We start from the raw sequence: 109,161 nt of genomic DNA on the forward strand, positions 1-109,161 counted from the left end.
CTCGTCCATGCCGTGTCCGCCCAGCGATTTGCCGGCGTCCAGATTGAAACTCATGACCATCGAGTCATCGATCGGCGTCACCTCAAGCCCGACGCGAGCAAGCACGTTGAGATCATATTTGAGGTTGTGGCCGACCTTGAGGACGGAATCGTCGCTCAGCAGCGGCCGTAACAGGCGAATCGCGGTGTCGAGCGGGATCTGCGGCGGCACTTCGCCGAACATGTCGTCGGTCGAACGATGAGCGAGCGGAATATAACAGGCGCGGCCGGGGCCGGTCGACAGGCTGATACCGACGAGGCCGGACTCCATGCTGTCGAGCCTGTCGGTCTCGGTATCGACAGCGACGACACCTTCGGCATAAGCCTCGGCAATCCACGCTTCCAGCTGCGTTGGCGTCGTCACCATTTCGTACAGCGAACAGTCGATCGGGAGCAATGCCTCCGCCTCGGGGACGAGCGGCGGCGTGGTCTCGCTGACGGCGGCGGCGGCAGTGGCGATCGCTACGGCCACGGCGGGCGCACCCAGCCGGGTCAGCAGCGACTTGAAGCCATGATGTTCGAGGAATTGCTGCAACGGCTCCTTGGGAATGCCCTTGAGCGTCAGTTCCTCCAGCGGCTCGGGCAGGTCCATCGCATCATGCAGCGCGACGAGGCGGCGCGACAGCCGCGCCATGTCCGCATGCTCGATCAGATTGTCCGCCATCTTCGATTTCTTCATGCCGGGCGCGGCGACCAGCACGGATTCAAGGTCGCCATATTCGGTGATCAGCTTCGACGCGGTCTTGGGGCCGATGCCCGGCACGCCCGGCACATTGTCAACGCTGTCGCCCATCAGCGCGAGCACGTCGCCAAGCTGTTCGGGCCGCACCCCGAACTTCCCCATCACATAGTCCGCCCCACGCCGTTCATTCTTCATCGTGTCGTACATGTCGACGCCGGGCTGGATCAGCTGCATCAGATCCTTGTCGGAACTGACGATGGTGACATGCCAGCCTGCCGCCACCGCCGCCTTGGTATAGGTCGCGATGATGTCATCCGCCTCGAACCCGGCTTCCTCGATGCAGGGGAGGGAGAAAGCCCGCGTCGCATCGCGGATCATCGGAAACTGGGGCACCAGATCCTCGGGCGCGGGGGGGCGATGCGCCTTATACTGATCGTACATGTCGTTGCGGAACGTGTGGCTGCCCTTGTCGAGCACCACCGCCATATGGGTCGGGCCCTCCGCCGCGCCCAGCTCCTCCGCCAGCTTCCAGAGCATCGTCGTATAGCCATAGACCGCGCCGACCGGCTGGCCATGGCGGTTCGTGAGCGGCGGCAGCTGGTGATAGGCACGGAAGATATAACCGCTGCCGTCGACGAGATAGAGGTGATTCTGGGACATGAAAGGGAGATAGCGACTGATCGAAGCGGGAGCCAGCCCAAGGGTCGTTGCCCTGGGAGGCGGCTTCAAACACGGCCGCAACCGACTTTCCCGAACGGCCTCCGAGCGGAACCATTTATGTCCGTGATGTTTCAGCCGCTTCGGTGCAATGTCGCCGCAAGAGGGGGACGTCATGGTTCGACATCTGCTATATTTCGGCATCGTAGCTGCCGCCTTTGCCGCGCTTCCTGCTGCGGCGCAGGCGCAGGACGCGCGCGAACTATGCGCCGACCGGCCGGGTCTTGGCACGCCGGCCTGCACTGTCGAGCCCGGCCGGCTGGTATTTGAACTGGGGCTGGGCGACTGGACGCGCCAGAAGGATGCGGCGAGCGAAACGAATATGGCGAAGACCGGCGACGCGCTGTTCCGCGTGGGTTTGACCGACAGCCTGGAGGCGCAATTGGGCTGGACCGCTTATGGTCATGTGCGAATCCGCGACCGCAGCACGAACGCCGAGGAAAAGGACGGCGGCGTCGGGGATATTGCACTCGCGCTGCGGCAGAATCTGCATAATCCCGACGGATCGGGCTTTTCTGTTGCGGTCATGCCCTATGTCACGCTGCCTGCCGGCGGCGCGGCTATCGGCGCTGGGGACTGGGGTGCGGGACTGCTGGTGCCGGTGAGCTTCGATCTCGGTCACGGCCTGTCGCTGGCCCTGACGCCGGAAGTCGATGCAGCGGTTGACGGCGACCGGTCGGGCCGGCATCTCGCCTATGGCAGCGTCTTCGGTCTGGGCCTGGATTTCGGGAACGACGTCTCCGCGACAATCGAAACATCCGCGATGCGTGACGATGACCCGGACGGCCATTCGACGGAGGCGCTGGCAGGGCTTTCTTTCGCGTGGCAGCCGTCGAAGGATATGCAGTTCGACATCGGCGCCAATATCGGCCTCAACGCCGCCAGCCCGGACCGGGAGATATATCTGGGGGTCGTCCGCCGCTTCTGAACGTGGATCGTGCATCCTTGCGCTCCCGGTTCAGGCAACGACAGGCGCAAAAGAAGTTGATTTGGATTAAATCCATTTCCAGTGCATCAGTAGCTCGACTCGGACCAACTGGCTCAGAATACAGTGCCGGGCCGACAGGGATTGCGATGCTGGATCGACTGCCGATATTGATCGTCGAGGATGAACCGATGCTGGCCATGTTGCTGGCAGAAGAAGTCGAATCTCTCGACGGGGTGGTCGTCGCTACGCCCGATACGGTGGCAAGCGCGCTCGCGGTGCTCGATACGCAGATCGTGGCGGCTGCGATCATGGACGCGAACCTGGTCGATCGGAATATCACGCCGGTCGCGCTGCGGCTGCTGGACGCGGCAATCCCGTTCGTCATCTATACCGGCACCGGATTGCCGCCGGAACTGTCTCCCCGCGCCGGCGAGATCAGCGTCGTCATGAAACCGGGCAGGCCGATGGCGACGCTCGTGGCCTTGATCGAAAGCCGTCGATGAAGGTGCGTCACCGCTTTTCGTGATTGGCCGCAACGGCCTGTGCCACGGCCTGCATCAACGCCCATCGCGTGGGAATTGGCACGGTCGTGCTGCCGATCATCACCGCCACGGCATAGCTGGTCCCGTCCGGCGCGGTCATGATGCCGACATCGTTGAAGCCGGTCGATCGGCCGCCCAGTTCCTGGCCCGTCCCGGTCTTGTGCATGTAGCGCCAGTCATGGGGCACGCCGCCCTTGATCCGCTGCGGCCCGGTCTTCGCTTCCTCCATGATCGACATGAGCAGGCTGCTGGAGCTGCTGGAGAGCATGTCGTTCTGCTTCAGTTTTGCCAGCGCCTGAACGATCGAAGCGGGTGCGGCGCCATCGGGGGGGCTGGCCAGATAATTGTCCAGCGCCCGCTGCCGCGCGGCCATCGGCACCCGGTTGCGGGCGGCATAGAAATTGCGCCCGATCGCATAATCCTGCCGCCATTCGAGGCCGGCCGTCGTCGCCTGGAGCAATCGCTCGCCCGGCCCGAAGCGAATGTCCCGGATCATGCGCCGGGCGAGAAAGGCGCGCACGGCATCGGGGCCGCCCACGGCGCGCAACAGCGTGTCATTGGCGGTATTGTCGCTCTGCGTCATCGCCCGGCGCATCAGGTCGGCGTAGGTCGTCGTCCAGCCGGTGCTGCCGACCAGCGCGGCGGTAGGCTGGTGAAACAGGGTCAGGTCTGCGCGCGTGATCGTGGCGCTGTCGGAAAGACGGATCTTGCCGCGATCGACGGCGTCGAGAAACGCCATCGACACCCAAAGTTTCGACACGCTCTGCTGCGGGAACAGCTGATTGCCATTGTAAGCGACCGTCCAGTCACTGCCGACGCGCTTTACCGCAATGCCGACATGGCCGTTAAAACTTTGGCCGAGATTGCGGACGACGCTGACCAGAGCGGGCGAAGGCGCCTCGCGCTGATCGATATCCTGATAGGGCCGGGGTGGATTGGCGACTGTACGAATAGGGAACGTCGCCGTCTTGGGCTGGACGGCACCATTGTCGCGCGCTTGCGCGGGTGGCTGCTCGGGCGCGCTGACACAGGCGGAAAGCGCCGCAATCAACAGGATAAGACGGGTCGAACTGCCGCCTTCGGGGCGCTTGCCGCGCCCAAACCCAATATGCTTCATCAAATTCCCCGCACTCTCACTCCAGATAGGGCGATCGGTTCCCTTTGCCACAAGGGCGATGCGACGAATGATTCCACATTTGCGGTGTAAGGAGCGTGAACGGCCTGAAAATAAAGCACGCTTGCCGTTCGGCGGTGGCGCTGCGACAGACCGCATATGATCGATGACATGAATCGGCGAAGGCTGTTGCTGGGCGCTGCCGCTTTTTTGGGCGGATGGACGTTTCGCTCGCCGGCCGCTCTCGCCGCGTCTTTCCAGTCGTCGCGGATCGCCGTGAGCGTAACGGGCAAGGGGCGCGACGTGCTGCTGATTCCCGGGCTGGCCAGCGGCCCGGCCGTCTGGAACCGGCAGATCGCGGCCCTGCCGGGCTTTCGCTGGCACCGAATCCAGGTGCGCGGCTTCGCCGGTCTTGCGCCTGAGGCGAATGCCGGCGGCCCCTTGATTCAGCCTCTTGCCGACGAAATCGCGCGGTACATCAAGAGCGCGGGCCTCGTCCGTCCCGCGATCGTCGGCCATTCGATGGGCGGCACGCTGGCGATGCTGCTGGGATTGCGCGGGGTCGCCGGTCGGCTGATGGTGGTCGACATGCTGCCGGCGGGCGCCGCGATGGTCGGTGGCACCGCTCGCGGCATGGGCTATCTCGCGGACCAGCTCAGCCAGTATTTCACGGGGACGCTGGGCGGCCGCGCCTATCTCGCGCAGATCGTCGCGCAGACCCCCGGCGCGCAAGGCAGCGATCCGGCGGTCATCGCCAGCGCGCTGCGCGATCTCGCCAATATCGACCTGACGGCCCGGCTCGCGAAACTCGGCGCGCCGCTGGAAGTGATCTATGCCGTGGGAGCGGACAGGGCGCAGGCGGCGGACATCACGCGCCGGTTCCGGGCAGCCTATGCGATGGCGAAGGGCGCACGGCTTACGCCGATAGGGCCGAGCGGCCATGTCGTCATGGCGGATCAACCTGCCCGGTTCACGGCGGCGCTGCGTGACTTCCTGACCCGGTAACAATGCGGCTACTTGAAATTGCCGCGCGAATGACCTTTACATCGATCCCATAACAAAGGGGTCATGGTGACGGGAAGTCTATTACTGGTCGCGCAGGCGATCTTCTATTTCGCCATTATGGCCGCTCTGTTCCGGGCGCGCCATGCCATGGGGCTGGGCGTGTTCGTCTGTGCGCTGGGCGTCATGCACTTCCTTGAGACCTATCTTGCCGCCGTCTTCTTCATCCAGCTGCCGTTCGGGCTGATCTCGCCGGGGTCGACGGTGATGTTCGCCGGCAAGCTCGCGATGATCCTGATGCTGTATATCCGCGAGGATGCCGAAACGGTGCGCCAGCCCATATATGGGTTGCTGGTGGGTAACTGCCTGATGGTCGCGCTCGCGGCGATCCTGCGCTTCTATACGCCGATGGCGCTGCCGGGCGGGGCGCAGCCGGACCTTGGCCTGCTCGACCAGCTGGGCGCGCTGATGATCTGGGGCACGGTCGTGTTGTTCGTCGACAGCATCGCGATCATCCTGCTCTATGAACGGCTGGAACACATGTTCAGCCGGTCGATGTTCGTGCGCGCGGCGGTATCTCTGATTATCATCCTGACTTTCGATCAGCTCGCCTTTTTCGCGGGATTGCATGCCATCGCCGGAACGCCGCCGGCTGCGCTGATCGGCGGCTGGGTCGCGAAAATGGGCGCAGCGCTGGTCTATGCCGGCCTGATCAGCCTTTATATCCATTTCTACGAACGGTCGGGCGATGGCGATACCCATCCGGAGGGGCGCACCCTGGCCGATATCTTCGCCAAGCTGACCTACCGTCATCGCTACCGGGCGCTGCTGGAAAAATCAGGAATCGACGCGCTCACCGGCCTGCTCGACCGTGGCCGGTTCGAAGCCATCGCCCAGTCGAGCGTCGCACGCTCGATGACAGAGCATCGGCCGGTCAGCCTCGCCATCGTCGATGTCGATCATTTCAAGCAGATCAACGATCGCTATGGCCATGTGATGGGCGACGATGTGCTGCGGCAGGTCGCGCAGGCGTTGCGCGGCAGCGTGCGCGCCGGCGACCGCATCTTTCGCTATGGCGGCGAGGAGTTCGTCGTGCTGTGCGAGGGCATGTCGCATGCAACCGCGCTGACCCATGCCGAGCGGCTGCGGGCGGCGGTGCCGGCGGCATTCGCGGGCACGCTTGCGATCGTGCCGACGGTCAGCATCGGCGTCGCGACCGCCCCCGGCGATGGCCGCGACCTGCTCGAACTGGTACGGCATGCCGATTTTCACCTGTATGAGGCAAAAAAGAACGGCCGCAATCGCGTGGTCGGCAATGATCCGGCGGATCGCAAACGGCCGACCGATATCATCAATTAGGGCGTCAACACCGTATCCCTCGCTTGCGCCAGCATGTCGGGATAATCGAGCGTGTAGTGCAGGCCCCGGCTTTCCTTGCGCTTGAGCGCCGATCGGACGACCAGCCGCGCCACTTCCAGCAGGTTGCGCAATTCGATCAGGTCGGGCGTCACGCGGAAATTGCCATAATAGTCGTCCACCTCCTGCGCCAGGAGCGTAACCCGGTGCTGCGCCCGCTCCAGCCGCTTGGTCGTGCGCACGATCCCGACATAATCCCACATGAAGCGGCGGATTTCCTTCCAGTTATGCTGGACGATGACCTCCTCGTCGCTGTTGGTGACGCGGCTTTCGTCCCACGGGCGGATTGCCGGTGGCGCGGGGAGCGCATCCCAGTGCGATCGGATATGCTTCGCGGCCGCCTCGCCGAACACGAAACATTCCAGCAGCGAATTGGATGCCAGGCGATTGGCGCCATGGAGGCCGCTTTCGGTGACTTCACCGGCGGCATAAAGGCCCGGCAGGTCGGTGCGCCCGTCAAGATCGATGATGACCCCGCCGCAGGTATAATGTTGCGCCGGGACGACCGGGATCGGTTCCTTGGTGATGTCGATGTCCAGGTCGAGAAGGCGGCTGTAGATCGTCGGGAAATGCTGCCGGACGAACGCGGGGTCCTTGTGACTGATGTCCAGATGGACATAATCGAGGCCCAGCCGCTTGATCTCATGATCCATCGCCCGTGCCACCACGTCGCGCGGGGCCAGTTCGGCGCGCGGGTCGAACCGGTCCATGAAGCGCTCGCCGCCGCCGGGCACGCCGGGGGGCAGCTTCAAATGCCCGCCTTCGCCGCGCACCGCCTCGGTGATCAGGAAATTCTTGACCTCCAGATTATAGAGGCAGGTCGGGTGAAACTGGTTCATTTCCATATTGGAAACGCGGCAACCCGCGCGCCAGGCCATGGCGATGCCGTCCCCGGTCGCGCCGCGCGGCGCGGTGGAAAACAGATAGGTACGGCCCGCCCCGCCCGTGCATAATATCGTCGCGCGGCCCAGAAACGCATCGACGCGCTTGCTCTTCTTGTTGAAGGCATAGACGCCCCAGACATGGCCGTCCCCCGAATAGCGCTCGCCATGGCGGCTGGTGATCAGGTCGATGGCGACCATATCCTCGCACAGCGTGATATTGGGATTGGCGCGCGCGGCCTTGACCAGCGCCTGCTGCACCGCCGCGCCGGTGGCGTCGTCGACATGGACGATGCGGCGATGGCTGTGCCCGCCCTCGCGCGTAAGGTGCCAGCGGTCGCCGAAATTCTCCCCGCTCTGCTCGTCCAGATTGAACGGCACACCCAGTTCCGCCAGCCGCTCGATCGCGGCGGGGGCGTTGGACACGACGAATTCCACCGTCTCGATATTGTTGAGGCCGGCCCCCGCGACCATGGTGTCATGGACATGCGCCTCGAAACTGTCACCCGCGTCGAGTACGGCGGCGATGCCGCCCTGCGCCCAGTTGGTCGAGCCGCTGTCGAGCGCGCCCTTGGCCAGCACCAGCACTTTGCGGTCCTGCGCCAGATTGATGGCGGCGGTCAGGCCCGCCGCGCCGGAGCCGATTATGACGACATCATAGGTGGTTGTAGGCATCGTCTCTCCGGGACTTTATCGATCATCCCCTATCCCGAAAGACGCCGGGGGCAAACAGGCTCTAAGCGGCCGATGTCAGATTGAGGAACACATCTTCCAGATCCGGGTCGCGCGTCACTACATCGACGATGGCGAGACCGCCCCTCTGCACCGCGCTCAACACCTGCCCGGCATTGGCCCGGTCCTTCATATAGGTGATGGTGAGCGTGCGATCGCCGCGCCATTCGACCTTTTCGAAACAGGGGTCGGATGGCGGGGTGACGATGTCGCGATCCACCGTCACCTGCACCACTTTCTCCTGCGCCATCGCGAGCAGTTCCTGCGTCGGCATGTCGGTGATGAGCTTGCCATGATTGATGATGCCGATCCGGTCGCACAGCTCCTCGGCTTCCTCCAGATAATGGGTCGTCAGCACGATGGTGACGCCCAGCGCATTGAGTTCGCGCACATAGGCCCATAGCTGCTGGCGCAACTGCACGTCGACCCCGGCGGTCGGCTCGTCCAGCACCAGGATCGGCGGGCTGTGCACCATCGCCTTGGCGACGAGCAGCCGCCGTTTCATGCCGCCCGACAGGGTGCGCGCGAAGGCGTTGGCCTTGTCGTCCAGATGGACCGCGCGAAGCAATTCCATCGAGCGTCGCCGTTCCTGCGGTACGCCATAATAGCCGGCCTGATTTTCCAGCGTTTCCAGTGGCGTGAAGAAGGGATCGAACACGATCTCCTGCGGCACGATGCCGATGGAATTTTTGGCGTTGCGCGGGTTCGCGTCGATATCGAAGCCCCAGATGCTGGCCGTGCCGGACGTCTTGTTGACGAGGCCCGCGAGGATATTGATCGTCGTCGATTTGCCCGCGCCGTTCGGCCCCAGCAGGCCGTAGATCTGGCCGCGCGGGATGGAGAGGGACATGTCGTCCAGCGCGCGCTTGCCGCCTGCATAAACCTTGGTGAGGTTGGCGATCTCGATCGCGGGCGGGTGCGGGGCGCTGTCGGTCATGGCTGAACTCTATGGGGATCGGGTCAGGGGAAAGAAAGGGCAGGCGGACCGCTCACGCCGATGAACCCTTAAAATTCCTCGGCGATGTCCATCAATCCGAGCAGCTTCCTCGGCGCGACCTGCCGCCAGCCGGCATGCAGCCGCTCGGCGATCTGGTCCCAGTCGGTATCGCCAAGGTCCAGCCTTATGCCGACCCAGCCATCGCCGAAATAGGCGGGGCGGTAATAGCGGGCCGGGTCGCTTTCGATCAGCATCGCCTGTTCCTCGGCGGCGGTTGTCTTGACCAGCAGCGCGACGACGCCGTCGCCATGATGATTGTGCGAGACATAGGCGAATTTCTTGCCCTTGAGGATGCCAAAGCACGGCATGCCGTGCGACGTCACCTCATCCACCTGCGGCAGGGCCAGCGCGCGTTCGCGGACCTTGGCGAGCAGATAGTCGGGCGAGCGCTCGCGCGTCACGAAGTCGGCCAATGTGCGCGAATAAAGCTGATGTTCGGCGATCAGGATGCGCGCGGCCAGGCTGTCCTCCGAATCGCCGGGCAGGATCGCGACCGGCGTCTGGCCAAGCACCGGGCCGTCATCCAGTTCGGCAGTAACGATATGTACCGAACAGCCCGCGTGACTATCCCCGGCCGCGATCGCCTGGGCGTGGGTGTTAAGTCCCTTATATTTAGGCAGCAGGCTCGGATGAATGTTGAGCATCCGCCCTTCCCAGTTCGCGACGAATTCGGGCGACAATAGGCGCATATAGCCGGCCAGCGCGACATAATGCGCGCCAGCCTCGCGCAGTCGCGCGTCGATGATCGCGTCGAATTCGGCGCGTTTCAGCCCCTTATGGCTGTGGGCGAAGGTCGCGATCCCCTCGGCGGCGGCCAGCGTCAGGCCGGCCGCTTCGGAATCGTTCGCGGCGACCAGCACGATCTCATAGGGGCAGTCGGCGGCCTTGGCGGCATAGAGCAGCGCGGCCATGTTCGACCCGCGACCGGAAATGAGGACTGCGACTTTGGCCTTGGTCATTTCCAACCCCCGTTCGGGATTCAACCCAAATGGGTAGCGGTCCAGGGCGATTTCGCGCTCCAGGTTTCGGTGCTGCCCCGAACGGTGCAACCCTTCTGACCCGGCTCGACCGTCCCGATCCGCAAGACCGTTTCGCCGGCAGCCTCCAGCGCTGTGGTGACGCCCGCGACATGGCGTTCATCCACGCTCAGCACCATGCCGGTGCCGCAGTTGAAGGTGCGCGCCATTTCCTCGGGCTCGATATGGCCCTGCGCCTGAAGGAAGGCCATCAGGCGCGGCTGTTCCCACCCGTCGGCGTCGACCATGGCATGACAGCCCTCGGGCAGGACGCGCGGGATATTTTCCAGCAGGCCGCCGCCGGTGATATGGGCAAGCGCATTGATCATGCCCGCGCGCACCAGCGGCAACAGGCTCTTCACATAGATGCGGGTCGGCGCCATCAGCGCGTCGATCAGCAGCATTTCATTGTCGAAAATCGCCGGGCGATCGAGCTTCCAGCCCTTGTCTGCGGCGAGGCGGCGAACCAGCGAAAAGCCGTTGCTGTGCACGCCCGAAGAGGCGAGGCCGAGCAGCACGTCGCCGGCCTTCACGCGCGATCCGGTCAGCGCGCCGGCCCGTTCCACCGCGCCGACGCAAAAGCCGGCGAGATCATAGTCGCCGGGGCTATACATGCCCGGCATCTCGGCGGTCTCGCCGCCGATCAGCGCGCATCCCGCCATGCGGCACCCTTGCGCGATGCCGGCGATGACCCGCTCGGCGACCCCGCTCTCCAGCTTGCCGGTGGCGTAATAATCGAGGAAGAAAAGCGGCTCGGCACCCTGCACGATCAGGTCGTTGACGCACATCGCGACCAGGTCGATGCCCACGCCGTCATGGCGATCATGGTCGATCGCAAGCTTCAGCTTGGTGCCGACGCCGTCATTGGCGGCGACCAGCAACGGGTCGTCATAGCCAGCCGCCTTGAGATCGAAGAAGCCGCCAAAGCCGCCCAGATCGGCTTCCGCACCGGGACGACGCGTCGCCTTGGCGAGGGGGGCGATGGCGCGCACCAGCGCATTGCCCGCCGCGATATCGACGCCAGCCCTGGCGTAACTATAGGATTCGGTCTCGCTCATGGCTCAGCGCCCTAGAGCCTTGACGGATTTTATCAAGGGCGGGGCGGCGGGCGACAGCGTTTCGGGGGGCGGGTCCATGTCGGGGAAATCCCGTCAATGGCGCTTGGCATGGCGGGCAAATCTCGCCAAAAGGGCGCCCGTGAGCCCAATCCCATCCGTCCTCGCGGCCCTTGGTCGCCCGTCATACCCATTCCTTCGCCGGTTCGTCCGCATGATGGGCCGGCCAGCGCAGATCGTCGGCGCGATCATGCTCGGCCTCGCCGCCGCCGCGCTCTTTGCCCAGATGGAGGGCGAACGCGGCGTGCCGCCGATCGCCAGCGGCGGCGATTTCGAAGTGCGCGGCGTCAAGGTGGATGTGCTTGCCAAAGATGCCGACAGTGCCCGCCATGCAGGCTGGCGTCTCGCGCAGCGACAGGCGTGGCGGATGCTGTGGACGCGCACCCATGGCGGCCCGAATGGGGGCGCACCGGGCCTGTCCGATTCGCAACTCGAAGCGATGATTTCCGGAATCGAAATCGAATATGAGCAGGCCGGCCCCAATCGCTACGTCGCGACGCTCGGCATATTGTTCGACCGCGCGCGCACCGGGCAGTTGCTCGGCGTGTCGGGCAATGTGATGCGGTCGCCACCCTTGCTGGTGCTGCCAATCTTGTGGGATGGCGGCTCGGCCGTGTCCTACGAACGGATCAACGAATGGCAAAAGGCTTGGGCGCGCTATCGAACGGGTGACAGCGCGATCGATTATGTCCGCGTTGCCGGGTCGGTCGCCGATCCCATTCTTCTCAATGCCGGTCAGATAGGCCGCCGCAGCCGCCTGTGGTGGCGCGTGCTGCTCGACCAATATGGGGCGGCCGACGTGGTCATCCCGATCGCCCGGCTCGACCGGCAATGGCCCGGTGGCCCGGTGGTCGGGACCTTCACGGCCCGCTATGGCCCGGACAACATGCTGATCGGCAGCTTCGCCCTGCGCGCGACGAGCGACAGCGCGATCCCCGCGATGCTGGACGAAGCCGCCCGCCGCGTCGACGAACTCTATATTCGTGCGCTGAATGATGGCCGGCTGCGCCCCGACCCCTCGCTCATCATCGAGGAACCGGTCGATCCCGATGCGCTCGCGATCGAAAACGCCACCGACCTGCCGGTCGAAACGCTCGACCTGCCGACAGTCTCGTCCACCGGCGCGAGCTATTCGATCCAGTTCGACACCCCCGATGTCGGCTCGGTCAGCGCGGGTGAGGCAGTTGTGCGCTCCATCCCCGGCGTCCGCACGGCCGCGACGCGCAGCCTGGCGCTCGGCGGCACTTCGGTCATGCAGGTGAGCTTCGAGGGCACGGTCGAGATGCTGCGCACGGGGCTCCAGGCACGGGGCTATGGCGTCACGGTGAACGGCACGACCTTGCGAATCGTCCGACGTGCCGCGCCCGGCACGCCCGCCACGCCGGGCGCGACCACCGGCGAGCAATGAGCCAGATCAGCCTGCCGTTCGACTGGCCGGGCCAGGGGGCCGAAGATTTCCTGGTGAGCGAGGCGAACCGGATCGCGGTGCGCCATCTGGAAGGGTGGCGCGACTGGTCCTTGCCGATCAGCGTGCTGACCGGGCCATCCTTGTCGGGGCGATCGACGCTCGGGCGGCACTTCGCAGCGATGAGCCACGGCACGGTGATCGATGATGCGCAGCGGCGGGACGAACAGGCGCTGTTCAACGCCTGGAATGAAGCGAAGACGGATTACCGCCCGCTGCTGCTGATCGGCGACGCTTCGCCGGGGCAATGGGTCGTCGCGCTGCCGGACTTGCGCTCGCGTCTCGCCGCGGTGCCTCATGTGGCGATCGCCGAGCCGGACGAAATCCTGGCCCGGGCGCTGATCGAACGGGGGCTCGACCGCGCCGGGGCGAGCTATTCTCCCGACCTACCCGACTGGCTGCTGCGCCGAATCGATCGCAGCTATCGCGCGATCGCCTCCACCACCCGCTTGCTCGATGACGCCGCGCTGTCATCGGGACGCAAGATTTCCGTCGCATTGGCGAAACAAGCCCTGCAAGCGGCAGGCTTTTTGCCTATAGTCCAGACCGATCCCGCGTCCTGAACCAAGCGAGACTGAAGTGGCCGAAGCCGATTTATCCGCCAGCCTGATCCTGCCCGGCGAGCGCTATTTCAACCGCGAGCTGTCCTGGCTGGCGTTCAACCAGCGGGTGCTGGAAGAAGCGATGAACCGCGCCCATCCGCTGCTGGAGCGGCTGCGTTTCCTGTCGATCTCAGGCGCGAACCTGGACGAATTTTTCAGCGTCCGGGTCGCGGGGCTCAAGGGGCAGCAGCTTCAGGATGTCGACATGCGGTCGGCCGATGGCCTGACGCCCGTGCAGCAACTTGCCGCCATCACCGAGGAAAGCAAGCGGTTGATGCAGGCGCAGCAAAAGGTATGGGGCATCCTCCATGGCGAACTGCGCGAGGTGGGGTTGGACGTGATCGGCCCCGCGAGCGAGCTGAGCGCGGATTGCGAAAGCTGGCTGCGGCATCATTTTCTGACCCAGGTCTTCCCGATCCTCACGCCCCAAGCGCTCGATCCCGCGCACCCTTTTCCCTTCATTCCCAATCAGGGGCTGTCGATCGTCTTCGATCTCGAACGGCTGTCGGATAAACAGCCGATCCGCGAACTGGTGATGATTCCGTCCTCGCTCGCGCGCTTCGTTCGCATGCCGGGAGATCCCGCGCGCTTCATGGCGCTGGAGGCGGTGATCCGCCGCTTTTCGGGTGAGCTTTTCCCCGGCTATCGCGTGCGCAACAGCGGCGTCTTTCGCATCATCCGCGACAGCGACATCGAAATCGAGGAAGAAGCGGAGGATCTGGTCCGCTATTTCCGCAGCGCCATCAAGCGCCGCCGTCGCGGCCGCGTCATCCGCATGGAGATCGAGGAGCGCATTCCCGAGCCGGTCGAGGAAATGTTGCAGGACATGCTTCAGGGGCATGACGCGATCGTCGAGGAAGTGGAGGGGTTTGTCGGTATCGGCGACCTGTCCGGCATCGTCGACGCCGACCGCCCCGACCTCAAATTCGAACCCTATGCCCCGCGCTTTCCCGAGCGCATTCGCGAATATGGCGGCGATTGTTTCGCGGCGATCCGGGCAAAGGACATCATCGTCCATCACCCCTATGAAAGTTTCGACGTCGTCGTCGCCTTCCTCAAACAGGCGGCGCTCGACCCCGATGTCGTCGCGATCAAGCAGACGCTGTATCGCGCCGGCAAGCAATCGGCGGTCATCCGCGCGCTGATCGATGCGGCGGAGGCGGGCAAGTCGGTGACGGCGGTGGTCGAACTCAAGGCCCGCTTCGACGAGGAACAGAATCTGTTCTGGGCCAGCGCCCTGGAACGCGCTGGGGTTCAGGTGGTCTACGGCTTCATCGACTGGAAGACGCACGCCAAGATTTCGATGGTGGTGCGGCGCGAGGGCGAGCAGTTTCGCACCTACTGCCATTTCGGCACGGGCAATTATCATCCCGTGACCGCCCGCATCTACACGGACCTCAGCTTCTTCACCGCCGATCCGCGCTATGGCCGCGATGCGGCGGCGTTGTTCAACTATATCACGGGCTATGTCGAACCGCAGGGGCTGGAAAAGCTGGTCATGTCCCCCCGCGATCTGCGCGACCGGTTGTGCAGCCTAATCGACGCGGAAATCGATCATGTCCGCGCCGGACGGCCCGGAACGATCTGGGCCAAGATGAATTCGCTGGTCGATCCGGCGCTGATCGAAAAACTCTATGCCGCCAGCAATGCGGGCGTCGAGATCGACCTGATCGTGCGCGGCATATGTTGCCTGCGCCCCGGCGTTCCAGGCATGTCGGACAATATCCGCGTCCGGTCCGTGGTCGGGCGCTTCCTGGAACATAGCCGCATCGCCGTGTTCGGCAACGGCAAGGCGATGCCCAATAACAGCGCGCTGGTGTTCATCAGTTCGGCCGACTGGATGCCGCGCAATTTCGACCGGCGGGTCGAATTCCTGTTGCCCGTGGAAAATCCGACGGTGCACGACCAGATATTGGATCAGGTGATGGTCGCCAACCTGATCGACACCGAACAAAGCTGGGTGCTGGAGGCTGACGGCCATTATCAGCGTGTCGCATCGGGCGACAAGCCGTTCAACCTGCATCGCTATTTCATGACCAACCCGTCGCTTTCGGGCCGTGGCGCGGCGCTGGGTGCGGCGGCGGTGCCGACGCTCCGGCTGCGCGGGCGGGGCTGATCCGCGCATGAACTCCATGCTCAGCCGCGTGCGCGCGCTTGCCGACTCCCAGTCGTCGTCGCCATCTACCGCGCGCATGGCCATCATCGACATCGGATCGAACAGCGTCCGGCTGGTCGTCTATGACGGCCCGCGCCGGATTCCTTTCATTCTGTTCAACGAAAAGGTGATGGCGGGCCTCGGCGCATCGCTTGGCAAGACGGGCCGAATCGAGCCCGACGCGATGGAGCGCGGCCTTCGCGCGATCGGCCGCTTTGCCCATTTGTGCCGGGAGATGGAGGTCGAGGAGCTGCGCTGCGTCGCCACCGCCGCCGTGCGCGACGCTGCCAATGGCCCGGAATTCATCGCGCGCGCGCTGGCCATGGGCCTGACCGTCGAATTGCTGTCGGGTCGGCAGGAAGCCCTGGCCGCGGCCCATGGGGTCCTGTCGGGGATTCCGGGTGCGAACGGCATCGTCGGCGACTTGGGCGGCGGCAGTCTGGAACTGGCGCGGGTACGCGACGGCGCGGTGCATGAGACCATATCCCTGCCGCTTGGCGTCCTGCGCCTGCCGCAGATCCGGGCAAAGGGCGCGGCGGTACTCGAACGGCTGGTGCGCAAGATGCTGAACAAGGCGGATTGGACGAGCGCGCCGAGTCTCCCTTTCTACCTCGTCGGCGGATCATGGCGCGCGCTCGCCCGCTTCGACATGCAACTGACGCATTTTCCGCTGCCCGTAGTCCATCAATATGAAATGACAGCGCCGCGGGCGGAGCAACTCACCCGCATCGTGTCCCATGTCGGGCGCGCCCGGCTGAAGGGCATTCCGGCGATGACCGGATCACGCGTGCCGACCCTGCCCGATGCGGCTGCGCTGCTTTCGGTCATGGTGCGCCAGCTCGGCTCATCCGGCCTCGTCGTGTCCGCCTATGGCCTGCGCGAGGGCCTGCTCTACGAGGATCTGCCGGCCGATGTCCGGGCGACCGATCCGCTGCTGATCGCGGCCGAGGCGGAAGGCGAGGCGCAGGCACGCTTTGCCGGCCACGGCGCCATGATCGACCGGTGGATGGCGCCGCTGTTCCTGGAGGATGACAGCGCCTGGCGTCGCATCCGCCGCGCGGCCTGCCTGCTCGCCGATGTCGGCTGGCGCGCAAATCCCGACTTTCGCGCGGAGCGAGGCGTCGAAATCGCGCTGCACGGCAACTGGGTCGGCATCAGCGCGGCGGAGCGGGGGATGCTCGCTCAGGCGCTGCACAGCAATTTCGGTGGCGGCGTCACCGTGCCGCAGGGGGTCGAGCGGCTGGCCGCCCCGGAAGCACTACGCCGGGCGGCTTTGTGGGGTCTCGCGATCCGGCTGGGCCAGCGATTGTCGGGCGGTGTCGAAGGGCCGCTCGCCGCCTCGCGGCTGGACATGGAACAGGGCGTGCTGACGCTCGGGCTCGGCGGCGCGGACATCGACCTTTATGGCGAGGCGGTCGAGCGCCGCCTGCGTCATCTGGCGCAGGCCATGGGCGTCCGCTACCGGCTCGCCCCCTGAACATGAGGCAGGCGGCCGTGCGCCGCCGCGCCTCATTCCGATGCTGCGCCGTCCTCCTGCGGGACCGCTGGCTTGCGGTGCCGCCGCATTGGTCCTATGCGCCCGCGCATGACCAGTAGATATGATCCCGACCCCGCGCTGCTCGCCAAGGCCGAGACCCTCGTCGAGGCGCTGCCCTATATGCAGCGTTATGCGGGCCGTACTTTCGTGGTCAAATATGGCGGTCACGCGATGGGCGACCCGGAAGCCGCGCGCGATTTCGCCGAAGATGTGGTGCTGATGAAGGCGGTCGGCATCAATGTCGTCGTCGTGCATGGCGGCGGGCCGCAGATCGGCGCGATGCTCAAAAAGCTGGGCGTCGAATCGAAATTCGTCGGCGGACTGCGCGTCACCGACGCCGAAACCGCGCAGATCGCCGAAATGGTGCTGGCCGGTTCCATCAACAAGGAAATCGTCGGCTGGATCGCGGGTGCGGGCGGGCGCGCCGTGGGTATTTCGGGCAAGGATGGCGGGCTCGTTCTGTGCGAAAAGGTCGCCGGCAGGCGCGAGGCCGACCCCAATTCGGGCATCGAACGCAATGTCGATCTGGGCTTCGTCGGCGATCCTGTCTCCGTCGATCGGCGCATTCTCGATACGCTGACTCAGGATGGGATCATTCCGGTCGTCGCCCCGGTCGGGATCGGCGCGGACGGCCACACCTATAATGTCAACGCCGATACCATGGCCGGCGCGATCGCATCGGAACTCGGCGCGGCACGCTTCTTCCTGCTCACCGATGTCGCGGGGGTGATGGACAAGCAGGGGCAGTTGCTGACCGATCTCGATCCGGCGGCCATTGCCATATTGCAACAGGACGGCACGATTTCGGGTGGCATGATCCCCAAGCTGGAAACCTGCGTCAAGGCGGTCGAAGGTGGCGTGGAGGCGGCCGTCATCCTGGATGGACGGGTGCCGCACGCCATGCTGCTGGAAATATTCACCGATCGCGGCGCGGGCACGCTGGTGCGGCGCTAAAGCGTCAAGCGCTGCATGTGAACCGCTCACCCTGAGCGAAGTCGAAGCCTGTCCTGAGCGCCTGCCGCAGGCTGGCGGTCGAAGGGGTCTGTGCTGAGCGGAGGCGAAGCGCACTTGCACCTTTTTCGCGCGGAGGCGCGGAGGACGCGGATCGGTTGGTAAAGGCGGGCCTATCTTCTTCATTTTCCGGTCAGGCGCACTCAATCGGGACAAATATATCTCTCTCCGCGTCGTCTGCGCCTCTGCGCGAAAATCCCCTTCAATGCGGATCGGTCCTGGCCAGCGCTGTCCTACAAACCCGCTTTGCGCTGTATGGCGGGCGGCTCCTTGAACAGTTCCTGTTACCGTCGGCGATCGGCCCATCTCCTCCGCGCGTGCCGTGTCAGTTGTGTCACCCAAAACGGCGCGGCTGCGGACTGATGCGTGAATCGGTCATCTTCACTTGTGGCCCGGTGGCGGCCTCGGCTAAAGCGGCGGCATTCAATTCGGAGACGGCATGGCCTACGCGCTCTATCAGATCATCATCATCCTGCTCGACGTCCTGTGGTGGATCATCATCATTCAGGCGATCATGAGCTGGCTGATCGCCTTCAATGTGATCAACACCTACAGCGATTTCGTGCGCACGATCATGGTCGCGCTCGACCGGATGACCGCGCCGATCTATAATCCGATCCGTAAGGTCATGCCCGATCTCGGCGCGCTCGACCTGACGCCGATGGTGGTGCTGCTCGCCATCCTCATCATTCGGCAGGCGGTGCTGCCGCCGCTGTTCGGCCTGGTGTGACGGTCCGGAGCACTCGCGGATCGAGGGTGGGGCCGCGGTCCAGCGCAGCCAAATCGCTTAAAATAACGGACGCCATCACCGATCAGGGGACGCAGGCATGACTATCGGCAAGATCATCGACGGCAAGGCATTCGCCGCCACCCTGCGCGACAAGGTGGCCGACGGGGTCGCGGCATTCGCCGCTCAGGCGGGCCGCAAGCCCGGTCTCGCCGTCGTGCTGGTGGGGGAGGACCCGGCGAGCGCCGTCTATGTCCGCAGCAAGGGCAAGATGACGCTTGCGGCGGGCATGGAAAGCTTCGAGTTCAAGCTGCCGGCGAGCATCGGCGAAGAGGAATTGCTCGACCTGGTCGAAGAACTGAACGCCGACGACCGGGTCGACGCCATTCTCGTCCAGCTGCCGCTACCCGCGCATATCAGCGAGGCCGACATCATCACCGCCATCGATCCGGCCAAGGATGTCGACGGCTTCCACGTCATCAATTCGGGCAAGCTCGCGACGGGGCAGGAGGCGTTCGTGCCCTGCACGCCGCTCGGCTGCATCATGCTGCTGAAGGATGAACTGGGCGATCTGTCGGGGCTGGAAGCCGTGGTCGTCGGCCGCTCCAACATCGTCGGCAAGCCGATGGCGCAGCTGCTGCTGGCGGAAAACTGTACCGTCACGATCGCGCACAGCCGCACCCGCGACCTGGCAAGCGTCGTCCATCGCGCCGACATCGTCGTTGCCGCCGTGGGCCGGGCCGAAATGGTCAAGGGCGAATGGATCAAGCCCGGCGCGACCGTCATCGATGTCGGCATTAACCGGATCGCCGATGGCGATGAGGGCAAGACCCGGCTGGTCGGCGATGTCGCGACGGCGGAGGCGCTGGCCCATGTCCGTGCGATCACCCCGGTGCCGGGCGGCGTCGGACCGATGACGATTGCCGTGCTGCTGCGCAATACGCTGGTCGCGGCGCATTTGCGTGAGGGGTTGCCCAAGCCCACCGGGCTATGACGCGGCGTGGCGTCACGCTTGGACTTGTCTGTTTCGCGCTGATCGGCGCCCGGCCGCCGATGCGGTTTCAGCCCGATCCGAGTTCCGTGATCGCGGCGGAGATCGCCTTCAACCGGCTGGCGCAGCAAAAGGGGCAATGGACCGCCTTTCGCGAAACGGCGGATAAGGACGCGGTGATGTTCATGCCCCAGCGCGTTGCGGCGCTGGCCTGGCTCAAAGGGCGGGCCGATCCGCCCGCGTCCGTCGTCTGGTCTCCCGCGATGGTCTATGTCTCCTGCGACGGCAATCTGGCCGCCAGTACGGGCAACTGGACGCGGCCCGACGGAACCGCAGGCTATTTCACGACCATCTGGCGCCGGGGCAAAAAGGGCGCGTGGAAATGGATCATGGACCATGGCGACGAGCTGGCGACGGCGCGCGAGGTGCCCGAATATCTGACGGGCCGGGTCGCTACCTGCAAGCGGGGCGCTTCGACACCAGACGACAGCCTGACATGGTCCGCGGAGGCTGCGCCTGATGGCGGGCGGCGTGTCACGGTCAGGATGTGGACCGGCGAGGGCTATGAGACGGTGATCGACGATAAAGTGGCTCCCGGCTCATGAATGCGCTGTTCGTTTCCGCATTCATCACGCTGTTCGTGGTCATCGATCCGCTGGGATGCGCGCCGATCTACGCGAGCCTGACCAATGGCGCGAGCGGGCCGCAGCGGCGGGCGATGGCCATCCGGGCGGTCGGCATCGCGGCGGTGATTCTGCTGGTCTTTGCGCTTTGGGGCAAACAATTGCTCGGCACGCTCGGCATCGCGCTCAGCAGTTTTCGCATCGCAGGCGGCATCATGTTGTTCATGATCGCGATGGACATGGTGTTCGAAAAGCGCACGCAGCGGCGCGAGGACCGGGCGCAAAAGATCGCGGAGACGCCCGAAGTCGAGGATGTCTCGGTCTTTCCCATGGCGATGCCGATGATCGCGGGGCCGGGATCGATCGCCACCGTCATGCTGCTGATGTCGCGGGCCGATGGCATGATGGAGCGGGCCGTCGTGCTGGGCGCTGTGACGCTCACCCTGGCGCTCATGCTCGCATCGCTGCTGGCGGCGGGGCCCCTGATGGCGCTGCTCGGCAGCAAGATCGAAGCGGTCATCACCCGGCTGTTGGGGGTGCTGCTCTCGGCGCTCGCGGCGCAGTTCGTGATCGACGGGCTGAAGGCGAGCTTCTGATAGCCGGTCCGGGCCGATTGGCCCGGACCGGCAGGCAGGCACGTTAGCGCATATCGCCTTCGGTGACGGGCGCTATCTTGATTTCGACGCGGCGATTGGCTGCCTTGCCTTCTTCGGTCGCGTTGGACGCAATCGGCTGGGTCTCGCCAAAGCCGCGGGTCGCGATCCGGGCCGACTGGACGCCGTGGCTGGCCAGATAGGCGGCCACGGATTGTGCGCGCCGCTCCGACAGTGTCTGATTATAGGCGTCGGACCCGTCACTGTCGGTATGACCGTAAACGTCGATATAGGTTTTGGGATATTGCGCCAGCACCGACGAAACATTGTTGAGCGTCGGTTGAAACTGCGGCTGCACCGCCGCATCATTATAAGCGAAGGTAATGCCCGACGGCATCCGCAGGACGAGGTTGTCGCCATCGCGTATCACGTCGACGCCCGTACCCGCGGTCTGTTCGCGCAGCTTGCGTTCCTGCCCGTCCATATAGGCACCGATCCCAGCGCCGGCGACCGCGCCGATGCCGGCGCCGAGAATCTTTTCGGTGCGATCATGCCGACCGCCGACGAGGTCGCCCAGCAGATAGCCGCCGAGCGCGCCACCGATGCCGCCGATCGCGGCCTTGGAAATCGTCCGTTCGCCGGTGTTGGGATCGGTAGTGCAGGCGGTGGTGGCCAGCATGGCGGCAAGGCCTGCCGCGCCCATGATCCGATGAGAAATCCGCATATTCTGTTCCCTTGTCTTATCAGAAATCCGTCCCGGACGGATGCGCACCCAATGGTCGAGCGGAGCGCTTTGTTCCACAGCCGAACTGAACTCCCGATGAGGGGATGGTTGTGAAAATGAAAGAATTGAGGTTATAGGGCAAGAGACCATATGGCCACGCCCCTCCCCCCATCGCTGACGCCCTTTCCCTGGGTCGACCTTGTCATCATCCTCGCACTTGTCGGGTTGAACGGGTTGTTCGCCATGTCGGAACTGGCGATCGTGTCGGCCCGCAAGCCGCGATTGCAGGCGATGGAGAAAGCGGGACGGCGCGGCGCGCAGACCGCGCTGATGCTGGCGTCAGATCCGGGGAAATTTCTGTCCACGGTCCAGATCGGCATCACGCTGATCGGCATCATCGCGGGCGCCTATTCGGGCGCCAGCCTTGGCGGACCCACGGGCCAGCGGTTACAAGCGCTCGGTGTGCCGGCGACCATGGCCGACACCGTGGGTTTTGCGGTGGTCATCGGCCTGACCACTTATGCCTCGCTGATCATCGGCGAGCTGGTGCCAAAGCAATTTGCCTTGCGTGCGCCGGAGCCGATCGCGGTGCTCGTGGCCGGGCCGATGCTGTGGCTGTCGAAGATCACCGCGCCGATCGTATGGGTGCTCGACGGGTCGAGCGCCCTTATCTTCAAATTGCTGCGGCTTCAGCGCGAATCCGAAAACCATGTGACGGCCGAGGAATTGCACCTGATCTTCGCCGAGGCGAGCCGCTCGGGCGTGATCGAGGAAAGTGAGCGCGCGATCATTTCCGGCGTGGTGCGGCTCGCGGACCGTCCGGTGCGCGAGGTGATGACGCAGCGGATGGATGTCGACTGGATCGACCTGAATGCCGATGATGCGACGATCCGGGCAAGGCTGCTGGAAACCCCCCACACGCGATTGCCGGTGGGGCGCGGATCGGTGGAGGACATCGTCGGTATCGTCCAGGCGCGCGATATCATGACGGCCCTGTTCCGGGGCGAGCCGCTTAACCTTGGCGCACTGATGCGCAAGGGGGAGGTAGTGCCCGATCAGGTCGACGCCATGGATGCGCTCGAAGTGCTGCGGCGCGCCGAGGTGCCGATGGTGATGGTCCATGACGAATATGGCCATTTCGAGGGGATTGCGACGCCGGCCGACCTGTTGTCGGCGATCGCCGGCCATTTCGCGTCGGACCGTGATGGGTATGACGAGCCCGATCTGGTCGAGCGCGAGGATGGCAGCCTGCTCGTGTCGGGTCAGATGCCGGTGGACCTGCTGGCCGAGCGGATCGACATCGCGCTGCCCGAGGATCGCGACTATGCGACCGTCGCCGGCCATGCGCTGTGGCTGCTCAAGCGGTTGCCGGAGGTCGGCGACTATGCCGAGGATCAGGGCTGGCGGTTCGAGATCGTGGATATGGACGGGCGCAAGATCGACAAGCTGCTGATAGCCGAACGCTGACGATTTGGGCTTAACTTCACAAACTTCCCGCACATCGTTGGCATTTATTGCGTGGCGGTGAAATATAATTACAAATGGCGTTGAAGGGGCGGACAGTGAGAATGAGCCGGCGCTACCCTGATATCATGAGTGCCTGTTTGTAGGAAAGGCTGGCGATTGGCACAGGGGCGGGATGCGCTGGACGTCGTGGCGGAAGCAGCGCGCCACGCCCTGACGGGAGCGAATGGTCGCCTGGTCCTGCTTGGGCTCTGCGGGGCGCAAGGCAGCGGAAAATCGACCCTGGCGGCGGGCTTGAAGGCGCGACTGGAAGGGGAAGGCGTCGCGACCGCCATCCTTTCGATCGACGATCTCTACAAGACACGGGCGGCAAGAGAAGGGCTAGCGCGGACGGTGCACCCGCTGCTGCGGACGCGCGGTGTGCCGGGGACGCATGACGTCGCGCTGGGTCTCGATGTGATCGCCGCGCTGGAGCGAGGCGAGGCGACGTGGCTGCCCCGGTTCGACAAGGCGGCGGACGATCGCCTGCCCCCAACCGCATGGGACAAAGCGGAGGCGGGCACCCGGCTGCTCATTCTGGAGGGCTGGTGCGTGGGGGCCCGGCCGCAGGCAGCAGCAGCGCTCGGCGCGCCGGTCAATGCGCTGGAACGCGAGGAGGATGCGGAGGGAATATGGCGGCGCTATGCCAATATGGCGCTGGCGGGGCCCTATCAGCCGCTGTTTGCGCGCATCGACCTGATGGTGCTGCTTGCCGCCCCGAATTTCGGGGTCGTCCAGGCTTGGCGCTCCCAGCAAGAGCAGGCGTTGCGCGCGGTGGCCGGCAAAGAGGCCCCCGGTGTCATGTCCGACGCGGGAGTGGAGCGCTTTATCCAGCATTATGAGCGGCTGACCCGGCATATATTGCATGAGATGCCCGGCCGGGCGGATCTGGTGATCAGGCTTGGCGAGGATCGATCGATGCGCGGCGTGGAGATGCGACGCTGAAATAGTCGACGCAATTGAACATCCACCCCTTCGCTACGTATAGATGCGGGCGAGCGCGTCGCGCGGGCCTGCCGACCGATGCCGACAGAGAGGATCTTCATGCTGACCGTTCACCATCTTGGCGTTTCGCAGTCCGAACGGATCATCTGGCTCTGCGAGGAGCTGGCCATTCCCTATGAGTTGGTAATCTATGATCGCGACCCGGTGACGCGGCTCGCGCCGGCTGCGTATAAGGCGCTTCATCCGATGGGCATCGCGCCGGTCATTACCGATGGCGGTCTCGTTCTGGGCGAGTCCGGCGCGATCATCGATTACATCATCGGCCGCTATGGGGCGGGTCGGCTGACGGTCGGCGCCGATGATCCTGCCTTTGCCGATTATCTGTTCTGGTTTCACTTCGCCAACGGCACGCTGATGCCGAGCGCGATGACCGCGGTGATCGCGACGATGCTGGGGGCGGGCTCGGACAATCCGGTGGTGCATTCGCTGTCCGACCGGTACGAGCGCAGCTATGCGCTGATCGAGGCGCGACTGGGCGAGGTGGACTATCTGGCCGGTGCGGCGTTCACGGCGGCGGATATCATGACCGTCTTCGCCCTGACCACGATGCGCGTCTTTGCGCCGCGCGACCTTGGCCCCTATCCCGATATCGCCGCCTATCTTGGCAGGATCGGCGCGCGCCCCGCCTATCAGCGGGCGATGGCGAAGGGCGATCCGGGGATGACGCCGATGCTGTCTTGAGGAGACGGCGATCGACGCGGGTTAGCTAAGCGGGCAGGGTGAATTTCTGAAGAAAATCCCTGTTACCCGGCGGAGGCCGGGGTCCAGAGTGGGACGCGCGGCTGTATCGGACTCCTGTTCCCCGGCGTTCGCCGGAGAACATATCGATGCCGTTCGTGAAACATGCGGTCCGGGGTTGGGGCTTAGCCGTCCGCCAGCTTGGCAGCGAAAGAAAAACGGGCGCGGCAGTGAATGCCGCGCCCGTTTTCGTTTCGACAGGAGGCGGATTGCCGCCCCGTCTTACTTGCTCGCGGCGTTATCCGCCGGGGCGGCCGCGTTGGCGGCGTTGCCCGTCGCGTTACCGGCGGCGGTATTGTCGCCAGCAGCAGCCGGTGCGGCGTCGGCGGCCGGCAGCGGCAGGTTCGACCCCTGCGTGTTCAGCCAGGCGATGAGGTTCGCGCGATCGGCCGGGTTGCCGAGACCTGCAAAGGTCATTTTCGTGCCGGGGGCGAAATCGCGGGGGCTGGTCAACCAGTGATCCAGCGCCTCGAATGTCCAGGCACCGCCCTTTTTCTTGAGTGCGTCGGAGAAGGCGAAGCCGGCCTTGCCCTCGGCGACCTTTTCGCCGACCGTCGCGTAGAGGTTGGGGCCGATGCCGTTCGCTCCGCCCTGGTTTACGGTGTGGCAGGCGGCGCATTTGGCGAATATCTTTTCGCCCGCCGCGACGTCCGCCTTGGCAAGCAGTGTGTTGAGGCCGGGGCCGGCCGCAGCGCCGCCGGCGCCTTCCGCTTCGACGCCCTCGATGGCGTAGCCCATCTCTTCGGGGCGTTCGTCATGGAAATATTTCGAGCTGACGATACCCCCGCCGAGCGCGATGATGCCCGCGAACAACGTCCAGCCCGCAATGGTGTTGAAACGATCGCCCATTCGCTCGATTTCCCTTGAATTTCTGTTCTGGCGGCTTGTTTTCCCGCCCCCTCTAGCGCGCTGCCATAATGGCGCAAGTGCGAACGCGCAAGCCGGGACGACAGCCATGGCGGTGCTTTCGGCATGGGCTTTCCCGGCGCGCGCTTGCGTGTGCGCGCCCGAATGCCTAAGCGCGCTGTCGCTCATGGAAAACTATCCCGCTCCCGCCCGCCTGCTCGTCGCCGACATGGCCCGCAGGGCCGCCGCCGATCCGGCTCGCGCCGTCGCCTATCAGGGCGCGCCCGGCGCCAATTCCCATCTCGCCGCATTGGGCTATGCGCCCGATTGCGTGCCGTTGCCCTGTTTCGCGTTCGAGGATGCGATCGACGCGGTGCGATCGGGGCAGGCCGCGCGCGCGATCATCCCGATCGAAAACAGCCTGCACGGGCGCGTGGCCGACATGCATTTCCTGCTGCCCGAATCGGGCCTGTCGATCATCGACGAATATTTCCTGCGCATTCGCCACTGCCTGATGGCGATCGATTCGACGCCGGTCAAAAACGCGATCAGCCATCCGCAGGCGCTGGGACAGTGCCGCCATTATCTGCGCGAGCGGGGGATACAGCCGGTTTCCTATGCCGACACGGCGGGTGCGGCGGCGCTGGTGGCAGAGGCGGGGGTGCCGGGCGACGGGGCGATCGCGCCCTATCTTGCCGCCGATATTTACGGACTTCGCCTAGTCGCGGAGAATATCGAGGATAGCGACGATAATATGACGCGCTTCCTGGTGCTGGCGAAGGAACCGCTGACCCCGGCGGCCGGGGCAGGGCCGGTCATGACGACCTTTCTGTTCGAAGTGAAAAATGTGCCCGCGGCGCTCTACAAGGCGATGGGAGGCTTTGCCACCAACGGCGTCAATATGACCAAGCTCGAAAGCTATCAGCGCGGGGCGAGCTTTGCGGCGACCGAATTCTACTGCGATATCGAGGGGATGCCGGGTGATGCGGGCGTGGACCGGGCGCTCGCCGAGCTGGAATTTCATACCAAGTCGGTAAGGGTGCTTGGCAGCTATCGGCAGGCGCGGCCACGGACCTGATCATGCCGTCTTACAGCACAGCCGGGAATCGCGCTTTCTTGTTCGGACGCCGAAAAAAGCGCGATCCCAGCTTTCGCTGGGATGACCGGCATGTTGGGATATAAGCGGAGGATGGTCGCTGCCCTTTCCTTCTCCATGATCGCCATGAGTGCGATCGTCGGAGCGCGCTATCTGCTGGCGAGCGGGGGTTTTGCGCTGGCCACTCGGGTGCGGCAGCCGGGCCTGTACCGGGGGCTGGGGCCGCAGATCAGGCGCGAGATCGGCTGGTCGCTGGCGTCGGCGATCATCTATGGCGTTCCGGCGGGGATCGTCGCGTGGGGATGGCAGGCGCGGGGATGGACGCGCATCTATACCGATTTGACCGACTTTCCCTTGTGGTATCTGCCCGTTTCGGTGCTGCTCTATCTGTTCGCGCACGACGCCTGGTTCTATTGGACGCATCGCTGGATGCACCGGCCACGGCCGTTCCGCATCGCGCATGCCGTGCACCATGCCAGCCGCCCGCCGACCGCGTGGGCGGCGATGAGCTTTCACCCCTGGGAGGCGCTGACGGGCGCTGTGGTGATCCCGATTTTGGTGTTCGCGATCCCTGTTCATGTCGCGGCGCTGGGCGTGGTGCTGACGGTCATGACGGTGATGGGGGTAAGCAATCATATGGGATGGGAGATGTTCCCGCGCTGGCTGGTGCGGGGGCCGCTGGGCGGATGGCTGATCACCGCGACGCATCATCAGCGGCATCATGATCTATACGCCTGCAATTACGGCCTGTATTTTCGGCTGTGGGATCGGCTGTGCGGCACCGACCGGGGGCTTGGCGCATTCGGGCAGGTGAAGCCATGAGGATGTCCAGGCTTATGGCCTGCGCCCTGATGGCGATGCTGACCGGGGCCGGGGGCACCGGGCAGCCGCAGCCGTTAACGATGGCCGTCGCCGGGTTGCGATCGACCAAGGGACGCATCCTCATTTGCCTGACGCGGTCGCCCGATCATTTCCCCGACTGTTCGGGGGACGCTGCGAGCCATCATTTCAGCGTCGCGGCGAGCGGCGACGTCATCGCTTTGGGCATGATCGATCCGGGCGACTACGCCATTGCGATCATCCATGATGAAAATGGCAATGGCCGGCTCGACACTTTTGCCGGTATTCCGCGCGAGGGGGTCGGCTTTTCGCGCAATCCGGTGTTGCGCTTCGGCGCGCCGAGCTTTTCGTCCGCACGATTCCCGATCGACGGGGCGGGGGTGCGGCAGGACATCAGGATCAAATATTTTTTCTAATCCATGTTTAGCGGAACCGTGACCGCCGCGAAACATTCTGATGTCCAATCCATATTTCAGGTGAACAGGGGCCAGCATGAACCATCTTCGTCCGCTAGCTGCGGCGCTCTCGCTCGCGGTAACTTTCGTCGCGGCTCCGGCTTTCGCGCAGGATGAGCCGCAGCATAGCTCGCTGACCATCGGCGTCGGCGGGGCCTATATACCGAGCTATGAGGGGTCGGACGATTATCGCGCCATCCCGATCGCTCAGGCGCGCGGCAAGGTGCACGACTTCGCTTTCTGGACGCGCGGCACCGCGCTTTATGTCGACGCCATCCCCAATAGCGACGAAAATGGCGTGGACTTCGAACTCGGGCCGGTGGTCAATGTGCGGCTCGACCGGACCAGCCGGAAGGCGATCAAGGACAATGCCGTCCGGGCGCTCGGCAAGCTGGATACGGCGATCGAGGTCGGTGGGTTCGTGGGTCTGGGCAAGACCGGCGTGTTTACCAGCGCCTATGACAATCTATCGGCGCGCGTCGCGGTGACCAAGGATGTGGGCGGCGCGCACAAGGGCTATGTCATCACCCCGGCGATCGAATATGTGACGCCGCTGTCGATGACGACGTTCGTGGGCATCGGCGTGTCGGCGGAATATGTCGGCAAGAAATATGGCAGCTATTATTATGACGTGTCGCCTGCCGGTTTCGCGGCGAGCGGCCTGCCTGTCTATGGCCGCGCCGGGGACAAGGCGGGCTTCAAGAAGATGTCGGCCAATATCACGGCAGGCAAGTCGCTGTCGGGCGATCTGCGCAAGGGCTGGGCGGTGTTCGCGCTGGGTGGATATTCCAGGGTCCTCGGGCGCTATGCGGACTCGCCCATCGTCGATGTCGCGGGTTCGCGGAACCAGTGGGTCGGCGCGCTGGGCGTCGGCTATACTTTTTGAGGCCATTCTCCTCCTCCCGGTGCTGACCTTGTGCCGGGAGGGTGACGCCCCCCATATTGCGCTGTATGGAGGCGGCGATCAACCGCATGGCAGGAGACTAGAAGCGTGGCGACCCTGGGACTGAGCGACACCGAAAAGGCGCAGATCGAAGAGTTTCGCCAGGATGTGGTGGAGCCTTCGCGCACCCAGTTGGTGATCGTCGATTTCTGGGCCGAATGGTGCGGCCCCTGCAAGCAGCTTGGGCCGGTGATCGAAAAGGTCTGCGCCGACTATGCGTCCAAGGGCGTCAAGCTGGTCAAGGTCGATGTCGATCAGAACGGCTTCATCGCCAGCCAGTTCCGGGTGCAGTCGATCCCGACCGTCTATGCGGTGTTTCAGGGCCAGCCGGTCGCGGACCTCAGCCAGGCGCGGACCGAAGGTCAGCTCAAGCAGATGCTGGACCAATTGCTCAAGCAGCTGCCGATCGAGTCGGAAGAAAAGTCGCAGGCGTTGGAGATCGCGCCGCTGATCGCCATGGGCGAAGAGTCGCTGGCAGCGGGCGATGCGGAGCGGGCGTTGTCGATTTTCGACCAGATCGACGCGATGGTCCCCGATCATGCCGAAATCGCGTCGGGCCGGGCGCGGGCGCTGACGGCGCTCGGCCGGCTGGATGAGGCGGAAGCGGTGCTGGCGGCGCTCCCGGCGGAGGTCGCCAAGGATCAGGCCATCGACCGGGCGCGCGCGGCGATCGCGCTGGCGCGGGACGCAAGGCCGGTGGCCGATCTTTCGGTGGTGGAAGCGAAGGTCGCGGCCGATCCCGACGATCATGAAGCGCGGTTCGAGCTGGCGGGCGGGCTGATGGCCAATGGCGATCGGGACGGCGCGGCCGAGGCGCTGCTGGAGATCGTGCGGCGCGACCGGGAATGGCATGAAGGCGCGGCGCGCGCGCAGTTGCTGACGCTGTTCGAGGCGGTCGGGCTGGAAGATCCCTGGGTGTCGGCGCAGCGGCGGCGGCTGTCGCAGATACTGTTCGCCTGACGGGCCGGCGATGGCGCGGGTTTCCATATTTCCATTGCCCGGCGTCCTGCTGCTACCGGGCATGGACCTGCCGCTGCATATATTCGAGCCGCGCTATCGCGCGCTGATCCACGATGCGATGGCGCGCGACCGGCGCATCGGCATGATCCAGCCGCGCGCCGGCGGCGCGGTGCCGCCTTTGTTCGACGTCGGGTGCCTTGGCCATATCGCCCAGATCGACGCGCTGGAGGATGGGCGGTTCAACATCGTACTGCATGGGCTGGCGCGGTTTCGGGTGGTGCGCGAGTTACCGGTGTCGACCCAGTTCCGCCAGATCGAGGCCGAGGTCGAGCAGGTGCTGGACGACCCGGGCGATGTGCTGGCGTCGGTCGAGCGCGCGGCGCTGGAGCAGGAGTCGCGGCGTTTTGCGGCGGCGATGGGTTATGTCGTGGACTGGTCGGCGGTGTCGCGGCTGGACGACGCATCGCTCGTCAACGGCATCGCGCAGATCGCGCCGTTCGATCCCGCGGCCAAGCAGACCTTGCTGGAAGCGGATTCTCTGCGAGAACGGTCGGAGCTGACGATCCAGTTGATGCAGATATTCGGCCGGATCGAGCGCGACGGCGGGGCGACGATGCAGTGAGCGGGGTGATCGACCCGGATTTACTCGCCATATTGGTGTGTCCGGTGACGCGGACCCCGCTGCGCTGGGATGCGGAGCGCAGCGAGCTGGTGTCCGAGGCTGCGGGGCTGGCCTATCCGGTGCGCGATGGCGTGCCGGTGCTGGTGATCAGGGAGGCGCGGGCGGTGGGCGCTTGAGGCCTGGACGTCATGGCTAGTCTGGAGTTGGCGTCATATCCTCGCTTGAAACACATTCGTCATCCCCGCGCAGGCGGGGACCCATTTCGCCGCTGTGGGTCCCCGCCTGCGTGGGGATGACGATTTGGAACATAGCGCCTTAAATCAGGATCATATCTCTGCTGGAGTGCATAACGCAGCCCAAGAGAGCCTTACTGCGCGAACGTCGCGATGCACTCCACCTCGACGGGCGCGCCTAAGGCCAGGCCGTCCGTGCCGAAGGCACTGCGGGCGGGCAGGCGCTTGCCTGCGAAATAAGGCGTGTAGATCGTGTTGAAGCGTGGCCAGTCGGCCATGTCGTCCAGCATGACCGTGCATTTGACGACATGGCCGAAATCAAGGCCGCTGGCGGCGAGAATCTTGCCGATCGAGTCCATCGCGGCTTTGACCGCCGCCTCGAAGCCTTCCTTGTGAGGGTCCATGCCCACGGGTATCTGGCCGATCTGACCCGAAATGTAGAGCGTGTCGCCCGCACGGACGGAAGGGGAATAGGGGAGTCTGGCCGGAATCGTCGGCGTCGGTTGGGCACTGGCCGGCAAGGCGGCGAACGAGGCGAGGAGCGCGACGAGCATCTTCATGAGCGGTCTCCGGTGGAGGGGCTTGCCGACGTTAACGGACGAGGCGCATCCATACGCCACGGATAGATGTTTAGGGGGCATCGGCAGCAACGCGCCGCTTTCAGCTTGCCATCGCGGCGTCGATCAGCGCGCGCGCTTCCTTGCCGTTCCAGTCCAGCGAGCCGATGACGCGCAGCATTTCCTTGCCCCGCGCGTCATAGATGACGGTCGTGGGCAGAAGGCCCGTCGCATAGTGGAAACCGAAATTATTGTCAGGATCGGTCCAAGCCTTCAGGTGCGGGAGCGCATGTTTGGCGAAGAAGGGCCCCGCTGCGCTTTTGCCCTGCGTGTCCTGCGAGATGGTGAAGACCGCGAGGCCCTTGGGACCATATTCCTTGGCGATGGCGTCGAGCGTCGGCATTTCGGCCACGCAGGGCGCGCACCAGGTCGCCCACAGGTTGACGAGCATCGGACGTCCCGCGACATCCTGCAAACTGGCGTCGCCGCCATCGGGTTCGCCAAAGGCGAAATCCGGCGCTGGCGTTCCTGCCTTGCTGCGATCGAGCCTGTAGCTCGATTCAGGGGTCGAGCCACCGGGCGCTTCGCCGCTGGTCGCAGGCGCGTTGCCCACCTTTGCCTGCGCCTTGGGTTGCTCTGGCTGCGGCGATTGCCTATCGCAGCCGCCAAGCCCGACAGCCAGGAGCAGTGTCATTACCGATCGCAAGGAAGGTTTCACGGAAGCTGGCTCCAATAGCATGTGGGGCGGTCGTTTCGCGGCCGGGCCGGCCGCCGTCATGCGTGAGATAAATGCCTCCATCCCCTTCGACAAGCGATTGTGGCGGCAGGATATCGCCGGATCGCAGGCGCATGTCGCGATGCTGGCGCAACAGGGCATCGTTTCGGAAGAGGATGCGGCGGCGATTTCGAAAGGGCTGGACACCGTGGCCGCCGAATATGCGGCGCACGGCGTGCCGGTCGATCTCGACCTTGAAGATATTCATATGGCGACGGAATCGCGGCTTGCAGAGCTGATTGGCCCGACTGCGGGGCGGCTGCACACGGCGCGCTCGCGCAATGATCAGGTGGCGACCGATTTCCGCCTGTGGGTGCGCGACGCCATCGAGGAGGTCGAGGCGGGGCTGATCGGCTTGCAGCGCGCGCTGCTCGACCGGGCGGCGGAACATGCCGACGCGGTGATGCCGGGCTTTACCCATCTGCAATCCGCGCAGCCGGTGACGCTGGGCCATCATCTGATGGCCTATTATGAGATGATCCGGCGCGACCGCAGCCGTTTTGCTGACGCGCGCGCGCGGCTGGACGAATGCCCGCTGGGCGCGGCGGCGCTGGCGGGGACCGGCTTTCCGATCGATCGTCATGCGACGGCGGCGGCGCTCGGCTTTGCGCGGCCGACCGACAATAGTCTGGACAGCGTGTCGGACCGGGATTTCGCGCTCGACTATCTGATGGCGGGGACTCAGCTGGCGCTGCATCTGTCGCGGCTGGCCGAAGAGTTCATCATCTGGGCGAGCCAGCCCTTCGGCTTCATCAAGCTGCCCGACGCCTATTCGACCGGCAGTTCGATCATGCCGCAAAAGCGCAATCCCGACGCCGCCGAACTGGTGCGCGGCCATGCCGGGCGGATCATGGGGTGTATGACCGCGCTGTGCGTGACGATGAAGGGCCTGCCGCTCGCCTATTCCAAGGATATGCAGGACGACAAGCCGCCGGTGTTCGAGGCGCATGACCTCATTGGCCTGTCGATCGCGGCGATGACCGGCATGATCGCGACGGTGACGTTCCGCACCGACCGGATGCGGGCATTGGCGGAAAGCGGCTTTGCAACCGCGACGGACCTTGCCGACTGGCTGGTGCGGGAGGCGAACGTGCCGTTCCGCGAGGCGCATCATATCACCGGGCGCGCGGTGGCGGCGGCGGAGCAGGCCGGCGTGGCGCTCGCGGATCTGCCGCTTGGCGAACTGACGGCGATCGATGCGCGGCTCGACGAGCGGGTCTATGCGGTGTTGACGGTGGATGCGTCGGTGGCGAGTCGTAAAAGCCATGGTGGGACCGCGCCGGATCAGGTGCGCGCGCGGATCGCACAGGCGCGCGGCGAACTGGAGAGCAGAGCATGAGGATCGCGAGACTATGGGCGGCGGCAGGCCTGCTGGCGGCACTGGGTGCTTGTGGCGGGCGCGAGCCGTTGAAACCGCTTGCCGGCCAGCCATCGCCGGCCATCCCCGTGGGTGGCGAAACGCCGCCCACCGCCGCGCAATTGACTCAGCCGTCGGTGCAGGCGCGGCCACAGCGGAACGTCGAATTGCTGACCCAGTCACGTAAGCGCACGGAAGATTATTTCGACCTGCCGCCTGAAAAAGCGCCCTGATATTTCCTGAAGGACGAACAGTTGGATCATTTCGAATATGTGGGCGGGGCCATGCTGGTCGAGCAGGTGCCGATGGAGGCGATCGCGGAAGCCGTGGGTACGCCCGTCTATGTCTATTCCACCGCGACTCTGAGCCGCCATGTCGGCGTGTTTCGCGACGCGCTGGCGCGGCTGGACAACCCGCTGATCGCCTTTGCGGTCAAGGCCAATCCCAATGCGGCGGTGCTGGCGACGCTGGCCGGGATGGGGCTGGGTGCGGATGTGGTGTCCGGCGGCGAATTGCTGCGCGCGATCGCGGCGGGCATCCCGGCGGACCGCATCGTCTTTTCAGGCGTAGGCAAAACCGAGCACGAGATGCGGATTGCGCTCGAACGGGGGATTTTCCAGTTCAATCTGGAAAGCGAGCCGGAGGCGGAGATGCTTTCGCAGGTCGCGTTGTCGATGGGCAGGCGCGCGGCGGTGGCCTATCGCATCAACCCCGATGTGGACGCAGGCACTCATGCCAAGATCTCGACCGGCAAGTCGGAAAACAAGTTCGGCATTCCCTATGACCGCGCGCTGGCATCCTATGCGGCGGCGCGCGATCTGCCCGGCCTCGATGTGCAGGGCGTGGCGGTCCATATCGGCAGCCAGTTGACCGATCTCGCGCCGTTGGAGGCGGCGTTCACCAAGGTCGGTGCGCTGATCGGGCGATTGCGCGAGGCGGGGCATGATATTCGCACCGCCGATCTGGGCGGGGGCCTTGGTGTGCCCTACGATCCCGCCTTGCCGGTGCCGCCAAGCCCGGCGGCCTATGGCGAGATGGTGACGCGGGTAACGCAGGGGTGGAACGTCCGGCTGATGTTCGAGCCGGGGCGGGTGATCGTCGGCAATGCCGGCGCGTTGCTGTCGCGGGTCATTCGGGTGAAGGAGGGGGCGAACGCGCCCTTCGTGATCGTCGACGCGGCGATGAACGACCTGTTGCGGCCGAGCCTCTATGACGCATGGCATGATATTCGCGCGGTGCGGCCGGCGGGCGCGCGAGTTGCGTCCAATGTGGTCGGGCCGGTGTGCGAGACCGGCGATACGTTCGCGATGGGCCGCGATATGGATCGGGTGGCGGCGGGCGACCTCGTCGCCTTCATGACGGCCGGGGCCTATGGCGCGACTATGGCAGGCACCTATAACAGCCGGCCTCTGACGCCCGAAGTGCTGGTGTCGGGCGACAAATGGGCGGTGGTGCGGGCGCGCCCGCCGATCGAAGCGCTGATCGAGGGTGACAGTATTCCCGACTGGATCGGCGACTGATGCACAGCCTGCCGGTCTTTCTGAGGCTGACGGGCCGGCCAGTCATCCTGACCGGCGCGGGTGAGGCGGCGGAGGCCAAGCGACGCTTGCTGGAGCGGGCAGGCGCGCTGGTGGTGGGCGAGGACGATATGTCGCACAGTCGGGCTGCGGCGGTGGCGATCGTCTCCGACGGGGACGAGGCGACGGTGATGCGGTTGCAGGCGCGCGGCATTCTCGTGAACGCGACCGACCGGCCCGAGCTGTGCGATTTCACGCTGCCGGCGATCGTCGATCGTGATCCGGTGCTGATCGCGATCGGCACCGGCGGTGCGTCGGCGGGGCTGGCCAAGGCGCTGCGGCAGCGGATCGAAGCGCTGCTGCCGGCCGGGTTGGGGGCGCTGGCGACGGCCTTGTTCGAGGCGCGTGACGCGATCCGGGCGCGCTGGGCCGATGCGGGTGCGCGGCGGCGGGCGATCGATGCGGGACTTGCGTCGGGCGGGGCGATCGATCCGCTGGGTGCGGGCGGGGGCGGCGTGGCTGGCTGGTTGGCGGGTGAGCAGGATGCGGGGCAGGGCGGGCTGGTCCAACTGCGGCTGACGTCGGCCGATCCCGATGATCTGACCTTGCGCATGGCTCGGCTGCTGGGGGAAGCTGACCGGGTCTATTATGCGCCCGACGTGCCGGGGGCGATACTGGACCGGGCGCGGGCAGATGCGGCGCGCATCGTTGCGGAGCGGGCGCCTGCCGAGCCCGGTGCCGGCCTGTCGCTGTGGCTGGAGATGCCGTTGTGAGCCGGGTGTTCGTCTTCGATGGCCACGCGGCGCAGGAAATGTCGGTCGAGGCGCTGCGGGGCATGCCGGAGCGACCGCCGTTCAGCTGGATTCATATCGACGGCACGCATGAGGATGCGCGCGAGGTGGCCGAACGCTGCGGCGATATGCCCAACGCCGCGCTGTCCGCACTGCTGGCGCAGGAAACCCGGCCCCGCTGTACCATCATGGGACATGGCGCGCTGATCAATCTGCGCGGGCTGGGCACAGTCGAAGAGGATGAGGGTGATCCGCTCGTGTCGATCCGCATGTGGGCGGAACATGCGCGGGTCATGACGGTCAGCTTCCGACCGCTTGCCGCACTGGACTTCGTGGCGGCGCAGATGCTGGACGGCGCTATCCGCGATCCCGGTGACCTGATCGCGGCGTTCGCGCAGCAGATCACCGAGGCGCTCGACCCGGAAGTGGCCGATCTGGGCGACAATCTGGACGAAATCGAAAGCGCGCTCGCCGAATCGGGCGCACCCGAAGCGCGCCGCCGGGTATCGGATATTCGCGCGACCGCGATCGGCTATCGCCGGTTCATCGCGCCGCAGCGGCAGGCGCTGGAGCGATTGTCACTGGCCGATGCGCCGTGGCTGCATCCCGACGACCGGCTGCACCTTCAGGAAGCGGCGGATCGCTGCGCGCGCATGGCGGAGGAACTGGAGGCCGTGCGCGAACGGTCCGCGCTGGCGCACGAGGAACTGACCGACCTGCGCGCGGAGCAGATGAACCGGCAGGCGCTGGTGCTTGCCGTGGTGGCGCTGGTGTTCCTGCCGCTGACGTTTTTGACCGGCCTGCTCGGGATGAATGTCGAGGGCATTCCCTTCGCCCATGAACATTGGGCGTTTGCCGGGGTAGTGGGGGTGTGCGTCGTGATGGCGCTGGGGATCGGCGGCTGGTTCGCCGCGACCAACTGGTTGCGGCGGTAGGTTCAGGCAGCGGACGCGCTCAGCCGCTCGACTTCGTCATGGAGCGCCTGAATCGAGTTGACGAGGCGAGAGCGATCCGCCTGCATCTCGCGGAGCGCATCCCGGGTTTCGCCCAGTTCCACGGCGCGGCGGGCGATGCGGGCGTCGAGTTCCGCATTGCGGCGGGCGAGGTCGCCCAATTTCTCCACTCTGGCAAATTGATGGCGTAGGCGCGCATCCAGCATGTCGAGGTCGAAGGGTTTTACGACATGGTCATCCGCGCCGGCATCGAGCGCTTCGACTGCCGCTGCGGGATCGAGGCGGCTGGTGATCATGACGAAGCAGGCGTTGCCGGCCAGGCCGGACGCGCGGATCTTCTTCATGGTCGCGATGCCGGACAGCATCGTCAGGCCCATATCGATGAGGATGATGTCAGCGGGCCGGGCCACAAGGGTGTTGAGCGCGATGAAACCATTTTCAGCTAGCGCGACGTCATAGTTGAGGTGCGAAAGGCGTCGGCCGACCACGCCCCGCGCCGTGGGATTTTCATCGATCAGCAGGACGCGCAGACGGCACCGCGTCTGCTCGCCCTCTGGCGCTTCCAGATCTTGCGGGTGGCGAGTCCGATTGCGCCTGAAAATCGGCATGGCGTTTCCTTGGCTTGCGTCGCGCCAGCCTAGAAACGCCCTGCAAAGAAATGGTTAACGTCCCATGCTGCCGTCAGGCCGGCAGCAGGCGTTCCACCAGCGTCGCCCAATAGCTGGCGCCGATGGGCAGCAGCGCATCGTTGAAATCATAATGCGGGCTGTGGAGGACGCGCCCTTCGTCCGACGGGCCATTGCCGATGAACAGATAGGCGCCGGGCCGCGCCTCCAGCATGAAGGCGAAATCCTCGCCCCCCATGGTCGGACGGGGATCGCGATCGACATTGGCCGCGCCGACCACGCGTTCCGCGATGTCGGCGGCGATGGCCGCTTCCTCCGGCCAGTTGACGGTCGCGGGATAGCGCCGGTCATAGTCGAAGGCGACGGTGCAGCCGCCCGACAGCGCGATACCCTGCGCGATCTCGCCCATGCGTCGTTCGACATGGTCGCGCGTGGCGGGTTGAAAGGCGCGGGCAGTGCCACGCAGGACGACGCTGGCGGGGATGACGTTGAAGGCGTCGCCCGCATGGATCTGGGTCACGCTGACGACGCCCGCGTCGACCGGATGAAGATTGCGGCTGACGATGGTCTGGAGCGCGGTCACGATCTGAGCCGCGACGACCACAGGATCGACGCATTCATGCGGCATCGCCGCGTGACCGCCTTTGCCGCGCACGATCATTTCCCAACTGTCGGACGAGGCCATCATCGGGCCCGGACGCACGCCGATCGTGCCGACCGGCATGCCCGGCCAATTATGCATGCCAAAGACGCGATCGACCGGAAAGCGATCGAACAGGCCTTCCTCTATCATCCGGCGGCCGCCCGCTTCGCCTTCTTCGGCCGGCTGGAAGATGAAATGCACTGTGCCCCGAAAATCGAGGGTTTCAGCAAGGTAACGAGCGCCGCCGAGCAGCATGGCGGTATGCCCGTCATGACCACAGGCATGCATGCGCCCGGGTGCGCGGGACGCGTGATCGAAGCCATTGGCTTCGAGGATCGGGAGCGCGTCCATATCCGCGCGCAATCCGATCGCCGGGCCATCGCCGCGCCTGAGCGTGCCGACCAGCCCGGTGCCGGCGATGCCGCGCTCGATCGGGATGCCGAAGGATTCGAGCCGCTCGGCGACGAAATCGCTGGTGCGATGTTCGAGATAGGCGGTTTCGGGGTGCCGGTGCAGGCAGTGACGCCAGGCGACCATGTCATCATGGAAAGCGGCGATGCGGTCGAGGATGGGCATGGGCGCATTATGCGCCATTCGCGCGGCTTGTGAAGCGTGGCAGGCAGTCAGGGCGCGTAGGCGCGCATGAACAGGTCGGTCGCGAACTCCGCGTCGCCTGCTATCAGATCGGCGGGGGCGGTATCGATCAGGCCCCATAGCAGTTGCTGGTGACATCCCGACATCACCAGCGTCGTCAGGGCCCGCGCCGCCAACTCGGGGTCACAGGCGCGCAACTGGCCGCGCTCCGTCGCGCCCGCGATATAGGCGGCGAGCAGATGCCGGGTGTGCCGGGGCGCATGTTGATAGAAGATATGGCCGATCTCGGGAAAGCGACCGGCTTCCGAGGCCACGAGCCGATAAAGAGCGATGGACTCAGGCGACGTTATTTTTTCGAGGAAGCTGACGCAGAAATGTCGCAGGGTATCGATCGCCTGTTCGCCCGGATCGAGAATCTGGGACAAACGCAGGCGATAATCCGTGGTCGCCCGCTCAAGTACGGCTGCGAACAACTCTTCCTTCGACGGAAAATGATTCCAGAGTGTACCTTTCGACCCGCCCAGCGAAGCGGCGATCGCCGACATGGTCGTTCCCGCATAGCCATGTTCCATGAAGGAGCGCTCCGCAACCGTCAGGATCGCCTCGCGCCGGTCGATCCGGCGGGCTTCCCGACGGCTAAGGGAGGAGGGGGCGATATATGTCATAAAACCGTACCATATAGTACGTTATTTCGATTGACAAGGGCGGGCGCAGGCGGCAAAGGCCAATTTCATACTAGATGGTACGGTTTGATATGTCGGTGAGTCGCTTCCCCATTGGCGCCCGTTTCAGTGCGATAGCAGTATCGCTCACGCTGCTGGGCGGCTGTGCTTCGGTTCCCGATCTCGGCCCGAGGCCCAGCCTGCGGACGGCCGACAATATTGCCGCCACCCGCAGCTTGCCGGCGACCGCCGCGGCCTGGCCCGGCGATGGCTGGTGGACGGCCTATGGCGACCCGCAGCTGGACCGGCTGATCACGGAAGGGTTGAGCGGATCACCGGACGTGGCGGCCGCAGCCGGCCGCCTGCTTCGGGCGCAGGGGCTCGCTCGGGAGGCGGGCGCGGCACTGTTGCCACGAATCGACGCGCGCGGCAGCGTGACCGAGGAGCGCCAGAGCCTGAACAATGGTTTTCCCGCGAATTTCAAGGATTTCCTCCCTCAGGGCTGGAACGATCATGGAATGGCGGCTCTTTCGTTCGACTTCGATCTCGATTTGTGGGGCCGTAACCGGGCCGCGCTGGCAGCCGCGACGTCCGAGGCGCGGGCGGCACAGATCGATGTCGCACAGGCGCGGCTGATGCTCGCGACCGGCATCGCCGATGCCTATGCCGATCTGGCTCGCCTCTATGCCGAGCGCGACATCGTGCAAGGTGCGCTCGACATTCGCAGCGCGACGCGTTCGCTCGTGGAAAACCGGGTCAAGAGTGGGCTCGATACGCGTGGCGACCAGCGGCAGGCGGAGGCGGGCGTACTGTCGGCCCGGGCCGACCTGAGCGCCGCCGAGGAAGCCATCGCCCTGCGTCGCAACCAGATTGCGGCGCTGGTCGGGGCGGGACCGGACCGCGGGCTGGATATCGCGCGGCCCGCATTGGCGGTCTTTGCGCCGCGCGGGCTGCCCGCCGGAATCACGACCGATCTGGTGGGGCGGCGCCCTGACGTCGCTGCCGCCCGGGCGCGGGCAGAAGCGGCCGCCAGCCGGATCAAGCAGGCGCGCGCCGCTTTTTTTCCGGCGATCAGCCTGTCGGCGCTGATCGGGGTCCAATCCTTGGGTCTAGACCTCCTGACCAAGAACGATTCCATTTATGGCAGCGTAGGCCCGGCCATCAGCCTGCCCATCTTCCACGGCGGCGCGCTGTCTGGCCAATATCGCGGGGCGCGCGGGACCTATGACGAAGCGGTCGCGACGTATGATCGAACGGTACTGGATGCCTATCGGCAGGTCGCTGACGCCGTGACCAGCCAGAAGGCGCTGGACAGTCGGCTGGGGGACGCCCGCGCAGCGCTCAAGGCCTCGCAGGACGCCTATGGAATCGCGCAACTGCGGTTCAGGGGCGGGCTTTCGGCCTATCTCGACGTGCTGCTGATCGAGGAACGATTGCTTCAGGCGCGCCAGGCTGTCGCGCAACTCGATACGCGGGCCTTTGCGCTCGACATTGCTCTCATTCGCGCGCTGGGCGGCGGTTTCACCGCCAGCGACGCTCTGCCCAAGGACCGACCCAATGGCTGACGCCGCGCCCGAATTCACTGCCGACTCCAGTGCCGCCGCCAGCCGCACGCAGACGCGCAAGACCTGGCTGGTCCGGCTGGTGCTCGTCGTGGCGGTTGCCGCGCTTGTCTACGGGCTTTGGTATCTGCTGATCGGCCGTCACCATGTCGGCACCGACAATGCCTATGTGAACGCCGAAATGGCGCAGGTGACGCCCTTGATTTCCGCGCAGGCGATCGAGGTCGCGGTGAGCGACACCCAGATGGTGAAGCGCGGCGACGTGCTGGTGCGGCTCGACCCGACAAACGCCCGCATCGCCATCGCGCAGGCGCAGGCCGATCTCGCCGAAGCGCGCCGCCGTTTCCGGCAGACCTCGGCCACGAGCACGGCCCTGTCGGCGCAGGTGACGGCGCGCGGGGCGGACATTGCGCGGGCGCAGTCACAGGTCGCGGCGGCGCAGGCCGATTTCGACAAGGCGCGCGTCGATCTTCAGCGGCGAGAGGCGTTGGCGCCCGCCGGCGCGGTATCCGGCGACGAACTGACCAGCGCGCGCAAATCCTATATCGCCGCGCGGGCGGCCGTAGAGGTTGCGCGGGCGGGCGTGGCGCAGGCGCAAGCGAGCCGGGGCGCGGCGAGCGGCGAACTGGCGGCCAATGATGCGCTGGTGCGCGATTCGACGATCGACACCGATCCGGCGGTGCAGGCCGCACAGGCACGGCTCGACAACGCCAAGCTCGACCTCGACCGCGCCGTGATCCGCGCCCCGATCGACGGGGTAGTGACCAGAAGGCAGGTGCAGGTCGGCCAGCGGGTCGCGCAGGGCGCGCCGATCATGACGATCGTTCCGGTCGGCAAGGTCTATGTCGACGCCAATTTCAAGGAGCGCCAGTTGCGCAACGTGAAAATCGGAATGCCGGCCCGGGTCACGGCCGATATTTATGGCGGCGATGTCGTCTATCATGGGCGGGTCGCCGGCTTTTCGGGCGGCACCGGCTCGTCGCTCTCGCTGATCCCCGCGCAGAACGCCACGGGTAACTGGATCAAGGTCGTCCAGCGCCTGCCGGTTCGGATCACGCTCGATCCCAAGGAACTGGCCGCTCATCCGCTGCGCGTGGGCCTGTCCACAGAGGTCGAGATCGACCTGTCGGGCGGCTGAGCATGACCGACTCGCTCACGCCCTGGGATCGATTGACCCCGCGCCAGCGCTTCCTGGCCGGGCTGGTGCTCGCCATGACGAACTTCATGGTGGTGCTCGACCTGACCATCGCCAATGTCTCAGTGCCTCATATTTCGGGCAATCTGGGCATTTCGCCGGACCAGGGCACCTGGATCATCACATCCTATGCGGTAGCGGAGGCGATTTCGGTGCCGCTGACCGGCTGGTTAAGCCAACGTTTCGGCGTGCTTAAGGTCTATATTTGGGGGGTGATCGGCTTCGGCATATTTTCATTCCTGTGCGGGTCGTCATCGACGCTCGGCATGATCGTTGCCTGTCGCGTCGGTCAGGGGCTGTGCGGCGGGCCCTTGATGCCTGTGACGCAGACGTTGCTGACGCGCGTATTCCCCCCGGAGCAGCGCGGGAAAGCGATGGGCCTTTGGGCGATGACGACGATGATCGCCCCGGCGATGGGGCCGGTCCTGGGCGGCTATATCAGCGACAACTGGAGCTGGCACTGGATATTCTTCATCAACATCCCGATTGCGATGGTGTGCGTGATGTCTGGTTACACCCTGCTCAAGCCCGTCGACACGCCGACCCAGAAGAACCCCATCGATCTGGTCGGCCTTGCGCTGCTGATATTCTGGATCGGTTGTTTGCAGGTCATGCTGGACATTGGCCGCGATCGCGACTGGTTCGGTGATCCAACGATCGTGATGCTCGCGATTTTTGCGGCGATCGGTTTTTGCATATTCCTGATCTGGGAGCTGACGCAGGAACATCCGATCGTCGACCTGCGGGTGTTTCGCCACCCCGGCTATACGTTCGGCGTTTTCGCCTTTGCGCTGACGTTCGGCGCCTATTTCGCAACGGTCGTGGCCATCCCCCAATGGCTGCAATTGTCGATGGGCTATCCGGCGACCTCGGCGGGGATCGTGACGGCCTTTACCGCCATGACGTCGGTGCTCATGGCGCCGCTGGCCGCGCGGGTGATGGGCAAGGTCGACACGCGCATCCTTGTTTCGGGTGGCGTGGCGCTGCTTTGCGCTATGGCAATCCTGCGGTCGCGCTGGTCGACATCGGCCGACTTCGTGACGCTGGCAACGCCGCAATTTATCCAGGGGTTCGGCATGCCGTTCATCATGATCCCGCTCACCTCGCTGACGCTGAGCGCGGTCGAGCCGCATGAGACAGCGTCGGCGGCGGGACTCCAGAATTTTCTGCGTACCTTTGCGGTCGCAATCGCCACCTCGCTGGTGTTGACCTCTTGGGGCGACCAGCAGCGCGTATCGCATAACGAACTGGCGGGCGCGTTGCAGCCGGCGGATGTCGAGGCCAAACTCGGCTCCATCGGCATGTCGGCGGAACAAAGCCGGCAGATGATCGGTAATCTCGTCGATCAGCAGGCGATGATCGTGGCGCTGGACCATACTTTTCTGTTGTGCGGGGTCGTGCTGGCGATCGTGTTCTGCATCATCTGGATGTCGCCCAAGCCCAAGGCTGGTGGCGCGAACGCGATGGGCGGGCATTAATCCACGGCAATGTGCCGGTCGATGCCGATCGCGTCCAGAAAGGCGCGATCATGGCTGACGACGATCAGCGCCCCGTCATAAGCGCGAAGCCCGGCCTCGACCGCCGCGATGGAATCGAGGTCGAGATGATTGGTCGGCTCGTCGAGGAGTAAAAGCGGCGGCGCGACTTGCCCTGACAGGACACAGGCCAGGCCTGCCCGTAGCAGTTCGCCGCCGCTGAGCGTGCCCGCCCGTTGCAGTGCGAGGTCCGCGCGGAAACCGAATCGCGCCAGCGCTGCGCGGACGCCCTGATGGCCGATGTCGGGATGCAGCCGGGCGAAATTGTCGGCGATCGATGCCTGCCGGTCGATAAAGTCGACATTCTGATCCAGCAGCGCGGCGGGGACGTGCAAAGCGATCGTGCCCGACAGCGGCGACAGTGAGCCGGCGATGACATGTAGCAGGGTCGATTTGCCCGAGCCGTTGGCGCCCCCGATCGCGACCCTTTCGGGGCCGACCACGCTGAAGCTGACATCGTGCAGCACCGGGTGGGCCGGATCATAGCCAGCGGTTATGCGGCCCAGGGTGACGATCCGCTGACCGTTTGCGACGCGAGCGGGGGGCAGGGCGACGGTGATGTCGTCATGATGCTCGACGCGCGCGCGGGCCAGCTGCTCCGCCTCCGTCGCTTCCGCGCGCAGGCGATCTGCGAGCCGCGCCGCCTGGCCCCCTGACGTTTCGGCCTGATTTTTGCGCGCGCCGATCAGGATGCGCGGCATGCCGCCCTTTGCGCCGATCCGCGCGCCCACGCCGTCGCGGCGCTGCTTGCGCTCCGCCGTCAGCTGGATCTTGCGCGCGACCTGATCGAGCCGGCGCGTGGCATGGTCCAGTTCCTGCGCGGCGGCGTCCTGTTCGATTTCCTTGCGTGCGCGGTAATCGGACCAGTTGCCGCCATAGCGAGCCAGACCAAGGGTGGTGAGTTCGCCGATCGCCTCCATCGTTTCCAGCAAGGCACGGTCGTGGCTGACGACGATGGCCCCGGCGCGCCACTGCGCCAGCATATCGGCCAGCGCGCGGCGTCCCTCGGTGTCGAGATGGTTGGTCGGCTCGTCGAGTAGCAGGAAATCAGGGCGGGCGAATATGGCCGCCGCCAGCGCCGCGCGCGTCCGCTGGCCGCCCGAAAGCCGGGCGAGCGGCGTTTGCGGGCTGGCGTCGAGTCCCGTTGTGGCGAGCGCCGCCTCGATCCGGGCGGGAAGGGTCCAGTCGCAATCCGCCAGCATCGCCATGGTCGCGTTGCCAGCCTCCGCCCGATCGAGCAAGGCAAGCGCGGCGCGTGCGTCGAACAGATCGGCGATCCGATGGTCCGGTTCGACCTGCACGGTCTGGCGCAGGGTCGCAATCGTGCCTTCGATGTGGATGCGGCCGGCCGAAGGCTGGCGGCTGCCGTCGATCAGGGACAGGAGCGTGGACTTGCCGACGCCGTTTCGGCCGACGATTCCGATCCGTTCGCGCGTGAAAGTAAAATCAAGATCCGAAAGGACAGCGGCGCCGTCAGGCGCGGACCATCCGAGACGGGAGAGGGTGATGGAAGCAGGCATGGTCATGAACTTTCCTGGAGGCTGAGCGAACGGGCTGAGCAGTCAGGTTGCGGTTCATGGCGGTGATCCTTCGAATAGAGTCGGCGCTTTCCCTAAATTGAACTCGACGCGCGGGCAACAGCCCCGCGCCTAGCTGCGATTGCCCAGGGCCGCGAGATCTTCCGGTCGGTTGATGTTGGGGAGGACGAGGCCAGGCAGCGCGACGACCCGCGCCTGCATATGATCGAGCCAGCCGAAGATCGACCGATTATTGTCTGCGGCAAGATGCGCGTCGAGCAGCGGCGCGAGCGCGGCGGGCCAATAGCCAAGCAACTGCTGGTCCTTGAGCATGGCGGGGCCCTCGCCGATCAGGGCGGCAGGGAGCGCCGCAGGATAGGCCGGCATATCGCAGCCCGTGGTCAATACCGCGTCGAAGCCTTGTTCCAGCGCATGGTGCAAGGCGGCGTTGAGGCCACCAAGCGGTCCCATGCCGGGGGCCGGCCGATCGGCAAGGCCAGTGATCGCGTGGTACGCCCGCCCGCACAGCACGATCGTATCGACATGAGGCGAGAGCGACGCGATCGCGTGGTCGAGCAGGGTGCGCCCGTCGGGCATGCGGGCAAGCGCCTTGTCGCTGCCGAAGCGGCTGGAGCGACCGCCGGCGAGGACCGCACCGAGCAGGCGCATGATCCGCTCGCCTTATTCGCCGAAGGCGCGGGGCGCAGCGTCCACGACGCTGATGCCGCCCGCGCCCACTTCCGACACTTCGAGCGCGCGTTCGGCGACGCCGTTGCGGCTGAATCGGAACGCGCCATCAATGCCTGAAAAGCCGCCGCCATCGCGCAGGCGGACGGTGGGAAAGGGCGAGCCTGCCTGCCAGTCGCGCGCGATGCGTACCGTCAGCAGCACCGCATCATAGCCGAGCGAGGACAGACGGAACGGCGCGCTGCCGAAGCGCGCGCGATATTTGCCCGCAAGCTGGCGGTACAGTCCGTCGGATACGCTGGCAAACCATGCCCCACGGAGCGCAGGACCGGCGGCGATGCTATTGTCGGTATTCCATAATTCGGTGCCAAGCAGCCGCGCGGTCGCGCCGCCATTCCTGCGCACGATTGGCGCGACCGCCAGCGCCACCCGGCCCGAATCGGCGATCAGCAGCGCATCATAGCTGGAGGAAGCCTGAAGCTTTTTGACCGCCGCCGTGATCGAGGCAGGGCTGCGGTCGAAGGTCTGCATCGACACGACGGTGCCGCCCGCCTGCTCGACCGCGCGCAGCAGGGCGGTGCCCGATCGCTCGCCATAGGTGCCGTGGGGGATCAGCGCGGCGAAGTTCGACAGACCCTTGCCGCGAGCGAAACCGACGACCCGGTCGATCGACTGGTTGGGGTTGTACCCCATGACGTAGATGCCGTTGCCCGCTATACTGACATCGTTGGAAAAACTGATCACGGGCACGCCCCCGCGCGCCGCGATGGGTCCGACGATCCGTGCATCTTCGGCCATCAAAGGCCCCAGGATCAGGCGATTGCCTTCCGCCAGCGCCCGGTTGGCGGCGGCGGCGGCACCCAGATTCGTGTCATATGTGGTGATGCGGATCTTGTCCGCCTTCGTGTCCATAAGCGCCAGCGTGGTCGCATTGGCGATCGACTGGCCGACCCCGGCATTGGGGCCGCTCATCGGCACCAGCAGCGCTATCCGATGACGCGCCGAATCGGTCGGCAGTCCCTGGGTCACGTCCGGCCCGGTGGGGCGCGACGGGCCGGTGGGGGTCGGCGTGGCCGGGCCCTTGGGCACGATCGTCTGGCACCCCGCGACCATCAGCGCGCCGGCTGCGAGCATAATCCTCGCGCCCTGTTTGATGACCGCAAACATGCCTGCTTGCCGGGGGGCATCCGTCTCTGTCATCTGGCGTCCTTATGGATACTGCTTTTGCGCTTGAACCCGGCCTTTACATCGTCGCGGGGCCGATCGGCAACCTTGGAGACCTTACGCCGCGCGCGGCGCAAGTCCTGCGCCTTGCAGATGTGATTGCCGTGGAAGATACACGGGTGAGCGCGCGATTGCTGCGCGCGGCCGGGTCCGACCGGCCGATGCTGCCCTATCATGATCATAGCGCCGAAAATGTACGGGCGCGGCTGGTCGACCGGATGGCGGGCGAATCGGTGGCGCTGCTGTCCGACGCGGGCACGCCCCTGATTTCCGATCCGGGCTATAAGCTGGTGCGCGATGCCCGGGCGGCGGGGCGCATGGTGACGACGCTGCCGGGCCCCAGCGCCGCGATCGCCGCACTGACATTGTCGGGCCTGCCCACGGACCGCTTCCTGTTCATGGGATTTCTGGCCAGCAAGGCCAAGGCGCGCGGCGATGCGCTGGACGAAGTGGCGGCATTGCGCGCGACTTTGGTCTTTTACGAAAGCGGGCCGCGCCTGTCGGAAAGCCTGTCGGCCATGGCCGCGCATCTGGGGGATCGCGAGGCGGCGGTCAGCCGCGAGATCAGCAAGACCTTCGAGGAGACGGTGACCGGCCGTTTGAGCGAACTGTCCGCTCGCTATGCCGATGCGCCGCCGAAAGGGGAGATCGTGGTGGTCGTAGGGCCGCCGGGCGACGCCCCGCCGGCCAGCGTGGAGGATACCGACGCGGCATTGCGAGAGGCGCTGACGCGGTTGCCGGTGTCCAAGGCGGCGGGCGAAGTCGCGAAGAAATTCGGGCTGGATCGCCGCGCGCTCTATGATCGGGCGATGGAACTGAAAGGATGAAGCGCGCCATCCCGGCGCGGCTGGCGGCGGAAAAGCGCGGGCGGCAGGCCGAGCGGATCGCCGGCTGGTGGCTGCGCCTGAAAGGCTGGCAGATCGTCGGGCGGCGGATGCGCACGGCGGCGGGCGAGGTGGATCTGGTGGCGCGCAAGGGCGTGATGCTGGCGTTCGTCGAGGTGAAGGCCCGCGCGAACGGCGCGGACCTGGACCTTGCGATCGACGAGCGCCGGCTGGCGCGGGTCGCGGCGGCGGCGGAAATATTGTGGCACAGCCTCGCAAAACCGGGCGACGACATGCGAATCGACGTCATCCTCCTTGCGCCCGGCCATCGCCCGCGCCATCTGGCCAATGTCTGGCATGGGGGGTAGCGGACGTTGCCCATCGAACGGAACAAGGATTGTTTATGACGCAACTCAACCCGTTGACCGTCGCTGTGCAGATGGACCCGATGGAAGGGATCAGGATCGGCGGCGATTCGACATTCCACATCATGCTGGCGGCGCACAAGCGAGGGCACCGCCTTTATCATTATCTCGCGCCCGATCTCACCTATCGCGACGGCCGGGTGGTGGCGAAGGCGCGGCCGGTGAAGGTGCAGAAGGTCGAGGGCGATCATTATGCTTTCGGTCCGGTCGAGACGATCGATCTTGGCCGCGACGTCGATGTCGTGCTGATGCGGCAGGACCCGCCGTTCGACCTGTCCTATATCACCGCGACCCATTTGCTGGAGCGGGTGCAGGCCGAAACACTGGTTGTGAACGATCCGGCTGCGGTGCGCGATGCGCCCGAAAAGCTGTTCGTGCTCGATTATGCGCGCTTCATGCCGCCGACGATGATCACGCGCGAACTGGATGAAGTGAAAAGTTTCCTCAAGGAGCATGGCGAGATCGTGGTCAAGCCGCTCTACGGCAATGCCGGGACGGCGGTGTTCCATGTCGATGCGAAGGGCAAGAACCTGTCGGCGCTGGTGGAACTCTTCAAGGCTTCATGGGTCGAGCCGTTCATGGTGCAGGCGTTCATTCCTGGCGTCGCGGACGGCGACAAGCGAATCGTGCTGGTTGATGGCGAGGTCGCGGGCGCGGTCAACCGCATTCCTGGCGCGGGCGAAATCCGGTCGAATCTGGCGGTCGGCGGTTCGGCGGCCAAGACCGAACTGACCGAACAGGAATGGGAAATTTGCGCCGCCATGGGTCCCGAACTCAAGCGGCGCGGGCTTTTGTTCGTCGGCATCGACGTGATCGGCGGGCAGTGGCTGACCGAAATCAACGTGACCTCGCCGACCGGAATCGTATCCATCGACGCCTTCAACGGCACCGATACGGGCGCCATGATCTGGGACGCGATCGACGCCCGGCTCGCCGCGCGCGCGGCGGCCTGAAGCCTTGATGCCGTCATGACCGATTGGGTGCTGCGGCTAATCGATGCCGGCGGATATTGGGGCATTTTCCTGCTGATGGTGCTGGAAAACGTCTTTCCGCCCGTGCCGTCCGAACTCATCATGGGGATTGGCGGCATCCGCGTCGGGCAGGGGCGGATGACGATGGAGTGGCTGCTGCTGGCCGGAACGCTCGGCACCACCGTCGGCAATTATTTCTGGTATCTGGTCGGGCATATTCTCGGTTTCGAGCGGCTGAAGCCCCTCGTCGACCGCTATGGTCGATGGGCGACGCTCGAATGGAAAGATGTGGAAGCGCTCGACCGGCTGTTCGGCAAATATGGCCAGATCGTCGTGTTCGTGTTTCGCTTTCTGCCCGCATTCCGCACGATGGTGTCGCTGCCGGCGGGGCTCTTCCGCATGGGGCATGTGCGCTTCCTGCTGTGGACGGCCGCGGGCGCGCTGATCTGGAATGTCATCCTTGCCTATGCCGGGGTTCTGCTGGGACGGAATTTCCACGATATCGACAAATATGTGGGACCGGCCGCGACCGCCTGCATCGTGGGGGCGGTGCTGATCTATGTTTGGCGGTTGGCGACCTGGACCCCACGGGGCAGCGACAGCCCGGAACATTGATCCTCGCGTCCCGTTTTCCTGACAGCTGTAGCCGACCCCGGAGCGGCCCAATGAGAGGATTTCAAGTCATGTCCGCAAAATTATTCGGCGCCCTGGGCGCGGTTCTGGTCGCCATCGCGCCAATGGCGCTTTCGGCTCAGTCGCATCCGATGTCGTCTTCGACCAGTCCCGATCGCGGTCAGCGTGGCGATCCCAAGCCGGGCGCTATGAACGATGGGTCCATGAATCGCGGGTCCATGGATCATGGTCCCATGTCGGGCGGTTCCATGCAGCAAGGCCAGATGAACCACGGCAAGATGGGCAGCGGAATGGGCGACAGGGACAATCGCGGCATGCATTCCGACCGTCCCGGCGGCGACATGCGACGCGATGGCGACACACTATCTGATCGCAGTTATGGCAATTGGGACGATAAATGGGGTGCTCGCCCGTCGGGCCCGCCGCGTCACTGGAGCAAGCAGGGCGACTGGTATCGCCATGTCCGTGCCTGCCAGCAGCGCTATCGCAGCTATAATCCGCGCACCGACATGATCGTCATCCGGCGGGGGATGACGCGCCGCTGCATGCTGTAACGGCTGGTCAGGCGCGGGGATGGGCGTTGCGATAGACGTCCAGCAGGTGCGCCGCGTCGACCTGGGTGTAAATCTGGGTCGACGACAGGCTCGCATGGCCGAGCAGTTCCTGCAGGGATCGCAGGTCCGCCCCGCGCCCGAGCAGATGTGTTGCGAAACTGTGGCGCAGGGCATGCGGGGTGGTGCGGTCGGACAGGCCCAGCCTGCCGCGCGCGCCCTGCACCGCGCGGCGGATGAGCGCCGGCGACAGCGGCCCGCCGCGCGCGCCCCGGAACAGCGCGGCGTCGCGCTCGACCGGGAAAGGGCAAAGCGCGACATAGGCTTCGATAGCCTGCCTGACCTGTGGGAGAAGCGGGACCTGCCGCGTCTTGGCCCGTTTCCCGGTGACCCGCAGCGTGTCGCCCAGCGGCAACGCCGCGCCAGTTAGCCCTGTCGCTTCGCCGATGCGCAGCCCTGTGCCATAGAGCAACAGCAACACCGCCCAGTCGCGCGCGCCGATCCACGGCATTCGAGCGCCCTCCGCAATGTCCTCAGCCAGCGCAACGACTTCGTCCGGCGAAATCGGCCGGGGCAGACCCCGCTTGACGCGAGGCCCCTTGAGCAGCGGTACACGTGCATCCTCGCCGCCTGTAAATTTGAGGAAGCTGCGAACCGCCGACAATTCGCGCGCGGCCGACAGATTGCCGATTCCGTCCATGCGCCGCGCCGTCAGGAAGGCGCGCAGATCGGCCTGATCGAGCCTGGCCAGCAAGGCGGGCGTGACCGCCTCGCCACGATGTTCCTCCAGAAAGGCGATCAGCCGCTCGGCCGTGGCCACATAGGCGCGCACGGTATGCAGCGAGCGCCGCCGGTCGAGAGCAAGATGCTGACGCCATTGGTCGGGGAGAGACGAGGTCATGCGGCACAGGATAGGGCAGGACAACCACGATGGGAATGCGCTTGACCCGCCCTGTGCCGCAGCGCAGCATCATTTCTATGGCGACTCTTTCCTCCGCAACCGCGATCGCGCAAAATCCCGATATCCGCTATCTCGGGCGGCTGCTCGGCAACGTCATTCGCGCCTATGGCGGGGACAAGCTGTACAAGCAGACCGAATATATCCGCGCCGCTTCCGTCGACCGGGCGCGCGGGGTGCAGGGGGCGGACTTTGCCGATACCGGGCTGGATGCCCTGAGCCTGGACGATACGCTGTCGTTCGTGCGCGGGTTCATGCTGTTTTCGATGCTCGCCAATCTCGCCGAGGACCGGCAGGGCGTCGCGGCGGAGCCGGGGGCGGATGTGGCCTCCGCGCTGGCCCGGCTCGAAAGCCATGGCATCGGCAAGGACAAGGTGTTCGACCTGTTGTCTCATGCGCTGATCGTGCCGGTGCTGACCGCGCACCCGACCGAGGTGCGGCGCAAGAGCATGATCGACCATCGCAACCGCATCTCGGCCTTGATGTTGTTGCGGGATGCGGGGCGTGCCGAGACGGATGATGGCGAAGATCTGGACGAGGCGATCTGCCGCCAGATCGCGCTGTTGTGGCAGACGCGCCCGCTGCGTCGCGAGAAGCTGGTCGTGAGCGACGAGATCGACAATGTTCTGACCTATTTTCGCGACATTTTCCTGCCTGTGTTGCCGGCGCTATATGCCCGGTGGGAGCGCGACCTTGGCGCGCGGCCACCCAGTTTCCTGCGCGCGGGCAACTGGATCGGCGGCGACCGGGACGGCAATCCGTTCGTGCAGGCGCCGCAGTTGCGCGCTGCGCTGGGCAAGGGATGCGAGGCGGCGCTCGGCCATTATCTCGATTCGCTCCATGCGCTGGGGGCGGAACTGTCGCTCTCGACGGAATTGGCGCAGGTGCCGCAGGCGGTGCTGGATCTGGCCAACGCAAGCGGAGATGCGTCGGCCAGCCGGGTGGACGAGCCGTATCGGCGGGCGATCAGCGGCATCTACGCCCGGCTCGCCGCCAGCTATCAGGCGCGGGTCGGCAAGCCGCCGATGCGGCCTTCGGCGCTGAAGGGCGAACCCTATGGCGGGCCATCGGAGTTTCGCCGCGATCTCGTCGTCGTGGCGCAGGGACTGGCGAGCGAGGGCGACGGCGCGCTGGCGACCGGCGGCGCGCTCGGGCGGCTGATCCGGGGGGTGGAAACGTTCGGCTTTCACCTCGCGACGCTCGACATGCGGCAGAATAGCGACGTGCATCAACGCGTGGTCGCTGAACTGCTCAAGGTCGCCGGGGTCGAGGCGGATTATGCCAGCCTCGATGAATATGCGCGGATAGCGTTGCTGCGGCGGGAACTGGCGAACAACCGGCCGCTCGGCGCGTCCTATTCGGATTATTCGGAAGAGACGGCGACTGAACTTGCCATCATCCACGCGGCGGCCGATGCGCACCGGCTTTATGGGCCGCAATGCATTACCCATTATATCATTTCCAAGGCGGAAAGCGTGTCCGACCTGCTGGAGGTCAACCTGCTGCTCAAGGAAGCGGGGCTGTGGCGCGCGCCCAGCGGGGAATCCGGCCCCAGCGCCGCGATCATGGCGGTGCCGCTGTTCGAGACCATCGGCGATCTGGAGGCCGCGCCACAGATTATGACCGCCTATTTCGGATTGCCTGAAATAAGCGGGATCGTGAAGGCGCGGGGTCATCAGGAAGTGATGATCGGCTACTCCGACAGCAATAAGGACGGCGGCTACATCACGTCCACCTGGAGCCTGTTTCAGGCGAGCAAGGCGCTGGCCCCGGTGTTCGAGGCTGCGGGTGCGCGGATGCAGCTGTTCCATGGGCGGGGTGGCGCGGTCGGGCGCGGCGGCGGGTCGAGCTTCGCGGCGATTCAGGCGCAGCCGCGCGGCACGGTGCAGGGACGCATCCGCATCACCGAACAGGGCGAGGTGATCGCCGCGAAATTCGGCACGCGCGAGGCGGCCATGACCAATTTGGAGGCGACAACCAGCGCGACGATCCTTGCCAGTCTGGAGCCGGAAGGGATCAGCGACAGGGACGCCGCACGCTTCGCCGCCGCCATGGATATGCTGTCGAAGCAGGCGTTCGCGGCCTATCGCGACCTCGTTTATGGCACCGAGGGGTTCAAGGAATTTTTCCGCCAGCTGACTCCAATACAGGAAATTGCCGGCCTCAAGATCGGGTCGCGGCCCGCCAGCCGCACCAAGAGCACGGCGATCGAGGATCTGCGCGCGATTCCATGGGTGTTCAGCTGGGCGCAGGCGCGGGTGATGCTGCCCGGCTGGTATGGCGTGGGGCATGCGCTGTCGGCGTTCGAGGACAAGGCGCTGCTTGCCGACATGGCGCAGAACTGGTCGTTCCTCAAATCGGCGCTCGCTAACCTGGAGATGGTGCTGGCGAAATCGGACCTGGGCATTGCCGCCCGCTATCTGCCACTGGTCGAGGATCAGGCGCGCGGGGCGGAGATATTCGCGCGCATTCTGGATGGCTGGGCGCAGACGCATGACGGCTTGCTGACCGCCACCGGGCAGTCGCGGCTGCTGGAGAAGAATCCGGGCCTGGACGAATCCATCCGGCTGCGCCTGCCCTATATCGAGCCGCTGAACCTGCTTCAGGTCGAACTGATGAAGCGCCATCGCAGCGGGGAGGACGATCCCAGGATCAAGGAAGGGATCGAACTGTCGATCAATGCGATCGCGACGGCGCTGCGCAACAGCGGCTGAAGCGACGGGGCGGGTGGCTGGCGCTCGCCCTTGAATTTCGCCCGGAAATGGGCACATGGAAGGGCATGGCAACACCCTTCGATCCGGCCGACCTGCCGACCGGCCTCCTCATGCAGCTGACGCCGCTGGTGGGGCGGGTGCTGGCGCCCAATCCGTCTCCCTTTACCTATACGGGCACGCAGACCTATCTGGTCGGGGAAACCGACATCGCGGTGATCGATCCGGGGCCGGACGAACCGGCGCATCTCGACGCGCTGATCGGGGCGATCGGCGGGCGTGCGGTGACCGCGATCCTGTGCACCCATACGCATCGCGACCATAGCCCGGCGGCCGGGCCATTGAGCAAGGCCACGGGCGCACCGGTAATCGGCTGCGCGCCGCTGACGCTGGATGATGACGGGCCGCGCGCGGATGCGGCTTTCGATCCCGATTACGCGCCCGATCGCGTGCTGGCGGACGGCGAACGGGTCGAGGGCGCGGGCTGGACCATCGAGGCGGTGGCGACGCCGGGGCATACCTCCAATCATCTTTGCCTCGCGCTGCCGCAGGAGCAGGCGCTGTTTACCGGCGATCATGTCATGGGCTGGTCCACCAGCGTCATCTCGCCGCCCGATGGCGACATGACCGCCTATATGCAGTCGATGCAGCGGCTGCTCGACCGGACCGACAGGGTCTATTATCCCGCCCATGGCGAGCCGATCGAAAGTCCGCAGCGGCTGGTGCGCGGCATGATGGGGCATCGCAAGCAGCGCGAGGGCCAGATATTGCGCTTTATCGCCCGCTACGGCGCGAGCCGCATCCCCGATATGGTGGCGGAAATGTACAAGGGGATCGACCCCCGTCTCCATGGCGCGGCGGGTCGATCGGTTCTGGCGCACCTGATCGATCTCGACGTACGGGGAATCGCCGCGCCGCTGGACGATGGCCGGTGGCAGGCGCGTTGACGCGCGACGCTATCGAATGATAATTGCCCGCCATAAGATATCAGGGGGATATTATGGCGACGCGGGCATCGACGACGACAATCGTCTTTGAACAGGAGCACCGCTTCTTCTTCATTACGGCCTGCGTCATGGCGTTCGTGCTGGTCGCCGGCTTTTCCACCAACATCATTTTGGGCCGGTCGAGTTTCGGTTCGCCGATCCTCTTCCACATCCATGCCTTCGCTTTCTTCGGCTGGGTCGTATTGTACCTGATGCAGACCGGGCTGGCGTCGACCGGATCGATTGCCCTGCACAAGCGGCTGGGTTGGCTGGCGCTGGGCTGGGTGCCAGCGATGGTGATATTGGGCATCGCGATCACGGCGACTTCGGTGCGCAGGACGGGCGCGCCTTTCTTCTTCGACAAGAATGAATTTCTGATCGGCAATCCGCTCGGCATCCTGTGTTTCGCCGGGGTCGTCGCCTGGGCCATCGCCCTGCGCCGTCGCACGGCCTGGCACCGGCGGCTGATGCTGTGCGCTATGGCGATGATCACCGGGCCCGGCTTCGGCAGGCTGCTGCCCATGCCGTTTTTGATGCCCTGGGCATGGTGGACGGCGGCGGTGGTTTTTCCCGCCTTGTTCATCCTGGCCGGTATGATCGTCGATCATCGCCGCATGGGGCGCGTCCATCCTGCCTATCTGTGGGGTCTGGCGATCATGGTCGGCGCGCAGCTGGCGGCGGACGTTATCGCCTACAGCCCCGTCGGATACGCGATCACGGACGCCGTCACCGCCGGTACACCCGGCGCCGGGCGGCCGATGAAGGCGCAGTGGCCCGCCCGGCCCTAAACCCGGCGATGAACCCGGCCTTGAACGGTCTGCCACTCCGGCCTATCTGCGCCCTGACTATAAGAGAATGGAGTCAATCAGGGTGGACGCACGCGGTGGAATAGGCGGATCGCTGGCAGGGCTGGACCTGCGCGCCGAGATCGACCGGCTGCGCAAGGAGCGCAACGCCGTCATCCTGGGCCATTATTATCAAAGCCCCGAGATTCAGGATCTGTCCGATTTCGTCGGCGACAGCCTGGAACTGTCGCGCAAGGCGGCGGAGACGGACGCCGACGTCATCGCCTTTTGCGGCGTGCGCTTCATGGCGGAAACGGCGAAAATTCTTTCGCCCCAGAAAATCGTCGTGCTGCCGGACATGGACGCCGGCTGCTCACTGGAAGACAGTTGCCCGCCCGCGCAGTTCAAGGCGTTTCGCGAAGCGCATCCCGATCATATCGCGCTCAGTTACATCAACTGTTCCGCCGAAGTGAAGGCGCTGAGCGACATCATCGTGACATCATCGTCCGCCGAAAAGATACTGGCGCAAATCCCGAAGGACCAGAAGATCATCTTCGGGCCTGACAAGCATCTGGGCGGATATTTGAAGCGCAAACTTGGTCGCGACATGCTGTTGTGGCCAGGCGTGTGCATCGTGCATGAGGCGTTTAGCGAAACGGAGCTGCTCAAGCTCAAGGCGCTGCACCCCGATGCGCCGATCGCCGCGCATCCCGAATGCCCGCCCTATATCGTCGATCATGCCGATTATGTCGGATCGACCAGCGGCATATTGGATTTCGCCAAGACGATGCCCGGTGACACGCTGATCGTCGCGACCGAACCGCACATCATCCATCAGATGGAAAAATCGGTTCCGCACAAGCAGTTCATCGGCGCGCCGGGGGCGGACGGCAACTGCAACTGCAACATCTGCCCTTACATGGCGCTCAACACGCTGGAGAAGCTGTATCTGGCGTTGCGAGACCTGACCCCGCGTATCGAGATGGACGAAGGGCTGCGCCTTGGCGCCAAAAAGAGCCTCGACCGGATGCTCGAAATGGCGAGCGCGACGGTGGGGCAGGGCGATCTGGGCGCGCGATAAGGATATGGATTTTTCGCTCTCCGGTTTCGACCTCGATGCATTCGTCGCCGCGACGCTGGCCGAAGATCTGGGTCCCGATGGTCGCGATGTGACCAGCGAGGCGGTGATCCCGGCCGAAGCGGTTTTCGAAGGGGTGATGGACTCGCGCGACGCCGTAACGCTCGCGGGGCTGCGGGTCGCCGCCGCCTTTTTTCGCGCGCTCGATCCGCACGTCGAAATCGAGCTGCTGGCGCGCGATGGCGATCGGGTTGCAGCGGGGACGGATATCATGCGCCTGCGTGGCAAGGCGCGCGCGATGCTCACCGCCGAACGATCCGCGCTCAATACGGTGCAGCATCTGACCGGCATCGCGACCATGACGCGTAGCTATGTCGACGCGATATTGGGTACGGGCGCAATCCTGCTCGACACGCGCAAGACGATTCCCGGTCTTCGCGTGCTGGAAAAATATGCGACGCGGCAGGGCGGGGCGACCAATCATCGCATGGGCCTGTGGGACGCGGCGATGATCAAGGACAATCATGTCGCGGTCGCCGGATCGGTCGAGGAAGCGGTGCGCCGCGCCGCCGCCGCCGGCATCGCCAGCATCATCGTCGAGGTCGATCGCGTCGACCAGATCGAACCCGCGCTGGCGGCGGGCGCGACTCATTTGCTGCTCGACAATATGGACGCGCCGACGCTGCGCGGCGCGGTGACTCTGGTGGGCGGTCGGGTGCCGACCGAGGCGTCCGGCGGGGTCACGCTGGAGACGATCCGCGCCAAGGCGGAAACCGGCGTCACCTATATCAGCGTCGGGCGGCTGACCCAGTCGGCCCCGGCCGCTGACGTCGGGCTCGATTTCGCCTATGCTTAGGGGGCTGGTCGCTTGTGCTTTGATCGCTACGCCAGGCGTGGCGATGGCGCAGGCGGCGATGTGCCGACTGCCCGGCCAGATCGATCGGCCGCAAATCGAGCGACCGAGCAAGACCGAACCACAGCGCATCCTGCCTATTGCCGGCTACAGGCTGGCGATCAGTTGGTCGCCGCAATATTGCGCAACCGCGCCGAAGGGTGGCCGCGACGCCTTTCAGTGCGGCGGGCGAAATGGCCAGTTCGCCTTCACGCTGCATGGCCTGTGGCCGGACGGGCCAGGAAAAGAATGGCCGCAATATTGCCGCGCCGCCGACCTGCTGCCGCGCACGGTCATCCGCGACAATCTGTGCACGACACCCTCGGCGCAGTTGCTCCAGCATGAATGGGCAAGGCACGGGACCTGCATGGCGAGCCAGCCGGCGCTGTATTTCGACCTGTCGCGCGCTTTTTTCCAGTCGCTGCGCTTTCCTGACATGGCCTGGCTTGCGCGCCGCCCGGCGCTGACCGTGCAGGCATTTTCCGAGGCTTTCGCGGGGCGAAACAGGGGCATGAGGGCCAATATGATCCGGGTTACGACGACGCGCGATGGCTGGCTGCGCGAAGTCTGGCTCTGCATGGATCGGGCGATGGAATTCACGCGCTGTCCGACAAGGCCGGGGGACCCCGCGCGGGGCGGGCTGTTGCGGATCGCGGCTGGCCCGATCATCCTCGATCGACGGCCAGCTGCGCCGAGTGCCGCAAGGCCGGTGCGCGCTTCCGGTGCCATCGCGCCAGCCCGCATGCCAGCGGCCGATCGCAAGCCTGCCACGCCGCCTGTGTCCGTTAATAAGCCTGTTTCCGGTAAGGCCGGCACCGGAGCCGATCCGAAGCCCAACCGGCGGCCGCCGCTGATCCTGGATCTGGATCCCAGGGTTCAACCGTTGACCAATAGCGCCGCCCCCCAATAGCTAAGCTTCGATCGTCACGGTCGAGGGATGATGGCGGTCGAGATGGCGGCGGATGATCCGCAAATTCTTCGAATTGGATTTGAACAGAAAGTCGAAGATGTCGCCCGCAAAAGGAATGGCGCCGACCAGCGTATCAACCCCGACATTGGCGGCCATGCGCGTGACCTGCCATTTCGACATGCCAAGGTTGCGCGCTTCCCAGACGATCCATGCGCCCACCGCCGCCGTCGCGAGGTCGCCGACCACGGGGACCAGCCCTACCAGGCTGTCGAGTCCGACGCGGCGATTCGTGCCGGGGATCACGAACAGCCCTTCGAGCAGCGCCTCCATCGCCTCGATCCGGCGGCGGACGGAGGCCGGGTCGCGGCCGAAACCGGGCATGTCGCCGACGATGCGGTCGAATTGATTGTGGGACATCGCCATGGTGGATCATCCTTCGAGCATAGGCACGTCAAAACGTCCCCCGGCGCAAAAAGTGTCCGGGTGCCGTCTAATTGGTGGCGCGCAGCAGATGGTTCAACGGGTGGCGCGCACGGGGCGAGGGGGTAAAGCCGTTCAATCGGCGCGCGACGAGCGACCATCGCACGGGCGCGCCAAGCGGAATATAGCCATTATGCGCCTGCATCAGCGCTTCGGCATCGGCCACGCGGGTCATGCGTTGCGGCAACGTGCTTGCAAGGCTGGCTTCATGCAGCGCGGCGTTTGCGGTCCCGCTGCAATGGACATGGCGGCTGCAACCGATTCTGCCGAGGTACCAGAGCGCGCTGTCATAGGCGGCGACCTCGTCGATCAGGCGCAGGTCGGCTTTGTCTTCCATCGCGACTCTCGTTGAAGCCAGGCCGACTGCACGCAAGTCGCGGTCGATCGACGCAAACAAAAGGCGCGATCCAGCCCCGGCCGGCAAGGCGATGCGGAGCGTTGGAGGATCGCCATGCGCCGATCGCCACTGGTCGATCGCGGCGCGCGCCCGCGACCGGCGATCGGCTATCGTGAAATCCGCCCAGCGCGACGCGGTGGGATCACGGGGCAGGTCGAACTGTTGTGGCAAAATCTGGTCGGTAACGGCCCAGCCGCCAAGCGGGAAAAGAGCCAGCAACTGATCACGGTCGATCGCCATGCTGATCGCTTCGCGCACGCCGTCATCGTCGAGCAATATATTGTCGTCCGACACGGCCAGTCCAAATAGACCCTGAACCGGATCCAGCCGAACCGAACCGCGATCGATCCCTGCAGCGGTCAGCAGCGGCAGATCGGTCAGGCGGCCGCCCAACAGAAGCGCCGCATAGCCCTTGCTGAAACGCGCGATGGCGAGCGCCGCCCGTTCGGCGCGCAGGATGCGCATCTGTCCGGCTGGTTTCGCATCGCCGTCTTCATCGGCATCATCGGCCGCCTGCGCGTCGGCTGGTTCCAGCAGTAGCGTGCCGGGCCGCCTGGCCGGACGATAGGGGCCCGTGCCGCCATCGCGCGACAAGAGCGCCATTTGCGGCTGGGCGAGCATCTGGAGCAGGAAAGGACGGGGCGCGACCATCCGGATTTCAATCACCTCGCCGGTCATGGGCACCACCGCCTCCACGGCGTCCAGCGGACCGGTGGGATCGAGACGGCGCAGCGACGCGATCCGCGCGGACAGGATGCGCGCGACATCGGCGGCGGTGACGCGCGTACCATCGGCCCAGCGCGCCCGGCGCAGGCGGAAGATATAGCTGCGGCCATCCTCCTCGACGATCCAGCGCTGGGCCAGCGCCGGCAGGATGTCGCCGGCGGCGTCGAAAGCGACGAGCCCCTGTGCGGTGGCCTCAAGGAACAGCTTGGCCCCGGGATCGGGCAGATGCGCCAGCGGCTTCGCAAAATCGTTGCGATCGCCGATGACGCTGACGACTATGGGTCCGGTGCCCCCCTTGTCGGAGCAGCCGGAGGTCACGGCCGAGGACAGGGCAAGGATCAGGCATGCGAGGCGGGGCGTGATCGTCATGGGTCCGGGCCGGTCTAGCCTGTGGGCGGAGAATCGCCAACCGGACATCCAAGAAAAAGGGCGGCCGCGCCTATGCGCCGCCGCCCCGCTTCTGTCCGGCCCATCCGTGCGGACAGGCCGGAATATCCGCTTACTTGAGTTCGACGGTCGCGCCGGCGTCTTCAAGCTGCTTCTTGACCTTCTCGGCCTCGTCCTTGTTCACGCCTTCCTTGATCGCCTTGGGAGCGGACTCCACCAGCGTCTTGGCTTCGGTCAGGCCGAGGCCCGTGATGGCGCGGACTTCCTTGATGACGTTGATCTTCTTGCCACCGTCGCCGGTGAGGATCACGTCGAATTCGGTCTGCTCTTCAGCGGCGGGCGCGGCGGCGGCAGCGGCCGGGCCGGCGACGGCGACGGCAGCAGCGGCGCTAACGCCCCACTTTTCTTCCAAAGCCTTCGACAGCTCGGCGGCTTCGAGGACGGTGAGGGCGGAAAGCTGATCGACCAGTGCGTTGATGTCTGCCATGATTATTTCCTTCTAAGCGGGCCGAACCCGCAACATGATATTGAAACGATTACGAAAAGTCGGTCGCAGCCGATCAGGCCGCTTCCTTCTCCGCATAGGCGTTGAAGACCCGCGCGAGCTGCGCAGCCGGTGCCTGGGTGACGGTTGCGAGCTTGGTAGCCGGGGCGACCAGAAGGCCGACCAGCTTCGCACGCAGTTCATCCAGCGACGGCATCGATGCGAGCGCCTTGACGCCCTCCGCATCGAGCAGCGTTCCGCCCATCGCGCCACCAACGATCTCAAGTCTGTCGTTGGTCTTGGCGAAATCGATCGCGACCTTGGCGGCGGCGACCGGATCGGAAGAAGTGGCAAGCGCAATCGGGCCGGTCAGCAAATCGCTGAGCTGCTCATATTGCGTGTCCTTCAACGCGATCCTGGCGAGACGGTTCTTCGTAACCTTGAAGTCCGCGCCGGCTTCACGCATTTTCTGCCGCAGGACAGTCGACTGAGCGACGGTCATGCCGAGGTTGCGTGTGACCACGACGACCCCGATGGTGGCAAAAGTAGCGTGCAGCGTGGTCACGACCTCAGATTTCTGATTACGATCCATGCCATTCTCCACTTCAAGTTCACCGGACGACCCGGTGAACGGCAAAAACCCGCGCTTGTCGCACGGGGACTTTGGTCCGAAGGGGAGAGATCGACTGGCCGGCACCATGGGCGGAACAGGCAGACCCGGAGAGGCTTTGGCCCATCCGGCAAAGAACTTTTCCCCGTCTAGGCTGGAGATTAAGAAGGGCATATTCCCTTCACCAACTGTCTCGGACGGTAGACCAACGACATCGCTGCCGGGGGTCTGCTGGGGCGGCGCTTAGCGGTTCATCACCGTGATGTCACGTGATTTTGGTGAAAATGTACGGTGATCCTGATAGCCGGCTCTCAAAATTCTCGCTATCCGGTGGAATGCGCCATGCGGTCGTTCGTGCGTGTTGCTTATGTGATGCTCTAAGTTCCTAGAGGCTCGCCCCTCGGCTTTTTATTTGATCTTCGGTGCTTGAATGAATCCGAAATATTTACAGGTGACATACCATGGCAGTGATAAAATCAGCCCCAGCAAATAGCACTGTTGGGGTAATGGATATCAGCTATATCGGTTTGGCGACGTCTACAATTTACGGGATGTCGAATGACACGCAATTTGTCCTAAAGTCGACACCCGCCTATGGTTTATATTATACCTTTATCGGAAGTGGTCTGACGTACGCATCGAATGGAATAGTCGAATCCGGGACTATAACGGAAATCGACTTCAGCTTTGCCGATGGAACGCCCTACATGACCTGGACGGCAGGTTCTCTATCGGGCGCGGACTTCACTTACTTAATGAATTCTTACCCTATTAGATCGACGGTTCAATCGACCTTTCTGGCGGATGACGACACAATCTATGGCAATGATGCAGGCGCGAAGATCAGTTCCGGAAGTGGAAACGACACCATCTTTGGCGGTGCAAGCCGCGACGAATTCCAAGGAGGAACCGGTAACGACACCATCTTTGGAGGTGGCGGGGACGATATTCTCTATGGCGGCCTAGAAAATACCCTCGGCGGGAACGACCGGCTGTTCGGTGGCGAAGGAAATGATCAGCTCTTCGGCGCGACTGGGGACGACATCCTCGACGGCGGTTCAGGCGCTGATATGCTATCCGGCGGCACCTATGTGGACGCGGGATTTGATATTGCAAGCTATCAGTCTGCGATGTTGGGGATCGAGCGTGCGCTTGGAGCAACCTATGGAACGGGCGATGCGGCGGGCGATATCTTCGAAAATATTGATGGGATGCTCGGCTCGCTTTATCCCGATATTCTTGTCGGCCGCGACGCTGATGGCGATTGGTTGGACGGAAGTGAAGGTAATGATTGGTTGTTGGGATTGGGCGGGGACGACCAATTATCAGGCGGCAACGGCAATGACGTTCTGAATGGCGGGCCGGGTGCGGACCATATTGATGGTGGCGAGGGACTGGACGTTGCCTTTTACGGCACCGCTACAGCAGGCGTGACCGCCAGTCTCACAGATGGCGGCACGGCGGGTGAAGCGCTCGGTGACGGTTATTCGCAAATCGAGAATATCTGGGGATCTGGCTTCAACGATGTGCTGTCTGGCGACGGCGGCGACAATCAAATCTACGGCTTTGCTGGCAATGACATGCTACAAGGCGGCGCGGGTGACGACATACTTTACGGCGGCGGCGGTAGCGACACGTTAACTGGCGGTGCGGGTGAAGATAGCTTCTTCTTTCTATCCTGGCACGACCATTTCAACGGCTATAATGCCTATGAAGCGGGTGAAGGCGGCGACACGATTGCCGACTTCACTTCGGGCAAGGATATAATCATGCTCAGTCGCTATCAGTTCGGTTTCGGCGATGTGAACGGCCCGGCTGCGGCGCTGACGGCGGACAAGGCCGACTTCATCACTGACAACATGCTGACTTCGGATCATCCGAGCCTTCTGTGGAATGCTGATACAGGTGTCTTGATGTTTGATCCCGATGGTACGGGCGATACGTCGGCTCTCCTTCTTGCCACGCTCCAGCAGGGGGCCGCCCTTTCTATGGCCGACATCTGGAGTGCTTGAATCGCTATGCCTTCGGTCGGGCCTCGCTACGTTCTATGGCCCATACCGTCGACCCACACTCGCTTTCAAACCCGGTCCGCCTGCACCACCACGTCGATCGCGCGTAAGGCCGACAAAATCCGCATCAGATGTTGCGCGTCGGCGACTTCCAGGTCGATGATGTCGGTGTGGAACGGGCCTTCGCGGTTGACGAGTTGGAGGTTGAGGATGTTCGCCTTGGTCGCGCCGAAGACGTTCGCGACGGCGGCGAGCGCGCCCGGCTGGTTCTTGACGATGACCGAGAGGCGCGCGGCGCCGCCCTTGGACTTGGCGTCCCAGCTAAGGTCGACCCAGTCGTCGTCCTGGCCGGTTTCGAGCGAGCGGCAATCGATCGTGTGAACCTCGATCGGCTCGCCGGTGCGGCGAATGCCGACGATGCGGTCGCCCGGCACCGGATGGCAGCAATCGCCCAGATTATAGGCGATGCCGGGCGTCAGGCCGCGGATCGACACGGGGGCATGCTGGTGCTGGTGCGAATCCTCCATGCCCTTGGCTGATGTCGATCCCGGCATCAGCGCCTCCATCACTTCTGAATCGAGCAGGCGATGGGTCGCAATCGCGATCATCAAGGCGGCGCGATCCTCCAGCTTCAGCCGCTTGAGCGCGGCCTTGAGCGCCTTGTCGCCGAGTTCAGGCACCAGTTCGGCGGGAAAGCGGCCGACGATTTCCGCGTACAGCTTTTCGCCGAGCGCGATTTCCTCGCCGCGCTGTTTCTGGCGGATGTAGCGGCGGATGGCGGCGCGCGCCTTGCCGGTGATGGCGAAGGTCAGCCAGCCGGGCTGCGGCTCCTGTCCGCCCGATTTGAGGATTTCGACCTGGTCGCCATTTTCGAGGGGGGTGCGCAGGGGCACGACCCGGCCATTTACCTTTGCGCCGACCGTCTGGTTGCCGAGCGAGGTGTGGACGGCATAGGCGAAATCGACCGGCGTCGATCCCTTGGGCAACTGGTGCAGCTCGCCCTTGGGCGAAAAGGCGAAGATGCGGTCCTGATACATCGCCATGCGCGTATGTTCGAGCAGCTCGTCGGCGTCCTGGCTCTGTTCGAGGATTTCGACGAGGTCCCGCAGCCAGGCGGCGTGATGATCGCCCGCGTCGCCCTTTTGCTTATAGGCCCAGTGCGCGGCCAGGCCCAGTTCGGCGTTGCTGTGCATGTCGCGGCTGCGGATCTGCACCTCGATCCGGGCATTGTCCTGATGGATGACGGTCGTGTGCAGCGAGCAATAGCCGTTGCGCTTGGGGGTGGAGATATAATCCTTGAACCGGCCCGGCACCATTTTATAGGTCTGGTGGATCACGCCGAGCGCGCGGTAGCAATCTTCCGTCGAATCGGTGATGACGCGAAAGGCCATGACGTCGGTCAGCTGCTCGAAGCTGATATGGCGCTCCTGCATCTTTTTCCAGATGGAATAGGGGTGTTTTTCCCGTCCCGAGACCGTGACCGGCAACCCCTTGCCACCCAGCAGCAATTGCAGTTCCGCGCCGATCCGGTCGACCTTGTCATGGCCGCCCTCCTTGAGCTGTTCCAGCCGTTTGGTGATGCTGGCATAGGCTTCGGGTTCGAGTTCGCGGAACGCGAGCAACTGCATTTCGCGCATGAAGTCGTACATGCCGATCCGCTCCGCGAGCGGGGCATAGATATCCATCGTCTCCCTGGCGATGCGGCGGCGCTTGGCGTCATTCTTGATGAAATGGAGCGTGCGCATATTGTGCAGCCGGTCGGCGAGCTTGACCAACAGCACGCGGATGTCGTCGGACATGGCGAGCAGGAATTTGCGCAGATTTTCCGCCGCGCGCTCATTTTCGCTCATCGCCTCGATCTTCGAGAGCTTGGTGACGCCGTCGACCATGCGGGCGACATCCTTGCCGAACGCGGCCTCGATCTCCTCATGGGTAACGAGTGTATCCTCAATCGTGTCGTGCAGCAGCGCGGTCACGATCGTCTGGTCGTCCAAATAAAATTCGGTCAGAATACCCGCCACCTCGATCGGGTGGCTGAAATAGGGGTCGCCGCTGGCGCGCTTCTGGGACCCGTGCTTCTGGACCGAAAACACATAGGCGCGGTTGATCATCGCCTCGTCCGCTTGCGGATCATAGCGTTTGACGCGTTCGACGAGTTCATACTGGCGTAACATTATGCGCCCGATAGTGTGGGAAGCGCCTTGTGGTGCAACAAAAAAATCCCATCTTCGTGGAAATAAAGGGATTTGGAGGGGCCAGAGCGCGGCCTTTTTGCAACAGCCGCAGCTTTGCGCTATCAAGGTCGGACGATGACTCAGAATTTGGCGCAGGATCTGGAACAATGCGCGCTGCCGGCGGCGCTGGAAGCGATGGGCGAGCGCTGGTCCTTTATGATCCTGCGCGGCGCGCTGTCGGGGATTCGCCATTTCGAGGAATTCCAGTCGTGCCTGGGGATCGCCCGCAACATCCTCGCCAACCGGCTCACGCGCCTTGTCGAAAACGGCATCATGCTCCGCCAGCCGATGCAGTGCGACCGGCGGAAGGTCGAATATCTGCTGACGGAAAAGGGGCAGGAACTGGCCCCTGTGATGATCGCCCTGCGGCAATGGGGTGAAAAATGGGGCTGTGCGCCCCCTACCTGCCAGGTTCTGGCCGACCGGCGGGATGGGCTGCCGATCCGCAGGATCACCATTCAGGCGCATGACGGCCGGTCTCTGGGACTGGGCGATCTGGTGTGGCTGGGGGAGGATGACATGACGTCGGCGGTTCAGGAACCAGCCGCCGCCTGATGCCGATGTGCCGCCAGTGAACGATCCCGCGCCGTCCCGCCGCTTCACCACGGCGCTGAAATCGCCTAGGTTCGCGCCCATGTCAGTGCATCGTTTCCAGCCGCAACCGTTTTTCGCGGACAAGAACCGCGCCTTCTGGAACCTCCAGTCCTTGGGCTGGGCGGGGGCTTTTCTGCTCCGTGGCTCCTCCACCATCGCCAATGGCCAGTCGCTATCCAGCCTGATTTCGGTCCTCATATCGACCGTGACCGGCTATTCGGTGACGCTGCTGATCGCGGTGATGTTCCGGTTCCTGCTCAAACAGCGGCCGATCATCACCTGGGGCGTATCGATCGTGACGGTCGTCGCCGCTGCGGGATTTGTCGCCTTTGTCGAGGCATGGGTATTTTCGACCCAGAATCAGGGCAGCGACACGGCGGGGCTTCAGCTGTTTCTGGGCGCATTTTATCTGTCGATGACCCTGCTGGGCGCCTGGTCGGCGCTCTATTATGCGATCAATTTCTATCTGACGGTGGAAGAGCAGGCGGATCAGTTGCTGCGGCTGGAAAGCCAGGCGTCGAGCGCGCAACTGGCCATGTTGCGCTATCAGTTGAATCCCCATTTCCTGTTCAATACGCTCAACAGCATTTCGACGCTGGTGCTGCTCAAGCAGACCGACCGGGCGAACAAGATGCTCTCGCGCCTCTCGTCCTTCCTGCGCTACACGTTGATCAACGAGCCGACCGCGCAGGTGACGATCGAGCAGGAGATCGAGACCCTCAAACTCTATCTGGAGATAGAGAAGATGCGGTTCGAGGACCGGTTGCGCCCGGTCTTTCACATCGATCCGGCAGTCGCCCAGTCGCGCCTGCCCTCGCTGCTGCTCCAGCCGTTGGTCGAGAATGCGATCAAATATGCGGTGACGCCAAAGGAAGAGGGCGCCGAAATCTCCGTCACGGCGCAGCCTGCCGGTGAAAATGTTCGGATCATCGTATCGGATACCGGGCCGGGATTGAACGAGGGGCCGGTGAGGCCGAACAGTCTCGAAGCCATGGGCACGGGTGTCGGTCTCGCGAATATCCGCGACCGGCTGATCCAGGCCTATGGGGAACGACAGAGCTTTGACACGCGTTCCACACCGGGCGGTTTTTCGGTCATCATCGAAATGCCCCTCAATATGGAAGAACCAACGAAAGTGGCCGCATGACCATCAGAACGATCCTCGTCGATGACGAAAGCCTGGCCATACAGGGCCTCGCGCTGCGTCTCGAAGCGCATGAGGATGTCGACATCATCGAAACCTGTAGCAATGGCCGTGAAGCCATTCGCGCAATCAAGACGCATAAACCCGACCTTGTGTTCCTCGACATCCAGATGCCGGGCTTCGACGGCTTTTCCGTCGTCCAGGGGCTTATGGAGGTGGAGCCACCGCTGGTGATTTTCTGCACCGCCTATAGCGACCATGCGATCCGCGCGTTCGAGGCGCAGGCCGTGGATTATCTGATGAAGCCGGTCGAAGAGGGGCGGCTGGCCGATGCGCTCGACCGGGTGCGGCTGCGCCTGTCGGAAAAACGGCAGGTGCAGGAAGCGGAGAAGCTGCGCGAAGTGCTGGCCGAGGTCGCGCCGCAGGCGATGAGCGATTTCAATGCGGCCGATGACGAAGGGCCGGCGTCGAACCGCTTCGAAAAGCTGATCAACATAAAGGATAGGGGCCAGATTTTCCGCGTCGACGTGGATTCGATCGAACGGATCGACGCGGCGGGCGATTATATGTGCATCTATACCGCCGACAATTCGCTGATCCTGCGCGAAACGATGAAGGATCTGGAAAAGCGGCTCGACCCGCGCAATTTCCAGCGGGTGCATCGCTCGACCATCGTCAACCTCAGCCAGGTGAAGCAGGTGAAGCCGCACACCAATGGCGAATGTTTCCTGGTGCTGGAATCGGGCGCGCAGGTGAAGGTCAGCCGGTCCTATCGCGACGTGGTGGCGCGGTTCGTTCACTGACGGTCATTTGAACACCCATTGCCGGTTGAGGCCGAACACAACGGCCGGCGTCACGAAGATCATGGCCGGGATGGGCGACCATTCCGGCCATTGCATGTAGGTGACCGCGATCCCGACCCAGAGCGCGTTGAGCGCATAGCTGATGAGCGAAACGGCGATAAAGCGGACGCTGCGTGCGGCGTGGCTGCCTTCCGCGCCATGCCCCCGGAAGGTGAAGGCGTTGTGGAGCAGATAGCCGATCACGACTGCCGCGCCATAGCCGATGCCATTGGCGAGCTGCGGATGAAAGCCCGCGAGCGCGGCGAGGCTCCAGTAGATCGCGGCCTGACAGGCGGTCACGAACAGGCCGGTGAGGCCGTAGCGAAAGATCTGCCAGAAAAAGGCTTGTCGCTCGGGCGAGAGCCGTTGGATGATTTTCATGCTCAGCCCCGTTGCGCTTTGATGCGGAGCGTCTAATCGACCGACATGATCTTGCAAAGCGGGCAAAGCCTTCGCGATCGCGTCGGATATGGGGCAGGGCGGCTCGTCGATTGGGGCGAGCGCCACTGGAAATGGCTGACCTTCCTGATCTGGGTCGCCATCGTCGCGGGTTTCCTGATCAATCGCTGGCCTGCTATCCACTGGCTGACGCTCGGCGATACCGACGATAATATCCGCTATGTTCAGGTGAAGGACTGGCTGGCGGGGCAGGGCTGGTTCGATCTGCGGCAATATCGGCTCGATCCGCCCGGCGGCGCGAATATTCACTGGTCGCGGCTGGTCGACCTGCCGCTTGCGGGCCTGATGCTGTTCTTCGGGGCGTTCGTCGATCAGGGGCTTGCGGATAGGTTGGCGTGCGGGATCGCGCCGCTGCTGCCGCTATTGCCGCTGATGTTCAGTCTGGGCTTTATCGCCCGGCGGCTCGCAGGCGATGGACCCAATGTCCGGGGCGCCTGGCTTTTCGCGGTGCTTGCCCCGCTCGCCGCGCAGATGAGCATGGGCATGTTCGTGCCGATGCGGATCGATCATCATGGCTGGCAGCTGGCGCTGGCGGTGACGATGCTGGCGGGGCTGGTCGATCGCAACTGGCGGCGGGGCGGGATCGTCGCTGGGGTCAGCAGCGCGCTGTCGCTGGCGATCGGCATGGAGATGATCGTCTATCTCGCGGCGGGCGGCGCGCTGATCGCGCTGCGCTGGGTGTTCAGGGAGGGGGCGGGGCGGCGCATGCTGCCCTATGCGCTGAGCCTTGCGGGGTCGGTGTCCATCCTGTTCGTGACCACGGCGAGCTATGCCAACCGGCAGATGGTGTGCGACGCGCTGTCGCCGATCTGGGTCGCGATCTTCGCCGCAGTCGGCGCAGGGATGACCTTGCTGGCGCTACTGCCGTTGCGCAGCTGGCCCGCGCGGCTGGGCGCGGGGCTGGCGGTCGGCGCGGCGGTCGCACTGTTCGCCTGGATCAACTGGCCGCAATGCCTTAGCGGCGCCTATCAGATATCGCCCGAATTGCAGCGTTTGTGGCTGGCCAATATCCGCGAGGCCAAGCCGCTGACGGCGCAGGCGCGCAGCGTGGTCGTGCCGCTGATGGCGATTCCGGTAGCGGGCCTCGCTGGGCTGATCTTCGCCCTCTGGTCGGCGCGGCGCGATAGTGACAGGCTATGGGCCTGGGCCACGGTCGGGCTGATGATGGTCTTTTCGACCGCTTTGCTCCTCTGGGCGTTGCGGGCCGGGCCTGCGGCGCAGTTGCTGGCGGTCCCCCCTGCCGCCTGGGCCGCGCATCGGATGCTGGCTGGCATCGCGACCGGGCGGCCGCTGGTGCGGATAGGGGGCTTGGTTGGTGTGGCGCTGCTGGCGGCGATCATCTTTGCCTATCCGCTCTATCCGCAAGCCAACCGGCTGTGGGCGCAGGCGACGGGCACGACACCCAAGCCCTGGCGGCGGTCGGCCATCGCGCGGACGGATGCGATCAACAGGGCCAATAGCCGCTGTCGCACTCTGCCCGCTCTCGAACTGCTCAATCAGCTGCCGCCGGCGACGATCTTCACCATGGTGGACCTGGGTCCGCGTTTGATCGCGACGACGCATCATAGCGCGATTGCCGGCCCCTATCACCGCAACGGCGCGGCCATCCTCGACATCCAGCATGGGTTCGACGGCCCGGCCGATGCCTTCCGGCCGATCGCCGCGCGGCATCATGCGACCTATCTGCTGATCTGTCCCAATTTCCCCGAAGGCACCATCTATGCGGCGCGCAATCCGCGCGGCTTTTATGCCGGGCTGATGCGGGGGCAGGTGCCGGGCTGGCTTGATCCGGTATTTCTGCGCACCGGCCTTACCCTTCCCTATACGCTTTACCGGATCGACTATTCAGCGCCGGGCGGCGAAAAAGTCGCGCAGCAGCGCTGAGGCTTCCGCTTCGGCCAGCCCGCCATAGACGTCGGGACGGTGCAGACATTGCGGCTGAGAAAAGAGGCGGGGTCCCTGTTCTAGTGCGCCGCCCTTGGGATCGGACACGGCATAATAGAGCCGCGCGATCCGGGCGTGAGACATGGCTCCGGCGCACATGGGACAGGGTTCCAGCGTCACCCACAGGTCGCAACCGGTGAGGCGGAAATCGCCTATACGCTTCGCTGCCGCGCGCAGGGCGACGATTTCGGCATGGGCGGTTGGATCATTGTCGCGTCGATTGCGATTCTCGCCCTCACCGATGATTCGCCCTTCCTGCGTTACGACCGCACCGATCGGCACTTCGCCCGCGTCCCCGGCGTTTCGCGCGAGATCGAGTGCACGGCGCATGGGAGCGGGCAGGGGAAAGGGCGGCGACACGCACGAGGCCATACACGAACGGCCCCGCGTAGCGAACATATCAGGGCTTTTTGACGGCGACCGTGGGCACTTCGACCGTCTCGTTGCGCGTACCGACTTCGACCTTTGCGACGTTCGCCTCATATTTTGGCAGCGCGCCCTTTTCGATGGCGATTTCGGGCAATTGCCCGTCGCGCGTTTTCTGCACGTCGATGAAGCCAAGCGCGATCGCGGCACCGATCGCCAGCAGCACGATCAGTAATAATCCACCCAAGACTCGCATTCTGCCCTCCTATCGGTTACGGGGCCAGCAACGCCTGGAGCTGGATAAAGGTTGCGAAAGCGGCACGATCTCCTGCCCCGTGCGGGTTGACGAGGTCTGGATATGCCGCTATCCGCGCCGCTTTCCGGACGAACCCGAATACAAGGTTGATTGACTATGTCGCGCATCTGCGAACTGACCGGCAAGGGCCGCCAGGTGGGTCACAATGTGTCCCACGCGAACAACAAGACCAAGCGCGTATTTCTGCCCAACCTGCAGAATGTGTCGCTGATTTCCGAATTGCTCGAAACCAGCGTCAAGCTGCGCGTGTCGACCCACGGCCTGCGCTCGGTCGAGCATAATGGCGGTCTCGACAATTGGCTGGTCAAGACCAGCGACGACAAGCTGTCGCTCAAGGCGCGTCGCCTCAAGCGCGACATCGTCAAGAAGAAGGCGGCTGCCGCCGCCTGATTCGCCCTGTTGGCGGAGACGTAAAGAGCGGTCCGGCGACGGGCCGCTTTTTGGCGTTCAGCGTTGCGGACGCCAGATTGCCGGGGGCAGGGCGAATTTCAGCAGCAGGCTGCGCTGAAAAAATTCGTGATTATCGTCGGATGTGATCCATACGGCCGTTTGATTGCCATCCCTGCTGATGGCGATCCCTTCGAAATTATCGGCCTGAAGCGGCGGCGCGAGCCGGGCGAGGGTGCGTGCCTGAAGCAACGCGCCCGGTCTTGGGCCGGCGGGCAGATCGACGATGGCGATCGTCGCTGTGAACAGGTCCTGGAGGGTCACCCGCCGGTTGAGAACGAGCAGATGGCGCGCGTCGAGCGCGACCGCGTCGGTCGGGCGATAGCCGCGTGGCGGCGCATAGCGCAGATGGATCGGAGCGGGAGTGCTGTCTTCCGCGGGGTCGCCCGCGAACAGCAGAGAATCGTGCCGGCCATCGGCGGTCATGCCCATTTCCGATATCGCCAGAAAGCGACCATCGGGCAGCCGGGCCAGCGATTCGATCGACCCGGTCTTTGGCCAGGCGACGATGTCGGGCCATGTTCGGCACGCCTCGACCCGGGCAAAACCGGGCGCGTAGCGACATATTTCCTGCCGCAGCTCGAAGCCGACCCAATAGCGGTCGGTTTCGGGATCATGCGTGAGCGCTTCAGAATCCCACACCCACCAGGGCTGGTCGCGATCCTGCGGTCGCACGGGGAGGGGCGCGAGAAAAGGCCGACGCTGTGCTTCGCCGGGGCCCGCGTGAAATCCCATAAGCGTTCCGCTGTCGCTCAGGCCCAATATGTCGCCGGCGGGGTCGATCAGCAAAGCCGAGATGCCGCCAAAGCCGGGGTTCGCGCTCGTCAGTTCCCAACCGCCAAGATAGCGGAGCTGGCCGGCCTGCCGCTGGGCCGGGTCCGCCAGACTGAGCGGCAGCGCGCGCGCCGACACCAGCAGAGCGCCCGCGCGAATGATGGCGGGCTTGTTCACAGGGGGTGCGGGCAGCAGCAGGATCGCAAGAGCGAGGACGATCAGGATTCGGCGCATCGCCAGTGGCCATAGGCCAAATGCGGGCGGGAAACAGCCCGTGCAGGCCGACCGAAAGCTGAACGCGCGCTGTCACGGCCATTCAGGCTCCGCTCAACGGCGAATCGGCATAACAGGATCAATCGATGGCGAATCACCTGATGGATGCGCCTAGGGCAATGGCAAGGAGGAGCAACGCCATGAAGACCAAGTTTCTGATCAATATGGGTGCGGCCCTGGCAATGGGCGTCGCTTCCCTCGCAGCGACCGCCAGCCCCGCCATGGCGCGTGACGGCTATTATCGCGGCTATGACCGGGGCGATTATTATCGCGGCAATCGTGGCGACTATTATCGTGGCTATCGCGGCGATTATTATCGCGGCGACGGCTATCGCGGCTATCGCGGTTATCGCAACACTTATCGCGGCGGCTATCGCTGCCGGGACAGCGGCACGGGCGGGACCATCATCGGCGCGATCGCCGGCGGCCTGCTGGGCAATGAAGTGGGCAAGGGCAGCGGCCGCTATGGCCGTCGCGGGGACGGCACGACAGGCGCGATCCTGGGTGCCGGCGTCGGCGCCCTCGCTGGCCGGGCGATCGACCGCGACTGCTAAGCGATCGACTTGAATATTTAGGAAAGGCCGCTCCGCAAGGGGTGGCCTTTTTTATGGCCTTCAGGGCCGTGTCGTTGCCCCGCTATCAGGTGCCGGATCGGGCGCGACCCGTTTCCGGTCGGCTCTCGCGGCGGCGGTAGCGGCGGGATTAATGTTTCCGCTCAGGGTTTTCGCGTCGCCCGAGCGAGCGTCCAGCATCGCGGCTGCATCATTGAGGGCGCTGGCCTCGCTCGCGCTGACGCCGCCGACGCCCTCGTCCGGTGCCGAACCACAGGCGGCGAGCCCGAACGCGGCGGCTACCGCTGCATAAGGGCGAATGAAGGCCATGATGTCCGCTCCAAACAGAAAGGGCCGCTCCGTTTCCGGCGCGGCCCTTTCGTATATCATTTTTCCGAAGCCGGAAATTACATCGCGTTCGCGGCGTTGTTCGTCGCGTTGGCGGCAGCATTGCTGGCGTTGCTGGCGTTGTCGGCCGCATTGACGGCGGCGTTCAGGGCGTTGTCGGCAGCGTTGGATGCATTTTCAGCGGAATTGGCAGCGTTGTTCGCAGCATTGTCGTGGCCGCCCGAACAAGCGGTGAGGCCGAGCGATGCGGCGAGAACGAGCGAAAGAGCAATCGATTTGGTCATGGGCAAAAACCCCTCTCTGAGAATAAAACGGTGCAGACAACTCTCGGAGAAAAGCTCACCCCCCCATTGCGCCTGCCGCTCGATTCCTAATGCTTTGGACCGGGCAAGGCAATCCCCATCATGCGCATGGGCGGTTGCGCTCTGATCAAGGCAATATGAGCTGTCCACCATGCTAGGCATTGACGTATATAAAGATTTCTTTATATGGTCATGTCATGAGCGCGGCAATCGAGATTTTCAGGGCTTTTGCCGATCCGACCCGGCTGCGGATCGTCCATCTTCTGCGCGCGATGGAGCTTGCGGTAGGCGAGATCGCGCAGGTCGTGGGGCAAAGCCAGCCGCGCGTATCGCGCCATGTGCGCATTCTCGCCGAAGCAGGGCTGGTGGAGCGTCGCAAGGAGGGTAACTGGGTGTTCCTGCGCCTAGCGCGGAGCGCCGAGGTTGCGCCGTTCATCGCGCTGCTCGACCAATTGCGTCCGAGCCCGAGCGAGCGATTGTGGCAGGAGGCCGATCTGGCGCGGCTTGCGGCCGTAAGGGCCGACCGGTCGCGCGCCGCCGAGGCCTATTTCGCCGAACATGCGGAGGAATGGGATGCGATCCGTTCGCTCCACGTCGCCGAGGCGGAGGTGGAAACGGCGATGACCGCGCTGCTTGCCAGCCAATCTTTGGGGCATCTGCTGGATATCGGCACAGGGACCGGGCGGATGATCGAGGTTTTCGGCCCGGGCGCCGATCATGTCACGGCGCTCGACCGCAGCCCGGACATGCTGCGCCTCGCCCGTGCGAAACTGCCAGAGGATGCGGCCGGGAAATATGCCCTGATGCTGGGCGATTTCGGGGATCTGCCGTTGGAGGCCGAAAGCAGCGATACGATTTTGCTCCATCAGGTGCTCCATTATGCACAGGCACCTGAAATGGTGATCGCCGAAGCCGCACGCGTCGCCCGGATCGGCGGTCGGGTCCTGATCGTCGATTTCGCCGCGCATGAGAGGGAAGAATTGCGGACGCGCGACCAGCATTCGCGTCTTGGCTTTTCGGATGATCAGATACAAGGCTGGTTCGCCCGCGCGGGTCTCGACCTGGAGCAGGTTGAATCACTGCCGGGACAGGAACTTACGGTGCAATTATGGCTCGGACGCAGGCGGGGCGCCCGCATCCTGCGACACGAAGAACGGATTTCTGCATGATATCGACCAGCTCCCCCGAAGATGAGGCGCGCCGCGCTTTCGATGCGCCGCTTTATGCGGACCTCGCCGGCGACCTGAATGTCAGCTTCGAATTTTTTCCGCCCAAGACGGACAAGATGGAAGAGCAGCTATGGTCGGCGGTCGAGACGCTCAGTCCGCTGGCGCCGAAATTCGTGTCCGTGACCTATGGCGCGGGCGGGACGACGCGCGAGCGCACCCATAATACGGTGGCGCGGATCGCCAGGGAAACGTCGCTGGCGGCGGCGGCGCACCTGACCTGCGTGGCGGCGAGCAAGGCCGAGATCGACGACGTGGCCGACGCCTATTGGGACGCGGGCGTGCGCCATATCGTGGCGCTTCGTGGCGATCCGCCGGTGGCCGGCGCGAAGTTCGAGCCACATCCGCAAGGCTATCAGGGTGCCGCCGAACTGGTCGACGGGCTGCTCAAACGGCATCCGTTCGAGATTTCGGTGGCGGCCTATCCCGAAACCCATCCCGACGCGCTGAGTGCGCAGAGCGATATCGACAACCTGAAACGCAAGATCGATGCGGGCGCGACGCGGGCGATCACCCAATTCTTTTTCACGCCCGACGCCTTTTTTCGGTTCCGCGATACGGTCGCGGCGGCGGGGATCGATGCGGACATCATCCCCGGCATCATGCCGGTCAGCAATTTCGGCGCGGTTCAGCGCATGTCGGCCATGTGCAACACGCAGGTGCCAAGCTGGATGGGTCGGCTGTTCGAGGGGCTGGACGAAAAGCCAGCCGCGCGCCAGCTGGTGTCCGCCACTCTTGCCGCCGAATTATGCCGCAGGCTTTATGCGGGCGGGGTGCGCGACCTGCACTTCTACACGCTGAACCGGGCGGAGCTGAGCTATGCCATCTGTCATCTGCTGGGGCTTCGGCCGCAAGTGAGCGCGCCCGAACTGGAGAAAACCGCATGACCGCCGAAGAACAGTTTCGCGCAATCGCTGCCGAAAAAATCATGGTGTTCGATGGCGGCTATGGCACGTCGATCCAGAAATATGCGCTGACAGAAGCCGACTATCGTGGCGACCTTCCGCTCGAAAAGGATCAGAAGGGCAATAACGACCTTCTGTGCCTGACCCGCCCCGACATTGTGGAGGCGATCCACACCGCCTATCTGGATGCCGGCGCTGACATGCTGGAAACCAACAGCTTTTCGTCGACCCGGATCGCGATGGCCGATTATGGCTGCGAGCATCTGGTGCGCGAGCTCAATATCGCCGCCGCGCATATCGCGCGCAAATGCTGCGACGCGGCGACCGCGAAGGACGGTCGGCCGCGTTTCGTCGCCGGGTCGATCGGGCCGACCAACAAGACGCTGTCGATTTCGCCCGACGTCAACGATCCCGCCTATCGCGAGGTCGATTATGATGCGCTCAAGGCCGATTATCGCGAACAGTGCGACGCGCTGATCGAGGGCGGGGTGGATTTCCTGCTGGTCGAAACCTGTTTCGATACGCTCAACGCCAAGGCGGCCGGCATGGCCGCGCGCGAAGCCGAGGCGGCGGCGGGGCGTCCGGTGCCGCTGATGCTGAGCTTCACCATCACCGATATGTCCGGCCGCAACCTGTCGGGCCACACGATCAACGCCTTCTGGTATTCGCTGCGGCATTTGAAGCCGCTGACGATCGGGGTGAACTGCGCGTTCGGCGCGGATCTGCTGCGGCCCTATCTGGCGGAGTTGTCGAAAAATGCCGATACGCTGATCCTCGCCTATCCCAATGCCGGCCTGCCCAATGAACTGGGGCAATATGACGAACTGCCGGAAACGACGGCGAGCCTGATCCGGCAATGGGTGGACGAGGGGCTGGTCAATATCGTCGGCGGCTGCTGCGGCACGACGCCCGCGCATATCAGTGCGGTGGCCAGAGCGCTTGCCGGGCATAAGCCGAGGCAGGTGCCGGAACTGCCGGTAGTGACTCGGCTTGCCGGGCTGGAACCGATGCACATCGCGGCGTGACATAATAGCGTCATCCCAGCGAAAGCTGGGATCTCGTGCCTCCTGGGGCGCACTTCAATATGGGGAGACCCCAGCTTTCGCTGGGGTGACGAACAGAAAATGACCACCAAATCCACCGCCACTTTCGTCAATATCGGCGAGCGCACCAACGTCACCGGCTCCGCCAAGTTCAAGAAACTCATCATGGCGGGCGACTATGCCGCCGCGATCGATATTGCGCGCGATCAGGTGGAGAGCGGGGCGCAGATCGTCGACGTCAATATGGACGAGGGGCTGCTCGACGCGGTCGAGGCGATGACGACGTTCCTCAAGCTCATGACGGCGGAACCGGACATCAGCCGTGTGCCGGTGATGATCGACTCCTCGAAATGGGAGGTGATCGAAGCGGGCCTCAAATGCGTGTCGGGCAAGCCGATCGTCAATTCGATCAGCATGAAGGAGGGCGAGGAAGCCTTTCTGTTCCACGCCCGCAAATGCATGGCCTATGGCGCAGCGGCGGTCATCATGGCGTTCGACGAGACGGGTCAGGCCGACACGAAAGAGCGCAAGGTCGAGATTTGCGAGCGCGCCTACAAGCTTTTGATGACGATCGGCTTCCCGCCCGAGGATATCATCTTCGATCCCAATATCTTCGCCGTGGCGACGGGGATCGAGGAGCATAATAATTACGGCATGGACTTCATCGAGGCGTGCCGCGAGATCAAGGCGCGCTGCCCGCATGTCCATATTTCGGGCGGGCTTTCCAATTTCAGCTTCTCGTTCCGGGGCAACGAGCCGGTGCGCCGGGCGATGCATTCGGTGTTCCTCTACCACGCCATTCCCGCCGGCCTCGACATGGCGATCGTCAATGCGGGCCAGCTCGACGTGTATGACACGATCGATCCCGCGCTTCGCAAGGCATGCGAGGATGTGCTGCTCAACAGCGACCCCGAAGCCGGCGACCGTCTCGTCGCGCTGGCCGAAAGCTTCAAGGGCACCGATGCCGCGACCGAAAAGGCCGCGCAGGAATGGCGCAGCTGGCCGGTTGCCAAACGGCTGGAACATGCGCTGGTCAAGGGGATCGACATGTTTGTGGTGGAGGACACAGAAGAGTGTCGCCTCTCCGCCGAAAAGCCGATCCATGTGATCGAAGGGCCGCTGATGGACGGCATGAACGTCGTCGGCGACCTGTTCGGCGCGGGCAAGATGTTCCTGCCGCAAGTGGTCAAGTCCGCCCGCGTCATGAAAAAGGCGGTCGCGCATCTGCTGCCCTTTATCGAGGCCGCCAAGGAACCCGGCGCCAAGGGCAAGGGCAAGATCATCATGGCGACGGTCAAGGGTGACGTGCATGACATCGGCAAGAATATCGTCGGTGTCGTACTCCAGTGTAACGGCTTCGATGTGATCGACATGGGTGTCATGGTGCCGTGGCAGGACATCATCAAGGCCGCCAATGACCATGACGCCGACATGATCGGCCTGTCGGGCCTCATCACGCCTTCGCTGGACGAGATGGTGACGGTCGCGGCCGAAATGCAGCGCGCCAATATGACGATGCCGCTGCTGATCGGCGGCGCGACCACATCGCGGGTCCACACGGCGTTGCGCATCGACCCGGCCTTTACCGGACCGGTCGTGCATGTGCTCGACGCCAGCCGCGCCGTGGGCGTGGCGACCGCGCTGGTCTCGGATACGCAGAAGAGCGATTTCGTGCAGAAGACCAAGGATGATTATGAGCATGTCCGGGTCGCGCGCGCGAATAAAGGGCAAAGCGCCCTGCTTAGCATTGAGGATGCGCGAGCGAACGCGTTCGAGATCGACGAGAGCCTCAAAGCGCCGCGTCCGCTGCTGCCCGGCGTTCATCGCTTTCCCAATTGGGACCTGAAGGACCTTCGCGACTATATCGACTGGACGCCCTTTTTCCGCGCGTGGGAACTGGCGGGCAATTATCCCGCGATCCTGGAGGACCCGGTCGTGGGCGAGAGCGCACGCAGCCTGTTCGCCGACGCCCAGGCGATGCTGGATAAGATTATCAATGAGAAATGGCTGACAGCACGCGGCGTCGCGGGCCTGTGGCCCTGCCGGCGCGAGGCCGACGACATCATCGTCCATGTCGAGGACGAAAAACATGTGCGCCTGCCCATGCTCCGCCAGCAGATCGCCAAGCGCGAAGGGCGCGCCAATATGTGCCTGGCCGATTTCATCAGCCATGATGGCGACTGGATCGGCGGCTTTGCGGTGTCGATCCACGGCATCGAGCCGCATCTGGCGAAGTTCAAGGCCGCGATCGATGACTATTCGGACATACTTTTGAAAGCGCTGGCGGATCGGCTGGCGGAGGCCTTTGCCGAGCGGCTGCATAAATATGTGCGGACCGCGCTATGGGGCTATGCCGAGGGCGAGCAACTGACCAACGAAGCGCTGGTGAAAGAACAGTATCGCGGCATCCGCCCCGCGCCGGGCTATCCCGCCTGTCCTGAGCACAGCCTTAAGCCGATATTGTTCGATATGCTGGACGCGCATCATGCGACCGGCGCGACGCTGACCGAAAGCTTCGCGATGCTGCCGACGGCGGCGGTCAGCGGCTTTTACTTCGGGCACCCCCAGGCCGAATATTTCGGCGTGGCGCGGGTGGGACGCGATCAGCTAGCGGATTATGCGCAGCGGCGCGGCATCGATCTGGACACCGCGGAGCGCTATTTGCGGCCTAATCTGGATTGACCTGTGCCGACTGGCATTGTGCCGGTCGGTTCCTATCTTGACGCCATGAAGATTTTCACGATCGGTTATGAGGGCGTGACGCAGGCGGAACTGGTCGCGACGCTTGCTGAGGCAGGCGTTCGCCTGCTGGCGGACGTGCGCGCGGTGCCCTTGTCGCGCCGGCCGGGCTTTTCCAAGAATATCCTTGCCGCCGGGCTGCGCGAGGCGGGAATCGACTATCGGGGGTATAAGGCGCTCGGCACGCCGCCCGAAGGCCGCGAAGCCGCGCGGAAGGGGAACCATGCCCGGCTCGCGGAAATCTATGCGGGCCAGCTCGATTTGCCCGAGGCGATCGTGCAGGCCGAACAATTGAAGGGGGCAGCGGCGGAAACGCCGACGGCTTTGCTCTGTTTCGAGCGCGATCCTTGCGGTTGCCATCGGTCTTTGCTGCTCGACGCCATCCTGCCCGATGCCGAGCGCGTGGACCTGTTTCCCGGTTAAGCATTGATGCGCAGCCTGTCCCATAGTGGGGCGGGCGGGCGTTAACCACTTGTCTTTGTTGGCGGCGTGTCGGGCGGGGCCTATCAGGCGAGCATGCGTATCCTTTCCACAACCCTGCTCGTTTCGGCGGCGATCGCCGCCACTGCCTTCGCGCAAAGCGCGCCAGCGCCCTTCACGGTCGTGGAGACGGGGCGGGTCTATGGCTCGCTGAACGATGCCATCGGCGCGATCGGCGGCGGAAAGGGAACGGTCGTGATCGCGCCCGGCAGCTATCGCCAGTGCGCGGTGCAGTCCCAAGGCGACGTCACCGTGAAGGCGGCGACGCCTGGGTCGGTTATCCTCGACGGGGTCGTGTGCGAGGGCAAGGCGGCGCTGGTGCTGCGCGGCCGGTCGAGCATCGTCGACGGGGTGATCTTCCAGAATCTGCGCGTGCCCGATGGCAATGGCGCGGGCATCCGTCTGGAGGGTGGCAATCTGACCGTGGTCAACAGCCTGTTCCGCTACAGCGAGGAAGGCATATTGAGCGGTGACAATGCCGGCGGCTCGGTGACGATCGACAAGTCGACCTTCCGCCATCTGGGCCGTTGCGACCGGGATCTCGACTGCGCCCATGGCGTCTATATCGGCCGCTATGGGAGCCTGACGGTCACGCGGTCGCGCTTCGACCAGGGCGATGGCGGCCATTATCTCAAGACCCGCTCGCGTCGCGTGACGATCACCGACAATAGTTTCGACGACAGCGCCGGGCGGCTTACCAACTATATGATCGACCTGTCCAACGGCGCGAGCGGGACGATCCGCGGCAATGAGATGGTGCAGGGCAAGGACAAGGATAATTGGAGCGCCTTCATCACCGTCGCGCCGGAAGGACGGGAAAATGACAGCGCGGGGCTGGCGATCGAAGGCAATAGTGCGAGATTCGTACCGGGGCTGACCCGCAACAGCAGCTTTGTCGCGAATTTCACCGACGATGCCGTCCGGATCGGCCAGAACCAGCTGGCGCCGGGGATCAAGGTTTCGGACCGGCGCTGAATCCTTGCCCGATAAGGCCGATTGTCCGATAGTCGCGCGATGCGCACCACCTATAATGACGCGACCGTCCGCCTCTATCATCTGAGCGACGCCGATGGCGGCGGCGGAGCGGAAACGATTTTTTACGGATCGCTGGACGAGGCGATGCGGATCGCCGCGCAGCAGCCCGAGGATGTGCAGGACGGGCTGTTCCTCGCCACGGATAACGATGTTGTCGCCTATATCGATCTGCTTGAAAACTAACTGTCGGTAAAGCCGAACGGCGCGCGGGTGCGGCGATTGTCGTCGGGCAGCATTTCGCGGCCGATCGGCGGGGCGGAGCGGGCTAGGCATGCGCTGCGATGGCACAGGCGGCAGGTGACGCCGATTGGCGTGGGTGTCGACGGCGCGGCGTCCTGCGCGTAGATCAGTCGATGGGCTTGGTCCGCCGCACAGCACAGCGCCACGGCGCGTTGGACCCTGGGCGCGCCCCAGCCGCCGCCGCCCGCCGTCACCGTGCGCGCAATCGAGAAGAAACGCTCGCCATCGGGCAGTTCGAGCCATTGGGTCACGACCTCGCGCGGGGTTTCGAACACGCGATGCACCGACCAGAGCGGGCAGGAGCCGCCATGCCGCGCGAAGGGGAAGCCCGCGCCGTCGAGCCTTTTGCTGACATTGCCGGCCGGATCGACCCGCAGGAAGAAGAACGGCACGCGCTCCTGCCCCGGCTTTTGCAGGGTGGTGAGTCGATGGGCGGTTTGTTCGAAACTGGTGCCGAACTGGCGGGCTAACGCTTCGACATCATAATGGCGCACCTCCACCGCTTTGGCGAACGCGGTGTAGGGCATCAGGATGGCGGCGGCGGCGTAGCTGGCGAGCGCGCGGCGGGCGAGGCGACGGCCGCTCTCGCTGAACTGCCCGTCCTTCAGGATGGCATCGACGCCCCTGCGCATGTCGAGATAGGCGATCTGGAGCGCGAGCTGGAATTGCGCGCTGGCGCTGTCGAGCGTGTCGTCCAGCAGCACCGCGTCGCGATGCCGGTCGAGCCGCCGCATCGATCCGCCCATGACATCGGTGGGCAGGCGGCGGACGCGCAGATTATGGCGCGCCTTGAGCCATTCGGTCAGGCCGCCCATCTGGTCCGCTTCCGCCGCCAGTTTTTCCGCCTCGTCGTCCAGCGACGGAAAGCTGTTGCGTCGGGCGGCGAGGAAGCGGCGCGATTCGGCCACGGGGTCGGCGGCATCCTGCGCCTCGGCCTCTCGCCCCACGCCTTTGTCGGCGAGTGCCAGATGTTCCTCATGATAGCTGGTGTAGAGCCGCAGCAAGGCTTCGGTGATGCCGGGGTAGTTGACCGCAACGTCGCCGGTGGCGAGCGTCGGCAGGTCGATGTCCGCGAACATCGGGTCCCTGAGCACCGCTTGTAACCGGGCGGTCTGTTCCGCGCCGCCATCGCCCGCGACCTCCGCCATGTCGAGTTTGTAGGTGCGCGCCAGCCGCAGCAGCATGTCGGCGGTCAGCGGCCGCTGGTTGCGCTCGAGCAGGGCGACATAGGAGGCGGAGATTTCAAGATCTGCCGCCATGTCCGATTGGGTGAGGCCAAGCTCGCGCCGCAGCCGCCGCAAGCGCGGCCCCATATAAACCGGGCGATCCTTGGCCATAGTCGCGACTCCTGTCTAGGCTTTACAACTTTACAGCAGAAATTTGTAAAGATCGACAACTGAACGGCCAACCATTTGCTGCGTCGCAAAAGTTTGGGTTAGGCAGGGACATCCAATCGACTGCCAAGGACCCGTCCAATGACCTACCAGAATGAAATCGCGAAAGCCGGCAACCTGATCGGTGGCCAGGCCAGCTGGGGCGGGATCGAGGCCGAAGCGGTCGCGCGTATGCGCCTGCAGAACCGATTCCACACCGGCCTCGACATCGCCCGCTATACCGCCGGCATCATGCGCCGCGACATGGCGGCCTATGACGCGAATCCCGCCGATTACACCCAGTCGCTCGGCTGCTGGCACGGCTTTATCGGTCAGCAGAAGCTGATCAGCATCAAGAAGCATTTCGGCACGACCAAGGGCAAATATTTGTACCTGTCGGGCTGGATGGTTGCGGCGCTGCGCAGCGATTTCGGTCCGCTGCCCGACCAGTCGATGCACGAAAAGACCAGCGTTCCCGCGCTGATCGAGGAACTCTACACTTTCCTCAAGCAGGCCGACGCCCGCGAACTGGGTATGATGTTCCGCGATCTCGACCATGCCCGCGAGACCGGCAACGAGATGGAAATCGCGCGGCTGACCCACGCAATCGACAATTATGAAACGCATGTCGTCCCGATCATCGCCGATATCGACGCCGGGTTCGGTAATGCCGAAGCCACCTATCTGCTCGCCAAGAAGATGATCGAGGCGGGCGCCTGCGCGCTCCAGATCGAAAACCAGGTGTCCGACGAAAAACAGTGCGGCCACCAGGACGGCAAGGTCACCGTGCCGCATGAGGATTTCCTCGCGAAGATCCGCGCCTGCCGCTACGCGTTCCTCGAAATGGGCGTCGACGATGGCATCATCGTCAGCCGCACCGACTCGCTGGGCGCGGGCCTCACCAAGCAGATCGCCTATTCCAAGGAAGCGGGCGACATTGGCGACCAGTATAACAGCTTCCTCGACTGCGACGAGATCGACCTTACCCAGATCGGCAATGGCGATGTCGTCATCAGCCGCGAGGGCAAGCTGTTGCGTCCCAAGCGCCTGCCGAGCAACCTGTTCCAGTTTCGCCCGGAAACCGGCGCGGACCGTTGCGTCCTCGACTGCATCACCTCGCTTCAGAACGGCGCGGACCTGCTGTGGATCGAGACCGAAAAGCCGCATATCGAACAGATCGCGTCGATGGTCGACCGCATCCGCGAAGTCGTGCCCAACGCCAAGCTCGTCTACAACAATTCGCCGAGCTTCAACTGGACGCTGAACTTCCGTCAGCAGGTGTTCGACGCCTGGGTCGAAGCCGGCAAGGATGTCAGCGCTTATGACCGGGCGAAGCTGATGAGCGCGGACTATGACGCGACCGATCTGGGCGCCGAGGCCGATGAAAAGATCCGCACCTTCCAGCGCGACGCCGCTGCGCGGGCGGGCATCTTCCATCACCTCATCACCCTGCCGACCTATCATACGGCGGCGCTCAGCACCGACAATCTCGCCAAGGAATATTTCGGCGACGCCGGCATGCTGGGCTATGTCGAAGGCGTGCAGCGCAAGGAAATCCGCCAGGGTATCGCCTGCGTCAAGCATCAGAACATGTCCGGCAGCGACATTGGCGACGATCATAAGGAATATTTCGCCAAGGAAGCCGCGCTCAAGGCCGGCGGCGCTCACAATACGATGAACCAGTTCGCCGCTTAAAGACCGTATAGGGAAAGGACGACATCATGACCGAACCCACTCGCAGTCGCGCAGTCTTTTCGACCGAGGATTTCAGCCTGATCCGCACGGCGGTCGGCGACTATCTTCAGAAGGTTAAAGACCAGCCGGAATCGGTGAAATACGCCAACCTCTATCACCGGCTCGGACGCCTGCGCTAATTCGTCCGATCCGTTGTTGGGAAGCCCGCCGCTCGATTTCGATGCGGCGGGCTTTTCGATTCCCGGCATAAGGCCAACTTGTGAGAGGATGGAGGTTTCCCGCTTTTGCAGAACATCCGGCGCGATTAGTCTGACCGCCGGACAGGGGAATCGTCATGGCCTACACGCTCGTCACCGCGAACCGCAATTACTCCAGCTGGTCGCTGCGCCCCTGGGTGCTGATGAAGCAACTCGGCATTCCTTTCATCGACCGCATGGAGCCGTTCGCGCAGGCAACGAATTATGCCGCCTTCCGCGCCTTTTCACCTACGGGGCAGGTGCCTGCCCTGATCGATGGCGAGCGGACCATATGGGATTCCATGGGGATCGTCCTTTATCTGGCCGATCGGCGCGAAGGCGTCTGGCCGCAGGACCCGGCAGCCCGCGCTTTCGCCCAGTGCGCGGCGGCGGAAATGCACAGCGGCTTTGCGACCCTGCGCAACGATTGCCCGATGAATGTCGGGGTGCGGGTGGAAACGCATCTGCCCTCGGCCGCGCTCGGCCGCGATATCGCCCGCCTTTCCGAGTTATGGGGCGAGGGGCTGGCGCGCTTTGGCGGACCCTTTCTTGCCGGCAGCGCCTTCACCGCCGTCGACGCCTTTTTCGCGCCGGTCGCCTTTCGCGTGCGGACCTACGGCCTGGATGTCGGGCCGGCGGCGCGGGGCTGGGTCGATCACATGCTGGCGCTGCCTGCAATGCTTGAATGGGAGGGTGCCGCGCTCGCCGAAACCTGGCGTGAAGAAAGCCACGAGGCGGATGTCGGCGCGGCAGGGCGGATCGTGGAGGATCATCGCGCCGTTTGATCCGGCCGAGTGGCAAAATTTGGAGCCATTGCCCCTTTCGCGCCGGGCGGACTGGGTCTAGGGGGAAGGAACTATGACCCAGCCCCGCACTCTGTATGAAAAAATCTGGGACGCGCACGTCGTCGAACGCCGTCCCGACGGCACCTGCCTCATCTATATCGACCGCCATCTCGTGCATGAAGTGACGAGCCCGCAGGCGTTCGAGGGGCTCAGGCTCGCGGGGCGCAAGGTGCGCCGCCCGGATCTGACGCTGGCGGTGCCGGACCATAATCTGCCGACGACGCCGCGCCGCGACAGCGCGGGCCAGCGCATCCCCATCGCTGACAGGGAAAGCGCGCAGCAGCTTGCCGCGCTGGAGCGTAACGCGCCTGAGTTCGGCGTGCGCCTGATCGGCGATGCTGACCCCGAACAGGGGATCGTCCATGTCGTCGGGCCGGAACAGGGCTTTACCCTGCCGGGCACGACGCTTGTGTGCGGCGACAGTCACACCAGTTCGCACGGCGCGCTGGGCGCGCTGGCGTTCGGCATCGGCACCAGCGAGGTCGAACATGTGCTGGCGACGCAGACGCTGCTGCTGAAACAATCGAAAACGATGGAAGTGCGGGTCGAGGGCGAGCTTGGCTTTGGCGTTACGGCCAAGGATGTCGCGCTGGCGATCTGCGGCCTGATCGGCACGGCGGGCGGCACCGGCTATGTCATGGAATATCGCGGCTCGACCTTTGAGGCGATGTCGATCGAGGGGCGGCTCACCGTCGCCAACATGTCGATCGAGGCGGGCGCGCGCTCCGGCTTGTTCGCGCCCGATGAGACGACATTCGCGTATCTCGATGGCCGGCCGATGGCACCTAAAGGGGCTGAATGGGACGCGGCAGTCGCCTATTGGCGGACGCTCAAGACCGACGAGGGCGCGGCGTTCGACAAGAGCGTGTTCATCGACGCCGCCGATATCGTGCCCAACGTCACCTGGGGCACCAGCCCCGAGGATGTCGTGCCGGTGACCGGCATCGTGCCCGATCCCGACAGTTTCGCGGATGCCTCCAAGCGCGCCGCTGCCGCGAAGTCGCTCGATTATATGGGCTTGTCCGCCGGGCAGCGGATGCAGGACGTCACCGTCGAACATATCTTCATCGGCAGTTGCACCAACAGCCGGATCGAGGATTTGCGTGCCGCCGCCACCATCGTGCGGGGCCACCATATCGCGGCGGGCATCAAGCAGGCTATGGTCGTGCCGGGATCGGGTCTGGTCAAGCGGCAGGCCGAGGCCGAGGGGCTGGACCGGATATTTACCGATGCGGGTTTCGAATGGCGCGAGCCGGGTTGTTCGGCGTGTCTTGGCATGAACCCGGACAAGGTGCCGGCGGGCGAGCGCTGCGCGTCGACCAGCAACCGAAATTTCATGGGGCGGCAAGGCCCCGGATCGCGCACCCATCTGGTGTCGCCGGCGATGGCGGCTGCGGCGGCCCTGACCGGGCGGCTAACCGATGTGCGTGAACTGATGAACCGGGAAAAGGGACTGGTCGCATGAAGAAGATATTCTGGGTGCTGGCGTTGGGCGCGCTGGCGAGTGCGGCGATGGCGGCGGGTCTGGGCCGGGCGGCCGACACGGCGCGCGCCGGCATGGCGGGCCCGGAGACGAAGCGGACTCACTGATGGACAAGCTGACCACCATCGACGGAACGGCCTATCCGTTCGGGATGAAGAATGTCGACACCGACATCGTCATCCCGTCGCACTGGCTCAAGACGATCTCGCGCTCGGGTCTGGGCAAGGGCGCATTCGAGGTTTTGCGCAAGGAGCCGGGCAACGTCTTCGACGATCCTGCCTATGCCGGCAGCCCGATTTTGATCGCGGGCGATAATTTCGGCTGCGGCTCCAGCCGCGAACATGCCGCCTGGGCGCTCGCCGATCTGGGCATCAAGGTGGTGATCGCGCCGAGCTTTTCAGACATTTTCTCCGGCAATGCGTTCAAGAACGGGATATTGACCGTCGAACTGCCGCAGGAAGCCGTCGACCGGTTGATGGAGGTCGCGAAAAGCGATCCGCTGCATGTCGATCTGGAGCAGCAGATGGTGACGACGCAATTTCAGGATCGCTTTACGTTCGAGATCGACGCGTTTCGCAAACATTGCCTGCTGGGCGGGCTGGACGAGATAGGCCTGACTCTCGATCAGGCGGACGATATCGAAGTTTATGAAAATCGGGCGGGCAGGGAGCAGCCATGGCTCGTTCCCGCCGTTGCGTAAGCGCACCGATTCTCTTATTCTCAGACATGGCTTTCAACAGGGTTTGACGCATGACGACATTTGACGACCGCGAGCGCGCTTTCGAGAATATGTTCGCGCACGACCAGGAAATGCAGTTTCGAATCCAGGCGCGCCGCAACCGCCTGTTGGGCGAATGGGCGGCAGCGAAGATGGGGCTGACCCCGGCGGAAACCGATGCCTATGCCAAGGCCGTCGTGCAGGCCGATTTCGAGGAAGCGGGCGATGAGGATGTCATCCGCAAACTGGTGGGCGACATGACATCGGCGGGCGTGGACATCGACGAAGCGGGCGTCCGCGCGGCGCTGGACGAGCAGGCCGTGGTCGCCCGCCGCATGTTCATCGAAGCGCAATAGCAGGAGCATTCGATCATGCCGATGACCGCAGACGATATCGCCGACATGATCCGCGCCGCCATTCCCGACGCGGAGGTCGAGATCACCGATCTGGCGGGCGATGGCGATCATTATGCCGCGCGCGTGGTGGCCGAAAGCTTTCGCGGGCAGAGCCGGGTCTCCCAGCAACGCGCCGTCTACGCGGCGCTCGGCGGGCGCATGGGCGGCGTGCTTCATGCCTTGCAACTGACCACGGCCGTGCCCAACTAATCACCTGCAATATTTTCGCGCCGGGATGGCGCCTGTTCGAGGATTACAGACCATGACCGACGCCGAGCAGCAGCGGATCGCCGAAATCGTCAACGGCCATGACGTGGTGCTCTTCATGAAGGGCACGCCGCTTTTTCCGCAATGCGGGTTTTCCAGCCGCGCCATCGCGATCCTGGAGCATCTGGGCGTGGCCTATGACACGGTCGACGTGTTGCAGGATCAGGCCGTCCGTCAGGGCATCAAGGCCTATTCCGACTGGCCGACCATTCCCCAGCTCTATGTGAAGGGCGAGTTCGTCGGCGGCAGCGATATCATGATGGAAATGTATGAAGCGGGTGAATTGCGCCAGCTGATGACCGATCAGGGCGTGGTTGCCGCCAGCTGAGCCGTCACGCATGATATGACTGAAAGCGGTCCGGTGTCTCCGGGCCGCTTTTTTCATGCGCTGGTGACATTGGATGGGAGAGGTCCCGGGCGGGGAATGCAGCGGTGGAGACGAGCTGCATCCCCCTATAGTCGAACGATCGGGAATATCGAATAGTACGCAATCGACGTGCCAATTATACAAATTGCCCGATTTACGTGGATTGCACGGTTAACGCCCGCCGCCTCCGAGGCGCGGTTGTAAGATATGCCGACATTTTGGTCTATTAACCGCTGTGCCTCGTCGCACTATACCGCCACGACTTTCGGCAGAATGGCGTCGAGCAGCAGCATGCCCGCCGGCGAAATCGTCAGATGCCGATCCTGTCGGTGCAGAAGGCCGAGCGTGGCGAGTTGCTCGACTGAAGCGGCATCGACCAGCGCGTCGACCGGCATATCGGACAGATTGGCGATCCGCGACAGGTCCACACCTTCCGCCAGCCGCAACCCCATCAGCAGCGCTTCGCGCGCGCGGTCCTCGTTCGGCAAAGCGTCCTCGCTCTGGAGGCCATGGCCATTGCGGACGACCGCGCCGATCCAGTTTTCCGGCTTCTTATGGCGAAGCGTGGCCACGCCGCCGCGCCGGCCATGGGCGCCCGGACCGACCCCAGCATAGTCGCCATAGCGCCAGTAGGTCAGGTTGTGGCGGCTCTGCTCGCCCGGCCGGGCGTGGTTGCTGATCTCATAGGCCGGGATGCCGGCGGCACCGGTCATCGCCTGCGTCAGTTCGTATAGCGTCGCGCCACGATCGGGATCGGCGGGGGTGAATTTGCCTTGAGCCACGAGCGTGGCGAAGCGGGTGCCCGGTTCGATCGTCAGTTGATACAGCGAAAGATGGCCGGTGCCGAACGAAAGGCCCTGCGCCAGCTCCGCTTCCCAATCGGCCTCGCTTTGGCCGGGCCGCGCATAGATGAGGTCGAAATTCACGCGCGCGAATACGGATTGCGCGATATCGAGCGCGGCCAGCCCCTCGCGTACGTCATGCGCCCGTCCCAGGAAATGGAGCGCGCCGTCATCGAGCGCCTGAAGTCCCAGCGACACGCGGTTGACGCCGGCAGCGGCGAGATCGGCGAAACGCGCCGCCTCGACCGAACTCGGATTGGCTTCCAGCGTGATTTCCATGTCGGGGACGGGACGCCAATGGCGCGAAGCCGCTTCGATCAGCGCGGCGACAATGGCGGGCGGCATCAGTGACGGCGTGCCCCCGCCGAAAAAGATCGAAGCGAGCGGCCGTCCGCCGGTCAAGGTCGCTTCATGCGCCAGATCGGCCAGCAGCGCATCGCGCCAGCCATCCATATCGATTTCGGCGCGGACATGGCTGTTGAAATCGCAATAGGGGCATTTGGAGACGCAGAAGGGCCAGTGCACATAAAGCGCGATGGGTTCGGCATCGGCCGTGGGACGCGCCGACAAGCGGGTGGTGGAGGTGAGCGACATGGGCGCGGCGCTCCTACACCAATGGCGCGCTTACGCCTAGCGCGTGAGGTGGCCCGCGCCGTGCCCCGTCCTGACCGACTAAAAGACCGCAGCGACAAGCTTTGCGAAGGCATCGGCGCGGTGGCTCATGGCGTGCTTTTGGTCGGGGTCCATCTCACCGAAGCTGATATCATGGCCGATCGGCTGGAAAATCGGGTCATAGCCAAAACCCTGGGTTCCGCGCGGTGGCCAGGTGATGATGCCGTCGACCCGTCCCTCGAACGCTTCGACATGCCCGTCCGGCCATGCGAGCGCGAGGGCGCAGACGAAATGCGCGTCATGGCCGGCGTCCGGTCCTTTTTCTTCCATCCGGTCATGCACCAATTGCATGGCGAGGCCGAAATCTTTCGTGGGGCCGGCCCAGCGAGCGGAAAACAGGCCGGGGTCGCCCCTCAGCGCCTCGACGGCGAGGCCGCTATCGTCGGCGAGCGCGGGCAGGCCGGACAGATCGGCAGCTTGCAACGCTTTCAGTTCCGCATTGGCGATGAAGGTCGTGCCGGTTTCGTCCGGTTCGGGCAGGTCGAGGCTCGCGGCGGAAATCGGCTCGATCCCATATGGGCCAAGCAGCGCGGCGATTTCGCGCACCTTGCCCGGATTATGGCTGGCGATCACCAGCTTGCCGGGGGCGAGTTTGCGGATCGCCTGTTCCTGTCCGAAATCGTCTGACATATATATTCCAGCTCTGCCCGATGTGCTCCCGCGAAAGCAGGAGCCCAGTGTGCGAGGTCGCCCACGTCTACCCTGGGCTCCTGCTTTCGCAGGAGCACTGCCCTAATTCAAGGACGGGGGATCAACGCCCCGTCGCGCGATCCTGTGCCGCGAAAATCTTCGCGCAGCCGATGCGGGCAAGGCGCAGCAGGCGAAGCAGCTCTTCCTCGTCATAGGCTGCGCCCTCCGCCGTCGCCTGCACTTCGGCGAATTTGCCGTCGCCGGTCAGGATCAGGTTGGCGTCGGTCTCCGCATTGCTGTCCTCGGCATAATCGAGGTCGAGCACCGGCGTGCCTTCATAGATGCCGCAGCTGATCGCGGCGACCTTCTGGATAATCGGATCTTCCTTGAGCGCGCCGGACGCCAGCAGCTTGTCGATCGCGATGCGCAACGCCACCCAGCTGCCCGAAATCGCCGCCGTGCGCGTGCCGCCATCGGCCTGGATCACGTCGCAATCGACGACGATCTGGCGCTCGCCGAGCTTCTTCATGTCGACGACTGTGCGCAGGCTGCGGCCGATCAGCCGCTGAATTTCCTGCGTCCGGCCCGACTGTTTGCCCTTGGCCGCTTCGCGGCTGCCACGGGTGTGGGTGGCGCGGGGCAGCATGCCATATTCCGCCGTAACCCAGCCCGAGCCCTTGCCGCGCAGGAAGGGCGGCACCTTTTCCTCGACCGAGGCGGTGCACAGCACGCGGGTGTCGCCGAAACTGACGAGGCAGCTCCCTTCGGCATGGATGGTGAAGCCGGGCTCCATGGTGATGTCGCGCATCTGGTCGGGCGCGCGGCCTGAAGGACGCATAAATTTGTTACTCCGAAACGGTCAAGCGGTGGGGCTTAGCGCCCGCTGCGACGTCATGCCAGTGCCAGCGGCGAAAAGTTGCGCTAAGGAAGCGATATGAAGATACAAGCAATGATGAGCCTTGGCCTCGCCATGCTGCTGGCGGGATGCGCGACCGAGTCGACCGAGCTGGAAGCGCCGCGCGCGGCCGGTGACGTGATTCGCTTTACGGCGGGGCGTTGTTTCGGCGCGTGCCCGGCCTATACGCTGCGCGTGACGCCCGACGGGTCGGGTCTGCTGGAGCCAGAGCGCTTCACCGCCGTGCCGGGGCCGACGCGCTTCACCATCACCCGCGTACAATATCAGCGGCTGCGCGCGGCGCTTGCGCCCTATCGCCCCGCCGCCGGCGTCACGAAGACGATCGCGCAGGGGCAGGCGGATTGCCAGCGCTTCGCCACCGACATGCCCGGCTATTCGATCGAGTGGAGCCGGGGTGCGCAAAAGCCCGCGCGCCTCGACTATCAATCGGGGTGCATGGATGCGCGCCACGCCAGATTGCGCTCGACCATCCAGTCGCTTCCGGCCAAGCTCGGCATAGAGGCGATGCTGAAATCCAAGACCGCCGGCTGACATAAGAGGAGAGCGACGGATGCGGTTCACCATGAAGGCGGTCGGCCTCCTCCTGATTCTGATGGGCCTGCTGTGGGTGGGGCAGGGGACCGGCGTCGTTCACTGGCCGGAATCGAGCTTCATGATCGATCAGCGGCCCTGGATATGGCGCGGCGCACTGCTGGCCGCGCTGGGCGTCGCGATGATCCTGATCGCCGGGCGCGCCAGACGTTGAGCATGGGGGCGAAGCCGCCTACATCCGTCCCATGATGTCGACGACGCCCATTTCCGAACTCAACGATCGCGCGCGCGACGTTTTTCGGCTGGTGGTGGAAAATTATCTGGGAACCGGGCAGCCGGTGGGATCGCGCACGATCAGCAAGATCGCGGCGCTCAGCCTGTCGCCGGCCTCGATCCGCAATGTGATGCAGGACTTGGAAGAGCTTGGCCTGCTCGCCGCGCCGCACACGTCGGCGGGGCGCATGCCGACCGAAACGGGGCTGCGCCTGTTCGTCGACGGGATGATGCAGGCGGCGCAACCGTCGATCGAGGAGCGCCGCGCGATCGAGGCGGGCATAAGCACCGTAGGCGAGGGCGGGGGACCGATCGAGGAGGCGCTGTCGGCGGCGACGGTGGCGCTGTCCGGCCTGTCCGCCTGCGCCGGCATCGTCATGGTGCCCAAACGCGAGCCTTTGCTGCGGCAGTTCGGCTTCGTTCCGCTGAATGCGGCGCAGGCGCTTGCGGTACTGGTCGGTCAGGATGGCTCGGTCGAGAATCGGGTGATCGAGCTGCCGCAGGGCGTGACGATGTCGATGCTGACCGAAGCCGCCAATTTCATGTCGGCACGCTTTGCCGGGCTGACGCTGGGGCAGGCGGGCGAGGTCTTGCGGCGCGAACTTGAGGCGGAGCAGAGCGCCCTGCAGGGCGCGGCGCGCGAACTGGTGGAGCGCGGCATCGCGATATGGTCGCGCGACGCCGACGACCGGGCCGTGCTGATCGTGCGGGGACAGGCCAATCTGATAGACGACGGCACCGTCGCCGACCTCGAACGGGTGCGGCAGTTGCTGGAGCAGCTGGAGGGCAAGCAGGAAATCGCCCGCCTGCTGGAAAGCGCGCTGGCGGGCAGCGCGACCAAAATCTTCATCGGATCGGAAAACAAGCTCTTTTCCCTCTCCGGTTCTTCGGTCATAGCCGCGCCTTACCGTGGCGGTGACGGGCAGGTGGTCGGCGTGGTCGGCGTGATCGGCCCGACCCGCTTGAACTATGCCCGGGTCATCCCCATGGTGGATTTCACCGCGCAGACGTTATCGAGATTGATGAGATGAGCGAAGACAAGTTGAATATCGAAAACACCGAAATCGTGGATGAATTGCCAGAAAATGGCGTGCCCGCAGGGGACGCCGGTGCGGAGCGGATCGCCGCTCTGGAGGCCGAGCTTGCAACGGCGAAGCAGGACATTCTCTATGCCCATGCCGATACGCAGAATGTGCGCCGGCGGCTGGAGAAGGAACTGGCCGACGCCAGAGCCTATGCCGCGACTAGCTTTGCGCGCGATATGCTGTCGATCGCCGACAATCTGTCCCGCGCGCTCGCGGCGATTCCCGCCGACTTGCGGGAGGACGACAAGTTCAAGGGGCTGGTCGTCGGCCTTGAAGCAACCGGCCGCGAACTGGACAGCGTGTTCGGCCGCAATGGCATTCAGAAAATCGAATCGGTCGGCCAGCCGCTCGATCCGAACAAGCATCAGGCGATGATGGAAGTGCCCTCGGCCGATGCGGAGCCCGGCACTATATTAGTCGAAATGCAGGCGGGGTACATGATCAAGGATCGCCTGCTGCGGCCCGCGATGGTCAGTGTGGCGAAGGCGCCGGAATAAGCAGGCTTTGTTTCCCCGGCCGTTGGTAGCGGTCGGGGGCGAAGCTATTTCGTCGGTATCCGCCGGGCGCTGGCGAGATGGTGGGCGTGGGTGATGGCGACCGCCAACGCATCCGCCGCGTCCGGCCCGGCTATTTTTACGCCGGGCAGCAGCCGCGAAACCATGGCGTGCACCTGATCCTTCGATGCGTTGCCGACGCCGACGACCGATTTTTTCACGAGGCGGGCGGCATATTCGCCGACCTCCATCCCCGATCGCGCCGCGCCCAGCAGAATGACGCCACGCGCCTGTCCCAGTTTCAGCGTCGATTGCGGATTGACGTTGACGAATACCTCCTCGACAGCCGCACCATCGGGTCGGTGTTCGAGGATCAGGTCCGTGAGCGCCAGATCGAGCGCTAGCAGACGGGTCGCGAGCGGCAGCGCGCTGTCGGTCTTGATCTGGCCATTGCCGACATGGGTCAGCCGGTTGCCATTGACGGCGATCAGGCCCCAGCCGGTGGTGCCGAGACCCGGATCAAGGCCGAGCAGGATTATCCGAGCTTCTCCAGCACCGCGTCGGACACTTCATAATTGCCCCAGACCGTCTGGACGTCGTCATCATCTTCCAGCGTGTCGACCAGCTTGAGCAGGGTCGCGGCGTTGGCTTCGTCGACTTCGGTCGTGGTCTGTGGCTTCCAGGCGAGCTTGGCGCCATCGGCCGGACCGAGCCTGGCTTCGAGCGCCTTGGCGACTTCGTGCAGCGTATCCATCGCGGTCCAGATTTCATGCTCGTCCTCATTGGACGACACGTCCTCCGCCCCCGCTTCGAGCGCCGCCTCGAAGATCGCATCGGCGTCCCCGGCACTGGCGGGATAGGTGATGAGGCCGACGCGGTCGAAGCCATGGCTCACCGCGCCCGAAGCGCCCAGATTGCCGCCATTTTTGGAAAAGGCGGTGCGGATATTGGTGGCGGTGCGGTTGCGGTTGTCGGTCAGCGCCTCGACGATGATCGCGGTGCCGGCCGGGCCATAGCCCTCGTAGCGCACCTCTTCATAATTTTCGCCGCCCGCCGCACTGGCCTTGTCGATCGCGCGCTGGATATTGTCCTTGGGCATCGACTGCGCCTTGGCGGCGTTGACGGCGAGGCGCAGGCGCGGGTTCATGTCCGGGTCGGGCATGCCCATCTTCGCCGCCACGGTGATTTCGCGGCTGAGCTTGGAGAACATCGAAGAGCGCTTCTTGTCCTGCGCGCCCTTGCGATGCATGATATTCTTGAATTTGGAATGGCCGGCCACGGCCTTTCTCCCGATAGTATCTGTGAAACCGAAGCGCGCTCTCTAGCGAGCGCATGCCAATCCGGCAATCTCAGATGATGATCGCGGTGCCCGATGCGGAGACCATAAGCATCGACCCGTTCGACCCCAAAACTTCATAGTCCAGGTCTACGCCGACCACCGCGTTCGCCCCCAGCGTCGCGGCGCGCATCCGCATTTCCCCGATCGCCTGCTCACGCGCGCGTTGCAGCACATCCTCGTAAGCGCCCGACCGGCCACCGACGATGTCCCGCACGCTGGCGAACAAATCCCGGAACAGATTGGCGCCCACGATCACCTCGCCGGTGACGATGCCGAGATATTCCTTGGCCGGGCGGCCCTCCAGCCTGCTGGTGGTGCTGACGATCATCTCGGACATCGTTAGTCTCCTTCGATAAAGGGTTTATTCCATGCCCAGCGCAGCGAGATAGGTCTGGAGGATCGCCTCCATCTCCTGTCGGTCATGCGGCGGCATCTTGCGGAGGCGCACGATCTGGCGGATGATCTTGGGATCATAGCCGGTCGCCTTGGCTTCCAGATACACATCCTTGATATCGTCGCCGATGCCCTTCTTTTCCTCCTCAAGCCGTTCGATGCGCTCGATCAAGAGGCGTAGCTGGTCGGCGGCGACATTGCCTTCGCTCATGGGTCTTATCTCCAGTGGAATGTGAATCGGCTGGAGCGCGTCCTAGTGGTTGTCGGCGTTCTTCGCCACACTCTCTTTCATCCGCGCGATCTGTTCCGGGGTCGCCTCGCTTTGATGACGGTCCTTCCACTCGCCGAACGGCATGCCGTGGATGATTGCCCGCGCCTCATCCTTGGTCAGGCCGCCGTCGGCTTCCGCGATCCAGTCCGCGAGGCAGTTGCGGCAGAAGCCGGCCGACCCCATCAGGTCGATATTCTGCACGTCGGTGCGGTGCTGAAGATGCGCCACGAGCCTGCGGAAGGCGGTTGCGGCCACGCTGTCCTTGATTATGCTGTCGGCCACCGCCACTATCCTCCCACCATCATCCTGTCGTGCAGCACGGATAAATGAAAACCGCGCCCTGGCAAGCCAGTGGCGACATGACGATCAGGAGCCATTGCCCATGACGAAATTGCAGCCCCGTTCGCGCAAGGTGCGAATCCTTGTAACCCTGGGGCCTTCCAGCGATTCGCCCGAGATGATCCGCGCCCTGTTCGTCGCGGGGGCGGACGCCTTCCGCATCAATATGAGCCATGGCGCACAGGAAGATCATGCCGCGCGGATCGCGACGATCCGGGCGCTCGAAAAAGAATTCGGCCGGCCGACGACAATATTGGGCGATCTGCAAGGCCCCAAGCTGCGCGTCGGCACGTTCGCGGCAGGGCCGGTCATGTTGCAGACGGGCGCGGCCTTCGTGCTGGACCGCGACCTGACGCCGGGCGATGCGCACCGCGTGAACCTGCCCCATCCCGAAATCTATGCGGCGCTGGTGCCCGAGACCCGGCTGCTGCTCGACGATGGCAAGCTGGTGCTGCGCGTCAAGGCGGTCGATGGCGAGCGGATCGAGACCATCGTCGAGGTCGGGGGCATGCTGTCCGATCGCAAGGGGGTGAACGTGCCCGATGTGGTCGTGCCGGTGCCCGCGCTGACCGACAAGGACCGGCGGGACCTGAGCTTCGCGATGCAACAGGGGCTGGACTGGATCGCATTGAGCTTCGTCCAGCGGCCCGAGGATCTGGCCGAAGCGCGCAAGCTGATGGGCGGCTATGGCGCGCTGATGGCGAAGATCGAGAAGCCCTCGGCGGTGCAGCGGCTGGAGGAGATATTGGAGGTGGCCGATGGCGTCATGGTCGCGCGCGGCGATCTGGGCGTCGAATTGCCGCCGCAGGCCGTGCCGCCGCTCCAGAAGCAGATCGTCGCGACCGCGCGGCGCATGGGCCGTCCGGTGGTGGTGGCGACGCAGATGCTCGAATCGATGATCACCGCGCCGACGCCGACCCGCGCGGAAGTGTCGGACGTTGCAACGGCGGTCTATGACGGGGCCGATGCCATCATGCTGTCGGCCGAAACGGCGGCGGGGGCGTGGCCGGTCGAGGCGGTCACGATGATGGACAGTATCGCGCACAGCGTGGAGCGCGATCCGGGCTATTTCGCACGGCTCCATTTCACCGAAACGCAGCCCGATTCGACCACCGCCGACGCGCTGGCCGAAGCGGCGGCGGGGATCGTGCCCGTGGTGGGCGCGAGCGCGATCGCCTGCTTCACCTCGTCGGGCAGCACCGTGCGCCGGCTCGCCCGCGAGCGGCCTTCCGCGCCCATCCTCGCATTGACTCCCCGTCAGGACACGGCGCGCAAGCTCGGCCTCACCTGGGGCGTCCATGCGGTGCGGACCAAGGATATCGGCACGTTCGAGGAAATGATCGGCAAGGCCCGGCGCATGAGCCTGCGCCACCATATGACCGCCAAGGGGCAGAAGATCATCGTGCTGGCGGGCGTGCCGTTCGGGACGCCGGGATCGACCAATGTGTTGCACGTCGCGACGATTCGCGGGGACGAACTTAAAGGGCGCGATTAAGGCCGCGCCGGATGCGCTAAAGGCGCAGTTTAAGCGGAAACGAAGCGAGCGCCCGGTCCATCAGGATCGGGCGCTCGCGGTAACCGGCGTTCCGTGCTGGTCGCTGCCGACAGGCGGCAGCGCCTCGCTTCAGCCCTGGCGGGCCTTGAAGCGGCGGTTGGTCTTGTTGATCACATAGGTGCGGCCACGGCGACGGATCACGCGGTTGTCCCGGTGCCGGTCCTTGAGCGACTTGAGCGAATTGCGGATCTTCATGGAAAGTCTGCCCCTGAATCTTGGGAAGATATTGAATCTTGCGATGGTGCCGAAAATCGAAGCGCTGCCCCTATGGGCGGGCCGGCGGAAAGTCAAGGGCGCGAGCCGCTCTTTTGCCGCCGTTCAGCCGGGATGCAGCGAAGCGGTTGCTCAAGCATTGGAAGGGAATGCACCCGTCATGTCGTGTATGGGGCAGACTGTTCTTTTGGAGTTGGGTCCATGTTGAAGCCTATCCTGCTGTCGTCTGCTCTCGCCATTTCCCTCGCTGGTTGCGCAGCCGCGATCCCGCCGGTCGAAGTGACGCGGTTCCATGTCGGCGATCCGGCGCGGTCGGGCACGATCGCCGTCGAGGAACTGCCGGGCAACCCCGATATCAGCCTGGAATTCCGCACCTATGCCGCAGCGGTGGAGCGCGAGTTGCAGGGCGTCGGCTTTACGGCAACGCAGCCGGGCAAGCCCAGCACCTATGTCGCGCGGGTGGCGTTGCGCCGCGCGTTCCGCCCGACCGGCTATGGCACGGACAAGCCGGTGAGCGTCGGCGTGGGCGGCGGCGTTGGTAGTGGCGGCTATTCGGGTCTTGGCGTCGGCATCGGCATCAACCTGTCCGGCAAGCCCAAGGACATCGTGACCACCGAGCTGGAAGTGCAGATCCGCCGCCGGGGCGATCAGTCTACGATCTGGGAAGGGCGCGCCATGACGCAGGCGCGCGAGGGCACGCCCGCCGCGCAGCCCGGCATCGCGGCGGCCAAGCTCGCTGCGGCGCTCATTGGGGGCTATCCGGGGGAATCGGGGCGCACTATACGCGTCAAATGACCATTTCCATTACCAGTGCCTTCGACAGCGGCAACATCCGCCTTCTTTCCATCCAGGACGGTGCCGATCGCGTCAGCGCCGAACTGGAGATCGTTCGCGATCATCAGAGCGACTTTTACCAGTGGTTCCATTTTCGCGTGGCGGGCGCTGCCGGACGCGAGGTCGAACTGAACATCGTCAACTGCGGCGAGTCGGCCTATCCCGACGGCTGGCCGGATTACAAGGCGCGGATGAGCGAGGATCGCGAGACCTGGTTGCTCGCGGACACCGCCTATGCCGACGGCGTGCTGACCATCCGGCTGACGCCGGACAGCAACGCCGTGTGGCTGGCTTATTTCGCGCCCTATTCGATGGAACGGCATCACGACCTGATCGCCTGGGCGGCCTGCCAGCCCGGCGTGGTGCAGCGCGAACTGGGGCTGACGCTTGACGGCCAGCCGCTCGATCTGCTGACCATCGGCGAAGGGCCTAAACAGGTGTGGCTCTATGCCCGCCAGCATCCGGGCGAGAGCATGGCGGAATGGTGGATGGAAGGCGCGCTGGAGCGGCTGTGCGACGAGGAGGATGCCGTCGCCCGTCTGCTGCGCGCCCGCGCGACATTCCATATCGTCCCCAATATGAACCCGGACGGCAGCCGGCGCGGCCATCTGCGCACCAATGCTGCGGGGGTGAATCTCAACCGCGAATGGCATGATCCGTCGGCCGAGCGCAGCCCGGAGGTCCTGGCGGTGCGCGCGGCGATGGACGAGACCGGCGTCGATTTCGCGATGGATGTGCATGGTGACGAGGCGATTCCGGCGGTCTTTCTCGCCGGGTTCGAAGGCATTCCGTCGATCACCGATCGGCAGCTTGGCCTTTACCATCGATATCGCGATTCGCTGGCAGTGCGCACGCCCGATTTCCAGACGAAGCGCGGCTATCCGGTGGCGGGGGACGGCAAGGCCAATCTCACCATGTCCACCAACCAGATCGCCGAGCGCTTCGGCGCGGTCGCGATGACGCTGGAAATGCCGTTCAAGGATAATGACGATCTGCCCGATCCCGATTTTGGCTGGTCTCCGGCGCGCTCGATGCAGTTGGGCAAGGAGTGCCTCGCCGTGCTGGCGGAGATGATCGACGAGATTTGAGTGGACGGGCGGTAAGCGCTTTTTTCAACGGAAACCGGCAGCCTTGATTATGCCGGAAAAAGTTCGCCCAGAAAGTCGGTCATCGCCTTGAAGCTGCGCCGGTCGGCGTCGGGCTGATAGGCCATGCCCTTGTCGGGCATATGAACGGTCTCGTCGGTGAAGGCGTGGCCAGTGTCGCCATAGGCATGAATCTGCCAGTCGCATTGCGCCGCGCTCAATTCCCGCGCCAGCGCGGTCACGGCGTCCGGCGGGGCCAGCGGATCGTTCCAGCCGTGGCAGATGAGCAGCTTCGCGGTGATCGCGGCGTTCGGGAAAGGCGGGGCGTCATAGACGCCATGGAAGCTGACTCCGCCGGCAATGTCCGCACCGCCGCGCGCCAGATCGAGCACGCATTTGCCGCCGAAGCAGAATCCGATCGCCGCCGTGCGGCTCGCATCCACCTGCGGCATGGCTCTGAGCGCCGCGTGGCAGGACTGGAGCCGCGCCAGCATCAGGACGCGGTCGGCATTCAGTTCGTTCATATAACGGCCGGGATCGGCATCGGCGCGGGTCGACCGCCGGCCTTGGCCGTAGACATCCGCGACGAGCACGGCATAGCCCAGTGCCGCGATCCTTTCCGCATAGGCGAAGTCGCTCTCCTTGGCGCCCAGGACATTGGGGAACAGCAATATGCCGGGGCGCGGCGACCGGGTGGCGTCCGCGAATATCGCCATGCTCTCCAGCAGACGGTCGGGGCCTTCATGCAGGATGGGTTCGCGGCTCATGATGGGTCGCCTTTCAGATACTGCCATGACCGGGCGCTTCGCCGCGCGCGGCGCGGTTGATGCGCGAAGGACGCTTCCACCCGATCCTTGGGCGCTTGCGCAGGCGCAGGGTCGGCCAGTCGCCATTGTCGGCCCGTTCGGCGAGCCGCATGCCCTGCGCGCGATAGGCCGCCAGCACGGCCGGTGCCTGATCGTTCAGCAACCCCGCGAGAATGATCGAGCCGCCATCCTCGACCAGCGCGCAGAGCGAGGGCGGGAGTTCGATCAGCGGCCCGGCAAGGATATTGGCGATCAGCAGATCATAGGGCCCACCTCCGATGATGGCGGGATGGTCGACGCCGGCGGCGGTAAAGAGCGCGAGTTGCCCCCGTCCCGCGCCGAGCGTCACGCCGTTGGCGCGGGCATTCTGCTCGCTGATCTCGACCGCGACCGGGTCGATATCCGATGCGATCGCATAGGCGCGGGGCCACAGGTGCAAGGCGGCGAAGGCGAGCAGGCCGGTGCCGGTGCCGATGTCCGCGACATGGCCGCAGCGCATGCCGACGCGCCGCATCCGGTCCAGCATCATCAGGCATCCCGCCGTCGTTTCATGCTGCCCCGTGCCAAAGGCACGGCCCGCTTCGATCAGGAAATTGACCTTGCCCGGCTGCTCGGCATCGGTGGCGAGATTGCGGACGTGGAATCGACCGGCGGTGACCGGCTCCAGCCCCTGCTGGCTCAGCGTCACCCAATCCTCGTCGGCCAGCGCTTCTACCAGCGGCTTTATCGCGCCGGCGCTCGGCACCATCGCGCGCAGCAGCTTGATCGCGGTGGCACTCGGCTTGCCCTCGAAATAGGCGTCGAGCCGCCAGGCATCTTCATTATCCGGTTCCGCCTCGCTGGTCATCAGGACCGGCGGCTGATCCATCGTCGCGAAAGCCGCGATGTCGCCATCCAGTGCTTCCGCTTCGGCGCGGGTGCAGGGCAGGGTGACTTTCCAGCTTTGTAGCAGGCTCTGAGTCGCGCTTTGCGGGGCCGTTGCGGCGATTTCGGTCATGCCCGCCCTTACCCCAGCGCGGCGGGCGGGGGAAGGGCCGGCGGGGAGGGTGTCAGGCGACCTGGCGGCCGAAATCCGATGCGGCATGGCGCAGGCTGCTCAGCTTGCCTTCGACAGTGGTGAATCCGCGCTCCAGCTGATCGATTTCCGACGCGACCACTTCAGTGTCCTGGCGGATGGCGGATATGGTGGTCGACATGGAGTCGGCGGCGAGCGCGGTTTCATCGACGGCGGCGGTGATCATGGTGACTGTTTGCGCCTGCGCATCCATTGCGTGGCGGATGCGTTCCGCGCTCGACTGAACTTCGCCCACCGTGTCGCGGATGCGCTGGTTGGTGTCGACCGATTGCCGTGTGGATGCCTGGATATCCGCGATCTTGCCGGCGATCTCGTCGGTGGCGCGCGCGGTCTGGTTGGCGAGGCTTTTGACTTCCTGCGCGACCACGGCAAAGCCGCGTCCGGCGTCCCCCGCGCGCGCCGCCTCGATCGTGGCGTTGAGCGCGAGCAGATTGGTCTGTCCGGCAATGTCGCGGATCAGGCCTAAAATCGATTCGATCGACTTGGCGTGATCCGACAGGGTCGCCGACATGGTCACGGCCTCGCCGGACTGCGATGCGGCGCGCTGGGCAATCTCGGCCGCCACCTCCACTTCGGTACGCGCGTCCTCGATCGCGCGGATGAGGCCGGCGGACGTACGCGCGGCTTCGCGCATGGCGAGCGCCGACTGTTCGGCTGCGGCGGCGACTTCGGACGCCTTGCCCAACATGCCGCGCGTTGCGGTGGATGCATCCTTGGCCTGTTCGCGCAGCGATTCGCCAAGCTGGGAAGCACCGCCGATTTCGGCCACGATCCGCTGTTCGAACAAGGCGCTGTAGCGCTGCCGATCGGCGCGCTGCGCCTCCTGAGAATCGCGGGCCAGAACCTTGCCCATGACGCCCGTGTCCATCATGGAAATCCGATTGAGGGTGATGAGCATCCGCTGGCATTGCGCCCGATCATTTTCGGTGCGGGCCCAGATCAGTTCGGCGATCTTTTCGTTGCACCGCGCAATCGCCGCCATCACGTTGTCGACCGAGATGCCCTTATCGCGCGCATGGCGGATGCAGGCCGTCTGCATGTCGATCCAGCGCCCCGCGTCGTAATGCGCCAGTTTCTCGCGAACATAATCCTGCGCTCGCGCTTCGATCCGCGCGGCCGCCTCTGGGCCGACCAGATTGCGCAGATCGCTGTTTTGCGCATAGCGCTGGAAGAAAGCGTCCGCCACCTCGGCGATCGAATCCTGGACGACCCCATGGATTTCCAGCGCGCCCTGCGCGATGCTGTTCGTGGGATCGATTTTCCGAAGATAATCGGCCTCGACGATCGTGCGTGCTTCGGCGGATGACATGCTCTTGCGGCCTCTCGATGTTATGCAAAGCGTATCTGGCGGCATAGCGGGATTTGGTTAAGCGATCCTTAGCTTCGCAACATGCGGCCTCGGCGCGCGGCAGCTTGCCCTTGGGGGCGTTCGCACTTAAGGGGAGCGGAATCAGGAAAATAGCTTCAGGGACGGAGTATATATGGCGCGAACCAACAGCCGGCCGCTCTCGCCGCATCTGACGATCTGGAAATGGGGTCCGGCCATGGCCATCTCCATCCTCCATCGCGTCACCGGCAACGGCCTCGCCACGGTAGGGGCGATGGGTTTGGTATGGTGGCTTACCGCTGCCGCGATCGGGCCGGATGCCTATGCTAGCTTCATGAAATGCGCGACCTCGCCGCTCGGCTATGTCGTGATGGTCGGCCTGACCTGGACTTTTTTCCAGCATATGTTTTCAGGGCTGCGCCACTTCGTACTCGATATCGGCGCCGGCTATGAACTCAAGGCCAATAAAAGCTGGGCGCTCGTCGTTCCTGTAGCGGCGATCATCGTGACCGGCTTCGTCTGGCTTTATATCCTTGGAAAGGGCTTCTGATGGGCAACGGTACTGGTATCGGCCGCGTCCGTGGTCTGGGTTCGGCAAAGCATGGCGCGCATCACTGGCTCGCGCAGCGCTACACTGCGGCGGGCAATCTGCTGCTCGTCCTGTGGCTGATCGTCAGCCTGCTCACGCTGCCCGGCCTCGATTATGAAAGCGTCGTCGGCTGGATCGCGCATCCGCTGGTCGCGGTGCCGCTGATGCTGATGATCGTCAGCATTTTCTGGCACCTGCGCCTGGGCATGCAGGTGATGCTGGAGGATTATGTCCACGACAAGGGGCTGGCCTTCCTGTCCATCCTGCTTTTGAACTTCTACGCCATTGGCGGCGCGGCCGCCGGACTCTTCGCCATTGCTAAGATCGCATTCACGGGGGCCGCTTCCTGATGTCGACCGAAACCTACAAGATCATTGATCACACCTACGACACCGTCGTGGTGGGCGCTGGCGGATCGGGTCTGCGCGCGACCATGGGCAGCGCCGAGGCGGGGCTCAAGACCGCCTGCATCACCAAACTGTTCCCGACCCGGTCGCACACCGTGGCGGCGCAGGGCGGTATCGCCGCCTCGCTCGGGAATAATTCGCCCGATCACTGGACCTGGCACATGTACGACACCGTCAAGGGGTCCGACTGGCTGGGTGATCAGGACGCGATCGAATATATGGTGCGTGAAGCGCCCGCCGCCGTCTACGAGCTGGAACATGCCGGCGTGCCGTTCAGCCGCAATGCCGAAGGCACGATCTACCAGCGGCCCTTCGGCGGCCATATGCAGAATATGGGCGCCGGCCCGCCGGTGCAGCGCACCTGCGCCGCTGCCGACCGCACCGGCCATGCGATGTTGCACGCGCTGTATCAGCAGAGCCTGAAGTACGACGCCGACTTCTACATCGAATATTTCGCCATCGACCTCATCATGGAAAATGGCGAGTGCCGCGGCGTGATCGCCATCTGCATGGAAGACGGATCGATCCATCGCTTCCGTGCCCATGCGGTGGTGCTGGCGACGGGTGGTTATGGCCGCGCCTATTTCTCGGCGACCTCGGCGCATAGCTGCACCGGCGACGGCGGCGGCATGGTGCTGCGCGCCGGTCTCCCCCTCCAGGATCTGGAGTTCGTCCAGTTCCATCCGACCGGCATTTACGGCGCGGGCGTGCTGATCACCGAAGGCGCGCGCGGCGAGGGCGGCTATCTCACCAACTCCGAGGGCGAGCGCTTCATGGAGCGCTATGCCCCGTCGGCGAAGGATCTGGCGTCGCGCGACGTCGTGTCCCGCTCAATGGCGATGGAAATGCGCGAAGGGCGCGGTGTCGGCGAGCATAAGGATCATATCTTCCTGCACCTCGACCATATCGATCCCAAGGTGCTGGCAGAGCGCCTGCCAGGCATCACCGAGAGCGGCAAGATTTTCGCGGGTGTCGATCTGACCCGTCAGCCGCTGCCGGTAACGCCGACGGTCCATTATAATATGGGCGGCATTCCCTGTAACTATCATGGCCAGGTCGTGACCAAGGTCGGCGACGATCCCGAAGTCATCGTGCGCGGCCTGTTCGCGGTGGGCGAGGCGGCCTGCGTGTCGGTCCATGGCGCGAACCGCCTCGGCTCCAACTCGCTGATCGATCTTGTCGTGTTCGGGCGGGCGACGGGCCTGTTCCTCAAGGACAATATCAAGCCCAACAGCCCCCATAAGGCGCTGCCCACGGACTCCGCCGATCTGGCGCTGGGCCGGCTCGACCATTATCGCAATGCGAAGGGCGGCACATCGACGGCGGATATCCGCATGGACATGCAGCGGACCATGCAAAAACATGCCGCCGTATTCCGCGACAGCGCGCTGCTCGGCGAAGGCGTCACCCGGATGCAGGCGGTCAATAAACGTTTGCAGGACGTCAAGGTCACCGACCGTTCGCTGATCTGGAACACCGACCTGATCGAGACGCTGGAACTCGACAACCTCATGAGCCAGGCCATCTGCACGATGGAAGGCGCCGACGCCCGCAAGGAATCGCGCGGCGCGCATGCGCATGAGGATTTCCCGAACCGCGACGACGAAAATTGGATGAAGCACACGATCAGCTGGTTCGAAGGCTGGGGTGGTTCGGGCGGCAAGGTAACGCTCGATTACCGGCCGGTGCATGATTACACGATGACCGACGAGGCCGAGTATATCAAACCGAAGGCGCGGGTATACTGATCCGCAGGTCAGGCAGAGGGTAAAAGGCGGCGCTGGAAAGCGCCGCCTTTTTCTTTTCCGCTTCAGTTACGGTGATGCAGATAAATGCCCCTTCTCATGGGCATGGATCGGTCACCGGGCGGGCGCGAGGCCGGCCGGCAATAGCTGCTTGGCATGACCAAGGTGGCGCTCGATCACGGGAACCGCCGTCGAAGCGACCTGCTTGAGCGTTATATCCGTGCCGTCGGTGGCATAGCCCTTATGGAGCGACCAGGCGGTCTGATGCGCCTGTGCCTGCTGCTGGAGATACAGGTCGTCGAAGCTTGCCTTGGGCGCCTTTTTCAGCAGCGCGATCTTCGCGGCATTATCCGCCGAAAGCATGGTGGAAGGCTTGGCGATCGTGCGGTCGTTATTCTTCAGCGCGGCCATCAGCGACTTGGTGGTGAGCATGTGGTCGGCGATCATCTCTTTGGCGAAACCCTTGATGTCGGCGCGCTTGCTGCGCATCAGCGCGATGCGGCTCGACTGAATTTCATACATATCGGAATCTGCGGCCAGCTTGACATAGTCGGTGGCCGAGACGCCCATCATCGGGGAGACGCCGGTGTCGGTGGCGCTCATCATTCCGGTCGAAGATGTCGACACCTGAGCGACGGCTGGCGATACAATAGCAAGCGCCAGAGCGCCTGCGAGCAAACTATTGCGAAGCATGAATTAATCCTCTTGTCTTATGCGGTGCGCGGGTAACGAGGGGATGGATTCAAAGTTCCTGCCGCACGACCAAGTAGCGCGTTATTATTAACGGGCTTTAGCGTAATTGCGGCTTGTGAATTCAGTGTTTTACCGGAACAAATGACATTCACGCCTGTTCAGGGCAACGCACTCATCCCGGGCAGAAAGGCAGAAGCCGATCGTAGACATCCAGCCCGGGTTTGCCCGCCACCGCAATTCCGCGCTTCAGCAGGAAGGCATGCCGGACGATCTCCGCCTGTTGCTCGATGCCATATCGCCCGAAAGACTTGCCCGGCTCGACGTGATAGTCATAGCGACACCACGGATGGCGCATCAGCGGGAGCCAATATTTCCCCGATCGCTGCGCTTGCCAGGCATGCGTCATTTCATGGACGAAGTGCCCTTGCACATGCAATGGACCGGCGCAGAAATCGTCGCAAAAGAGCCCGCTTGCCGGATGGAACCACAGGTCGCCATCGGGGGCCATGGTTACGTTCCGGGGGTGGAAAGGCCACCATTTGCGATTATGAATGCGCACGCGATCATAAGCGATGGCGTCGCCGAACATGCCGCGCGCGAGCGCCACCTCGTCGGGCGTGAGCGGTCGCCCGCTTGAGTCCCCCGCGCTCAATGATCCTCATGCTCGTCGACCGCAGGGGCTGAAGCGCTGCTCGTCCCGTCGGGCTTCTGGATCACGGCATCCACCAGCAACCGGTCGCCATTGGCCAGCAAGAAGGTGAGTGTCATCTTACCCCTGCCGATCGCCGTATCGTTAACACCCCAGAGCATCAGATGCTTGCCGCCGGGCGCGAAAGCCACCGTGGCTTTGGCGGGAATGTCGACGCTGGAGAGCGGCGCCATCTTCGTCATGCCGCCCGCGCTCATGCTCTCGTGCATCTCCACCTTGAGCGCGTAATCGGTCAGCACGCCGCGCAACTGCGTGGCCGAATCACCGCCATGGGCAATGAAATAGCCGGCCGACGGCGACGCCTTGTTGGGGCTGAGGCGTACATAGGCCTGGTCGATATAGGTCGGCGCCGGATCGCCGCAGGCGGCCAGAAAAAGGCTCAGCGCAAGCGGCACGCACAGGGCGATCGGGGAAGTGGGCGCGCGCATTGCCAAGGCTCCTAAAATTGTCTCGTTTCAAGATGGTTCCATGCGTAATCGCCCCAGTGTCTTGTGCCAAGGAAAAGCACGCCTATATCCGCCATGCAAACCGGCCTTGCCTTGGCGCTTTCGTGAGGTATGGGCCATCAACCGCTGAACATTTTTGGGGTTCAAAAGAGGATATAATGGCAAAAGTTATCGGTATCGATCTGGGCACGACCAACAGCTGCATCGCCGTCATGGACGGCGGCAAGCCCAAGGTCATCGAAAATGCGGAAGGCGCGCGCACCACGCCCTCCATCGTCGCCTTCGCCAAGGATGGCGAGCGATTGATCGGCCAGCCGGCCAAGCGCCAGGCGGTCACCAATCCCGACAGCACGATCTTCGCGGTCAAGCGCCTGATCGGCCGCCGCTTTG

The 109,161-nt window shown here is 64.4% G+C and carries 121 protein-coding genes (2 of these 121 running past the window's edge); 77 read left to right on the plus strand and 44 right to left on the minus strand.

Annotated elements, in window-relative coordinates:
* Positions 1-1,380: the start of a DNA polymerase I gene (polA, locus tag WG907_RS09510; RefSeq protein ID WP_340232540.1), read on the minus strand. Its footprint begins 1,410 nt before the window's first position; 1,380 of the gene's 2,790 nt are visible here — the first part of the coding sequence; the start codon lies at positions 1,378-1,380; its stop codon lies off the left edge, out of view.
* Between the two features lie 172 nt (positions 1,381-1,552).
* Here polA and WG907_RS09515 point away from each other — a divergent pair, with 172 nt between their 5' ends.
* Both WG907_RS09515 and WG907_RS09520 read left to right on the plus strand, forming a co-directional pair.
* Positions 1,553-2,365, plus strand: a complete 813-nt coding sequence (locus WG907_RS09515) for a transporter (protein WP_340232541.1) — start codon at positions 1,553-1,555, stop codon at positions 2,363-2,365.
* A 146-nt stretch (positions 2,366-2,511) separates the two neighbouring features.
* Entirely contained in the window at positions 2,512-2,868 is a 357-nt protein-coding gene (locus WG907_RS09520) for a response regulator (RefSeq protein WP_340232542.1), read from the plus strand.
* Between the two features lie 7 nt (positions 2,869-2,875).
* Here WG907_RS09520 and WG907_RS09525 read toward each other — a convergent pair whose 3' ends face one another.
* Complete coding sequence (locus tag WG907_RS09525) at positions 2,876-4,024, minus strand: serine hydrolase (RefSeq protein ID WP_340232543.1); 1,149 nt, start codon at positions 4,022-4,024, stop codon at positions 2,876-2,878.
* Between the two features lie 156 nt (positions 4,025-4,180).
* Between WG907_RS09525 and WG907_RS09530 the strand changes: the two genes are divergently transcribed.
* The gene (locus tag WG907_RS09530; protein ID WP_340232544.1) at positions 4,181-5,026 is read left to right on the plus strand and encodes an alpha/beta fold hydrolase; all 846 of its coding nucleotides are present in this window, start codon (positions 4,181-4,183) and stop codon (positions 5,024-5,026) included.
* A 66-nt stretch (positions 5,027-5,092) separates the two neighbouring features.
* Entirely contained in the window at positions 5,093-6,382 is a 1,290-nt protein-coding gene (locus WG907_RS09535) for a GGDEF domain-containing protein (protein WP_340232545.1), read from the plus strand.
* Here the strand turns inward: WG907_RS09535 and nadB are convergent.
* The 4 genes from nadB to purM all read right to left on the minus strand — a co-directional run bounded on the left by nadB (position 6,379) and on the right by purM (position 11,123).
* Positions 6,379-7,995, minus strand: a complete 1,617-nt coding sequence (gene nadB, locus WG907_RS09540; protein ID WP_340232546.1) for an L-aspartate oxidase — start codon at positions 7,993-7,995, stop codon at positions 6,379-6,381. The genes WG907_RS09535 and nadB overlap by 4 nt on opposite strands.
* Positions 7,996-8,056: 61 nt before the next feature.
* The gene (locus tag WG907_RS09545; protein WP_340232547.1) at positions 8,057-8,989 is read right to left on the minus strand and encodes an ABC transporter ATP-binding protein; all 933 of its coding nucleotides are present in this window, start codon (positions 8,987-8,989) and stop codon (positions 8,057-8,059) included.
* Positions 8,990-9,057: 68 nt separating this feature from the next.
* On the minus strand, positions 9,058-10,008 hold the full coding sequence (gene purN / locus WG907_RS09550) for a phosphoribosylglycinamide formyltransferase (RefSeq protein ID WP_340232548.1): 951 nt from the start codon (positions 10,006-10,008) through the stop codon (positions 9,058-9,060).
* 20 nt (positions 10,009-10,028) lie between these two features.
* On the minus strand, positions 10,029-11,123 hold the full coding sequence (purM, locus tag WG907_RS09555) for a phosphoribosylformylglycinamidine cyclo-ligase (protein ID WP_340232549.1): 1,095 nt from the start codon (positions 11,121-11,123) through the stop codon (positions 10,029-10,031).
* A 211-nt stretch (positions 11,124-11,334) separates the two neighbouring features.
* On the opposite strand from purM, the gene WG907_RS09560 reads away from it, so the two are divergent.
* From WG907_RS09560 to WG907_RS09600, 9 genes are all read left to right on the plus strand, one after another.
* A complete protein-coding gene (locus tag WG907_RS09560) occupies positions 11,335-12,588 on the plus strand; it encodes a heavy-metal-associated domain-containing protein (RefSeq protein WP_340232550.1) in 1,254 nt (417 codons plus the stop codon).
* Positions 12,585-13,208 carry a P-loop NTPase family protein gene (locus WG907_RS09565; RefSeq protein WP_340232551.1) on the plus strand — a complete coding sequence of 208 codons (624 nt, stop codon included), beginning with the start codon at positions 12,585-12,587 and terminating at the stop codon, positions 13,206-13,208. Before WG907_RS09560 ends, WG907_RS09565 begins: the two co-directional genes overlap by 4 nt.
* Before the next feature lie 16 nt (positions 13,209-13,224).
* A complete protein-coding gene (locus tag WG907_RS09570) occupies positions 13,225-15,363 on the plus strand; it encodes an RNA degradosome polyphosphate kinase (protein WP_340232552.1) in 2,139 nt (712 codons plus the stop codon).
* Between the two features lie 7 nt (positions 15,364-15,370).
* The gene (locus WG907_RS09575) at positions 15,371-16,879 is read left to right on the plus strand and encodes a Ppx/GppA phosphatase family protein (RefSeq protein WP_340232553.1); all 1,509 of its coding nucleotides are present in this window, start codon (positions 15,371-15,373) and stop codon (positions 16,877-16,879) included.
* Between the two features lie 96 nt (positions 16,880-16,975).
* On the plus strand, positions 16,976-17,893 hold the full coding sequence (argB, locus tag WG907_RS09580) for an acetylglutamate kinase (RefSeq protein WP_340232554.1): 918 nt from the start codon (positions 16,976-16,978) through the stop codon (positions 17,891-17,893).
* A gap of 496 nt (positions 17,894-18,389) precedes the next feature.
* The gene (locus tag WG907_RS09585) at positions 18,390-18,680 is read left to right on the plus strand and encodes a YggT family protein (protein WP_340232555.1); all 291 of its coding nucleotides are present in this window, start codon (positions 18,390-18,392) and stop codon (positions 18,678-18,680) included.
* A gap of 97 nt (positions 18,681-18,777) precedes the next feature.
* Entirely contained in the window at positions 18,778-19,671 is an 894-nt protein-coding gene (gene folD / locus WG907_RS09590; protein WP_340232556.1) for a bifunctional methylenetetrahydrofolate dehydrogenase/methenyltetrahydrofolate cyclohydrolase FolD, read from the plus strand.
* A complete protein-coding gene (locus WG907_RS09595) occupies positions 19,668-20,273 on the plus strand; it encodes a Cif family virulence factor (protein WP_340232557.1) in 606 nt (201 codons plus the stop codon). The genes folD and WG907_RS09595 overlap by 4 nt, the downstream gene beginning before the upstream one ends.
* A complete protein-coding gene (locus WG907_RS09600) occupies positions 20,270-20,887 on the plus strand; it encodes a MarC family protein (protein ID WP_340232558.1) in 618 nt (205 codons plus the stop codon). Before WG907_RS09595 ends, WG907_RS09600 begins: the two co-directional genes overlap by 4 nt.
* Before the next feature lie 43 nt (positions 20,888-20,930).
* On the opposite strand, the gene WG907_RS09605 is transcribed toward WG907_RS09600, so the two are convergent.
* Entirely contained in the window at positions 20,931-21,608 is a 678-nt protein-coding gene (locus WG907_RS09605; protein ID WP_340232559.1) for a YiaD family glycine zipper/OmpA-like lipoprotein, read from the minus strand.
* A 150-nt stretch (positions 21,609-21,758) separates the two neighbouring features.
* Here WG907_RS09605 and WG907_RS09610 point away from each other — a divergent pair, with 150 nt between their 5' ends.
* The 3 genes from WG907_RS09610 (at position 21,759) to WG907_RS09620 (ending at position 24,797) form a co-directional block, all read left to right on the plus strand.
* Positions 21,759-23,075 (plus strand): hemolysin family protein, encoded by a 1,317-nt coding sequence (locus WG907_RS09610; RefSeq protein ID WP_340232560.1) that lies wholly within the window; start codon positions 21,759-21,761, stop codon positions 23,073-23,075.
* Between the two features lie 156 nt (positions 23,076-23,231).
* A complete protein-coding gene (locus WG907_RS09615; protein ID WP_445326798.1) occupies positions 23,232-24,056 on the plus strand; it encodes a kinase in 825 nt (274 codons plus the stop codon).
* 99 nt (positions 24,057-24,155) lie between these two features.
* Positions 24,156-24,797 carry a glutathione S-transferase family protein gene (locus tag WG907_RS09620; protein WP_340232561.1) on the plus strand — a complete coding sequence of 214 codons (642 nt, stop codon included), beginning with the start codon at positions 24,156-24,158 and terminating at the stop codon, positions 24,795-24,797.
* Between the two features lie 279 nt (positions 24,798-25,076).
* Here the strand turns inward: WG907_RS09620 and WG907_RS09625 are convergent, their stop codons facing one another.
* The gene (locus tag WG907_RS09625) at positions 25,077-25,703 is read right to left on the minus strand and encodes a c-type cytochrome (RefSeq protein ID WP_340232562.1); all 627 of its coding nucleotides are present in this window, start codon (positions 25,701-25,703) and stop codon (positions 25,077-25,079) included.
* A gap of 184 nt (positions 25,704-25,887) precedes the next feature.
* On the opposite strand from WG907_RS09625, the gene WG907_RS09630 reads away from it, so the two are divergent.
* The 7 genes from WG907_RS09630 (at position 25,888) to WG907_RS09660 (ending at position 30,792) form a co-directional block, all read left to right on the plus strand.
* Positions 25,888-26,778, plus strand: a complete 891-nt coding sequence (locus WG907_RS09630) for a prephenate dehydratase (RefSeq protein ID WP_340233019.1) — start codon at positions 25,888-25,890, stop codon at positions 26,776-26,778.
* Between the two features lie 111 nt (positions 26,779-26,889).
* Positions 26,890-27,618 carry a sterol desaturase family protein gene (locus tag WG907_RS09635; RefSeq protein WP_340232563.1) on the plus strand — a complete coding sequence of 243 codons (729 nt, stop codon included), beginning with the start codon at positions 26,890-26,892 and terminating at the stop codon, positions 27,616-27,618.
* Positions 27,615-28,052 carry a DUF2141 domain-containing protein gene (locus WG907_RS09640; RefSeq protein ID WP_445326799.1) on the plus strand — a complete coding sequence of 146 codons (438 nt, stop codon included), beginning with the start codon at positions 27,615-27,617 and terminating at the stop codon, positions 28,050-28,052. Before WG907_RS09635 ends, WG907_RS09640 begins: the two co-directional genes overlap by 4 nt.
* Before the next feature lie 76 nt (positions 28,053-28,128).
* Positions 28,129-28,977, plus strand: coding sequence for a MipA/OmpV family protein (locus tag WG907_RS09645; RefSeq protein ID WP_340232564.1), 849 nt, complete (start codon positions 28,129-28,131; stop codon positions 28,975-28,977).
* A 105-nt stretch (positions 28,978-29,082) separates the two neighbouring features.
* Positions 29,083-29,994, plus strand: a complete 912-nt coding sequence (locus WG907_RS09650) for a tetratricopeptide repeat protein (protein WP_340232565.1) — start codon at positions 29,083-29,085, stop codon at positions 29,992-29,994.
* Between the two features lie 10 nt (positions 29,995-30,004).
* Positions 30,005-30,616: an LON peptidase substrate-binding domain-containing protein gene (locus tag WG907_RS09655; RefSeq protein WP_340232566.1), complete on the plus strand. Its 612-nt coding sequence runs from the start codon at positions 30,005-30,007 to the stop codon at positions 30,614-30,616.
* On the plus strand, positions 30,613-30,792 hold the full coding sequence (locus WG907_RS09660) for a Trm112 family protein (protein WP_340232567.1): 180 nt from the start codon (positions 30,613-30,615) through the stop codon (positions 30,790-30,792). The genes WG907_RS09655 and WG907_RS09660 overlap by 4 nt, the downstream gene beginning before the upstream one ends.
* 191 nt (positions 30,793-30,983) lie before the next feature.
* Here the strand turns inward: WG907_RS09660 and WG907_RS09665 are convergent, their stop codons facing one another.
* Complete coding sequence (locus tag WG907_RS09665; protein WP_340232568.1) at positions 30,984-31,409, minus strand: RidA family protein; 426 nt, start codon at positions 31,407-31,409, stop codon at positions 30,984-30,986.
* Positions 31,410-31,509: 100 nt separating this feature from the next.
* On the minus strand, positions 31,510-32,100 hold the full coding sequence (locus tag WG907_RS09670) for a TlpA family protein disulfide reductase (RefSeq protein WP_340232569.1): 591 nt from the start codon (positions 32,098-32,100) through the stop codon (positions 31,510-31,512).
* A 43-nt stretch (positions 32,101-32,143) separates the two neighbouring features.
* On the opposite strand from WG907_RS09670, the gene argH reads away from it, so the two are divergent.
* Genes argH through WG907_RS09695 form a run of 5 tightly spaced genes read left to right on the plus strand, consistent with a single transcriptional unit; the run spans position 32,144 to position 36,781 of the window.
* Positions 32,144-33,520, plus strand: coding sequence for an argininosuccinate lyase (argH, locus tag WG907_RS09675; RefSeq protein ID WP_340232570.1), 1,377 nt, complete (start codon positions 32,144-32,146; stop codon positions 33,518-33,520).
* On the plus strand, positions 33,517-33,771 hold the full coding sequence (locus WG907_RS09680) for a hypothetical protein (protein ID WP_340232571.1): 255 nt from the start codon (positions 33,517-33,519) through the stop codon (positions 33,769-33,771). Before argH ends, WG907_RS09680 begins: the two co-directional genes overlap by 4 nt.
* A gap of 21 nt (positions 33,772-33,792) precedes the next feature.
* Positions 33,793-35,058 (plus strand): diaminopimelate decarboxylase, encoded by a 1,266-nt coding sequence (gene lysA / locus WG907_RS09685; protein ID WP_340232572.1) that lies wholly within the window; start codon positions 33,793-33,795, stop codon positions 35,056-35,058.
* On the plus strand, positions 35,058-35,828 hold the full coding sequence (locus tag WG907_RS09690) for a precorrin-2 dehydrogenase/sirohydrochlorin ferrochelatase family protein (protein ID WP_340232573.1): 771 nt from the start codon (positions 35,058-35,060) through the stop codon (positions 35,826-35,828). Before lysA ends, WG907_RS09690 begins: the two co-directional genes overlap by 1 nt.
* Positions 35,825-36,781 (plus strand): zinc transporter ZntB, encoded by a 957-nt coding sequence (locus WG907_RS09695; RefSeq protein ID WP_340232574.1) that lies wholly within the window; start codon positions 35,825-35,827, stop codon positions 36,779-36,781. Before WG907_RS09690 ends, WG907_RS09695 begins: the two co-directional genes overlap by 4 nt.
* Before the next feature lie 2 nt (positions 36,782-36,783).
* On the opposite strand, the gene WG907_RS09700 is transcribed toward WG907_RS09695, so the two are convergent.
* The 3 genes from WG907_RS09700 to WG907_RS09710 form a co-directional block, all read right to left on the minus strand.
* Positions 36,784-37,407 carry a response regulator transcription factor gene (locus WG907_RS09700; protein WP_340232575.1) on the minus strand — a complete coding sequence of 208 codons (624 nt, stop codon included), beginning with the start codon at positions 37,405-37,407 and terminating at the stop codon, positions 36,784-36,786.
* 73 nt (positions 37,408-37,480) lie between these two features.
* Complete coding sequence (locus WG907_RS09705) at positions 37,481-38,662, minus strand: M20 aminoacylase family protein (protein WP_340232576.1); 1,182 nt, start codon at positions 38,660-38,662, stop codon at positions 37,481-37,483.
* A gap of 29 nt (positions 38,663-38,691) precedes the next feature.
* Positions 38,692-39,327 (minus strand): TetR/AcrR family transcriptional regulator, encoded by a 636-nt coding sequence (locus WG907_RS09710; protein ID WP_340232577.1) that lies wholly within the window; start codon positions 39,325-39,327, stop codon positions 38,692-38,694.
* An 89-nt stretch (positions 39,328-39,416) separates the two neighbouring features.
* On the opposite strand from WG907_RS09710, the gene WG907_RS09715 reads away from it, so the two are divergent.
* From WG907_RS09715 to WG907_RS09725, 3 genes are read left to right on the plus strand one after another with little or no spacing between them, the layout of a single operon-like run.
* Positions 39,417-40,889, plus strand: coding sequence for an efflux transporter outer membrane subunit (locus WG907_RS09715; RefSeq protein ID WP_340232578.1), 1,473 nt, complete (start codon positions 39,417-39,419; stop codon positions 40,887-40,889).
* Positions 40,882-42,024 carry an EmrA/EmrK family multidrug efflux transporter periplasmic adaptor subunit gene (locus tag WG907_RS09720; protein WP_340232579.1) on the plus strand — a complete coding sequence of 381 codons (1,143 nt, stop codon included), beginning with the start codon at positions 40,882-40,884 and terminating at the stop codon, positions 42,022-42,024. Before WG907_RS09715 ends, WG907_RS09720 begins: the two co-directional genes overlap by 8 nt.
* A 2-nt stretch (positions 42,025-42,026) precedes the next feature.
* Entirely contained in the window at positions 42,027-43,559 is a 1,533-nt protein-coding gene (locus tag WG907_RS09725) for a DHA2 family efflux MFS transporter permease subunit (protein ID WP_340232580.1), read from the plus strand.
* Here WG907_RS09725 and WG907_RS09730 read toward each other — a convergent pair.
* From WG907_RS09730 to WG907_RS09740, 3 genes are all read right to left on the minus strand, one after another.
* A complete protein-coding gene (locus WG907_RS09730; RefSeq protein ID WP_340232581.1) occupies positions 43,556-45,142 on the minus strand; it encodes an ABC-F family ATP-binding cassette domain-containing protein in 1,587 nt (528 codons plus the stop codon). The genes WG907_RS09725 and WG907_RS09730 overlap by 4 nt on opposite strands.
* A 123-nt stretch (positions 45,143-45,265) precedes the next feature.
* Positions 45,266-45,802 (minus strand): molybdenum cofactor guanylyltransferase, encoded by a 537-nt coding sequence (gene mobA / locus WG907_RS09735; RefSeq protein WP_340232582.1) that lies wholly within the window; start codon positions 45,800-45,802, stop codon positions 45,266-45,268.
* A gap of 12 nt (positions 45,803-45,814) precedes the next feature.
* On the minus strand, positions 45,815-47,020 hold the full coding sequence (locus tag WG907_RS09740) for a penicillin-binding protein activator (protein ID WP_445326800.1): 1,206 nt from the start codon (positions 47,018-47,020) through the stop codon (positions 45,815-45,817).
* An 11-nt stretch (positions 47,021-47,031) separates the two neighbouring features.
* Between WG907_RS09740 and rsmI the strand changes: the two genes are divergently transcribed.
* The 5 genes from rsmI (at position 47,032) to WG907_RS09765 (ending at position 50,451) form a co-directional block, all read left to right on the plus strand.
* A complete protein-coding gene (gene rsmI, locus WG907_RS09745) occupies positions 47,032-47,871 on the plus strand; it encodes a 16S rRNA (cytidine(1402)-2'-O)-methyltransferase (protein ID WP_340232583.1) in 840 nt (279 codons plus the stop codon).
* Positions 47,868-48,236, plus strand: a complete 369-nt coding sequence (locus WG907_RS09750; protein WP_340232584.1) for a YraN family protein — start codon at positions 47,868-47,870, stop codon at positions 48,234-48,236. Before rsmI ends, WG907_RS09750 begins: the two co-directional genes overlap by 4 nt.
* A 35-nt stretch (positions 48,237-48,271) precedes the next feature.
* Positions 48,272-49,246: a glutathione synthase gene (gshB, locus tag WG907_RS09755; RefSeq protein ID WP_340232585.1), complete on the plus strand. Its 975-nt coding sequence runs from the start codon at positions 48,272-48,274 to the stop codon at positions 49,244-49,246.
* Positions 49,247-49,261: 15 nt separating this feature from the next.
* Positions 49,262-49,879 (plus strand): DedA family protein, encoded by a 618-nt coding sequence (locus WG907_RS09760; protein WP_340232586.1) that lies wholly within the window; start codon positions 49,262-49,264, stop codon positions 49,877-49,879.
* Between the two features lie 68 nt (positions 49,880-49,947).
* Positions 49,948-50,451 (plus strand): BA14K family protein, encoded by a 504-nt coding sequence (locus WG907_RS09765; RefSeq protein ID WP_340232587.1) that lies wholly within the window; start codon positions 49,948-49,950, stop codon positions 50,449-50,451.
* Positions 50,452-50,458: 7 nt separating this feature from the next.
* Here the strand turns inward: WG907_RS09765 and WG907_RS09770 are convergent, their stop codons facing one another.
* On the minus strand, positions 50,459-51,349 hold the full coding sequence (locus tag WG907_RS09770; RefSeq protein WP_340232588.1) for a tyrosine recombinase XerC: 891 nt from the start codon (positions 51,347-51,349) through the stop codon (positions 50,459-50,461).
* A 77-nt stretch (positions 51,350-51,426) separates the two neighbouring features.
* Between WG907_RS09770 and ppc the strand changes: the two genes are divergently transcribed.
* The 6 genes from ppc (at position 51,427) to WG907_RS09800 (ending at position 58,768) form a co-directional block, all read left to right on the plus strand.
* Positions 51,427-54,120, plus strand: coding sequence for a phosphoenolpyruvate carboxylase (gene ppc / locus WG907_RS09775; protein WP_340232589.1), 2,694 nt, complete (start codon positions 51,427-51,429; stop codon positions 54,118-54,120).
* A 65-nt stretch (positions 54,121-54,185) separates the two neighbouring features.
* Positions 54,186-55,064, plus strand: coding sequence for an MBL fold metallo-hydrolase (locus WG907_RS09780; RefSeq protein WP_340232590.1), 879 nt, complete (start codon positions 54,186-54,188; stop codon positions 55,062-55,064).
* 53 nt (positions 55,065-55,117) lie between these two features.
* Complete coding sequence (locus WG907_RS09785) at positions 55,118-55,891, plus strand: hypothetical protein (protein WP_340232591.1); 774 nt, start codon at positions 55,118-55,120, stop codon at positions 55,889-55,891.
* Positions 55,892-55,973: 82 nt separating this feature from the next.
* Positions 55,974-56,969, plus strand: a complete 996-nt coding sequence (nadA, locus tag WG907_RS09790) for a quinolinate synthase NadA (RefSeq protein ID WP_522012757.1) — start codon at positions 55,974-55,976, stop codon at positions 56,967-56,969.
* 4 nt (positions 56,970-56,973) lie between these two features.
* Positions 56,974-57,822: a carboxylating nicotinate-nucleotide diphosphorylase gene (gene nadC / locus WG907_RS09795; RefSeq protein WP_340232593.1), complete on the plus strand. Its 849-nt coding sequence runs from the start codon at positions 56,974-56,976 to the stop codon at positions 57,820-57,822.
* A 43-nt stretch (positions 57,823-57,865) separates the two neighbouring features.
* Positions 57,866-58,768: a ribonuclease T2 family protein gene (locus tag WG907_RS09800; protein ID WP_340232594.1), complete on the plus strand. Its 903-nt coding sequence runs from the start codon at positions 57,866-57,868 to the stop codon at positions 58,766-58,768.
* On the opposite strand, the gene WG907_RS09805 is transcribed toward WG907_RS09800, so the two are convergent.
* The 4 genes from WG907_RS09805 to rplJ form a co-directional block, all read right to left on the minus strand.
* The gene (locus WG907_RS09805; protein WP_340232595.1) at positions 58,769-59,191 is read right to left on the minus strand and encodes a DUF4112 domain-containing protein; all 423 of its coding nucleotides are present in this window, start codon (positions 59,189-59,191) and stop codon (positions 58,769-58,771) included.
* Between the two features lie 67 nt (positions 59,192-59,258).
* Positions 59,259-60,740, minus strand: coding sequence for an ABC transporter substrate-binding protein (locus WG907_RS09810; protein ID WP_340232596.1), 1,482 nt, complete (start codon positions 60,738-60,740; stop codon positions 59,259-59,261).
* Positions 60,741-60,870: 130 nt separating this feature from the next.
* Positions 60,871-61,245, minus strand: a complete 375-nt coding sequence (gene rplL, locus WG907_RS09815; RefSeq protein ID WP_340232597.1) for a 50S ribosomal protein L7/L12 — start codon at positions 61,243-61,245, stop codon at positions 60,871-60,873.
* Between the two features lie 73 nt (positions 61,246-61,318).
* On the minus strand, positions 61,319-61,834 hold the full coding sequence (gene rplJ / locus WG907_RS09820; RefSeq protein ID WP_340232598.1) for a 50S ribosomal protein L10: 516 nt from the start codon (positions 61,832-61,834) through the stop codon (positions 61,319-61,321).
* Between the two features lie 524 nt (positions 61,835-62,358).
* On the opposite strand from rplJ, the gene WG907_RS09825 reads away from it, so the two are divergent.
* The gene (locus WG907_RS09825) at positions 62,359-63,864 is read left to right on the plus strand and encodes a calcium-binding protein (protein ID WP_340232599.1); all 1,506 of its coding nucleotides are present in this window, start codon (positions 62,359-62,361) and stop codon (positions 63,862-63,864) included.
* Positions 63,865-63,929: 65 nt separating this feature from the next.
* On the opposite strand, the gene WG907_RS09830 is transcribed toward WG907_RS09825, so the two are convergent.
* Positions 63,930-66,035, minus strand: coding sequence for a RelA/SpoT family protein (locus WG907_RS09830; RefSeq protein ID WP_340232600.1), 2,106 nt, complete (start codon positions 66,033-66,035; stop codon positions 63,930-63,932).
* A 135-nt stretch (positions 66,036-66,170) separates the two neighbouring features.
* On the opposite strand from WG907_RS09830, the gene WG907_RS09835 reads away from it, so the two are divergent.
* The 3 genes from WG907_RS09835 to WG907_RS09845 all read left to right on the plus strand — a co-directional run bounded on the left by WG907_RS09835 (position 66,171) and on the right by WG907_RS09845 (position 68,636).
* The gene (locus WG907_RS09835) at positions 66,171-66,650 is read left to right on the plus strand and encodes a winged helix-turn-helix transcriptional regulator (RefSeq protein ID WP_340232601.1); all 480 of its coding nucleotides are present in this window, start codon (positions 66,171-66,173) and stop codon (positions 66,648-66,650) included.
* A 79-nt stretch (positions 66,651-66,729) separates the two neighbouring features.
* A complete protein-coding gene (locus WG907_RS09840; protein ID WP_340232602.1) occupies positions 66,730-67,836 on the plus strand; it encodes a sensor histidine kinase in 1,107 nt (368 codons plus the stop codon).
* Positions 67,833-68,636 (plus strand): LytR/AlgR family response regulator transcription factor, encoded by an 804-nt coding sequence (locus tag WG907_RS09845; protein WP_340232603.1) that lies wholly within the window; start codon positions 67,833-67,835, stop codon positions 68,634-68,636. The genes WG907_RS09840 and WG907_RS09845 overlap by 4 nt, the downstream gene beginning before the upstream one ends.
* Before the next feature lie 3 nt (positions 68,637-68,639).
* Here the strand turns inward: WG907_RS09845 and WG907_RS09850 are convergent, their stop codons facing one another.
* Entirely contained in the window at positions 68,640-69,056 is a 417-nt protein-coding gene (locus tag WG907_RS09850; RefSeq protein WP_340232604.1) for a GtrA family protein, read from the minus strand.
* Positions 69,057-69,101: 45 nt separating this feature from the next.
* Here WG907_RS09850 and WG907_RS09855 point away from each other — a divergent pair, with 45 nt between their 5' ends.
* Positions 69,102-71,018: a hypothetical protein gene (locus WG907_RS09855; RefSeq protein WP_340232605.1), complete on the plus strand. Its 1,917-nt coding sequence runs from the start codon at positions 69,102-69,104 to the stop codon at positions 71,016-71,018.
* On the opposite strand, the gene WG907_RS09860 is transcribed toward WG907_RS09855, so the two are convergent.
* Together WG907_RS09860 and WG907_RS09865 are read right to left on the minus strand one after the other, a co-directional pair.
* Positions 70,980-71,438 (minus strand): nucleoside deaminase, encoded by a 459-nt coding sequence (locus tag WG907_RS09860; protein WP_340232606.1) that lies wholly within the window; start codon positions 71,436-71,438, stop codon positions 70,980-70,982. The two genes, WG907_RS09855 and WG907_RS09860, sit on opposite strands and share 39 nt — an antisense overlap.
* A 40-nt stretch (positions 71,439-71,478) precedes the next feature.
* Positions 71,479-71,700 (minus strand): hypothetical protein, encoded by a 222-nt coding sequence (locus tag WG907_RS09865; RefSeq protein WP_340232607.1) that lies wholly within the window; start codon positions 71,698-71,700, stop codon positions 71,479-71,481.
* A 156-nt stretch (positions 71,701-71,856) separates the two neighbouring features.
* Here WG907_RS09865 and rpmB point away from each other — a divergent pair, with 156 nt between their 5' ends.
* On the plus strand, positions 71,857-72,150 hold the full coding sequence (gene rpmB / locus WG907_RS09870; RefSeq protein ID WP_340232608.1) for a 50S ribosomal protein L28: 294 nt from the start codon (positions 71,857-71,859) through the stop codon (positions 72,148-72,150).
* Positions 72,151-72,207: 57 nt separating this feature from the next.
* On the opposite strand, the gene WG907_RS09875 is transcribed toward rpmB, so the two are convergent.
* A complete protein-coding gene (locus WG907_RS09875; RefSeq protein ID WP_340232609.1) occupies positions 72,208-73,215 on the minus strand; it encodes an esterase-like activity of phytase family protein in 1,008 nt (335 codons plus the stop codon).
* Between the two features lie 179 nt (positions 73,216-73,394).
* Between WG907_RS09875 and WG907_RS09880 the strand changes: the two genes are divergently transcribed.
* Positions 73,395-73,808, plus strand: coding sequence for a glycine zipper 2TM domain-containing protein (locus WG907_RS09880; protein WP_340232610.1), 414 nt, complete (start codon positions 73,395-73,397; stop codon positions 73,806-73,808).
* Between the two features lie 60 nt (positions 73,809-73,868).
* Here the strand turns inward: WG907_RS09880 and WG907_RS09885 are convergent, their stop codons facing one another.
* Together WG907_RS09885 and WG907_RS09890 are read right to left on the minus strand one after the other, a co-directional pair.
* Positions 73,869-74,135, minus strand: coding sequence for a hypothetical protein (locus tag WG907_RS09885; protein ID WP_340232611.1), 267 nt, complete (start codon positions 74,133-74,135; stop codon positions 73,869-73,871).
* A 77-nt stretch (positions 74,136-74,212) separates the two neighbouring features.
* Positions 74,213-74,437, minus strand: coding sequence for a circumsporozoite protein (locus WG907_RS09890; RefSeq protein ID WP_340232612.1), 225 nt, complete (start codon positions 74,435-74,437; stop codon positions 74,213-74,215).
* Between the two features lie 215 nt (positions 74,438-74,652).
* Here WG907_RS09890 and WG907_RS09895 point away from each other — a divergent pair, with 215 nt between their 5' ends.
* The 7 genes from WG907_RS09895 (at position 74,653) to WG907_RS09925 (ending at position 82,066) form a co-directional block, all read left to right on the plus strand.
* A complete protein-coding gene (locus WG907_RS09895; RefSeq protein WP_340232613.1) occupies positions 74,653-75,624 on the plus strand; it encodes an ArsR/SmtB family transcription factor in 972 nt (323 codons plus the stop codon).
* The gene (gene metF, locus WG907_RS09900) at positions 75,621-76,568 is read left to right on the plus strand and encodes a methylenetetrahydrofolate reductase (protein ID WP_340232614.1); all 948 of its coding nucleotides are present in this window, start codon (positions 75,621-75,623) and stop codon (positions 76,566-76,568) included. Before WG907_RS09895 ends, metF begins: the two co-directional genes overlap by 4 nt.
* Positions 76,565-77,611, plus strand: a complete 1,047-nt coding sequence (locus WG907_RS09905; protein ID WP_340232615.1) for a homocysteine S-methyltransferase family protein — start codon at positions 76,565-76,567, stop codon at positions 77,609-77,611. The genes metF and WG907_RS09905 overlap by 4 nt, the downstream gene beginning before the upstream one ends.
* Positions 77,612-77,710: 99 nt before the next feature.
* Positions 77,711-80,311, plus strand: coding sequence for a methionine synthase (gene metH, locus WG907_RS09910; protein ID WP_340232616.1), 2,601 nt, complete (start codon positions 77,711-77,713; stop codon positions 80,309-80,311).
* A gap of 45 nt (positions 80,312-80,356) precedes the next feature.
* The gene (locus tag WG907_RS09915; RefSeq protein ID WP_340233023.1) at positions 80,357-80,791 is read left to right on the plus strand and encodes a DUF488 domain-containing protein; all 435 of its coding nucleotides are present in this window, start codon (positions 80,357-80,359) and stop codon (positions 80,789-80,791) included.
* 93 nt (positions 80,792-80,884) lie between these two features.
* A complete protein-coding gene (locus WG907_RS09920) occupies positions 80,885-81,823 on the plus strand; it encodes a right-handed parallel beta-helix repeat-containing protein (protein ID WP_340232617.1) in 939 nt (312 codons plus the stop codon).
* 39 nt (positions 81,824-81,862) lie between these two features.
* Positions 81,863-82,066: a hypothetical protein gene (locus WG907_RS09925; RefSeq protein WP_340233025.1), complete on the plus strand. Its 204-nt coding sequence runs from the start codon at positions 81,863-81,865 to the stop codon at positions 82,064-82,066.
* Here the strand turns inward: WG907_RS09925 and WG907_RS09930 are convergent.
* Positions 82,063-83,460 carry a helix-turn-helix domain-containing protein gene (locus WG907_RS09930; RefSeq protein WP_340232618.1) on the minus strand — a complete coding sequence of 466 codons (1,398 nt, stop codon included), beginning with the start codon at positions 83,458-83,460 and terminating at the stop codon, positions 82,063-82,065. The two genes, WG907_RS09925 and WG907_RS09930, sit on opposite strands and share 4 nt — an antisense overlap.
* Before the next feature lie 138 nt (positions 83,461-83,598).
* On the opposite strand from WG907_RS09930, the gene WG907_RS09935 reads away from it, so the two are divergent.
* From WG907_RS09935 to grxD, 9 genes are all read left to right on the plus strand, one after another.
* Positions 83,599-85,191 carry an isocitrate lyase gene (locus WG907_RS09935; RefSeq protein ID WP_340232619.1) on the plus strand — a complete coding sequence of 531 codons (1,593 nt, stop codon included), beginning with the start codon at positions 83,599-83,601 and terminating at the stop codon, positions 85,189-85,191.
* A 26-nt stretch (positions 85,192-85,217) separates the two neighbouring features.
* A complete protein-coding gene (locus tag WG907_RS09940) occupies positions 85,218-85,370 on the plus strand; it encodes a hypothetical protein (RefSeq protein WP_340232620.1) in 153 nt (50 codons plus the stop codon).
* A 155-nt stretch (positions 85,371-85,525) separates the two neighbouring features.
* Positions 85,526-86,212 carry a glutathione S-transferase family protein gene (locus WG907_RS09945; RefSeq protein WP_340232621.1) on the plus strand — a complete coding sequence of 229 codons (687 nt, stop codon included), beginning with the start codon at positions 85,526-85,528 and terminating at the stop codon, positions 86,210-86,212.
* Between the two features lie 73 nt (positions 86,213-86,285).
* On the plus strand, positions 86,286-87,737 hold the full coding sequence (gene leuC, locus WG907_RS09950) for a 3-isopropylmalate dehydratase large subunit (RefSeq protein ID WP_340232622.1): 1,452 nt from the start codon (positions 86,286-86,288) through the stop codon (positions 87,735-87,737).
* Positions 87,734-87,862, plus strand: coding sequence for a hypothetical protein (locus WG907_RS09955; protein WP_340232623.1), 129 nt, complete (start codon positions 87,734-87,736; stop codon positions 87,860-87,862). Before leuC ends, WG907_RS09955 begins: the two co-directional genes overlap by 4 nt.
* Positions 87,862-88,455: a 3-isopropylmalate dehydratase small subunit gene (gene leuD / locus WG907_RS09960; protein ID WP_340232624.1), complete on the plus strand. Its 594-nt coding sequence runs from the start codon at positions 87,862-87,864 to the stop codon at positions 88,453-88,455. Before WG907_RS09955 ends, leuD begins: the two co-directional genes overlap by 1 nt.
* A 50-nt stretch (positions 88,456-88,505) precedes the next feature.
* Positions 88,506-88,829 carry a DUF1476 domain-containing protein gene (locus WG907_RS09965; protein WP_340232625.1) on the plus strand — a complete coding sequence of 108 codons (324 nt, stop codon included), beginning with the start codon at positions 88,506-88,508 and terminating at the stop codon, positions 88,827-88,829.
* A gap of 15 nt (positions 88,830-88,844) precedes the next feature.
* Positions 88,845-89,078, plus strand: coding sequence for a BolA/IbaG family iron-sulfur metabolism protein (locus WG907_RS09970; protein ID WP_340232626.1), 234 nt, complete (start codon positions 88,845-88,847; stop codon positions 89,076-89,078).
* Between the two features lie 52 nt (positions 89,079-89,130).
* A complete protein-coding gene (grxD, locus tag WG907_RS09975) occupies positions 89,131-89,463 on the plus strand; it encodes a Grx4 family monothiol glutaredoxin (protein WP_340232627.1) in 333 nt (110 codons plus the stop codon).
* A 287-nt stretch (positions 89,464-89,750) separates the two neighbouring features.
* Here the strand turns inward: grxD and hemW are convergent, their stop codons facing one another.
* The 3 genes from hemW to rph all read right to left on the minus strand — a co-directional run bounded on the left by hemW (position 89,751) and on the right by rph (position 92,484).
* Positions 89,751-90,938, minus strand: coding sequence for a radical SAM family heme chaperone HemW (gene hemW / locus WG907_RS09980; protein ID WP_340232628.1), 1,188 nt, complete (start codon positions 90,936-90,938; stop codon positions 89,751-89,753).
* Positions 90,939-91,016: 78 nt separating this feature from the next.
* Positions 91,017-91,646 (minus strand): RdgB/HAM1 family non-canonical purine NTP pyrophosphatase, encoded by a 630-nt coding sequence (gene rdgB / locus WG907_RS09985; protein WP_340232629.1) that lies wholly within the window; start codon positions 91,644-91,646, stop codon positions 91,017-91,019.
* 121 nt (positions 91,647-91,767) lie between these two features.
* The gene (gene rph / locus WG907_RS09990; protein WP_340232630.1) at positions 91,768-92,484 is read right to left on the minus strand and encodes a ribonuclease PH; all 717 of its coding nucleotides are present in this window, start codon (positions 92,482-92,484) and stop codon (positions 91,768-91,770) included.
* Between the two features lie 96 nt (positions 92,485-92,580).
* On the opposite strand from rph, the gene WG907_RS09995 reads away from it, so the two are divergent.
* Genes WG907_RS09995 through grpE form a run of 4 tightly spaced genes read left to right on the plus strand, consistent with a single transcriptional unit; the run spans position 92,581 to position 94,948 of the window.
* Positions 92,581-93,093, plus strand: coding sequence for a DUF6438 domain-containing protein (locus WG907_RS09995; RefSeq protein WP_340232631.1), 513 nt, complete (start codon positions 92,581-92,583; stop codon positions 93,091-93,093).
* A 19-nt stretch (positions 93,094-93,112) separates the two neighbouring features.
* Positions 93,113-93,307 carry a hypothetical protein gene (locus WG907_RS10000; protein WP_340232632.1) on the plus strand — a complete coding sequence of 65 codons (195 nt, stop codon included), beginning with the start codon at positions 93,113-93,115 and terminating at the stop codon, positions 93,305-93,307.
* Between the two features lie 34 nt (positions 93,308-93,341).
* Positions 93,342-94,397 (plus strand): heat-inducible transcriptional repressor HrcA, encoded by a 1,056-nt coding sequence (gene hrcA / locus WG907_RS10005; RefSeq protein WP_340232633.1) that lies wholly within the window; start codon positions 93,342-93,344, stop codon positions 94,395-94,397.
* Positions 94,394-94,948, plus strand: a complete 555-nt coding sequence (gene grpE / locus WG907_RS10010; protein WP_340232634.1) for a nucleotide exchange factor GrpE — start codon at positions 94,394-94,396, stop codon at positions 94,946-94,948. Before hrcA ends, grpE begins: the two co-directional genes overlap by 4 nt.
* 44 nt (positions 94,949-94,992) lie before the next feature.
* On the opposite strand, the gene ruvC is transcribed toward grpE, so the two are convergent.
* The 5 genes from ruvC to WG907_RS10035 all read right to left on the minus strand — a co-directional run bounded on the left by ruvC (position 94,993) and on the right by WG907_RS10035 (position 97,230).
* Positions 94,993-95,484: a crossover junction endodeoxyribonuclease RuvC gene (gene ruvC / locus WG907_RS10015; RefSeq protein ID WP_340233027.1), complete on the minus strand. Its 492-nt coding sequence runs from the start codon at positions 95,482-95,484 to the stop codon at positions 94,993-94,995.
* On the minus strand, positions 95,481-96,224 hold the full coding sequence (locus WG907_RS10020; protein WP_340232635.1) for a YebC/PmpR family DNA-binding transcriptional regulator: 744 nt from the start codon (positions 96,222-96,224) through the stop codon (positions 95,481-95,483). The genes ruvC and WG907_RS10020 overlap by 4 nt, the downstream gene beginning before the upstream one ends.
* A 70-nt stretch (positions 96,225-96,294) precedes the next feature.
* Positions 96,295-96,621, minus strand: coding sequence for a heavy metal-binding domain-containing protein (locus WG907_RS10025; protein ID WP_340232636.1), 327 nt, complete (start codon positions 96,619-96,621; stop codon positions 96,295-96,297).
* A 24-nt stretch (positions 96,622-96,645) separates the two neighbouring features.
* Positions 96,646-96,888, minus strand: a complete 243-nt coding sequence (locus WG907_RS10030) for a DUF2312 domain-containing protein (protein ID WP_340232637.1) — start codon at positions 96,886-96,888, stop codon at positions 96,646-96,648.
* Positions 96,889-96,930: 42 nt separating this feature from the next.
* A complete protein-coding gene (locus WG907_RS10035; RefSeq protein WP_340232638.1) occupies positions 96,931-97,230 on the minus strand; it encodes a DUF1244 domain-containing protein in 300 nt (99 codons plus the stop codon).
* A gap of 100 nt (positions 97,231-97,330) precedes the next feature.
* Between WG907_RS10035 and pyk the strand changes: the two genes are divergently transcribed.
* Positions 97,331-98,782 (plus strand): pyruvate kinase, encoded by a 1,452-nt coding sequence (gene pyk / locus WG907_RS10040; protein ID WP_340232639.1) that lies wholly within the window; start codon positions 97,331-97,333, stop codon positions 98,780-98,782.
* A 129-nt stretch (positions 98,783-98,911) separates the two neighbouring features.
* On the opposite strand, the gene ykgO is transcribed toward pyk, so the two are convergent.
* A complete protein-coding gene (ykgO, locus tag WG907_RS10045; protein WP_003046794.1) occupies positions 98,912-99,037 on the minus strand; it encodes a type B 50S ribosomal protein L36 in 126 nt (41 codons plus the stop codon).
* On the opposite strand from ykgO, the gene WG907_RS10050 reads away from it, so the two are divergent.
* From WG907_RS10050 to WG907_RS10060, 3 genes are read left to right on the plus strand one after another with little or no spacing between them, the layout of a single operon-like run.
* Positions 99,036-99,263, plus strand: a complete 228-nt coding sequence (locus tag WG907_RS10050) for a hypothetical protein (RefSeq protein WP_340232640.1) — start codon at positions 99,036-99,038, stop codon at positions 99,261-99,263. The two genes, ykgO and WG907_RS10050, sit on opposite strands and share 2 nt — an antisense overlap.
* Entirely contained in the window at positions 99,257-99,850 is a 594-nt protein-coding gene (locus WG907_RS10055) for a hypothetical protein (RefSeq protein WP_340232641.1), read from the plus strand. Before WG907_RS10050 ends, WG907_RS10055 begins: the two co-directional genes overlap by 7 nt.
* Positions 99,847-100,977, plus strand: a complete 1,131-nt coding sequence (locus WG907_RS10060; protein ID WP_340232642.1) for a M14 family metallopeptidase — start codon at positions 99,847-99,849, stop codon at positions 100,975-100,977. The genes WG907_RS10055 and WG907_RS10060 overlap by 4 nt, the downstream gene beginning before the upstream one ends.
* A 47-nt stretch (positions 100,978-101,024) precedes the next feature.
* Here the strand turns inward: WG907_RS10060 and WG907_RS10065 are convergent, their stop codons facing one another.
* The 3 genes from WG907_RS10065 to WG907_RS10075 are packed head-to-tail and all read right to left on the minus strand — an operon-like array spanning position 101,025 to position 104,164.
* A complete protein-coding gene (locus tag WG907_RS10065) occupies positions 101,025-101,741 on the minus strand; it encodes a dienelactone hydrolase family protein (protein ID WP_340232643.1) in 717 nt (238 codons plus the stop codon).
* Positions 101,742-101,754: 13 nt separating this feature from the next.
* Positions 101,755-102,777: a 50S ribosomal protein L11 methyltransferase gene (locus WG907_RS10070; RefSeq protein WP_340232644.1), complete on the minus strand. Its 1,023-nt coding sequence runs from the start codon at positions 102,775-102,777 to the stop codon at positions 101,755-101,757.
* 52 nt (positions 102,778-102,829) lie between these two features.
* Positions 102,830-104,164 (minus strand): methyl-accepting chemotaxis protein, encoded by a 1,335-nt coding sequence (locus WG907_RS10075; RefSeq protein ID WP_340232645.1) that lies wholly within the window; start codon positions 104,162-104,164, stop codon positions 102,830-102,832.
* Between the two features lie 172 nt (positions 104,165-104,336).
* Here WG907_RS10075 and sdhC point away from each other — a divergent pair, with 172 nt between their 5' ends.
* Genes sdhC through sdhA form a run of 3 tightly spaced genes read left to right on the plus strand, consistent with a single transcriptional unit; the run spans position 104,337 to position 106,926 of the window.
* Complete coding sequence (sdhC, locus tag WG907_RS10080; protein WP_340232646.1) at positions 104,337-104,732, plus strand: succinate dehydrogenase, cytochrome b556 subunit; 396 nt, start codon at positions 104,337-104,339, stop codon at positions 104,730-104,732.
* Positions 104,732-105,121 carry a succinate dehydrogenase, hydrophobic membrane anchor protein gene (gene sdhD, locus WG907_RS10085; protein ID WP_340232647.1) on the plus strand — a complete coding sequence of 130 codons (390 nt, stop codon included), beginning with the start codon at positions 104,732-104,734 and terminating at the stop codon, positions 105,119-105,121. Before sdhC ends, sdhD begins: the two co-directional genes overlap by 1 nt.
* Positions 105,121-106,926, plus strand: a complete 1,806-nt coding sequence (gene sdhA / locus WG907_RS10090) for a succinate dehydrogenase flavoprotein subunit (RefSeq protein ID WP_340232648.1) — start codon at positions 105,121-105,123, stop codon at positions 106,924-106,926. The genes sdhD and sdhA overlap by 1 nt, the downstream gene beginning before the upstream one ends.
* Before the next feature lie 111 nt (positions 106,927-107,037).
* Here the strand turns inward: sdhA and WG907_RS10095 are convergent, their stop codons facing one another.
* From WG907_RS10095 to WG907_RS10105, 3 genes are all read right to left on the minus strand, one after another.
* Complete coding sequence (locus tag WG907_RS10095) at positions 107,038-107,616, minus strand: DUF4142 domain-containing protein (protein WP_340232649.1); 579 nt, start codon at positions 107,614-107,616, stop codon at positions 107,038-107,040.
* 172 nt (positions 107,617-107,788) lie between these two features.
* A complete protein-coding gene (locus tag WG907_RS10100; protein ID WP_340233029.1) occupies positions 107,789-108,205 on the minus strand; it encodes a vgr related protein in 417 nt (138 codons plus the stop codon).
* Between the two features lie 59 nt (positions 108,206-108,264).
* Positions 108,265-108,753, minus strand: coding sequence for a copper chaperone PCu(A)C (locus tag WG907_RS10105; RefSeq protein WP_340232650.1), 489 nt, complete (start codon positions 108,751-108,753; stop codon positions 108,265-108,267).
* Between the two features lie 176 nt (positions 108,754-108,929).
* On the opposite strand from WG907_RS10105, the gene dnaK reads away from it, so the two are divergent.
* A protein-coding gene (gene dnaK, locus WG907_RS10110) for a molecular chaperone DnaK (protein ID WP_340232651.1) crosses the window boundary here: on the plus strand, positions 108,930-109,161 show its start. 1,667 nt of this gene lie beyond the right edge of the window; only the first 232 of its 1,899 coding nucleotides appear in the window; its start codon is at positions 108,930-108,932; its stop codon lies beyond the right edge, outside the window.

Origin of the sequence: Sphingobium fluminis (assembly GCF_037723805.1) — a bacterium.
Classification (GTDB): domain Bacteria; phylum Pseudomonadota; class Alphaproteobacteria; order Sphingomonadales; family Sphingomonadaceae; genus Sphingobium.

What these genes read in the sequence shown, in the direction of transcription:
- WG907_RS09525 (WP_340232543.1), bottom strand. Translation starts at nt 4,024, where the DNA reads ATGAAGCATATTGGGTTTGGGCGCGGCAAGCGCCCCGAAGGCGGCAGT.
- WG907_RS09665 (WP_340232568.1), bottom strand. Translation starts at nt 31,409, where the DNA reads ATGAAGATGCTCGTCGCGCTCCTCGCCTCGTTCGCCGCCTTGCCGGCC.
- WG907_RS09620 (WP_340232561.1), top strand. Translation starts at nt 24,156, where the DNA reads ATGCTGACCGTTCACCATCTTGGCGTTTCGCAGTCCGAACGGATCATC.
- grpE (WP_340232634.1), top strand. Translation starts at nt 94,394, where the DNA reads ATGAGCGAAGACAAGTTGAATATCGAAAACACCGAAATCGTGGATGAA.
- WG907_RS10060 (WP_340232642.1), top strand. Translation starts at nt 99,847, where the DNA reads ATGACCATTTCCATTACCAGTGCCTTCGACAGCGGCAACATCCGCCTT.
- gshB (WP_340232585.1), top strand. Translation starts at nt 48,272, where the DNA reads ATGACGCAACTCAACCCGTTGACCGTCGCTGTGCAGATGGACCCGATG.
- WG907_RS09530 (WP_340232544.1), top strand. Translation starts at nt 4,181, where the DNA reads ATGATCGATGACATGAATCGGCGAAGGCTGTTGCTGGGCGCTGCCGCT.
- WG907_RS09850 (WP_340232604.1), bottom strand. Translation starts at nt 69,056, where the DNA reads ATGAAAATCATCCAACGGCTCTCGCCCGAGCGACAAGCCTTTTTCTGG.
- WG907_RS09725 (WP_340232580.1), top strand. Translation starts at nt 42,027, where the DNA reads ATGACCGACTCGCTCACGCCCTGGGATCGATTGACCCCGCGCCAGCGC.
- WG907_RS09545 (WP_340232547.1), bottom strand. Translation starts at nt 8,989, where the DNA reads ATGACCGACAGCGCCCCGCACCCGCCCGCGATCGAGATCGCCAACCTC.
- WG907_RS10070 (WP_340232644.1), bottom strand. Translation starts at nt 102,777, where the DNA reads ATGACCGAAATCGCCGCAACGGCCCCGCAAAGCGCGACTCAGAGCCTG.
- WG907_RS09955 (WP_340232623.1), top strand. Translation starts at nt 87,734, where the DNA reads ATGAAGAAGATATTCTGGGTGCTGGCGTTGGGCGCGCTGGCGAGTGCG.
- leuD (WP_340232624.1), top strand. Translation starts at nt 87,862, where the DNA reads ATGGACAAGCTGACCACCATCGACGGAACGGCCTATCCGTTCGGGATG.
- WG907_RS09875 (WP_340232609.1), bottom strand. Translation starts at nt 73,215, where the DNA reads ATGCGCCGAATCCTGATCGTCCTCGCTCTTGCGATCCTGCTGCTGCCC.
- WG907_RS10055 (WP_340232641.1), top strand. Translation starts at nt 99,257, where the DNA reads ATGTTGAAGCCTATCCTGCTGTCGTCTGCTCTCGCCATTTCCCTCGCT.
- WG907_RS09965 (WP_340232625.1), top strand. Translation starts at nt 88,506, where the DNA reads ATGACGACATTTGACGACCGCGAGCGCGCTTTCGAGAATATGTTCGCG.
- WG907_RS09840 (WP_340232602.1), top strand. Translation starts at nt 66,730, where the DNA reads ATGTCAGTGCATCGTTTCCAGCCGCAACCGTTTTTCGCGGACAAGAAC.
- WG907_RS09640 (WP_445326799.1), top strand. Translation starts at nt 27,615, where the DNA reads ATGAGGATGTCCAGGCTTATGGCCTGCGCCCTGATGGCGATGCTGACC.
- sdhA (WP_340232648.1), top strand. Translation starts at nt 105,121, where the DNA reads ATGTCGACCGAAACCTACAAGATCATTGATCACACCTACGACACCGTC.
- ykgO (WP_003046794.1), bottom strand. Translation starts at nt 99,037, where the DNA reads ATGAAGATCCGCAATTCGCTCAAGTCGCTCAAGGACCGGCACCGGGAC.
- WG907_RS09635 (WP_340232563.1), top strand. Translation starts at nt 26,890, where the DNA reads ATGGTCGCTGCCCTTTCCTTCTCCATGATCGCCATGAGTGCGATCGTC.
- grxD (WP_340232627.1), top strand. Translation starts at nt 89,131, where the DNA reads ATGACCGACGCCGAGCAGCAGCGGATCGCCGAAATCGTCAACGGCCAT.
- WG907_RS10030 (WP_340232637.1), bottom strand. Translation starts at nt 96,888, where the DNA reads ATGAGCGAAGGCAATGTCGCCGCCGACCAGCTACGCCTCTTGATCGAG.
- WG907_RS09830 (WP_340232600.1), bottom strand. Translation starts at nt 66,035, where the DNA reads ATGTTACGCCAGTATGAACTCGTCGAACGCGTCAAACGCTATGATCCG.
- WG907_RS09895 (WP_340232613.1), top strand. Translation starts at nt 74,653, where the DNA reads ATGAGCGCGGCAATCGAGATTTTCAGGGCTTTTGCCGATCCGACCCGG.
- argB (WP_340232554.1), top strand. Translation starts at nt 16,976, where the DNA reads ATGCGCCCGCGCATGACCAGTAGATATGATCCCGACCCCGCGCTGCTC.
- WG907_RS09970 (WP_340232626.1), top strand. Translation starts at nt 88,845, where the DNA reads ATGCCGATGACCGCAGACGATATCGCCGACATGATCCGCGCCGCCATT.
- argH (WP_340232570.1), top strand. Translation starts at nt 32,144, where the DNA reads ATGTGGGGCGGTCGTTTCGCGGCCGGGCCGGCCGCCGTCATGCGTGAG.
- purM (WP_340232549.1), bottom strand. Translation starts at nt 11,123, where the DNA reads ATGAGCGAGACCGAATCCTATAGTTACGCCAGGGCTGGCGTCGATATC.
- WG907_RS09600 (WP_340232558.1), top strand. Translation starts at nt 20,270, where the DNA reads ATGAATGCGCTGTTCGTTTCCGCATTCATCACGCTGTTCGTGGTCATC.
- WG907_RS09915 (WP_340233023.1), top strand. Translation starts at nt 80,357, where the DNA reads ATGAAGATTTTCACGATCGGTTATGAGGGCGTGACGCAGGCGGAACTG.
- purN (WP_340232548.1), bottom strand. Translation starts at nt 10,008, where the DNA reads ATGACCAAGGCCAAAGTCGCAGTCCTCATTTCCGGTCGCGGGTCGAAC.
- WG907_RS09575 (WP_340232553.1), top strand. Translation starts at nt 15,371, where the DNA reads ATGAACTCCATGCTCAGCCGCGTGCGCGCGCTTGCCGACTCCCAGTCG.
- WG907_RS09655 (WP_340232566.1), top strand. Translation starts at nt 30,005, where the DNA reads ATGGCGCGGGTTTCCATATTTCCATTGCCCGGCGTCCTGCTGCTACCG.
- WG907_RS09730 (WP_340232581.1), bottom strand. Translation starts at nt 45,142, where the DNA reads ATGACCATGCCTGCTTCCATCACCCTCTCCCGTCTCGGATGGTCCGCG.
- WG907_RS09610 (WP_340232560.1), top strand. Translation starts at nt 21,759, where the DNA reads ATGGCCACGCCCCTCCCCCCATCGCTGACGCCCTTTCCCTGGGTCGAC.
- WG907_RS09865 (WP_340232607.1), bottom strand. Translation starts at nt 71,700, where the DNA reads ATGCGAGTCTTGGGTGGATTATTACTGATCGTGCTGCTGGCGATCGGT.
- leuC (WP_340232622.1), top strand. Translation starts at nt 86,286, where the DNA reads ATGACCCAGCCCCGCACTCTGTATGAAAAAATCTGGGACGCGCACGTC.
- rdgB (WP_340232629.1), bottom strand. Translation starts at nt 91,646, where the DNA reads ATGTCAGACGATTTCGGACAGGAACAGGCGATCCGCAAACTCGCCCCC.
- WG907_RS09810 (WP_340232596.1), bottom strand. Translation starts at nt 60,740, where the DNA reads ATGACGATCACGCCCCGCCTCGCATGCCTGATCCTTGCCCTGTCCTCG.
- metF (WP_340232614.1), top strand. Translation starts at nt 75,621, where the DNA reads ATGATATCGACCAGCTCCCCCGAAGATGAGGCGCGCCGCGCTTTCGAT.
- sdhD (WP_340232647.1), top strand. Translation starts at nt 104,732, where the DNA reads ATGGGCAACGGTACTGGTATCGGCCGCGTCCGTGGTCTGGGTTCGGCA.
- WG907_RS09785 (WP_340232591.1), top strand. Translation starts at nt 55,118, where the DNA reads ATGGCGACGCGGGCATCGACGACGACAATCGTCTTTGAACAGGAGCAC.
- nadB (WP_340232546.1), bottom strand. Translation starts at nt 7,995, where the DNA reads ATGCCTACAACCACCTATGATGTCGTCATAATCGGCTCCGGCGCGGCG.
- WG907_RS09670 (WP_340232569.1), bottom strand. Translation starts at nt 32,100, where the DNA reads ATGACACTGCTCCTGGCTGTCGGGCTTGGCGGCTGCGATAGGCAATCG.
- sdhC (WP_340232646.1), top strand. Translation starts at nt 104,337, where the DNA reads ATGGCGCGAACCAACAGCCGGCCGCTCTCGCCGCATCTGACGATCTGG.
- folD (WP_340232556.1), top strand. Translation starts at nt 18,778, where the DNA reads ATGACTATCGGCAAGATCATCGACGGCAAGGCATTCGCCGCCACCCTG.
- WG907_RS09805 (WP_340232595.1), bottom strand. Translation starts at nt 59,191, where the DNA reads ATGGCGATGTCCCACAATCAATTCGACCGCATCGTCGGCGACATGCCC.
- WG907_RS09890 (WP_340232612.1), bottom strand. Translation starts at nt 74,437, where the DNA reads ATGACCAAATCGATTGCTCTTTCGCTCGTTCTCGCCGCATCGCTCGGC.
- WG907_RS09715 (WP_340232578.1), top strand. Translation starts at nt 39,417, where the DNA reads ATGTCGGTGAGTCGCTTCCCCATTGGCGCCCGTTTCAGTGCGATAGCA.
- WG907_RS09770 (WP_340232588.1), bottom strand. Translation starts at nt 51,349, where the DNA reads ATGACCTCGTCTCTCCCCGACCAATGGCGTCAGCATCTTGCTCTCGAC.
- WG907_RS09585 (WP_340232555.1), top strand. Translation starts at nt 18,390, where the DNA reads ATGGCCTACGCGCTCTATCAGATCATCATCATCCTGCTCGACGTCCTG.
- WG907_RS10075 (WP_340232645.1), bottom strand. Translation starts at nt 104,164, where the DNA reads ATGTCATCCGCCGAAGCACGCACGATCGTCGAGGCCGATTATCTTCGG.
- WG907_RS10100 (WP_340233029.1), bottom strand. Translation starts at nt 108,205, where the DNA reads ATGTTCGGCGACGCCATCGCTTATGATCGCGTGCGCATTCATAATCGC.
- WG907_RS09855 (WP_340232605.1), top strand. Translation starts at nt 69,102, where the DNA reads ATGATCTTGCAAAGCGGGCAAAGCCTTCGCGATCGCGTCGGATATGGG.
- WG907_RS09520 (WP_340232542.1), top strand. Translation starts at nt 2,512, where the DNA reads ATGCTGGATCGACTGCCGATATTGATCGTCGAGGATGAACCGATGCTG.
- WG907_RS09925 (WP_340233025.1), top strand. Translation starts at nt 81,863, where the DNA reads ATGCGCACCACCTATAATGACGCGACCGTCCGCCTCTATCATCTGAGC.
- WG907_RS09765 (WP_340232587.1), top strand. Translation starts at nt 49,948, where the DNA reads ATGTCCGCAAAATTATTCGGCGCCCTGGGCGCGGTTCTGGTCGCCATC.
- ppc (WP_340232589.1), top strand. Translation starts at nt 51,427, where the DNA reads ATGGCGACTCTTTCCTCCGCAACCGCGATCGCGCAAAATCCCGATATC.
- WG907_RS09595 (WP_340232557.1), top strand. Translation starts at nt 19,668, where the DNA reads ATGACGCGGCGTGGCGTCACGCTTGGACTTGTCTGTTTCGCGCTGATC.
- WG907_RS09515 (WP_340232541.1), top strand. Translation starts at nt 1,553, where the DNA reads ATGGTTCGACATCTGCTATATTTCGGCATCGTAGCTGCCGCCTTTGCC.
- mobA (WP_340232582.1), bottom strand. Translation starts at nt 45,802, where the DNA reads ATGCGCCTGCTCGGTGCGGTCCTCGCCGGCGGTCGCTCCAGCCGCTTC.
- WG907_RS09740 (WP_445326800.1), bottom strand. Translation starts at nt 47,020, where the DNA reads ATGACAGAGACGGATGCCCCCCGGCAAGCAGGCATGTTTGCGGTCATC.
- WG907_RS10025 (WP_340232636.1), bottom strand. Translation starts at nt 96,621, where the DNA reads ATGTCCGAGATGATCGTCAGCACCACCAGCAGGCTGGAGGGCCGCCCG.
- WG907_RS09800 (WP_340232594.1), top strand. Translation starts at nt 57,866, where the DNA reads ATGGCGCAGGCGGCGATGTGCCGACTGCCCGGCCAGATCGATCGGCCG.
- WG907_RS09930 (WP_340232618.1), bottom strand. Translation starts at nt 83,460, where the DNA reads ATGGCCAAGGATCGCCCGGTTTATATGGGGCCGCGCTTGCGGCGGCTG.
- WG907_RS09995 (WP_340232631.1), top strand. Translation starts at nt 92,581, where the DNA reads ATGAAGATACAAGCAATGATGAGCCTTGGCCTCGCCATGCTGCTGGCG.
- hemW (WP_340232628.1), bottom strand. Translation starts at nt 90,938, where the DNA reads ATGTCGCTCACCTCCACCACCCGCTTGTCGGCGCGTCCCACGGCCGAT.
- nadC (WP_340232593.1), top strand. Translation starts at nt 56,974, where the DNA reads ATGGATTTTTCGCTCTCCGGTTTCGACCTCGATGCATTCGTCGCCGCG.
- rph (WP_340232630.1), bottom strand. Translation starts at nt 92,484, where the DNA reads ATGCGTCCTTCAGGCCGCGCGCCCGACCAGATGCGCGACATCACCATG.
- WG907_RS09935 (WP_340232619.1), top strand. Translation starts at nt 83,599, where the DNA reads ATGACCTACCAGAATGAAATCGCGAAAGCCGGCAACCTGATCGGTGGC.
- pyk (WP_340232639.1), top strand. Translation starts at nt 97,331, where the DNA reads ATGACGAAATTGCAGCCCCGTTCGCGCAAGGTGCGAATCCTTGTAACC.
- WG907_RS09680 (WP_340232571.1), top strand. Translation starts at nt 33,517, where the DNA reads ATGAGGATCGCGAGACTATGGGCGGCGGCAGGCCTGCTGGCGGCACTG.
- WG907_RS10000 (WP_340232632.1), top strand. Translation starts at nt 93,113, where the DNA reads ATGCGGTTCACCATGAAGGCGGTCGGCCTCCTCCTGATTCTGATGGGC.
- WG907_RS09750 (WP_340232584.1), top strand. Translation starts at nt 47,868, where the DNA reads ATGAAGCGCGCCATCCCGGCGCGGCTGGCGGCGGAAAAGCGCGGGCGG.
- WG907_RS09760 (WP_340232586.1), top strand. Translation starts at nt 49,262, where the DNA reads ATGACCGATTGGGTGCTGCGGCTAATCGATGCCGGCGGATATTGGGGC.
- WG907_RS09710 (WP_340232577.1), bottom strand. Translation starts at nt 39,327, where the DNA reads ATGACATATATCGCCCCCTCCTCCCTTAGCCGTCGGGAAGCCCGCCGG.
- WG907_RS09905 (WP_340232615.1), top strand. Translation starts at nt 76,565, where the DNA reads ATGACCGCCGAAGAACAGTTTCGCGCAATCGCTGCCGAAAAAATCATG.
- WG907_RS10050 (WP_340232640.1), top strand. Translation starts at nt 99,036, where the DNA reads ATGGAAAGTCTGCCCCTGAATCTTGGGAAGATATTGAATCTTGCGATG.
- WG907_RS09705 (WP_340232576.1), bottom strand. Translation starts at nt 38,662, where the DNA reads ATGGCGCATAATGCGCCCATGCCCATCCTCGACCGCATCGCCGCTTTC.
- WG907_RS09940 (WP_340232620.1), top strand. Translation starts at nt 85,218, where the DNA reads ATGACCGAACCCACTCGCAGTCGCGCAGTCTTTTCGACCGAGGATTTC.
- WG907_RS09565 (WP_340232551.1), top strand. Translation starts at nt 12,585, where the DNA reads ATGAGCCAGATCAGCCTGCCGTTCGACTGGCCGGGCCAGGGGGCCGAA.
- WG907_RS09625 (WP_340232562.1), bottom strand. Translation starts at nt 25,703, where the DNA reads ATGGGCGATCGTTTCAACACCATTGCGGGCTGGACGTTGTTCGCGGGC.
- WG907_RS09630 (WP_340233019.1), top strand. Translation starts at nt 25,888, where the DNA reads ATGGAAAACTATCCCGCTCCCGCCCGCCTGCTCGTCGCCGACATGGCC.
- WG907_RS09945 (WP_340232621.1), top strand. Translation starts at nt 85,526, where the DNA reads ATGGCCTACACGCTCGTCACCGCGAACCGCAATTACTCCAGCTGGTCG.
- WG907_RS09845 (WP_340232603.1), top strand. Translation starts at nt 67,833, where the DNA reads ATGACCATCAGAACGATCCTCGTCGATGACGAAAGCCTGGCCATACAG.
- WG907_RS09835 (WP_340232601.1), top strand. Translation starts at nt 66,171, where the DNA reads ATGACTCAGAATTTGGCGCAGGATCTGGAACAATGCGCGCTGCCGGCG.
- hrcA (WP_340232633.1), top strand. Translation starts at nt 93,342, where the DNA reads ATGTCGACGACGCCCATTTCCGAACTCAACGATCGCGCGCGCGACGTT.
- WG907_RS09825 (WP_340232599.1), top strand. Translation starts at nt 62,359, where the DNA reads ATGGATATCAGCTATATCGGTTTGGCGACGTCTACAATTTACGGGATG.
- WG907_RS09645 (WP_340232564.1), top strand. Translation starts at nt 28,129, where the DNA reads ATGAACCATCTTCGTCCGCTAGCTGCGGCGCTCTCGCTCGCGGTAACT.
- WG907_RS09880 (WP_340232610.1), top strand. Translation starts at nt 73,395, where the DNA reads ATGAAGACCAAGTTTCTGATCAATATGGGTGCGGCCCTGGCAATGGGC.
- WG907_RS09700 (WP_340232575.1), bottom strand. Translation starts at nt 37,407, where the DNA reads ATGCCGATTTTCAGGCGCAATCGGACTCGCCACCCGCAAGATCTGGAA.
- rplJ (WP_340232598.1), bottom strand. Translation starts at nt 61,834, where the DNA reads ATGGATCGTAATCAGAAATCTGAGGTCGTGACCACGCTGCACGCTACT.
- WG907_RS10065 (WP_340232643.1), bottom strand. Translation starts at nt 101,741, where the DNA reads ATGAGCCGCGAACCCATCCTGCATGAAGGCCCCGACCGTCTGCTGGAG.
- rpmB (WP_340232608.1), top strand. Translation starts at nt 71,857, where the DNA reads ATGTCGCGCATCTGCGAACTGACCGGCAAGGGCCGCCAGGTGGGTCAC.
- rplL (WP_340232597.1), bottom strand. Translation starts at nt 61,245, where the DNA reads ATGGCAGACATCAACGCACTGGTCGATCAGCTTTCCGCCCTCACCGTC.
- rsmI (WP_340232583.1), top strand. Translation starts at nt 47,032, where the DNA reads ATGGATACTGCTTTTGCGCTTGAACCCGGCCTTTACATCGTCGCGGGG.
- WG907_RS10105 (WP_340232650.1), bottom strand. Translation starts at nt 108,753, where the DNA reads ATGCGCGCGCCCACTTCCCCGATCGCCCTGTGCGTGCCGCTTGCGCTG.
- WG907_RS09605 (WP_340232559.1), bottom strand. Translation starts at nt 21,608, where the DNA reads ATGCGGATTTCTCATCGGATCATGGGCGCGGCAGGCCTTGCCGCCATG.
- WG907_RS09690 (WP_340232573.1), top strand. Translation starts at nt 35,058, where the DNA reads ATGCACAGCCTGCCGGTCTTTCTGAGGCTGACGGGCCGGCCAGTCATC.
- WG907_RS09560 (WP_340232550.1), top strand. Translation starts at nt 11,335, where the DNA reads ATGATGGGCCGGCCAGCGCAGATCGTCGGCGCGATCATGCTCGGCCTC.
- WG907_RS10095 (WP_340232649.1), bottom strand. Translation starts at nt 107,616, where the DNA reads ATGCTTCGCAATAGTTTGCTCGCAGGCGCTCTGGCGCTTGCTATTGTA.
- metH (WP_340232616.1), top strand. Translation starts at nt 77,711, where the DNA reads ATGACCACCAAATCCACCGCCACTTTCGTCAATATCGGCGAGCGCACC.
- WG907_RS09885 (WP_340232611.1), bottom strand. Translation starts at nt 74,135, where the DNA reads ATGGCCTTCATTCGCCCTTATGCAGCGGTAGCCGCCGCGTTCGGGCTC.
- WG907_RS09720 (WP_340232579.1), top strand. Translation starts at nt 40,882, where the DNA reads ATGGCTGACGCCGCGCCCGAATTCACTGCCGACTCCAGTGCCGCCGCC.
- WG907_RS09920 (WP_340232617.1), top strand. Translation starts at nt 80,885, where the DNA reads ATGCGTATCCTTTCCACAACCCTGCTCGTTTCGGCGGCGATCGCCGCC.
- WG907_RS09780 (WP_340232590.1), top strand. Translation starts at nt 54,186, where the DNA reads ATGGCAACACCCTTCGATCCGGCCGACCTGCCGACCGGCCTCCTCATG.